The organism is Vibrio sp. STUT-A11 (genome assembly GCF_026000435.1).
Lineage (GTDB): Bacteria > Pseudomonadota > Gammaproteobacteria > Enterobacterales > Vibrionaceae > Vibrio.
Map to the genome: position 1 here is coordinate 2,477,865 of NZ_AP026763.1, position 115,343 is coordinate 2,593,207.

At 45.4% G+C, this 115,343-nt stretch carries 104 protein-coding genes, 23 tRNA genes and 1 pseudogene (1 of these 128 only partly in view); 78 read left to right on the forward strand and 50 right to left on the reverse strand.

The features are described from left to right. Positions 1-2: 2 nt before the first annotated feature. A complete protein-coding gene (nagE, locus tag OO774_RS11555; protein WP_264902715.1) occupies positions 3-1,574 on the reverse strand; it encodes an N-acetylglucosamine-specific PTS transporter subunit IIBC in 1,572 nt (523 codons plus the stop codon). 494 nt (positions 1,575-2,068) lie between these two features. Here nagE and nagA point away from each other — a divergent pair, with 494 nt between their 5' ends. From nagA to asnB, 4 genes are all read left to right on the forward strand, one after another. Next, entirely contained in the window at positions 2,069-3,205 is a 1,137-nt protein-coding gene (nagA, locus tag OO774_RS11560; RefSeq protein ID WP_264902716.1) for an N-acetylglucosamine-6-phosphate deacetylase, read from the forward strand. Between the two features lie 2 nt (positions 3,206-3,207). Then, positions 3,208-4,422 carry an ROK family transcriptional regulator gene (locus OO774_RS11565; protein ID WP_264902717.1) on the forward strand — a complete coding sequence of 405 codons (1,215 nt, stop codon included), beginning with the start codon at positions 3,208-3,210 and terminating at the stop codon, positions 4,420-4,422. Between the two features lie 162 nt (positions 4,423-4,584). Then, complete coding sequence (locus tag OO774_RS11570) at positions 4,585-6,174, forward strand: cation:proton antiporter family protein (protein ID WP_264902718.1); 1,590 nt, start codon at positions 4,585-4,587, stop codon at positions 6,172-6,174. A 229-nt stretch (positions 6,175-6,403) separates the two neighbouring features. Beyond that, complete coding sequence (gene asnB, locus OO774_RS11575) at positions 6,404-8,068, forward strand: asparagine synthase B (protein ID WP_264902719.1); 1,665 nt, start codon at positions 6,404-6,406, stop codon at positions 8,066-8,068. Positions 8,069-8,144: 76 nt separating this feature from the next. On the opposite strand, the gene rfaH is transcribed toward asnB, so the two are convergent. After that, on the reverse strand, positions 8,145-8,645 hold the full coding sequence (gene rfaH / locus OO774_RS11580; protein WP_264902720.1) for a transcription/translation regulatory transformer protein RfaH: 501 nt from the start codon (positions 8,643-8,645) through the stop codon (positions 8,145-8,147). A 329-nt stretch (positions 8,646-8,974) separates the two neighbouring features. Between rfaH and OO774_RS11585 the strand changes: the two genes are divergently transcribed. Continuing rightward, positions 8,975-10,363 (forward strand): peptide MFS transporter, encoded by a 1,389-nt coding sequence (locus OO774_RS11585; protein ID WP_264902721.1) that lies wholly within the window; start codon positions 8,975-8,977, stop codon positions 10,361-10,363. 65 nt (positions 10,364-10,428) lie between these two features. On the opposite strand, the gene hemH is transcribed toward OO774_RS11585, so the two are convergent. The 3 genes from hemH to htpG form a co-directional block, all read right to left on the reverse strand. After that, complete coding sequence (gene hemH, locus OO774_RS11590) at positions 10,429-11,391, reverse strand: ferrochelatase (RefSeq protein ID WP_264902722.1); 963 nt, start codon at positions 11,389-11,391, stop codon at positions 10,429-10,431. Between the two features lie 164 nt (positions 11,392-11,555). Next, positions 11,556-12,200 (reverse strand): adenylate kinase, encoded by a 645-nt coding sequence (gene adk / locus OO774_RS11595; protein WP_264902723.1) that lies wholly within the window; start codon positions 12,198-12,200, stop codon positions 11,556-11,558. Between the two features lie 317 nt (positions 12,201-12,517). Next, on the reverse strand, positions 12,518-14,422 hold the full coding sequence (htpG, locus tag OO774_RS11600) for a molecular chaperone HtpG (protein WP_264902725.1): 1,905 nt from the start codon (positions 14,420-14,422) through the stop codon (positions 12,518-12,520). 273 nt (positions 14,423-14,695) lie between these two features. Here htpG and OO774_RS11605 point away from each other — a divergent pair, with 273 nt between their 5' ends. The 4 genes and pseudogenes from OO774_RS11605 (at position 14,696) to OO774_RS11620 (ending at position 17,234) form a co-directional block, all read left to right on the forward strand. Further along, the gene (locus OO774_RS11605; RefSeq protein WP_264902727.1) at positions 14,696-15,583 is read left to right on the forward strand and encodes a transcriptional regulator; all 888 of its coding nucleotides are present in this window, start codon (positions 14,696-14,698) and stop codon (positions 15,581-15,583) included. Between the two features lie 11 nt (positions 15,584-15,594). Further along, positions 15,595-16,110 carry a regulatory protein ToxS gene (locus OO774_RS11610; RefSeq protein ID WP_264902729.1) on the forward strand — a complete coding sequence of 172 codons (516 nt, stop codon included), beginning with the start codon at positions 15,595-15,597 and terminating at the stop codon, positions 16,108-16,110. Positions 16,111-16,152: 42 nt separating this feature from the next. Continuing rightward, positions 16,153-16,907: pseudogene (locus OO774_RS11615) on the forward strand (sulfite exporter TauE/SafE family protein). 48 nt (positions 16,908-16,955) lie between these two features. Continuing rightward, positions 16,956-17,234 (forward strand): SelT/SelW/SelH family protein, encoded by a 279-nt coding sequence (locus tag OO774_RS11620; RefSeq protein ID WP_020333362.1) that lies wholly within the window; start codon positions 16,956-16,958, stop codon positions 17,232-17,234. A 57-nt stretch (positions 17,235-17,291) separates the two neighbouring features. Here the strand turns inward: OO774_RS11620 and yfcE are convergent, their stop codons facing one another. The 6 genes from yfcE to OO774_RS11650 form a co-directional block, all read right to left on the reverse strand. Then, positions 17,292-17,837 (reverse strand): phosphodiesterase, encoded by a 546-nt coding sequence (yfcE, locus tag OO774_RS11625; protein ID WP_264902732.1) that lies wholly within the window; start codon positions 17,835-17,837, stop codon positions 17,292-17,294. A 58-nt stretch (positions 17,838-17,895) separates the two neighbouring features. Beyond that, positions 17,896-18,105, reverse strand: coding sequence for a hypothetical protein (locus OO774_RS11630; RefSeq protein ID WP_264902733.1), 210 nt, complete (start codon positions 18,103-18,105; stop codon positions 17,896-17,898). 147 nt (positions 18,106-18,252) lie between these two features. Next, positions 18,253-18,654, reverse strand: a complete 402-nt coding sequence (locus OO774_RS11635) for a CBS domain-containing protein (RefSeq protein WP_264902734.1) — start codon at positions 18,652-18,654, stop codon at positions 18,253-18,255. After that, positions 18,651-19,001, reverse strand: a complete 351-nt coding sequence (locus OO774_RS11640) for a P-II family nitrogen regulator (protein ID WP_264902735.1) — start codon at positions 18,999-19,001, stop codon at positions 18,651-18,653. Before OO774_RS11640 ends, OO774_RS11635 begins: the two co-directional genes overlap by 4 nt. Then, positions 18,991-19,782, reverse strand: a complete 792-nt coding sequence (locus OO774_RS11645; RefSeq protein ID WP_264902736.1) for a DUF1538 domain-containing protein — start codon at positions 19,780-19,782, stop codon at positions 18,991-18,993. Before OO774_RS11645 ends, OO774_RS11640 begins: the two co-directional genes overlap by 11 nt. After that, positions 19,779-20,513: a DUF1538 domain-containing protein gene (locus OO774_RS11650; RefSeq protein WP_264902737.1), complete on the reverse strand. Its 735-nt coding sequence runs from the start codon at positions 20,511-20,513 to the stop codon at positions 19,779-19,781. Before OO774_RS11650 ends, OO774_RS11645 begins: the two co-directional genes overlap by 4 nt. A gap of 278 nt (positions 20,514-20,791) precedes the next feature. Between OO774_RS11650 and OO774_RS11655 the strand changes: the two genes are divergently transcribed. The 6 genes from OO774_RS11655 (at position 20,792) to OO774_RS11680 (ending at position 26,219) form a co-directional block, all read left to right on the forward strand. Further along, the gene (locus OO774_RS11655) at positions 20,792-21,709 is read left to right on the forward strand and encodes a TIGR01777 family oxidoreductase (protein ID WP_264902739.1); all 918 of its coding nucleotides are present in this window, start codon (positions 20,792-20,794) and stop codon (positions 21,707-21,709) included. 39 nt (positions 21,710-21,748) lie between these two features. Further along, positions 21,749-22,576: an SDR family oxidoreductase gene (locus OO774_RS11660; protein ID WP_264902740.1), complete on the forward strand. Its 828-nt coding sequence runs from the start codon at positions 21,749-21,751 to the stop codon at positions 22,574-22,576. A 492-nt stretch (positions 22,577-23,068) separates the two neighbouring features. Further along, positions 23,069-23,923 carry a co-chaperone YbbN gene (locus OO774_RS11665; protein ID WP_264902741.1) on the forward strand — a complete coding sequence of 285 codons (855 nt, stop codon included), beginning with the start codon at positions 23,069-23,071 and terminating at the stop codon, positions 23,921-23,923. Positions 23,924-24,079: 156 nt separating this feature from the next. Next, the gene (locus OO774_RS11670; RefSeq protein WP_264902743.1) at positions 24,080-24,997 is read left to right on the forward strand and encodes an SPFH domain-containing protein; all 918 of its coding nucleotides are present in this window, start codon (positions 24,080-24,082) and stop codon (positions 24,995-24,997) included. A 9-nt stretch (positions 24,998-25,006) separates the two neighbouring features. Next, positions 25,007-25,468, forward strand: coding sequence for an NfeD family protein (locus tag OO774_RS11675; protein ID WP_264902745.1), 462 nt, complete (start codon positions 25,007-25,009; stop codon positions 25,466-25,468). A gap of 577 nt (positions 25,469-26,045) precedes the next feature. Continuing rightward, on the forward strand, positions 26,046-26,219 hold the full coding sequence (locus tag OO774_RS11680; protein WP_264902747.1) for a hypothetical protein: 174 nt from the start codon (positions 26,046-26,048) through the stop codon (positions 26,217-26,219). Between the two features lie 109 nt (positions 26,220-26,328). Here the strand turns inward: OO774_RS11680 and OO774_RS11685 are convergent, their stop codons facing one another. The 4 genes from OO774_RS11685 to zipA form a co-directional block, all read right to left on the reverse strand. Next, complete coding sequence (locus tag OO774_RS11685; protein ID WP_264902749.1) at positions 26,329-26,691, reverse strand: DUF2799 domain-containing protein; 363 nt, start codon at positions 26,689-26,691, stop codon at positions 26,329-26,331. A 98-nt stretch (positions 26,692-26,789) separates the two neighbouring features. Beyond that, the gene (locus OO774_RS11690) at positions 26,790-28,187 is read right to left on the reverse strand and encodes an OprD family porin (protein ID WP_264902751.1); all 1,398 of its coding nucleotides are present in this window, start codon (positions 28,185-28,187) and stop codon (positions 26,790-26,792) included. Between the two features lie 509 nt (positions 28,188-28,696). Further along, complete coding sequence (ligA, locus tag OO774_RS11695; protein ID WP_264902753.1) at positions 28,697-30,709, reverse strand: NAD-dependent DNA ligase LigA; 2,013 nt, start codon at positions 30,707-30,709, stop codon at positions 28,697-28,699. A gap of 89 nt (positions 30,710-30,798) precedes the next feature. After that, positions 30,799-31,737, reverse strand: coding sequence for a cell division protein ZipA (gene zipA / locus OO774_RS11700; protein WP_264902754.1), 939 nt, complete (start codon positions 31,735-31,737; stop codon positions 30,799-30,801). Positions 31,738-31,987: 250 nt separating this feature from the next. Here zipA and cysZ point away from each other — a divergent pair, with 250 nt between their 5' ends. The 5 genes from cysZ to crr all read left to right on the forward strand — a co-directional run bounded on the left by cysZ (position 31,988) and on the right by crr (position 36,916). Further along, a complete protein-coding gene (gene cysZ / locus OO774_RS11705; protein ID WP_264902755.1) occupies positions 31,988-32,731 on the forward strand; it encodes a sulfate transporter CysZ in 744 nt (247 codons plus the stop codon). Between the two features lie 164 nt (positions 32,732-32,895). After that, a complete protein-coding gene (cysK, locus tag OO774_RS11710) occupies positions 32,896-33,864 on the forward strand; it encodes a cysteine synthase A (RefSeq protein WP_263838188.1) in 969 nt (322 codons plus the stop codon). 297 nt (positions 33,865-34,161) lie between these two features. Further along, a complete protein-coding gene (locus OO774_RS11715) occupies positions 34,162-34,419 on the forward strand; it encodes an HPr family phosphocarrier protein (protein ID WP_005382043.1) in 258 nt (85 codons plus the stop codon). A 141-nt stretch (positions 34,420-34,560) separates the two neighbouring features. After that, positions 34,561-36,285, forward strand: coding sequence for a phosphoenolpyruvate-protein phosphotransferase PtsI (gene ptsI, locus OO774_RS11720; RefSeq protein ID WP_264902773.1), 1,725 nt, complete (start codon positions 34,561-34,563; stop codon positions 36,283-36,285). Positions 36,286-36,406: 121 nt separating this feature from the next. Beyond that, entirely contained in the window at positions 36,407-36,916 is a 510-nt protein-coding gene (crr, locus tag OO774_RS11725) for a PTS glucose transporter subunit IIA (RefSeq protein ID WP_014231102.1), read from the forward strand. A 589-nt stretch (positions 36,917-37,505) separates the two neighbouring features. On the opposite strand, the gene OO774_RS11730 is transcribed toward crr, so the two are convergent. From OO774_RS11730 to OO774_RS11795, 14 genes are all read right to left on the reverse strand, one after another. Further along, positions 37,506-38,660 carry a flagellin gene (locus OO774_RS11730; RefSeq protein WP_264902776.1) on the reverse strand — a complete coding sequence of 385 codons (1,155 nt, stop codon included), beginning with the start codon at positions 38,658-38,660 and terminating at the stop codon, positions 37,506-37,508. A gap of 395 nt (positions 38,661-39,055) precedes the next feature. Beyond that, a complete protein-coding gene (gene flgL, locus OO774_RS11735; RefSeq protein ID WP_264902778.1) occupies positions 39,056-40,249 on the reverse strand; it encodes a flagellar hook-associated protein FlgL in 1,194 nt (397 codons plus the stop codon). 13 nt (positions 40,250-40,262) lie between these two features. Then, positions 40,263-42,203: a flagellar hook-associated protein FlgK gene (flgK, locus tag OO774_RS11740; RefSeq protein ID WP_264902780.1), complete on the reverse strand. Its 1,941-nt coding sequence runs from the start codon at positions 42,201-42,203 to the stop codon at positions 40,263-40,265. A gap of 155 nt (positions 42,204-42,358) precedes the next feature. Next, positions 42,359-43,303: a flagellar assembly peptidoglycan hydrolase FlgJ gene (gene flgJ, locus OO774_RS11745; protein ID WP_264902782.1), complete on the reverse strand. Its 945-nt coding sequence runs from the start codon at positions 43,301-43,303 to the stop codon at positions 42,359-42,361. A 17-nt stretch (positions 43,304-43,320) separates the two neighbouring features. After that, entirely contained in the window at positions 43,321-44,412 is a 1,092-nt protein-coding gene (locus tag OO774_RS11750; protein WP_020333342.1) for a flagellar basal body P-ring protein FlgI, read from the reverse strand. 42 nt (positions 44,413-44,454) lie between these two features. Further along, a complete protein-coding gene (gene flgH, locus OO774_RS11755) occupies positions 44,455-45,234 on the reverse strand; it encodes a flagellar basal body L-ring protein FlgH (protein WP_264906109.1) in 780 nt (259 codons plus the stop codon). 31 nt (positions 45,235-45,265) lie between these two features. Then, on the reverse strand, positions 45,266-46,054 hold the full coding sequence (flgG, locus tag OO774_RS11760) for a flagellar basal-body rod protein FlgG (RefSeq protein WP_005382032.1): 789 nt from the start codon (positions 46,052-46,054) through the stop codon (positions 45,266-45,268). A gap of 18 nt (positions 46,055-46,072) precedes the next feature. After that, a complete protein-coding gene (locus OO774_RS11765; protein WP_264902873.1) occupies positions 46,073-46,822 on the reverse strand; it encodes a flagellar basal body rod protein FlgF in 750 nt (249 codons plus the stop codon). A 526-nt stretch (positions 46,823-47,348) separates the two neighbouring features. Continuing rightward, the gene (gene flgE / locus OO774_RS11770) at positions 47,349-48,683 is read right to left on the reverse strand and encodes a flagellar hook protein FlgE (RefSeq protein ID WP_264902874.1); all 1,335 of its coding nucleotides are present in this window, start codon (positions 48,681-48,683) and stop codon (positions 47,349-47,351) included. 31 nt (positions 48,684-48,714) lie between these two features. Then, on the reverse strand, positions 48,715-49,422 hold the full coding sequence (gene flgD, locus OO774_RS11775) for a flagellar hook assembly protein FlgD (protein WP_264902875.1): 708 nt from the start codon (positions 49,420-49,422) through the stop codon (positions 48,715-48,717). A 17-nt stretch (positions 49,423-49,439) separates the two neighbouring features. Next, entirely contained in the window at positions 49,440-49,853 is a 414-nt protein-coding gene (gene flgC / locus OO774_RS11780) for a flagellar basal body rod protein FlgC (RefSeq protein ID WP_264902876.1), read from the reverse strand. 5 nt (positions 49,854-49,858) lie between these two features. Continuing rightward, the gene (gene flgB / locus OO774_RS11785; RefSeq protein WP_014231091.1) at positions 49,859-50,254 is read right to left on the reverse strand and encodes a flagellar basal body rod protein FlgB; all 396 of its coding nucleotides are present in this window, start codon (positions 50,252-50,254) and stop codon (positions 49,859-49,861) included. A gap of 288 nt (positions 50,255-50,542) precedes the next feature. Then, positions 50,543-51,382 (reverse strand): protein-glutamate O-methyltransferase, encoded by an 840-nt coding sequence (locus tag OO774_RS11790; protein ID WP_264902877.1) that lies wholly within the window; start codon positions 51,380-51,382, stop codon positions 50,543-50,545. A gap of 10 nt (positions 51,383-51,392) precedes the next feature. After that, entirely contained in the window at positions 51,393-52,319 is a 927-nt protein-coding gene (locus OO774_RS11795) for a chemotaxis protein (RefSeq protein ID WP_264902878.1), read from the reverse strand. Positions 52,320-52,395: 76 nt separating this feature from the next. On the opposite strand from OO774_RS11795, the gene flgA reads away from it, so the two are divergent. The 3 genes from flgA (at position 52,396) to flgN (ending at position 54,036) form a co-directional block, all read left to right on the forward strand. Then, the gene (gene flgA, locus OO774_RS11800; RefSeq protein WP_264902879.1) at positions 52,396-53,142 is read left to right on the forward strand and encodes a flagellar basal body P-ring formation chaperone FlgA; all 747 of its coding nucleotides are present in this window, start codon (positions 52,396-52,398) and stop codon (positions 53,140-53,142) included. A 124-nt stretch (positions 53,143-53,266) separates the two neighbouring features. Continuing rightward, positions 53,267-53,584, forward strand: coding sequence for a flagellar biosynthesis anti-sigma factor FlgM (gene flgM, locus OO774_RS11805; protein WP_264902880.1), 318 nt, complete (start codon positions 53,267-53,269; stop codon positions 53,582-53,584). Positions 53,585-53,610: 26 nt separating this feature from the next. Beyond that, a complete protein-coding gene (flgN, locus tag OO774_RS11810) occupies positions 53,611-54,036 on the forward strand; it encodes a flagellar export chaperone FlgN (RefSeq protein ID WP_264902881.1) in 426 nt (141 codons plus the stop codon). 110 nt (positions 54,037-54,146) lie between these two features. On the opposite strand, the gene flgP is transcribed toward flgN, so the two are convergent. After that, positions 54,147-54,578 carry a flagellar assembly lipoprotein FlgP gene (flgP, locus tag OO774_RS11815; RefSeq protein WP_264902882.1) on the reverse strand — a complete coding sequence of 144 codons (432 nt, stop codon included), beginning with the start codon at positions 54,576-54,578 and terminating at the stop codon, positions 54,147-54,149. Positions 54,579-54,587: 9 nt separating this feature from the next. Beyond that, positions 54,588-55,226: a FlgO family outer membrane protein gene (locus tag OO774_RS11820; RefSeq protein WP_264902883.1), complete on the reverse strand. Its 639-nt coding sequence runs from the start codon at positions 55,224-55,226 to the stop codon at positions 54,588-54,590. Positions 55,227-55,393: 167 nt separating this feature from the next. Here OO774_RS11820 and OO774_RS11825 point away from each other — a divergent pair, with 167 nt between their 5' ends. The 3 genes from OO774_RS11825 (at position 55,394) to OO774_RS11835 (ending at position 57,427) form a co-directional block, all read left to right on the forward strand. Next, positions 55,394-56,527, forward strand: coding sequence for a flagellar assembly protein FlgT (locus OO774_RS11825; protein ID WP_264902884.1), 1,134 nt, complete (start codon positions 55,394-55,396; stop codon positions 56,525-56,527). Between the two features lie 92 nt (positions 56,528-56,619). Beyond that, positions 56,620-56,696 (forward strand) — tRNA-Arg (locus OO774_RS11830). Positions 56,697-56,920: 224 nt separating this feature from the next. After that, the gene (locus OO774_RS11835) at positions 56,921-57,427 is read left to right on the forward strand and encodes a Fe3+-citrate ABC transporter substrate-binding protein (protein WP_264902885.1); all 507 of its coding nucleotides are present in this window, start codon (positions 56,921-56,923) and stop codon (positions 57,425-57,427) included. Positions 57,428-57,554: 127 nt separating this feature from the next. Here OO774_RS11835 and OO774_RS11840 read toward each other — a convergent pair whose 3' ends face one another. Continuing rightward, positions 57,555-58,505 (reverse strand): OmpA family protein, encoded by a 951-nt coding sequence (locus tag OO774_RS11840; RefSeq protein WP_264902886.1) that lies wholly within the window; start codon positions 58,503-58,505, stop codon positions 57,555-57,557. A 620-nt stretch (positions 58,506-59,125) separates the two neighbouring features. Further along, positions 59,126-60,553 (reverse strand): glutamate--tRNA ligase, encoded by a 1,428-nt coding sequence (gene gltX, locus OO774_RS11845; protein WP_264902887.1) that lies wholly within the window; start codon positions 60,551-60,553, stop codon positions 59,126-59,128. A gap of 230 nt (positions 60,554-60,783) precedes the next feature. Between gltX and OO774_RS11850 the strand changes: the two genes are divergently transcribed. Together OO774_RS11850 and OO774_RS11855 are read left to right on the forward strand one after the other, a co-directional pair. Continuing rightward, the gene (locus OO774_RS11850; RefSeq protein WP_264902888.1) at positions 60,784-63,507 is read left to right on the forward strand and encodes a copper-translocating P-type ATPase; all 2,724 of its coding nucleotides are present in this window, start codon (positions 60,784-60,786) and stop codon (positions 63,505-63,507) included. Between the two features lie 21 nt (positions 63,508-63,528). Further along, a complete protein-coding gene (locus tag OO774_RS11855) occupies positions 63,529-63,978 on the forward strand; it encodes a DUF411 domain-containing protein (protein ID WP_264902889.1) in 450 nt (149 codons plus the stop codon). A 72-nt stretch (positions 63,979-64,050) separates the two neighbouring features. Here OO774_RS11855 and OO774_RS11860 read toward each other — a convergent pair whose 3' ends face one another. Then, positions 64,051-64,743 carry an oligogalacturonate-specific porin KdgM family protein gene (locus OO774_RS11860; RefSeq protein ID WP_264902890.1) on the reverse strand — a complete coding sequence of 231 codons (693 nt, stop codon included), beginning with the start codon at positions 64,741-64,743 and terminating at the stop codon, positions 64,051-64,053. Positions 64,744-65,336: 593 nt separating this feature from the next. On the opposite strand from OO774_RS11860, the gene OO774_RS11865 reads away from it, so the two are divergent. Next, positions 65,337-66,209 carry a TraB/GumN family protein gene (locus tag OO774_RS11865; protein WP_264902891.1) on the forward strand — a complete coding sequence of 291 codons (873 nt, stop codon included), beginning with the start codon at positions 65,337-65,339 and terminating at the stop codon, positions 66,207-66,209. 525 nt (positions 66,210-66,734) lie between these two features. On the opposite strand, the gene OO774_RS11870 is transcribed toward OO774_RS11865, so the two are convergent. Then, positions 66,735-66,811, reverse strand: a tRNA-Pro gene (locus OO774_RS11870). Between the two features lie 353 nt (positions 66,812-67,164). On the opposite strand from OO774_RS11870, the gene OO774_RS11875 reads away from it, so the two are divergent. The 3 genes from OO774_RS11875 to rluF all read left to right on the forward strand — a co-directional run bounded on the left by OO774_RS11875 (position 67,165) and on the right by rluF (position 69,186). After that, positions 67,165-67,305 (forward strand): DUF3149 domain-containing protein, encoded by a 141-nt coding sequence (locus OO774_RS11875; RefSeq protein ID WP_014231074.1) that lies wholly within the window; start codon positions 67,165-67,167, stop codon positions 67,303-67,305. Between the two features lie 131 nt (positions 67,306-67,436). Next, on the forward strand, positions 67,437-68,018 hold the full coding sequence (smrA, locus tag OO774_RS11880; RefSeq protein WP_264902892.1) for a DNA endonuclease SmrA: 582 nt from the start codon (positions 67,437-67,439) through the stop codon (positions 68,016-68,018). A gap of 100 nt (positions 68,019-68,118) precedes the next feature. Then, on the forward strand, positions 68,119-69,186 hold the full coding sequence (gene rluF / locus OO774_RS11885; protein WP_264902893.1) for a 23S rRNA pseudouridine(2604) synthase RluF: 1,068 nt from the start codon (positions 68,119-68,121) through the stop codon (positions 69,184-69,186). A 265-nt stretch (positions 69,187-69,451) separates the two neighbouring features. Here the strand turns inward: rluF and ybaK are convergent, their stop codons facing one another. The 8 genes from ybaK to hemA form a co-directional block, all read right to left on the reverse strand. Beyond that, entirely contained in the window at positions 69,452-69,925 is a 474-nt protein-coding gene (gene ybaK / locus OO774_RS11890) for a Cys-tRNA(Pro) deacylase (RefSeq protein ID WP_264902894.1), read from the reverse strand. A 108-nt stretch (positions 69,926-70,033) separates the two neighbouring features. Beyond that, positions 70,034-71,716 (reverse strand): bifunctional UDP-sugar hydrolase/5'-nucleotidase UshA, encoded by a 1,683-nt coding sequence (gene ushA / locus OO774_RS11895; protein WP_264902895.1) that lies wholly within the window; start codon positions 71,714-71,716, stop codon positions 70,034-70,036. A 231-nt stretch (positions 71,717-71,947) separates the two neighbouring features. Next, complete coding sequence (kdsA, locus tag OO774_RS11900) at positions 71,948-72,799, reverse strand: 3-deoxy-8-phosphooctulonate synthase (RefSeq protein ID WP_264902896.1); 852 nt, start codon at positions 72,797-72,799, stop codon at positions 71,948-71,950. Between the two features lie 51 nt (positions 72,800-72,850). Then, positions 72,851-73,660 carry a SirB1 family protein gene (locus OO774_RS11905; RefSeq protein WP_264902897.1) on the reverse strand — a complete coding sequence of 270 codons (810 nt, stop codon included), beginning with the start codon at positions 73,658-73,660 and terminating at the stop codon, positions 72,851-72,853. Positions 73,661-73,665: 5 nt separating this feature from the next. Then, on the reverse strand, positions 73,666-74,049 hold the full coding sequence (locus tag OO774_RS11910; protein WP_264902898.1) for a SirB2 family protein: 384 nt from the start codon (positions 74,047-74,049) through the stop codon (positions 73,666-73,668). Between the two features lie 36 nt (positions 74,050-74,085). After that, positions 74,086-74,946, reverse strand: a complete 861-nt coding sequence (gene prmC / locus OO774_RS11915; RefSeq protein WP_264902899.1) for a peptide chain release factor N(5)-glutamine methyltransferase — start codon at positions 74,944-74,946, stop codon at positions 74,086-74,088. Between the two features lie 3 nt (positions 74,947-74,949). Further along, positions 74,950-76,038, reverse strand: coding sequence for a peptide chain release factor 1 (gene prfA, locus OO774_RS11920; RefSeq protein ID WP_264902900.1), 1,089 nt, complete (start codon positions 76,036-76,038; stop codon positions 74,950-74,952). 29 nt (positions 76,039-76,067) lie between these two features. Beyond that, a complete protein-coding gene (gene hemA, locus OO774_RS11925; RefSeq protein WP_264902901.1) occupies positions 76,068-77,324 on the reverse strand; it encodes a glutamyl-tRNA reductase in 1,257 nt (418 codons plus the stop codon). 134 nt (positions 77,325-77,458) lie between these two features. Between hemA and lolB the strand changes: the two genes are divergently transcribed. The 26 genes from lolB to OO774_RS12055 all read left to right on the forward strand — a co-directional run bounded on the left by lolB (position 77,459) and on the right by OO774_RS12055 (position 84,719). Next, complete coding sequence (lolB, locus tag OO774_RS11930; RefSeq protein WP_264902902.1) at positions 77,459-78,097, forward strand: lipoprotein insertase outer membrane protein LolB; 639 nt, start codon at positions 77,459-77,461, stop codon at positions 78,095-78,097. After that, positions 78,094-78,966, forward strand: a complete 873-nt coding sequence (ispE, locus tag OO774_RS11935) for a 4-(cytidine 5'-diphospho)-2-C-methyl-D-erythritol kinase (RefSeq protein WP_264902903.1) — start codon at positions 78,094-78,096, stop codon at positions 78,964-78,966. Before lolB ends, ispE begins: the two co-directional genes overlap by 4 nt. 28 nt (positions 78,967-78,994) lie before the next feature. Then, a complete protein-coding gene (locus OO774_RS11940; RefSeq protein ID WP_014231062.1) occupies positions 78,995-79,939 on the forward strand; it encodes a ribose-phosphate pyrophosphokinase in 945 nt (314 codons plus the stop codon). Between the two features lie 192 nt (positions 79,940-80,131). Further along, the gene (gene pth / locus OO774_RS11945; RefSeq protein ID WP_264902904.1) at positions 80,132-80,722 is read left to right on the forward strand and encodes an aminoacyl-tRNA hydrolase; all 591 of its coding nucleotides are present in this window, start codon (positions 80,132-80,134) and stop codon (positions 80,720-80,722) included. Between the two features lie 10 nt (positions 80,723-80,732). Next, positions 80,733-81,824 carry a redox-regulated ATPase YchF gene (gene ychF / locus OO774_RS11950; RefSeq protein WP_014231060.1) on the forward strand — a complete coding sequence of 364 codons (1,092 nt, stop codon included), beginning with the start codon at positions 80,733-80,735 and terminating at the stop codon, positions 81,822-81,824. A gap of 284 nt (positions 81,825-82,108) precedes the next feature. Next, positions 82,109-82,185, forward strand: a tRNA-Met gene (locus tag OO774_RS11955). Between the two features lie 38 nt (positions 82,186-82,223). Beyond that, positions 82,224-82,308 (forward strand) — tRNA-Leu (locus OO774_RS11960). Positions 82,309-82,339: 31 nt separating this feature from the next. Next, a tRNA-Gln gene (locus tag OO774_RS11965) sits at positions 82,340-82,414 on the forward strand. A 78-nt stretch (positions 82,415-82,492) separates the two neighbouring features. Further along, positions 82,493-82,569, forward strand: a tRNA-Met gene (locus tag OO774_RS11970). 89 nt (positions 82,570-82,658) lie between these two features. Next, positions 82,659-82,743, forward strand: a tRNA-Leu gene (locus OO774_RS11975). A gap of 29 nt (positions 82,744-82,772) precedes the next feature. Next, positions 82,773-82,857: transfer RNA gene (locus OO774_RS11980), tRNA-Leu, on the forward strand. 49 nt (positions 82,858-82,906) lie between these two features. Next, a tRNA-Gln gene (locus OO774_RS11985) sits at positions 82,907-82,981 on the forward strand. A 34-nt stretch (positions 82,982-83,015) separates the two neighbouring features. Then, positions 83,016-83,100 (forward strand) — tRNA-Leu (locus OO774_RS11990). 30 nt (positions 83,101-83,130) lie between these two features. After that, positions 83,131-83,205 (forward strand) — tRNA-Gln (locus OO774_RS11995). Positions 83,206-83,278: 73 nt separating this feature from the next. Beyond that, positions 83,279-83,363 (forward strand) — tRNA-Leu (locus OO774_RS12000). Between the two features lie 31 nt (positions 83,364-83,394). Then, a tRNA-Gln gene (locus tag OO774_RS12005) sits at positions 83,395-83,469 on the forward strand. Positions 83,470-83,523: 54 nt separating this feature from the next. Continuing rightward, positions 83,524-83,608, forward strand: a tRNA-Leu gene (locus OO774_RS12010). Between the two features lie 24 nt (positions 83,609-83,632). Beyond that, positions 83,633-83,709: transfer RNA gene (locus tag OO774_RS12015), tRNA-Met, on the forward strand. Between the two features lie 53 nt (positions 83,710-83,762). Next, positions 83,763-83,847, forward strand: a tRNA-Leu gene (locus tag OO774_RS12020). A gap of 37 nt (positions 83,848-83,884) precedes the next feature. After that, a tRNA-Gln gene (locus OO774_RS12025) sits at positions 83,885-83,959 on the forward strand. Positions 83,960-84,032: 73 nt separating this feature from the next. Continuing rightward, positions 84,033-84,117 (forward strand) — tRNA-Leu (locus OO774_RS12030). A 24-nt stretch (positions 84,118-84,141) separates the two neighbouring features. Further along, positions 84,142-84,218: transfer RNA gene (locus OO774_RS12035), tRNA-Met, on the forward strand. Positions 84,219-84,264: 46 nt separating this feature from the next. Beyond that, positions 84,265-84,349, forward strand: a tRNA-Leu gene (locus tag OO774_RS12040). A 29-nt stretch (positions 84,350-84,378) separates the two neighbouring features. After that, positions 84,379-84,463, forward strand: a tRNA-Leu gene (locus tag OO774_RS12045). Positions 84,464-84,507: 44 nt separating this feature from the next. Then, positions 84,508-84,582, forward strand: a tRNA-Gln gene (locus OO774_RS12050). Between the two features lie 52 nt (positions 84,583-84,634). After that, positions 84,635-84,719: transfer RNA gene (locus OO774_RS12055), tRNA-Leu, on the forward strand. A 301-nt stretch (positions 84,720-85,020) separates the two neighbouring features. Here the strand turns inward: OO774_RS12055 and OO774_RS12060 are convergent. Next, positions 85,021-86,196 (reverse strand): 2-octaprenyl-3-methyl-6-methoxy-1,4-benzoquinol hydroxylase, encoded by a 1,176-nt coding sequence (locus tag OO774_RS12060; RefSeq protein WP_264902905.1) that lies wholly within the window; start codon positions 86,194-86,196, stop codon positions 85,021-85,023. 335 nt (positions 86,197-86,531) lie between these two features. Here OO774_RS12060 and miaB point away from each other — a divergent pair, with 335 nt between their 5' ends. The 5 genes from miaB (at position 86,532) to lnt (ending at position 92,150) form a co-directional block, all read left to right on the forward strand. Then, positions 86,532-87,956, forward strand: a complete 1,425-nt coding sequence (gene miaB, locus OO774_RS12065; RefSeq protein ID WP_264902906.1) for a tRNA (N6-isopentenyl adenosine(37)-C2)-methylthiotransferase MiaB — start codon at positions 86,532-86,534, stop codon at positions 87,954-87,956. A gap of 73 nt (positions 87,957-88,029) precedes the next feature. After that, the gene (locus tag OO774_RS12070; RefSeq protein ID WP_264902907.1) at positions 88,030-89,127 is read left to right on the forward strand and encodes a PhoH family protein; all 1,098 of its coding nucleotides are present in this window, start codon (positions 88,030-88,032) and stop codon (positions 89,125-89,127) included. A 2-nt stretch (positions 89,128-89,129) separates the two neighbouring features. Further along, positions 89,130-89,594 (forward strand): rRNA maturation RNase YbeY, encoded by a 465-nt coding sequence (ybeY, locus tag OO774_RS12075; protein WP_264902908.1) that lies wholly within the window; start codon positions 89,130-89,132, stop codon positions 89,592-89,594. Positions 89,595-89,698: 104 nt separating this feature from the next. Beyond that, on the forward strand, positions 89,699-90,598 hold the full coding sequence (gene corC / locus OO774_RS12080) for a CNNM family magnesium/cobalt transport protein CorC (protein WP_264902909.1): 900 nt from the start codon (positions 89,699-89,701) through the stop codon (positions 90,596-90,598). Between the two features lie 34 nt (positions 90,599-90,632). Further along, complete coding sequence (gene lnt / locus OO774_RS12085; RefSeq protein ID WP_264902910.1) at positions 90,633-92,150, forward strand: apolipoprotein N-acyltransferase; 1,518 nt, start codon at positions 90,633-90,635, stop codon at positions 92,148-92,150. Between the two features lie 227 nt (positions 92,151-92,377). Here lnt and OO774_RS12090 read toward each other — a convergent pair whose 3' ends face one another. Beyond that, a complete protein-coding gene (locus tag OO774_RS12090; protein WP_264902911.1) occupies positions 92,378-92,848 on the reverse strand; it encodes a zinc ribbon-containing protein in 471 nt (156 codons plus the stop codon). 154 nt (positions 92,849-93,002) lie between these two features. Here OO774_RS12090 and leuS point away from each other — a divergent pair, with 154 nt between their 5' ends. From leuS to lipA, 12 genes are all read left to right on the forward strand, one after another. Continuing rightward, complete coding sequence (leuS, locus tag OO774_RS12095) at positions 93,003-95,591, forward strand: leucine--tRNA ligase (protein ID WP_264902912.1); 2,589 nt, start codon at positions 93,003-93,005, stop codon at positions 95,589-95,591. A 157-nt stretch (positions 95,592-95,748) separates the two neighbouring features. Then, positions 95,749-96,291 (forward strand): LPS assembly lipoprotein LptE, encoded by a 543-nt coding sequence (gene lptE / locus OO774_RS12100; RefSeq protein WP_264902913.1) that lies wholly within the window; start codon positions 95,749-95,751, stop codon positions 96,289-96,291. Positions 96,292-96,296: 5 nt separating this feature from the next. Beyond that, positions 96,297-97,316 carry a DNA polymerase III subunit delta gene (holA, locus tag OO774_RS12105; RefSeq protein ID WP_264902914.1) on the forward strand — a complete coding sequence of 340 codons (1,020 nt, stop codon included), beginning with the start codon at positions 96,297-96,299 and terminating at the stop codon, positions 97,314-97,316. A gap of 88 nt (positions 97,317-97,404) precedes the next feature. Then, positions 97,405-97,722 carry a ribosome silencing factor gene (gene rsfS, locus OO774_RS12110; protein WP_264902915.1) on the forward strand — a complete coding sequence of 106 codons (318 nt, stop codon included), beginning with the start codon at positions 97,405-97,407 and terminating at the stop codon, positions 97,720-97,722. Positions 97,723-97,726: 4 nt separating this feature from the next. After that, the gene (rlmH, locus tag OO774_RS12115; protein ID WP_010446437.1) at positions 97,727-98,197 is read left to right on the forward strand and encodes a 23S rRNA (pseudouridine(1915)-N(3))-methyltransferase RlmH; all 471 of its coding nucleotides are present in this window, start codon (positions 97,727-97,729) and stop codon (positions 98,195-98,197) included. 29 nt (positions 98,198-98,226) lie between these two features. Then, on the forward strand, positions 98,227-100,152 hold the full coding sequence (gene mrdA / locus OO774_RS12120) for a penicillin-binding protein 2 (protein WP_264902916.1): 1,926 nt from the start codon (positions 98,227-98,229) through the stop codon (positions 100,150-100,152). Further along, a complete protein-coding gene (gene rodA / locus OO774_RS12125) occupies positions 100,152-101,273 on the forward strand; it encodes a rod shape-determining protein RodA (protein ID WP_264902917.1) in 1,122 nt (373 codons plus the stop codon). The genes mrdA and rodA overlap by 1 nt, the downstream gene beginning before the upstream one ends. Positions 101,274-101,275: 2 nt before the next feature. Continuing rightward, positions 101,276-102,082, forward strand: coding sequence for a septal ring lytic transglycosylase RlpA family protein (locus tag OO774_RS12130; protein WP_264902918.1), 807 nt, complete (start codon positions 101,276-101,278; stop codon positions 102,080-102,082). A gap of 93 nt (positions 102,083-102,175) precedes the next feature. Further along, entirely contained in the window at positions 102,176-103,354 is a 1,179-nt protein-coding gene (locus OO774_RS12135) for a serine hydrolase (protein ID WP_264902919.1), read from the forward strand. 139 nt (positions 103,355-103,493) lie between these two features. Further along, positions 103,494-103,772, forward strand: a complete 279-nt coding sequence (gene ybeD, locus OO774_RS12140) for a DUF493 family protein YbeD (RefSeq protein WP_014231044.1) — start codon at positions 103,494-103,496, stop codon at positions 103,770-103,772. Positions 103,773-103,948: 176 nt separating this feature from the next. Continuing rightward, positions 103,949-104,611, forward strand: a complete 663-nt coding sequence (gene lipB, locus OO774_RS12145; RefSeq protein ID WP_263838153.1) for a lipoyl(octanoyl) transferase LipB — start codon at positions 103,949-103,951, stop codon at positions 104,609-104,611. Further along, the gene (gene lipA, locus OO774_RS12150; protein ID WP_014231042.1) at positions 104,608-105,573 is read left to right on the forward strand and encodes a lipoyl synthase; all 966 of its coding nucleotides are present in this window, start codon (positions 104,608-104,610) and stop codon (positions 105,571-105,573) included. Before lipB ends, lipA begins: the two co-directional genes overlap by 4 nt. Positions 105,574-106,031: 458 nt before the next feature. Here lipA and glyA read toward each other — a convergent pair whose 3' ends face one another. Beyond that, complete coding sequence (gene glyA, locus OO774_RS12155) at positions 106,032-107,282, reverse strand: serine hydroxymethyltransferase (RefSeq protein ID WP_264902920.1); 1,251 nt, start codon at positions 107,280-107,282, stop codon at positions 106,032-106,034. 346 nt (positions 107,283-107,628) lie between these two features. On the opposite strand from glyA, the gene OO774_RS12160 reads away from it, so the two are divergent. Continuing rightward, on the forward strand, positions 107,629-108,234 hold the full coding sequence (locus OO774_RS12160; protein ID WP_264902921.1) for a YitT family protein: 606 nt from the start codon (positions 107,629-107,631) through the stop codon (positions 108,232-108,234). Positions 108,235-108,313: 79 nt separating this feature from the next. Here the strand turns inward: OO774_RS12160 and treC are convergent, their stop codons facing one another. The 4 genes from treC to gmhB all read right to left on the reverse strand — a co-directional run bounded on the left by treC (position 108,314) and on the right by gmhB (position 113,388). Beyond that, on the reverse strand, positions 108,314-109,999 hold the full coding sequence (gene treC / locus OO774_RS12165) for an alpha,alpha-phosphotrehalase (RefSeq protein WP_264902922.1): 1,686 nt from the start codon (positions 109,997-109,999) through the stop codon (positions 108,314-108,316). Positions 110,000-110,162: 163 nt separating this feature from the next. Next, positions 110,163-111,587, reverse strand: a complete 1,425-nt coding sequence (treB, locus tag OO774_RS12170; RefSeq protein ID WP_264902923.1) for a PTS trehalose transporter subunit IIBC — start codon at positions 111,585-111,587, stop codon at positions 110,163-110,165. Between the two features lie 194 nt (positions 111,588-111,781). Beyond that, positions 111,782-112,735, reverse strand: coding sequence for a trehalose operon repressor TreR (gene treR, locus OO774_RS12175; protein ID WP_264902924.1), 954 nt, complete (start codon positions 112,733-112,735; stop codon positions 111,782-111,784). A 101-nt stretch (positions 112,736-112,836) separates the two neighbouring features. Then, positions 112,837-113,388 (reverse strand): D-glycero-beta-D-manno-heptose 1,7-bisphosphate 7-phosphatase, encoded by a 552-nt coding sequence (gene gmhB / locus OO774_RS12180; protein WP_264902925.1) that lies wholly within the window; start codon positions 113,386-113,388, stop codon positions 112,837-112,839. Between the two features lie 342 nt (positions 113,389-113,730). Between gmhB and metN the strand changes: the two genes are divergently transcribed. Then, positions 113,731-114,765 carry a methionine ABC transporter ATP-binding protein MetN gene (gene metN, locus OO774_RS12185; protein WP_264902926.1) on the forward strand — a complete coding sequence of 345 codons (1,035 nt, stop codon included), beginning with the start codon at positions 113,731-113,733 and terminating at the stop codon, positions 114,763-114,765. Further along, positions 114,755-115,343, forward strand: the 5' portion of a protein-coding gene (locus OO774_RS12190; RefSeq protein WP_264902927.1) for a methionine ABC transporter permease. The gene runs 89 nt beyond the window's last position; only the first 589 of its 678 coding nucleotides appear in the window; its start codon is at positions 114,755-114,757; its stop codon lies beyond the right edge, outside the window. The genes metN and OO774_RS12190 overlap by 11 nt, the downstream gene beginning before the upstream one ends.

Here is a 115,343-nt window from a genome sequence, read left to right on the forward strand (position 1 = left end):
GATTATGGTAGTTTCACATTCGAAAGGTCTTCATTAGCACCGATTGCTTTCATTTCACCGGCAACGATTTCCGCTAGAGGACCAAGGATAACTTGAAGGTTGTTCTCGCCTAGTTTCACAACACCTTTCGCACCCAGTTTCTTCAGCACATTTTCATCAGCTACTGAACGATCTTTCAGAGTCAGACGTAGTCGAGTGATACATGCATCGATTGCAGTTAGGTTCTCATGACCGCCAAGTGCTTTTAGGTATTGGCGAGCTAAGTCACCACTTTTCTTCTCACCAGCTGGAGTTTCTGCTTCGCTGTCGTCATCTTCACGACCAGGCGATTTCAGGTTGAACGCGCGGATAGCGAATGTGAATGTGAAGAAGTATAGAGCACCAAAGCCAAGACCAACAGCACCAAGCAGTAATGGTTTAGTCGCCAGGCCGAAGTTCAGTCCGTAGTCAATCAAACCAGCAGAGAACGTAAAGCCGTGAAGCGTACCAAGCATGTTAGTCACAACTAGCGACAGACCAGTAAACACTGCGTGCATCGCGTAAAGCGCAGGCGCTAGGAACATGAACATGAATTCTAGTGGCTCAGTGATACCAGTTAGGAATGAACAGAATGCCACTGAGAATAAGGCACCACCCACTTGGTGACGTTTTTCAGCAGGAGCAGCAAAGTACATCGCCAGAGCTGCACCAGGCAGACCAAACATCATGATTGGGAAGAAGCCGTTCATGAATGTACCAGCACCCTTATCGCCACCGAAGAAACGGTGTAGGTCACCAGATTTAACAGTTTCAGTCACTTCTTTCACAGTTGCTGTGATTTCAGGAGTTACTGAGTTAGCGAATTCAAACGTGTGAGTTTGGCCAGCAACAAGCGTCTTAGCTAGGGCCGGGTCAACACACAACTGCTGTACTGCTGGTAGAGCTTGACCCGCAGCAGAAGCACCTGCAATTACGATTTCCTGGCAAGAACCCATGCCAAACCAGAAGAAAGAGTTCAGTACGTGGTGTAGACCTACAGGAATAAGTGCACGGTTAAGCGTACCGTAGATGAACTGACCAATTGCGCCAGAAGTTGAGATACCGTGAGCAAGCGCATCCAGACCACCTTGGATCGATGGCCAGACGATACCGCCAACAGCGCCAGCAACTAAAGCGAATAGACCTGCCATAATCGGAACTAGACGTTTACCAGAGAAGAAAGCAAGCCACTCTGGAAGACGTGTAGCATGGAAAGCGTTGTAAGAGTGGCCAGCAATAATACCGGCGATGATACCACCAAAGAACGACATGTTAACTGATGGATCAATTGTTTCCGCTGTAGCTTTGAGCACAAAGTACGCAACCGCACCAGCAAGACCAGCCGCACCTTGACCGTCTTTAGATAAGCCGATCGCAATACCTAAGCCAAACAACAATGGAAGGTTAGAAAAGATTGAGTTACCTGCTTGTGCCATAAACGCGATGTCAAATACATCTGGCTGGCCCAAGCGCAGTAACAAGCCTGCGATTGGCAAGGTCGCGATAGGAAGCATAAGAGCTTTACCCAACTTCTGCGCGTATCCGAGAATATTCACCTTTAGTTCCCCCTATAGGATTAGATGTTATGTTGAATAACTTATTTTAGTCATTCAATTTAGTCCTCTTAAGTTTATGACATTAATTTTGCTCCGCAAATTAAAAGCTCACTGTTTGTGATCCCAATCACCAGAATTCACCCTGTAAGAAGGTTTTTGCTAGCGGGATCATAAAACTTATTTTATTATACAAAAAATGGCAGTTGAAAGATAACTTCCTCGCACTTTAAGCTTGAAGGAATCAGTGTTATGTTGGTCTACAGCGAGTAACCTACGGTAAGTTCGCTCTGAAAAAGAACCTGTAAAAATTAGTTCATTTATCATTTTTCAGTCCGTTATAGTTCGCTACTCCGCCAAGACCGAGATAAACACAACTTGCCTCATGTAACTCGTTATCTAATTTGATGGTATAGACTAAGTAACCACATGACTCAAGCAGTCACATTTAGATAACGATACAGACATTGAATTCTCACTATAAGGACTAGCTGACTATGTACGCGCTAAGTAACTGTAAAATCTATACCGGTAGTGATGTTCTACACGAACATGCGGTCATCATCGACAACGACCTAATTCAATCCGTTGTACCAGTTGCCGAACTGCCGAAAGGCATCGAGGTTAAAGATCTAAATGGTGCGAACCTAAGTCCAGGATTCATTGATCTTCAACTAAACGGCTGTGGCGGAGTAATGTTGAATGACGATATCACAGCAAACACGATGCAAATCATGCATGAGGCAAACCTCAAGTCCGGTTGTACCAGTTACTTACCGACACTGATTACCTCTTCAGACGAAGACATGCGCGCTGCGATCAATGCTGCTCGTGAGTACCACAATCAATACCAAAATCAGTCATTGGGTCTCCACCTGGAAGGGCCATATCTTAACGTCGCGAAAAAAGGCATCCACAATGTTGACTTTATTCGCACGTCAGATGAAGACATGATTGATCTGATTTGTGCAAATAGTGACATCATTGCAAAGGTGACTCTAGCACCAGAACAGAACGACCCTGAGCATATTCGTCGCTTAAAAGCAGCGGGTGTCGTCGTATCTATCGGCCATACCAACGCTACATATAAAGAAGCACGCAAAGGGTTTGAAGCTGGCATTTCCTTCGCAACGCACCTGTTTAACGCCATGACACCAATGGTTGGTCGTGAACCAGGCGTAGTCGGTGCGATTTACGATACACCTGAAGTTTATGCAGGAATTATCGCGGATGGTTTCCACGTGGACTACGCAAACATTAGAATTGCTCATAAAATCAAGGGTGAAAAGCTTGTTTTGGTGACGGATGCCACAGCTCCAGCAGGTGCTAACATTGATCACTTTATTTTTGTCGGTAAGAAAGTATATTACCGAGATGGTAAGTGTGTTGATGAAAATGGCACACTAGGCGGCTCAGCCCTGACTATGATTGAAGCAGTTCAGAATACGGTTGAGCACGCAGGTATCGCTTTAGACGAAGCTCTACGCATGGCTACATTGTATCCAGCAACCGCTATTGGGGTTGAGGATAGACTTGGCCGAGTTCGAACAGGCATGGTAGCAAACCTGACTGTTTTCGATCGTGACTTCAATGTCAAAGCGACGGTTGTTAACGGACAATACGAGCACAATTAAGCATGAATGGCGGACAAATTGGTAATGTAGATTTAGTAAAACAGCTTAACAGCGCTGCGGTATACAGGCTGATAGATCAGCAAGGTCCTATCTCCCGTATCCAAGTCGCGGATGTTAGCCAGCTGGCTCCCGCGAGTGTTACCAAAATAACCCGCCAACTATTAGAGCGTGGCCTAATTAAAGAAGTCGCGCAGCAAGCTTCTACTGGTGGTCGTCGAGCTATCTCGCTGACCACAGAAGTAGAACCTTTTCATTCGGTCGCCGTTCGTCTAGGACGTGACTACATTCAGTTCTGCTTGTACGACTTAGGTGGTACAGCACTTGCTGAAGACCAACATGAACTCCACTACACCAACCAGGAAGACTTGATTGCTGGTTTAATTGATTTATTGAAAAGTTTCTTTAATCGCAACCAAGACAAAATTGATCAATTAATCGCCATTGGTATTACCCTACCTGGCTTGGTCAACCCTTCCACCGGCGTGGTTGAGTACATGCCAAATACAGATGTTGATAACCTCGCTCTTGGTGAAATCGTCAGTGAGAAGTTTAATACCGCTTGTTTCGTTGGTAACGATGTTCGCGGAATGGCTTTAGCTGAACACTACTTTGGTGCAAGCCAAGATTGCCAAGACTCCATTCTGGTCAGTGTCCACCGCGGTACGGGTGCCGGTATCATTGTTAATGGCCAGGTATTTCTTGGCTTTAACCGTAACGTGGGTGAGATTGGCCATATCCAAATTGATCCACTCGGTGAACAGTGCCAATGTGGTAACTTCGGTTGTTTAGAAACGGTGGCGGCGAACCCAGCCATCATACACCGTGTAAAGCAGCTAATCGCGCAAGGTTACGAATCCAGCCTGACTGAGCTTGAAAACATCACCATTCAGGATGTATGTGCTCACGCAGTGAATGGTGATGAACTTGCAAAACAAAGTTTAGTTCGTGTTGGTAATCAGCTAGGTAAAGCGATTGCTATCACTATCAACTTATTTAACCCACAGAAAATTGTTATCGCTGGTGACATTACTGCCGCTCAAGAAATTGTATTCCCGGCAATTCAGCGTAACGTTGAAAACCAGTCGCTAAAAACTTTCCATAACGATCTTCCTATTGTCGCCTCGCAAATTGACAAACAACCGACCATGGGGGCATTCGCCATGATCAAGCGCGCAATGTTAAACGGCGTTTTGTTACAAAAGTTATTGGAAGACTAAGCATATTTCATCAATTGAGTTACAATCTCGGGCTGTGCTTGCACAGCCCGTTTTTGCATATCAGGAAACTCAACCCAATTACTGCATTTAGCCTTGCTCTAAGCGATTTTTCCTGCGCAATTACCTGACATTAACTTACTGGCATGGGTACTATTTATCAGCATGGAAATCATTCTAATAACAACGGCATTTTTGGCTGGCTTCGTTGCCCTAAAGTGCACCCTTCCTCCTCTCGTTGGCTTCTTACTCGCAGGGTTTGGACTGCACGCATTTGGCTATCAAAGCAACGAAGTGATCGTTGATCTCGCCGATCTCGGCGTGACGCTGTTGTTATTTACGATCGGCCTAAAGCTCGATGTCAAAACGCTGTTATCAAAAGAAATATGGGGAGGTGCAACAGCACATAATATCCTCTCGACAGCGGTATTCACCATCGCACTCATAGGTTTAAAGCTACTCGGCCTAACCTCTCTGTCAGGCATGGACGTGGGCCAGATTGTTCTGTTGGCCTTTGCTTTATCATTTTCAAGTACTGTTTTTGCCGTCAAAACGCTACAAGAAAAAGGGGAAATGAGCGCGACATATGGGACTATCGCGATCGGCATCCTAGTCATGCAGGACATATTTGCCGTTGTATTTCTGACCGCTTCTACTGGTAAAATCCCTGAATGGTACGCCATAGCACTGTTTGGCCTTCCTCTACTTCGACCAGTTTTTTATAAATTGCTGGACAAAGTTGGCCATGGTGAGATGTTAGTATTATTCGGCATATTCTTCGCGCTTGTCGTCGGTGCAGGTTTATTTGAGCTCGTAGGTATGAAGCCAGATCTTGGTGCGCTTATTCTGGGCATGTTATTGGCAGGTCACCGCAAAGCCTCTGAGCTTTCGAAATCCCTGTTTAATATGAAAGAGCTTTTCTTAGTCTGTTTCTTTTTAAATATTGGCTTATCAGCATCGCTGAGTTTCAGCGGAATCGCATTGGCTATTTTATTCATCCTCTTACTGCCGATTAAAGGCTTGCTGTACTTTTTAACCATTAACTATTTTAACTTTCGGGTCCGCACATCGTTACTCGCATCATTATCTCTGTTTAACTACAGCGAGTTTGGCCTAATAGTTGGTGGTCTTGCGTATAAAATGGGCTGGATGCCAAGTGACATGCTTGTTGCAATCGCTGTTGCAGTATCACTATCATTTATTATCTCTGCGCCACTCAACCGCCTAAGTAATAAAATTTATCAACATTCAGGTAAGTGGCTACAAGAGACAGCTGCGGAGAAACTTAACCAACGCGACCAACTGATCAACCCGGGGCATGCCCAAGTTCTCATCCTTGGTATGGGCCGAATAGGGACGGGCGCTTATGATGAATTATGCTCTCGCTACGGGAAGATTTCGCTTGGAGTGGAAGTTCGCGAGGACGCCGCCGTTAAGCATCGAGCCGAAGGACGTAATGTCATTTCCGGTGACGCTACTGACCCAGACTTTTGGGAACGCATCCTCGATACAGGACATGTCCAACTGGTGCTATTGGCCATGCCCCATCACCAAGGAAATCAAACCGCATTGGAACAACTGCAGCGCCGACACTATAAAGGTCAGATAGCCGCGATTGCAGAGTACCCAGACCAACTTGACGGCCTACTTGAAAATGGCGTGCATGCGGCGTTCAATATCTATAATGAAGCTGGTAGTGGTTTTGCACGACATGTTTGTCAGCAACTGGAACCCAAATTTACCCCAATAAAGTAAGCACTCATGTGAATAACCAACAAAGCCTTCATTGAAAAAGAAGGCTTTTTTTGTCTTCTTTTTATACCAAACCTTGATCTTATCCACCAAATCACAAGAATATTTAGAAATTATTCACCCACAAGGGTCTTTTATCATTTTTTTAATCACAAAGCGTTGCTTTTTTTACTCAAACTGGCAAATTGAAGCCATACCGATTAGATATTGTTTAGTTTAAAAAGGAAGTTGTATGTGTTCAGTATTTGGCATTTTAGACATTAAAAGTGACGCAGCAGCGTTACGCCCTATCGCATTAGAAATGTCGAAAAAGCTTCGTCACCGAGGCCCAGACTGGTCTGGTATCTACTCTTCAGATAGAGCAATTCTGACTCATGAGCGCTTGGCCATTGTCGGCCTGAATAGCGGAGCGCAACCATTATACAGCCCTGATAAAAAGCTAATCCTTGCGGTAAACGGCGAAATCTATAACCACAAAGAGATCCGTGCACGCTACGAAGGCAAGTACGAATTTCAAACTGATTCTGATTGTGAAGTTATTCTTGCTCTATACCAAGATATGGGTGCAGACCTTCTTGAAGAACTAAACGGTATTTTCGCTTTCGTTCTTTACGATGAAGAGAAAGATGAATACTTAGTTGGTCGCGACCACATTGGTATTATCCCTCTTTACCAAGGTCATGATGAGCACGGTAACTACTACGTTGCTTCTGAGATGAAAGCGCTGGTACCTGTATGTAAAACAGTGAGCGAATTCCCTCCAGGTAGCTACTTAAGTTCTAAAGACGCAGAGCCACAACGCTACTACGTACGTGATTGGAACGAATATGCAGCAGTTCAAGGCAACACGACGAGCAAAGAAGAGCTAACCGAAGCACTTGAAGCCGCGGTAAAACGCCAACTAATGACTGACGTACCATACGGTGTGCTTTTATCAGGTGGTTTGGATTCTTCTATCACCTCTGCAGTCGCTAAACGTTTTGCAGCAATGCGTATCGAAGATGATGAAAAGTCAGCCGCTTGGTGGCCACAATTGCACTCATTTGCGGTTGGCCTTGAAGGCGCACCAGACTTAAAAGCAGCACGCGAAGTTGCTGAGCAAATCGGTACTGTGCACCATGAAATGACTTACACCATTCAAGAAGGTCTTGATGCGATTCGTGATGTGATTTACCACATTGAAACGTATGACGTAACGACAATCCGAGCTTCAACACCGATGTTCCTAATGGGACGTAAAATCAAAGCGATGGGCATCAAAATGGTACTGTCAGGTGAAGGAGCAGATGAAATCTTTGGTGGCTACCTGTACTTCCACAAAGCACCAAACGCGCAAGAGTTCCATGAAGAAACCGTGCGTAAACTGCTTGCTCTGAACATGTTTGACTGTGCTCGTGCAAACAAATCACTTGCAGCATGGGGTGTTGAAGGCCGTGTACCTTTCTTAGACAAAGAGTTTATTGACGTTGCAATGCGTCTGAACCCAGCCGACAAAATGTGTGGCAACGGTAAAATGGAAAAACACATCCTACGTGAGTGTTTTGAACATTACTTACCAGAATCAATCGCTTGGCGCCAGAAAGAGCAGTTCTCTGACGGTGTAGGTTACAGCTGGATTGATACGTTGAAAGAAGTAGCAGAACAGAAAGTAACCGAACAACAAATGGAAACGGCTAAATTCCGCTTCCCTTACAACACGCCAACCACTAAAGAAGGTTATGTGTACCGTGAAATCTTTGAAGAACTGTTCCCACTGCCATCAGCAGCGGAATGTGTTCCGGGTGGCCCATCTGTCGCTTGTTCTTCAGCAAAAGCAATTGAATGGGATGAGTCATTCCAAAACTGTGTAGACCCATCGGGCCGAGCAGTACAAGCCGTTCATAACGACGCTTACTAGCTTACTAATTGACACTAGTAAAAAGCAAAAGGGCTGGATTAATAATCCAGCCCTTTTTTATTTTAATTTCAGTAGGTTATTTCAAGTCTAAATCGTTATTGTCAATACTGACTGGTACACGCTTGGTAATCATCTGCACCAACATGATTGAACGTTTCTCTCCATCTTGCTCCTGGAAAATCGCATCAATACCAGCAAACTGACCACTTTTGACCCGAACCTGATCACCGCGTTTAGGCATGCCTTCACAGGCCACTTTTTCATGGACACATTTTTCTATTTGCTTCAGCTCAAAAACCAAATCCGCCTGAATTTCTTTTGGTTGTGCGCCAAAACGGACAAAATCAATAACGCCGCGGGTGGAGCGAACGGATGTAAAGTTCGGCCCTTCCTCGTAATCAAAATGAGCGAACACATAAGATGGAAATAGTGGCTCTTCGACTTTTTGTCTTTTACCACGTAATATTTTCTCGACTTCGATGGTAGGATAAAAGCACTCCACCCCTTGATTTTCTAGGTGCTGCTTCGCCCTAACCTGCTCGCCTCGTTTACAATAAAGTAGATACCAACGTTTCATTTTTTACTAGCCAATTATCTTTTTCCAGCATCCTAGCATTAAGCCAAAGATGAGTCATGAGCAATTCATTCATCTACATAATTATAAATAAACACTACTCGCATAAATCAATTTTCTCTTTAACATTTGTATAAATATCGTGCTCGTCCAAAAATGGAAAATTAGTTTTACCCACAATCGTAACCGTTAATTGTTCCATAAATAAAATCAAAAACAGCAACTTATGAAGGCTAAGGTGTAATTGTACAAAATTTTTTGTTTGTTAATTGTTAAATTTAAAGGTATATATTTGCCTCGGAAAAATGTAACAACTATTACTAAAAGATCCTATGACAAACCAACATCAATATTTTGGCCACCCACGTGGCTTGTTTTTACTTTTCGGCACAGAACTGTGGGAACGTTTTTCTTACTATGCTATGCGTGCCATTCTCGTTCTTTACCTCACAGATACCACAATGAATGGAGGGCTGGGCTGGTCAACGAAAGATGCACTAGATCTTTACGGCATCTATACCGGCCTTGTTTACATCACCCCATTGATTGGTGGTTACCTGGCTGATAACTACTTAGGCCAACGCCGATCTATTTTACTTGGTGGTGCTTTGATGGCTATTGGTCAATTTACTTTGGCGCTGCCGGCAGATGCGCTGGGTCTTGGTTCTCTTCACACATTTTACTTAGGTCTTGCACTTTTAATCGCAGGTAACGGCCTGTTTAAGCCTAACATATCTACTATGGTTGGTGACCTATACAACGAAGGTGACAATCGTCGTGATGGCGCATTCACCATCTTCTACATGGGTATCAACCTTGGCGCTCTGCTCGCTGGTGTTGTTTCAGGTTCTGTGACCAACTCATTCGGCTGGAAGGCTGGCTTTGTTGCAGCGGGTATCGGTATGCTTATGAGCCTTGTGATGCAAATGACTTTAGCGCAATCATGGCTAGGTGACATCGGCCGAGAGCCAGCTGCAAAACGTGCGTTAGCGAATCAGAAGTCGACTAAGAAGCAGCCTCTGACTAAAGAAGAAGTGGATCGCATTAAAGTGATTCTGGTAATGAGTCTTTTCACCATCGTATTCTGGGCAGGTTTTGAGCAAGCAGGTGGCCTGATGAATATCTATACCCAGCAATACACTGACCGTATGATCGGTAGTTTCGAAGTTCCTGCTGCCTGGTTCCAGTCACTTAACCCTTTCTTTATCATTACACTAGCACCTGTACTTGCGGTACTGTGGGTCAAACTTGGTAAACGCGAGCCAAACTCACCAGTGAAATTTGCAATGGCGATGTTTTTCCTCGCACTAGGCTTCCTATGTATGGTTGGTGCTGTACTTGAACAAGGCGGTGATACCACGGTTAAGACTTCAATGCTGTGGCTGGTTGGTGCTTTCTTCTTCCACACACTGGGTGAACTTTGTCTATCTCCGATCGGCTTGTCTCTGGTAACCAAGCTCGCACCGCTACGTTTAGCATCATTAATGATGGGTGCATGGTTTGGTTGTAATGCGATTGCGAATTACGTAGCCGGCTATGTGGGTTCTCACGTTGGTGAGCTAGGTGCGATGGCAATCTTTAGTGGTATTGCGGCAAGTGCAACGGTCAGTGGCCTGATTTTACTGCTGTTCTCTAACACGCTAGTGCGCTGGATGCACGGTGCTGAAAGTACAGCGAGTAATGCTGAACAAGTAGAAGAGCAACAAGTACAAGTTGCCTAGCACGTAATTAAACTGAAAAGGGTCGCACTTGCGACCCTTTTTGTTATGGCATGTTATAACACCGATTAAAGCTTACTACGCACCAACTCTGCCATCATCTCAATATGTCGATCATCATCATTGAGACACGGAATGTAATTAAACTGCTCCCCGCCTGCTTCTAAGAAAATGTGTTTGTTCTCTCCCGCGATTTCTTCTAACGTTTCCAAACAATCCGAAGAAAATGCTGGTGTCATGATATCAATCTTTTTAATACCCTTGGCAGGCAACGTTTCCAGAGTTTTATCTGTATAAGGTTTGAGCCATTCTTCACGTCCAAAACGGGACTGATAAGCCATCCCTATTTGCGTTTCCTTCAAACCAAGTGCCTTACCCAGTAAACGAGTGGTCGTTTCACAATGCTGAGGATAAATGTCACCGTTATCCGCAAATCGTTTCGGTATGCCGTGATAGGAACATAGCAGATACTCCCCTTGCCCATGCTCAGCCCAATACGCTCGTACGGATTGAGCCAAGGCATCAATGAACATTGGATGGTCGTGATAATCACGAATTAAGCTATATGCAGGGATGACTGGTAATTGCTTAAATGCTTTGGTTATCCCATCAGAAACCGCCGCCGTTGTCGTGCCCGAATACTGAGGATATAAAGGCAATACGATAACCTCATCAACACCTTGTGCCAGCAAGGCTTCAAAACCAGCATGTAAACTTGGATTTCCATAAGTCATGCCGAGTTCTACAGGCATATTTAATTGCTGAGCAAGTTTCTTAGCTTGGCGCTTTGAGTACACCATCAGAGGGGAGCCTTCTTCCATCCAGACGGACTCATATAGCTTTGCTACTTTTGGCGCACGTATAGGCAAAATAACCCCGTGCAAAATTGGACACCACAGCCATCGTGACATGTCGACCACGCGGTGATCATGAAGAAACTGGCTCAAGAAGCGCTTTACAGCAGGCGCAGTTGGTTCGTCAGGTGTACCCAAGTTAACCAGAAGCACACCTTGTTTTTTTATTGTTTGCATAGCGTCCCTTTGTTTCCAGCGTGTATCAATGCCAGCAATTTTAACCAGCAAGAGTAATAAGGTAATGACTGGAATTGGTATTACAAAAATGTATAAAAAAAGCGACCTTACGGTCGCTTAACTATAACAAAATTCTTAAAAATTTTGATAATAGGTATTACCTATTATGCTAATGCCTTCTCGATATCAGCACTTACTTCAGCAACTTGTTTAGTACCGTCAAATTTTAGATACTTCGTTTTACCCGCTTCAGCTTCTTTACCGTAGTAGTTGATAAGTGGTGCAGTTTGCTCATGGTAAACACCTAGACGTGCACGTACTGTTTCTTCTTTGTCGTCATCACGAACAACAAGATCTTCACCCGTTACGTCATCTTTACCTTCCACTTTAGGCGGGTTGTAAACAACGTGGTAAGTACGACCTGAAGGTAGGTGAGCACGACGACCCGCCATACGCTCAACGATCACATCGTCAGCAACGTCAAATTCGATAACGTAATCAACGTCAACGCCCATTTCTTTTAGACCATCAGCCTGAGGGATAGTGCGAGGGAAACCGTCTAGTAGGAAGCCTTTTGCGCAATCGTCTTGAGCGATACGTTCTTTGATAAGGCCAAGGATGATTTCATCAGAAACTAGCTGACCAGCGTCGATAACAGCTTTCGCTTGTTTACCAAGCTCTGTACCTGCTTTGATCGCCGCACGAAGCATATCACCAGTAGAGATTTGTGGAATACCGTATTTATCCATGATGAAGTTTGCTTGTGTGCCTTTACCTGCACCTGGAGCACCTAGAAGAATGATGCGCATGATTTATCCTCTTTAATATTTAAGATTTATACCGAAGCTCACAATAGCCTGCCTACTCCAGTTTCAAACTTAAGAGGCAATCGCAACGATAAGTTTCGGTATAACGTTAGGCGGCAAAAATACACGCCTTGAGACTGACATTCAAGTCACAGATTCTAACACAGGTTATGTGAGCAAAGAGTGAATTAAGACTAAAGAATGTTAACAACCGCATCTTTCTGTCGCTATTGACTATTAACTCAGCACCTGTAATGCAAATTTATGCGATAACAAACAAAAAGCTCGCTATATGCGAGCTTTTTAATGTCTATCGACTATTACACCTTAGTCAAAAGCTGGTTAATTGCGCCTAAGAACTGCGCAGGGTCTTCCATGGAGCCGCGTTCTGCCAGCATCGCTTGACCAAGCAGAACTTCAACCCAGCGACCAAATGCTTGTTCGTCCGCCTCGTCAGCCATACGCTTAACTAGCTCATGCTCCGGGTTGATTTCGAATATGTACTTCACTTCAGGTACCGCTTGACCAGCCGCCTCAAGAAGCTTAGCCATTTGTGTGCCCATTTCGTAATCATCCGTCACGACAACTGCAGGCGTTGAAGCCAGCTTAAAGGTTGTGCGAACTTCTTTTACGCGATCGCCCAGGTAAGTCTTAGTGCGTTCAACAACTGACTTAAACTCTTCCTCAGTCTCTTTCTGCTTTTCTTTCTCTGCTTCGTCTTCGAAGTTGCTCAGATCCAGACCGGCTTTCGTGATTGACTGGAACTGCTTACCGTCAAACTCAGTCAGGTAGTTCATCAACCACTCATCAATACGGTCGTACATCAGGATAACTTCGATGCCTTTGGCTTTGAACTGCTCTAGGTGAGGGCTGTTTTTCGCTGCCGCATAGCTGTCTGCTGTCAGGTAGTAGATCTTATCCTGACCTTCTTTCATGCGCTCAACGTAATCCGCCAGCGCAACGGTTTGCTCAGCAGAATCAACCTCAGTAGAGACAAAACGTAACAGACCAGCGATCTTCTCTTTGTTTGTGAGGTCTTCAGCCGGGCCTTCTTTTAGTACAAGACCGAACTCTTTCCAGAATGACAGATATTTCTCTGAATCATTCTTCGCCATGCGCTCTAGCATAGTCAGCACACGTTTGGTACAGGCGTTACGCAGAGATTGAGTCACTTTGTTGTCTTGCAGGATCTCACGCGATACGTTCAACGGTAGATCGTTTGAATCTATCAAACCACGTACAAAACGCAGGTAAGACGGCATAAACTGCTCAGCGTCATCCATGATGAATACACGTTGAACGTACAGTTTCAGGCCAGACTTATGGTCACGGTTCATCATGTCCCATGGTGCTTTAGATGGGATGTACAGTAGGCTGGTGTAGTCGTTTTTACCTTCTACACGGTTATGACTCCAGGTGAGTGGATCCGCGAAGTCATGCGAAACATGCTTGTAGAGCTCTTGATATTCTTCTTCTGAGATATCGGATTTATTGCGAGTCCACAGTGCTTGAGCTTTGTTGATTTGTTCCCACTTTCTCTCGCCTGTTTCGTTACCTTCTTCATCACGTACCGCAGTTTGGATAGAAACCGGGATACCGATATGATCAGAGTACTTACTGATCACTTCACGTAGGCGCCATTCGCTTAAGAACTCTTTACCTTCTTCACGCATGTGCAGAATGATGTCAGTGCCGCGTGAGTCTTTTACGATGTTTTCAATCGTGTACTCACCTTCGCCCGCAGAGTGCCATTGCACGGCCTCTTCTGCTGCAACACCTGCAGCGCGAGTACGTACAGTAACGGCATCCGCCACGATAAATGCGGAGTAGAAGCCGACACCAAACTGTCCAATCAATTGAGAGTCTTTGCTTTGATCTTCAGACAGTTTTGAGAAGAAGTCTGCCGTGCCAGATTTTGCGATAGTACCCAGATGCTCGATCACATCATCACGGCTCATACCGATACCATTATCAGAAATCGTTAAGGTATTTGCGCCCTCATCAAATGACAGTTTTACGCCAAGGTCCGCGTTACCCTGATACAAGTCTGGGTTGGATAACGCCTGAAAACGCAATTTGTCTGATGCATCTGATGCGTTAGAAATCAGCTCACGCAAAAAGATCTCTTTGTTGGAATAAAGAGAATGGATCATTAAATGCAGTAGTTGTTTTACTTCTGATTGAAAACCACGAGTTTCTTTATTTTGAGATACTGTTTCGCTCATGTTTGCTCCATAACATCTAAACTAACAAACCACCTCAGGGAGAAAAGTAGACACCTCAACTCCATGAAATAGTGTTTCTAATATGTCATGTAACATGTGGCTGACAAATGTAAATTCAAGGTCAATCCAACTAAAAACAGTGTTTTTTTACAAAAATTTAATTATCCTACCCTGCTAAAAGCATCTAAAACGTCGTGCATATCCGACACGCATAGCATAAATTTGTGATATAAATCACCTTAATTTCAACATCATCCATCTAAGAAGAACTAAATGACTAGCATTGGCACCAAATTTCTACTTGCTCAAAGGTTTACTTTTGACCCAAATAGTAATTCGCTCGCTGACCAACAAAACGGCAACGACGTTGTACGTTTAGGAAGCAATGAAAGCCGCATTCTCCTGATGTTGGCAGAAAGACCCAACGAAGTGTTAACTCGTCACGAACTCCATGAGTTTGTCTGGCGTGAACAAGGTTTTGAGGTGGATGACTCAAGCCTTACTCAAGCGATCTCAACCCTGCGTAAGATGTTGAAGGACTCAACAAAATCACCAGAGTTTGTAAAAACCGTACCGAAACGTGGCTACCAATTGATTTGTTCTGTAGAACGCCTAAATCCGCTTTCCTCTGTTGTTAACTCAGACACTGAAGAGCTAGCTTCAGACGATGAGTCAGACAAAGAAATAAGTACGATTATCTCTGATGATCAGCCACCAGCGGAACCTATCTCCGAAACAAAAGTAGATAACGAACTCCTCAGCGTACAACCTCAGGTTAAGCCTGAAAAGAGACCGAATACACCGAATGCGTGGTTACCTCGCCTAATTTTATTGGTAGCCATACTGTTTCCGATTGGCGTACTGTTATTCACTAACCCCGCGGAGTCTCAGTTCCGCCAGGTAGACGTGTATCAAAATGTCCCCGTACTAACACCGGTGAATCACCCGCAAATCAATGACTGGCTGCCTTCGATCAAGCAATGTGTAGAACGCTATGTAGAACATCATAAAATGGGCTCTTTGCCTGTTGAAGTCATTGCAACTGGTGGCCAGAACAATCAGCTGGTATTGAACTATATCCATGATATTGAACACTCGTATGAGAATGTGACGCTACGTATTGTTTCCGGTCAAAGCGACCCAACCGATATCTGTAAATAAGGGAGGCCATTATGAAGATAAAATTTGCATCTGCGGTTTTGGCCGTATCCATCCTTTTCAGTAGTTGGTTATACTGGGGGAGTGACCTCAAAGTTGAACAAGTTCTGACTGCGAACGAATGGCAATCCGCTATGGTGACGCTCATCGCAGATAAGATGCCGAATGATACGGTAGGGCCTTTGCGTAGGGTCAATGTGGAATCCAACGTGAAATACCTGCCAAATGGCGAGTACATTCGTGTGGCGAACATTAAGCTGTTTGCCCAAGGCTCTACGGCGGAGTCGACCATCAATATATCAGAGAAAGGCCGCTGGGAAGTCAGCGATAATTACCTGCTCGTTACGCCTTCTGAGTTCAAAGACATTTCGTCTTCTCAGTCGAGAGACTTCTCTGAAGAACAGCTTCGCTTAATCACCCAAATTTTCAGGCTTGATGCCGAGCAAAGCCGCCGTATTGACGTAGTTAACGAGAAAACACTGTTATTAACTAGCCTGAATCACGGTTCTACGGTACTGTTTAGAAACTGATTTTCTGATTAAAGGGGGCGAAATGTCCCCTTTGTTGTGCACATGGATTGGCTAGATACCCTCACGCTCTTTTTGGGCTCTCTTATCGCAAACACGTTAGCGTCACTTTCCGGTGGTGGTGCGGGATTATTGCAATTCCCCTTACTCATTTTTTAGGTTTACCCTTTTCTGTCGCACTTGGTACTCATAAAGTCGCTTCCGTTGCCTTAGGTTTAGGTGCTGCCAGCACGCATTTAAAAACCGGTACGATAAAACTCCCTGTAGCGCTATATCTGATTCTGGTCGGCAGTATTGGAGTCATTATTGGCGCCAATATCATCGTGCATATCCCTGATGGTATTGCTGAGAAAATGTTAGGTGCCATGATCCTTGCCCTAGGTATTTATTCACGGCTTAAGAAGCAATTGGGGCAATCCGAGGTGATGATGCATCGCGATCGAACCGGCTGGATCCTTGGTGGTATTGGCATCATGTTGATTGGGATCATTAATGGCTCACTCACTGCTGGTTCTGGCCTGCTCGTGACGCTGTTTTTAGTTCGCTGGTTTGGCTTTGATTATAAACAGGCTGTCGCTTACACCATGATCTGTGTTGGGTTGTTCTGGAATGGAATAGGAGGCGTAGCGGTCGTTCAGGCTGGCGCACCAATTCACTGGGCATGGTTACCTGTATTACTATTGAGTTCCTTTCTGGGAGGAAGCTTAGGAGCGTGGGCAGCCACCCGATATAGCAACCGCGTGATTAAAATCGCGTTTGAAATTCTCACCTTTGCCGTTGGGTTTAAGCTGCTGGTTTAATATCAAGCGTAGCCATTAACGGGCTATTCTAGTTAAAAGGAAAACAAAATGGAAAAAGCGGTTATTAATATCTACTACTGTCGTCAGTGTAATTGGATGTTACGTTCAACCTGGCTTTCGCAAGAGCTGCTGCATACGTTCAGCGAAGAAATTGAATCCGTTACCTTGCATCCTGATACCGGTGGTCGATTCGAAATATTCTGTAATGGTCAGCAAATCTGGGAGCGTAAGAAAGATGGCGGTTTTCCGGAGGCAAAGGTCTTGAAACAGAAGGTCAGAGACATTATTGCACCAGACAGAGATTTAGGACATTCGGATACAAAGTAAGGGAGTGTTGCACTCCCTATCATAGTTAACTAAAGAATCTCCAACTGACTACAAACACTATATCTCTGTCTGAGCCAACACTTCGCCTTCTGGCGTTTGTACTGTTAGTGTCTTTCCATCCAACAAGCCGTAACTTCGTGGTAAGTCATTGCGCGGAAACGTCATAGAACCGGGATTGAAGATAGTAACGCCATCTTGTAACTCAGCGACAGGTATGTGAGTGTGACCATGGGCGAACACATCCCCTTGTTTTAATTCAGGCCGATTACCACTGTTGTATAAATGGCCATGGGTTAAAAACAAGCGCTGGCCAGATTCAAGTAGCACCCAGGCATAGTCCATCATCATCGGAAAGGTTAATAGCATCTGATCCACTTCACTATCACAGTTACCTCGTACTGCAATAATCTGTTTGCTGTATTGATTTAAAAGATCAGCCACTTGTGCTGGGTTATACCCTTCCGGTATTGGATTTCTCGGCCCATGGTAGAGAATATCGCCTAGCAGAACCAAATGTTCCGCGCCAGACGCAAAAAACAGGTCGATGGTTTCTCTCGTCGCAGGTAAAGAACCATGCAAATCTGAGGCAAAAAATAGTTTCACAGCATTATCTCCTCATAAAAACAGAGGCTATTCTACGCCATTCTCACCGCAGCTCAACTTACTGGTTACGCACAAAGTCAATCAACATTGGCAGCAAATAAACCCATGCAACATAACCTGCCCCCACAAGTATCAACAACCAAAAAACCATTGAGATAAACTTTGACTTGGCTAAGTGATTCAGCGGATCCGGCTCCCCACACCCCGGACAGGTATGAGCTCGTTTAGAAATCTGTTTTTCACAAACCGGACAAGCAACTAAAGGCATGATAAAAATCCTCGACTAAAAACTTTAGGCACAAAGGATAAGTGCCAGCGAACACATATGCAACTTCACAAGTAACCAATGCATTATAGATGGATAACTGTCGCCGATCTGAGAGAAGTAAAGCTGAGCCTCGATTTAGCTTTCGACTTAATCTCTTACCATGCCATTGATTACGATATTGTTGTAACTGACCATGCCGATAACCTCACCATCTTCTATAACCGGCGCGCGGCTAATGCCGAATCGTTCAAACATTCTGGCACAATATTTCACATTCATGTCCGGCCCGACACACAAAGCTGGCTTAGTCATAATCTCGTATATATTGGTTCGTTGAGGTGAACGATTATTCGACAACACTTTTTTGGCAATATCATTCATTAATACTATGCCGAATTCATCATTGTCATCGCGCTTTTTCACCACCAACGCTTTCACTTGATATTTTTTGGCTAGTGTAATCCCTTCATAAACGGTCATCAGCCCATCGACCATGACGTAAGTAGCAGCCATGACATCTCGAACCCGTACAATCGCCTGATTACTCATAACTCGTCCTCAACAACTTTAGTCAATGTTTCAACCTGGTGGGCAACACCAACAGCATCTTCAATATCGATTTGAATCGCAATGCCCTGCCCGGACTCCTTGTCAAACTCACCAACATCACTGATGGTTTCCAGAATGTGCCGCGAGAGATGCTCCTCCACCACAAATAGCAACACATCTTTTTGTACTTCCAGGGTCAAACCAAAAAACGTTCGCTTCTGATTTAACCCTTGACCTCGTGCATTATTAATCACCGTAGCGCCTGTCGCCCCGGCTTCGCGAGCAGCATCAAGCACCTTATCGGTTCTGGCATCCTCAACAAACGCAAGTATCAATTTAAAGCGCATTTTCTTCGTCCTCCGAGGTGTCTTTATTAAGCCATTGAGTTATTTGCGCATATCCCATAACAGATATCATTGGAAACAAACTGGCAAAGGCAATTAAACCAAAGCCATCAATCATTGGATTCCTCCCCGGTACGGTAGACGCGAGGCCTAACCCCAGTGCAGCCACAAGTGGTACAGTGACTGTCGATGTCGTCACACCGCCAGAATCATAAGCCAAAGGAACAATCATTTGGGGAGCATAAAAGGTCTGAACGACCACCACGATATAACCGGCAATAATGTAATAATGAATGGGATCCCCGACTACAATCCGGTAGCTCCCCAGCGCAATACCAATCGCTACCCCCAGTGCAACAGCAATACGCAAGCCACTCACACTGATACTGCCACCGGACACTTGATTCGCCTTGATCGCCACCGCAATTAATGATGGCTCCGCAATCGTGGTACTAAAGCCAATACAAAAAGCAAAGGCGTACACCCAATAATAGTCGACCCACTCCAATTGCTGCCCAACCGATACTTTGAACTCTCTTACAAAATCTGGAGTGGTAAGTTGTACAGCCATGGTTTCGCCCAGCGGAAACAACGCCATTTCCAACCCGAGTAGGAACAGCGACAGCCCCAAAATGACGTAGGCGAAACCAAAAAGCACTTTTCTCAGGTTATTTACCGGGCGACGCAGTACCGCAAGCTGAAAGCCAAAAATGATGGCTGTGATAGGAATAACATCGCGAATGGTGGACAACAGCGTGTCGAAAAAGTGCTCAAATGAAATCATGCCACGACCATCCCATAAATCATGACAAACATCATCGGCAGCAACGAAGCAAAGGCAATTAGACCAAAGCCATCGACCATTGGATTACGTCCTTTAATTGCAGAGGCGAGTCCGACTCCGAGCGCCGTTACAAGCGGAACCGTGATAGTCGACGTGGTAACGCCACCGGAATCGTATGCCACGCCAATGATCGATTCAGGAGCAAACCAGGTTAGCACCACCACGCCTACATATCCGCCGATGATCATGTAATGGATGGGCCAACCTTTGAGAATACGCAGTACGCCCACCACAATTGCAATACCCACCGACAGTGCCACGGTCACACGCAGCCCGGAGCCATATTCTTGGATAGATACCTCGGAGTTTTCAATCATTCCTCCCTCTGCGGCAACCTGAGCTGCTTTCTCCGCAACGGCAGTCAGTGCGGGTTCAGCGATTGTGGTGCCAAACCCTAAACAAAATGCAAACACCAAAAGCCAAAAAACGCTGCCCTTTTGCGCAAACGCCTGAGCCATGCTCTCACCAATAGGAAACAGACCTAGTTCCAATCCAAAGATAAAAAACGTCAACCCGAGTACGACGAGTAACAAGCCGAAAAGAATGGAGACCAAATTGGGTAAAGGCTCTTGTAACACCACCAGCTGGAAAAACGTGATGACAAGGACGATGGGCAGCAGATCGCGCGCACTATTAAGGAGAGCCCGAAAAAGAGCAATAAATGCTTCCATATCTCCCCCTTGGTGATTGCTTGTGAATAGCCTAGAGATAACTAATTGAAATGATTTAACCAACTTGTATCAGTCTGGCATAAATTTCTTGATGCAAATGTGAAGAAACCAATGTCATCAATAACAATTAGTTACAATTTTTCAATATGTGAAGTCGGTTCGGAGCAAAAGTTTTACCAATGAGTGGTGTTTCACCATTAATACCCCGGAGAATATGATCAAGCCACAAACAAAAATGACTATAATGTTGTCATGTTTTTATCATTCAATGAGACGCCATGAAGATACTGCTCACCGGCGGAACAGGGTTTATTGGCTCAGAGTTACTTAAGCTACTCACCACTCATCATGTGGTGCTGTTAACTCGTTCACCAGAAAAAGCGAGACAGCACCTACAACATGCTGATGTAGGTAATATTGAGTATATTGACTCTATTGACCAACTTGCGGATCTCAACCACATTGATGCGGTCATCAACCTCGCGGGAGAGCCAATCGCCGATAAGCGCTGGACAAACAAGCAGAAAGATAAAATTTGTAAAAGCCGCTGGAAAATAACCGAACAAATTGTCGAACTTATCCACGCAAGTACAAAACCACCATCAGTGTTCATCAGTGGCTCGGCTGTCGGCTACTATGGTGATCAACAAGATCATCCGTTCGACGAATGCCTGCATGTTAACAGTGAAGCGTTTCCGCACCTTGTTTGCGATAAATGGGAACAGATTGCCAAGCGAGCAGAATCCGAGGATACACGAGTGTGTTTATTGCGGACTGGCGTTGTTCTCGGTGCCAACGGTGGCGCTTTGGCAAAAATGTTACTCCCCTACAAACTAGGTTTGGGTGGACCACTTGGAAACGGTAACCAATACCTGCCCTGGATTCATATCCTAGACATGGTGCGTGCCATCATGTACTTACTTAACACCCCTCATGCCCATGGTGCGTTTAACATGTGTGCCCCGCATCCAGTAAGCAATCGCATTTTCAGCGCGACGTTAGCGAAAACGCTTAAACGACCCCATATTCTATTCACGCCCCAATGGGTCATGGAGTTGCTGATGGGAGAATCAGCTTGTCTGTTGTTCGACAGTATCAGAGCCAAACCGAAAAAACTCACAGAATTGGATTTCCAGTTCAGCTACTCAAGAATCGAACCAGCACTTAAGCACTTGCTTCATGAGCGAAGCTGTTGAATGATAAACGTTAATATACGTTTATTCTGAGCTTAATTTATGTACAAGTCGATTCTTATCACTGGTTGCTCAACCGGTATTGGTTATGTGTGCGCTCATGCCCTGAAAGCACAAGGCTTTAATGTTATTGCCTCGTGCAGAAACCCTGACGATGTCCAGCGACTGCAGGCCGAGGGCTTAACCAGCATACAACTCGACCTCAATGACCCCATCAGCATCACGCAAGGTGCAGAGCAGGCGATAAGTTTAGCTCAGGGGAAACTGTACGCTTTGTTTAACAACGGCGCATACGGCCAGCCTGGCGCCTTGGAAGACCTGCCAACCGAAGCGCTCAAAGCGCAGTTCCAGACCAACTTTTTTGGCTGGCATCAACTGGTACAAGAGATTCTTCCTAACATGCGCTCCCATGGCGAAGGCCGCATCATTCAAAACAGCTCGGTACTTGGCTTTGCTGCAATGAAATATCGTGGTGCCTATAATGCTTCGAAGTTTGCTCTGGAAGGATGGACCGATACGTTAAGACTTGAACTGGCCGACACCAATATCAAAGTAGCAATTATCGAGCCCGGCCCTATCGAAACTCAGTTTAGGCACAATGCGCTTAAAGCATTTGAAAAATGGATTGACGTGGAGTCCAGCCCACACCGCATCGCTTATGAAGGCCAGAAACAACGCTTAGACAACGACAAATCAAACAACAAATTTGCCCTGCCAGCAGAGGCGTGTGTCGCCCCTGTTCTGCACGCGCTCACTAGCGATTCACCGAAAATCCGTTACCGTATTACCACACCAACCAAGATATTCGCCGTGTTAAAAAGGATATTACCAACACGGCTGCTCGATAAAATTTTGCGACAAGCAGCATAAATTTCTTTTGTCGTCGTGTAATTTCATCGTAACAATGTGATGTCATTATGAGCATGTAGGTTAAAAAAACCTCACCTGTTCGAATCAACATCTAGGCAAACCTTACTCAAAATGATTGTAATTTTTAGTTATAGGTTTGATTAGATTTGGTATCGCCACCCGTTCTGTTTTGTAGCAATTTTTTGTTCCGATGCGAGACAATAATGACATTAAATCAGCTTAACTGGCTTAGTGTGGGTGTAGTAGTGACTTTGTTCATCCTATTCTGATACCACACCTTGCACGATAAAAATCATAATCAGCGTGCAAGACTCGCCAATTTCAGTTCGCTTGCTATTAGGACAACGCTGCTTCGGCAGCGTTTCTCCTTTCTATTAATTCAAATCTGAGCAATCCAAACATCTCGAGGTTATTTGGTGATACCGCTTGATTTTCCGCTAAATCAACTCCATATCTACAAGCAACGACAAGAAACAAAGCAAGGATACTCTGATGCAATCCCCATTTATCGTTGAGATCACAGAACAGAACTTTCGCGAAACGCTTGAAGGATCAATGAACACGCCCGTACTGATCCATTTTTGGGCTAATGCTCAGCCAGAAAGCGCACAAATATTGCCTGAATTACAAACGTTGGCTCAACAGTACAATGGTGCTTTTACCCTTGCTTTGCTTAACTGTGAAGACCAACCAGCCTTAGCGTCTCAGTTTGGCGTTCAGGTCCTTCCGACGATTGCATTGTTTATTAATGGTCAAGCTGTAGATGGATTAGGTGGCCCTCAACCGATAGACGCCATCGCAGCCATGCTACAAAAACACCTGCCAAGCCCTGATGAGCAACTACTGAAACAAGTTACTGAACTATTACAACAAGGTCAGCACGCAGAGGCTCTAAGCATCATTCACACGCTTCCTACAGAGCTACAATCACGTGGCGATGTCAAATTGGCAACAGCAGACTGCTTGCTGGAAACCAAACAGTTTGATGTTGCTCAAGAGCTATTAACCTCCATCCCCCTTGAGTATCAGGATAACTACTACAAAGGCTTAATAGCCAAACTTGAACTACACCTTCAGGCAGCTGACAGTCCTGAACTTCAGCGTATGGAGCAAGAGTATGCGGCAAATACCGACAATCTTGAGCTGGCCTGTGAGTTAGCGGTTCAGTACAACCAAGTTGGCCGTGATGAAGAAGCGTTAGAACTGCTTTGGAACATTCTAAAAGTGAACTTAGGTGCTCAGGATGGTGAAGTGAAGAAAACCTTTATGGATATTCTAAGCGCATTAGGTCAGGGTAATGCTTTAGCGGGTAAGTACCGCCGCCAACTTTACTCTATCTTGTACTAAGTCAGTCAAAATAGAGATTTCAAATAAGGTCGGTGTTTTCCGGCCTTTATTTTTGCCTGACATCAAACTAAGTCTTCCTTTCTCATATATTCAATTGTTTAATCGGGATAAATGCGTAAAAATGAACCAGATTTTATGCACTTAAGGGAATATTCCATGCCAATTGATTCATTGATTACTATCGGTATTTTTGTTGTCCTTGCCATCATTCTTCTTTCATCCGCCATAAAAACCGTTCCTCAAGGGAACAACTGGACTGTAGAGAGGTTTGGTCGCTATACCCACACACTCAAACCCGGGCTAAATTTAATTATCCCTTTCATTGACCGTGTAGGTCATAAAATTAATATGATGGAGCGAGTATTAGATATCCCCGCGCAAGAGGTCATCAGTAAAGATAACGCCAATGTGACAATTGATGCCGTCTGTTTCGTACAAGTCGTTGAGGCAGCAAAAGCCGCCTATGAAGTTAACGACCTGGAACATGCGATTAGAAACCTAACACTCACCAACATTCGTACCGTATTGGGTTCAATGGAACTCGATGAAATGCTCAGCCAGCGCGATATGATCAACTCAAAACTCCTATCCATTGTTGACCAAGCCACTAACCCTTGGGGAGTAAAAGTGACGCGTATTGAGATTAAGGATGTACAACCACCAGCCGACCTGACTGCCGCGATGAATGCACAAATGAAAGCCGAACGGAACAAACGTGCGGAAATCCTTGAAGCAGAGGGCGTGCGTCAAGCCGAGATCTTAAAAGCAGAAGGTCACAAGCAGTCACAAATATTGAAAGCAGAAGGTGAAAAACAGTCTGCTATTCTTCATGCAGAAGCTCGTGAGCGCGCAGCACAGGCGGAAGCCAAAGCGACTTACATGGTTTCTGAAGCAATAGCAAAAGGTGACATGCAAGCTGTTAATTACTTTATCGCTCAGGGCTATACCGATGCAATTAAGAGCATTGGCCAAGCTGAAAACGGTAAGATCATCATGCTACCTCTGGAAGCAACGGGGCTAATGGGATCCGTTGCGGGCATTGCTGAAATGTTTAAACAACAAAACAAAGAATAAGACCTGCCTATGGATTTTATAAGCTTACTTGATGGGATCACCTTCTGGCACTGGCTCGCGCTGGGGTTTGGTCTACTTGCTATAGAATTACTCGGAACAGCGGGTTATTTTCTGTGGCTTGGTCTGTCTGCACTGTTGGTTGGTATTTTATTGTCTCTGATGCCGATTAGCTGGCAGCTACAGTGGTTGTCTTTTGCCACGTTCAGTCTTGTCACCACTTGGTTGTGGTGGCGACGTCAGTGGAAAAAAGACAAACAAGATGATCAGTCCAGAGATCTTAACCAGAAGTACAAGCAACTGATTGGACAAACTCTTACCATAGACGAAGACTTCTCCGTTGGATTGAATAGAATCCATGTTGCCGATACCACTTGGTCTGCCCAAAGTGACCACCCCCTTCCTGCAGGCACTAGAGTCAAAATCGTTGCGGTAAAGGGTATTATTTTAGTAATAGAACCTGTTGATGATTAATTTATGTCAAAGTAATGGAGCTTACATGGCTCCATTATTATCTTTTCTCACTACTTCTTTTATTTCATTACCTTAATTTAATTCCCAATAAAAATTAAGTCAAAGGTTACTATTATTATCCTATCTATAAATTAGTAAATAACATTACCCTATGTTATAGAATCAAATAGATATTAAATTATTTCGTAACTATATTTACTCTAATTTAAAATTAAAAAATTAACTTATCATAAATAAATTTTTGATCTTTATTAGTCTGGATACATACTTAATGAATAAGCATTGTAGTTTGATGCTTATATTTTAGGTAAGTAGAAGATGTACTATGAAAGACGATATTGTTTTAGCTTAGCGATGATTACCACTCGCCGGTATAATTTTGTGTTAACTGTGGTGGCAACATCACCACTTAATTGCCTGTATACACCATTATAGCAACTGTATGCTTATAGTGGAGTGCGAATACTTAATATCCTAGCGAAAGCATATTAGATTAGTCACCTTTTAAAAATTAATCTGGTTATAAATTAATAATATAGAGACGACTCTATACTCATTAATAAGTATGAGGTTTACCATGAAACGTATTATTACTTTAGTTTTTACTTGCTTGGTATTTTCTTCTCCTATTTCGTTAGCTCAAAATGCCGGACATGTATTTGGTGCGGGTGTAGACTGCACTTTTAGCGACGGTACAGTTAAGCAACTACCTCGAGAATTGTGCAAAATGTATGGTGGAGTATATAAATAACGCTGAATATTAATTGGTTGTACGAAGTTTATCTGAGGTAACGAATCCACTTAGGTAAACTTCGTAATCAATACCAAAAATACGCTTACTGCTTGTTGCTAGCGGTGACTTAGAACTTGTAAAAGTCAGAACCAATAAAAGCATCCCAGCCCCTCTGCCACTCAGCTTTAATCATGACTTCTTCAGGCTGACCGCTGCACTGTCCATTATAACGAATACCTTTTATCCCCTTGTCGAAAGCTCGAAACGGGTCGCAATACTCCGCTTTACCAGCTTCATAGCCGTTCTTATACGACTGTTGGTCAAAAGTGACCGACTCTTTGAGCGTAGTTAAAATTTCGTTCTCATACGAGTATCCATTAGCACCAAATCGCTCACCTTGACCATACCAGTATTCTTCGACAGTTTTAGGATTGCTGCTGCATGCTTGTAGATTAAGAAATACGACTGAAACTAAAAGAACTTTCTTCATAAAACCACCTAATTACATAGTGAAGATGTATGGTAAAAAACCAATAGCTAAGATCAAAAAAAGCTGGGCGATTGCCCAGCTTTCCCTTTATTCACTAATTATTTTACGCCGAATGGCATAGTTAGAATTAGTTTAAAGTCTGTCTCATCGTTAAATGCATTTGAGTATGGGCCCCAGTCTGGCGCATCTGAATCATTGTAGAAGTTAGTGTAGTAGAAGCTGATGTTAGCATCTTTAAGCGCGCCGCCTTGAATTGCGTAGTTTGCGAAGAAGCTGTATGCGTACTCTACTAACTCATCGTAACCTGATGCTTTAGCACCTGCACCATATGCACCGCTTAGACCAGCGCTAAACCCGTTACCACCGATGTCTGCAAAGTCACGAGAAGCAGATAGGAAGAATGCGTATTCCCCATCGTGGTTAAAGTCAGAACGGTTGTTCCACCAAACGTCGTATGAACCGTTTGAACCACCGTATTGCTCAGTCAGACGGTAAGCCATGTTACCTACTTGACCACGCTTGTCATCAGAGTCTGCTGATGTGTATGTTGCGTCAGCACGGAAGCTGTATTGACCCATTGATTTAGACGTTATAAGCGCTACCTGGAATGCAGTGCTGTCGTATTGGTTGTCATCATCAACTACGTACAATTGCGGAGACCAGTATAGACCACCGTCTGTTGTACCTTTCACTTTGAAATGGAAGTTCTTACGGTCACCATCAGTCAGGGCACCGTAACCTGCGTCAAAAGAGATGCCGTTGTCTAGCGCGTAACGAGCACCGAATGAGTAAGCATCGCCTACGTCTTTACCTGCACCACCCCAGAACGTACCTTCGTTGAACTCGTAAGTTTCTTTGAACCATGGAGCCTTGTATTCATCTGCGTAAACAAAGCCTAAAGCAAGTTTGCCAAAGTTCGCGCCAATTTGACCACCACGGTATGTACCTGGAGCAAATGACCAGTTCACACCGAGCGTGCTAGGAACAGATGGTTGGAAATAACCTAATTTAGCGTTAAAGTTTTCACCGAACTTGAATTTCAGTGCCGCTGACGCGAAAGATACACCGTTGTCAGTTTTGTATGAATCACATGAGTCGCCAGCACCGTAAGGAGAATCACAGTCAAAGAAGTTCATTTCGTGTTCAAATGAACCACCTGTATCTTCACCAGCCCACATGTCGAATGTAGAGTAAATTACTGTATCGAAACCGATGGTGTCAGCCACGTAGCCAGAGTGGAAGCCGAGGTTGGCAAAAATTGAGCCGTGGTCTAGGTTAGTAACTTTAGAAGTATCATTTCCGTTTGCATCCATACCCGCACGGTCACGTGCACGCATGAAGAAGTTAACGTTACCGCTGATAGTAGACTCAGAGAAAAACTCTGAAACTGCACCCGCGTACTCTGGGCCGACTGGATCTTCAGCCATTGCAGGAGCAGCAACTACCGCCCCCATCATTGCTGCAGTAAGAGCAGATACTTTAAAAAATTTGTCCATGGATAAACTCCTGAAAAATAGATATAGCTGTTTTCTCTATCTCACCTTTAGTTGGCCGCCGAAGGAGAGAAGTAATTTCGTGCTAAAGCTTCATTATTGCTAACTGGGCTTTTTTAGTTCCTGCATACACACCGTGTATAACACGTTATTAAGACTAACTTCGCGACTAAAAACATCCAAATGGAACTTATTTTTTTTCTAAAAAAATATGAGCGACAACAAAGTTCCATATAAGTTGTTGATCCAGATCTTACTTTTACAACCCTTACATCAATAAATAAAAATAACCCTATAAATCAATGACATAAATACAATTACAAAATTCAACATGAAGTGCCTCGCAGAGTATGAAACAAAACAATTTCAATCCGCTAAGGGGAGATCTTGATCACTGAAAAGATTAAATCACTAATAAAGCAGAAATATGAGAACTTAATACAAGGAATGAAAAAGCCCCAGAAGCTTAGCTACTGGGGCTTATTAGAAAGGTCTTTATATTTTGGCTTAACTTAATTCATTAAGTCGAGTAAGTCTTGTTCGGTTTTAATTTCAATTCCCAAGTCTTGAGCTTTTGCCAATTTAGAACCCGCATTTTCACCGGCAAATAAAATATCGGTTTTCTTCGAAACACTACCGGTAACTTTCGCCCCCATCGCTTGCAGTGCTTCTTTCGCTTCAGTACGACCTAGCTGAGAAAGTGTCCCGGTTAATACCACCGTCTTGCCTTCTAATGGCAGTTCAACACCTTGCTCAGGAGCACTAATTTCTGGCCAGTGAATGCCTTGTTCTAGTAAGTCTTTCACTACCGCTTGGTTTTGCTCTTCACCAAAGAAGGTAGTGATATGCTTAGCAACAATGACGCCGATATCCTGCACTTCAATCAACTGCTCTTCTGTTGCAACCTGAATAGCTTCTAGCGTTTTGAAATGCTGTGCTAAGTTAGCGGCTGTCGCTTCACCGACTTCTCGAATGCCTAATGAATATAAAAAGCGAGGTAATGTGGTTAACTTCGACTTGTCTAACGCGTTCACAATGTTCTGCGCTGACTTTGGTCCCATACGTTCCAATACTGTCAAAATGCCCGCAGATAACTTAAACAAATCGGCTGGGGTTTCGACCATCTCTCGATCCACCAATTGTTCAATTACTTTATCGCCCAGACCGTCGACATCTAACGCTTTACGTGACACAAAGTGCTTTAGAGCTTGTTTGCGCTGTGCTTGGCAAACCAAACCACCAGTACAGCGCGTTACCGCTTCTCCTTCGATGCGCTCCACATGTGAGCCACACACTGGACATGAAGAAGGAAAAACAATATCTCGCGCGTCTTCTGGACGACGTTCGCGAATCACTGAGACAACTTGGGGAATAACGTCACCAGCACGGCGAATCACGACTTGGTCACCGATTTTCACTTGCAGACGTTCAATTTCATCTGCGTTATGCAGGGTCGCATTACTGACCGTCACGCCACCGACAAAAATAGGTTCTAATTTTGCTACTGGCGTAATCGCACCAGTACGCCCTACCTGAAACTCCACATCATTCAGCGTGGTTATCTCTTCTTGCGCCGGGAACTTATAGGCAATAGCCCAGCGCGGAGCACGAGCAACGAATCCCAACCTTTCCTGAATCGCGATATCGTCGATTTTTATTACGACACCATCAATCTCATAGGGCAATGCATCACGTCGTTGTAAAATATCTTGGTAGTACGCTTTGACATCCGTCAGGCTATCTACACGCTTAGTCTCAGGACACATTGGCAGTCCCCATGACTTAATTTGCAGAAAACGCTCATAATGACTCGACGCTAATTCCGCGCCCTGAACAACGCCCACACTGTAGGCATAGAAACTCAGCGGACGCGAAGCAGTAACACGTGAATCTAACTGACGTAAACTACCAGCTGCGGCATTGCGAGGGTTAACAAAAACTTTGTCTCCCTTTTGGCGTGCTAGTTCGTTGAGTTTTTCAAAACCCGCTTTAGGCATGAAAACTTCACCACGCACTTCAAGACGCTCAGGCCAATCATCACCTCTTAATTTCAGAGGGATAGCTTTGATGGTACGCACATTTTCAGTAATGTTTTCACCCGTTGTACCGTCACCGCGCGTCGCGGCCTGAACAAGTACACCGTTTTCGTACAACAGGCTTACTGCTAAGCCATCCAGTTTTGGCTCACAACAGTATTGCTTAACACTTTGATTACCAACCCTGTCTTGTGCTCGTTTGTGGAAACTGTCGAGCTCACTGTCGTCAAAGGCATTGTCTAATGACAGCATCGGAACTTCGTGGGTAACTTGACTAAATTCAGATAAAGGGGCTCCACCAACACGTTGGCTAGGAGAATCAACAGTAACTAAATCCGGGTGTTGGGCTTCAATATCCAGCAATTCACGCATAAGTCGATCATATTCAGCATCAGGAATCTCTGGGTTATCTTCCACATAGTAACGAACGGCGTGGTAATGCAACGACTCTTTTAATTCTTCTAGTCGTTGAAGTACGGATTCAGACATATTAAAGCCCCGTGTATTGTCAATCGGTGAGGTTGGGAATCGAAGAAAAAGGGCTCCAACCGGAGCCCTTTTATAATTTGGTGACAAGGTTATGCGTTCGCCGTCTTAAACTCAACTATTTGACGTCGATAACCCGCTAATCGGTCAGGTGTCATCAAGTTTCTTTGCTCATCCAGAACATTCCCTCCCATGTCGTCAGCAATCTGTTGCGCGGTACGCAGCATCAGGTTGAAGTTTTGTTCGGCTTCACCATAGCAAGGTAGTGTCATAAAGAATGAAATACCTTTGGTCGAAAACTCGGCTGGGTCTCCGTGCTCTAGTGTTCCTGGATGCATCATATTCGCCACGCTAAATAACACTTTTCCGTTACCCGACAGATCAACATGGCGATGGAAGATATTCATCTCACCGTAAATAAGCCCATTTTGTTGCATGCTATCAAACAGTTCTGTACCAACGAAAGGCTCTTCCCCGGCACAATGCACATTGAGAACAAGCACCTGCATTTCTGGTTCAGGCTTAGATTCTTCTGGCGTTTGAGCCACGACTGCTGGTTGCTCAGCTTCTGGCACTGCTGTATCAAACGCGGAAGGTGCGACTTCCTCAACCACAGGCTGAGCAGGCGCAGCCTCTTGCATCACAGGTTCTTCTATGACAACGTCGTCATCATGACTCTTCTGTGCAATAAATGGAGGAACCTCTTCTGGATCTTCCTTAAATGGCTTGTCTTCCGGAATACCACCCAGCAGAGGATCCGCCTCAAACTTCGAATCAAACGCGTTGTCCATACCAAAGTCTGGCTCTTTGCGTTCTTTACGAATAATTTCAAAATCGTCCTCAGGAGCAGCGCCGAAGTTTCGCTCTTGCTCTGCTGAGTCTGCATCCCCTTGGTCAACCTCTAATTTACCCAGAGGCTTGTTACCAAATTTCGCTTTGCCTTCTTTCTTACTGCTCCATAGACCATGAAACAGTAATGCCGCAATGGCTAAAACGCCAACAACAATGAGTACGAATCGCAATTCCTGCATTATTTACTCTCAATATACTTGTTTGTACTACTCGCAGTTCCTTGAGCAGCAACCCAAGTGTAATTATTCTGAATGATATGTTTACTTTACCAAAAGTATATGGAGGTTTAGAACAACTTAATGCAAGAAGTTCACTTTTTTGTTGTGATTCTTGCCACGATTCCACTTTACGAGAAGCCTTTTACTGAGGCATTGAAAGAAAAGGAGCGACAGGTACAATGAGTTTTCTTTCACTCAAAACGAAATGGATATGACGCTAAACAACCAGCCAAAAACCGGATTCGGTTATTTCCTGTATGGAATAAAGCTAGCACTTTCTCCGAAGATCAGACGCTTTGTCGTATTACCACTATTAGCGAACGTTCTTCTCGTCGGTGGTGCCATTTTTTATCTGTTCTCTCACCTTAATGTATGGATTGAGGGTTGGATTGGGCAACTGCCAGAGTTTCTATCCTGGCTCACCTATATACTATGGCCCATACTCGCGTTGACCATACTTGCCACGTTCTCCTATTTCTTTAGCACCTTAGCAAACTTTATTGCCGCACCATTCAACGGACTTCTGTCTGAGAAAGTAGAAGAATACTTAACCGGACAAAAAGTCAATGATGACGGTTTCGCCGCTGTGATAAAAGATGTCCCTCGAGTCTTGGGTCGAGAATGGCGTAAGTTGCTTTATACGCTACCTAAAGCGATTGGCTTATTTCTGCTGCTACTTATTCCGGCGCTAGGACAAACGCTAGGTCCCTTCCTTTGGTTTATATTTACCGCCTGGATGTTGGCTATCCAATACTGTGATTACCCATTTGATAACCACAAAATCCCTTTTAACGACATGCGTTACAAATTGAAACAAAAACAAGGTAAAGCCTATGGATTTGGCGTTCTGGTATCCGTATTTACCACGATTCCAATTTTGAATCTTATCGTAATGCCCGTTGCAATATGTGGTGCAACGGCAATGTGGGTCAGTGAATTCAAACACCAGAGATAATACCTTCGTTTCCTGAAGCACGGGAATTGCATTTGCTTTTCCCGATTACCTAGCTGAAATCTGGACAACCTAATAAGATATAACTTTTTAATCCTTTTCCCTTTTTTTTAGACCGAATATTCTTCTAACTATATTCACAAAACGTGTAATGAAGGAACATGACTATGAGCAAGATCTACGAAGATAACTCTCTTACTATCGGTAACACTCCCCTAGTTCGCTTAAACAAAGTGAGCAAAGGTAACGTTCTAGCAAAAATCGAAGCGCGTAACCCAAGCTTCAGCGTTAAGTGCCGTATCGGTGCGAACATGATTTGGGATGCGGAGAAGTCAGGCAAACTTAAGCCAGGCGTTGAACTAGTAGAACCGACCAGTGGTAACACAGGTATCGCTTTAGCATTCGTAGCAGCCGCTCGCGGTTACAAACTGACTTTGACTATGCCAGAGTCTATGAGCCTTGAACGTCGTAAGCTTCTTAAAGCTCTAGGTGCAAACCTGGAACTGACTGAGGCCGCTAAAGGCATGAAAGGTGCGATTGCTAAAGCAGAAGAAATCGTTGCTAGCAACCCAGACAAGTACCTACTTCTTCAACAGTTCAACAACCCAGCGAACCCAGAGATTCACGAGAAGACGACTGGCCCAGAAATCTGGGAAGCAACTGACGGTGAAATCGATGTGCTTGTAGCTGGTGTTGGTACTGGCGGTACGATTACAGGTACAAGCCGTTACATCAAAGGCGAAAAAGGCAAAGCGATTACTTCTGTTGCGGTAGAACCTGCAGAATCACCAGTGATTGCACAAGCGCTAGCAGGCGAAGAAATCCAACCAGCACCACATAAAATTCAAGGTATCGGTGCAGGTTTCATCCCAGGTAACCTAGATTTAGAACTTTTAGACCGCGTTGAGCCAGTGACTTCTGAAGAAGCGATTGAGATGGCTCGCCGTCTAATGGAAGAGGAAGGTATCCTTGCTGGTATCTCTTCTGGTGCGGCAGTAGTAGCAGCGAACCGCATTGCAGAACTTCCTGAATTTGAAGGAAAAACCATCGTAACAATTCTACCAAGCTCTGGTGAACGTTACCTAAGTACAGCACTATTTGCTGGCATCTTTACGGAAAAAGAGAACCAACAGTAATATGTGTTCAAATCAATTTTTCGTCTAAAAAAGCCCCGTTCAGGGGCTTTTTTGTTGATCCCTGCCCCACCTTTGGTAATATCAGGGCGTTTTATTTCTAGCTTCAAAATAAAGAAGCAGAACACAAAAAGGTTTCAAAGTGATTACGCACGCAAACAGTTGCGCAATCGCAAATCTTTTGACTAGTATCAGAACTAACGCGCTTTGAACTCTCCCGTGCTAGCGCACAAGGTATAAAGCAGTTAAGCTCAATCTAGTCACTACTAACAAAAAAATACATTTATTGGGGTATATCACATGTACGAGAAGCAAGTAGAAATCACAGCAGAAAACGGTCTTCACACTCGTCCAGCTGCACAGTTTGTTAAAGAAGCGAAAGCATTCGATGCAGACATCACTGTGACTTCTAACGGTAAAAGCGCTAGCGCTAAGAGCCTATTCAAACTACAAACACTAGGCCTAGTAAAAGGTACTCAAGTAACTATCTCTGCTGAAGGCCCACAAGCTCAACAAGCAGTTGATCACCTAGTTGCTCTGATGGACCAACTACACTAATCGGTGTCTCCTACTCCAAAAGCCATTTTGTGAAAACAAAATGGCTTTGTTGGAAATAGGCTCTAAACTAAGCTAAAACTATTCGTTAGCGCACCCATTATTCTCCCGTTTTATAAAGTTGACCAAACTTAAGGTAAGGCTATGATTTCAGGCATCCTAGCATCTCCTGGTATTGCAATCGGTAAAGCACTACTACTTCAAGAAGATGAAATTGTCCTAAACACAAACACTATTTCTGATGATCAAGTAGAAGCTGAAGTTCAGCGTTTCTTTGACGCTCGTGATAAATCTTCCGCTCAACTAGAAACAATCAAGCAAAAAGCGCTTGAAACGTTTGGTGAAGAAAAAGAAGCGATCTTTGAAGGTCACATTATGCTTCTTGAAGACGAAGAGCTAGAAGAAGAAATCCTAGCACTGATCAAAAACGACAAGCTGACTGCAGATAACGCTATCCACACGGTTATCGAAGAGCAAGCATGTGCTCTTGAGTCTCTAGACGATGAATACCTGAAAGAACGTGCAACTGACATCCGTGATATCGGTTCTCGTTTTGTTAAGAACGCACTAGGCATCAACATCGTTTCGCTAAGCGACATCAACGAAGAAGTTATCCTGGTTGCTTACGACCTAACTCCATCTGAAACAGCGCAAATTAACCTAGACTACGTACTTGGTTTTGCTTGTGATATCGGCGGTCGTACTTCGCACACTTCTATCATGGCTCGCTCACTTGAGCTTCCAGCTATCGTTGGTACTAACGACATCACTAAACAAGTGAAGAACGGCGATATGCTGATTCTTGACGCGATGAACAACAAGATCGTTGTGAACCCTTCTGAAGCTGAGCTAGAAGAAGCGAAAGCAGTGAAAGCGGCATTCCTAGCCGAAAAAGAAGAGCTAGCGAAACTTAAAGACCTACACGCAGAGACGACTGACGGTCACCGTGTAGAAGTTTGCGGTAACATCGGTACAGTGAAAGACTGTGACGGCATCCTGCGTAACGGCGGTGAAGGCGTTGGTCTGTACCGTACAGAATTCCTATTTATGGACCGTACTGCGCTACCAACTGAAGACGAACAGTACCAAGCGTACAAAGAAGTTGCGGAAGCAATGAACGGTCAAGCTGTGATCATCCGTACTATGGATATCGGCGGCGACAAAGATCTACCATACATGGATCTACCTCAAGAGATGAACCCGTTCCTAGGCTGGCGTGCAGTACGTATCAGTTTGGATCGTCGTGAAATCCTTCGTGACCAGCTACGTGGTATCCTACGTGCATCAGCACACGGCAAACTACGTATCATGTTCCCAATGATTATCTCTGTTGAAGAAATCCGTGAGCTTAAGAAAGCAATCGAAGAGTACAAAGCAGAGCTACGTGCTGAAGGCCATGCATTCGACGAAAGCATCGAAATCGGTGTAATGGTCGAGACGCCTGCAGCGGCTGCAATCGCGCACCATCTAGCGAAAGAAGTGTCATTCTTCTCTATCGGTACTAACGACCTGACTCAGTACACACTAGCGGTTGACCGTGGTAACGAGATGATTTCTCACCTATACAACCCACTATCTCCAGCGGTACTCACTGTGATCAAGCAAGTTATTGATGCATCTCACGCTGAAGGTAAATGGACTGGTATGTGTGGTGAGCTTGCAGGTGATGAGCGTGCAACACTGCTACTTCTAGGTATGGGTCTGGATGAGTTCTCTATGAGCGGTATCTCAATCCCTAAAGTGAAGAAAGTTATCCGTAACTCTAACTTCGCAGAAGTGAAAGCAATGGCAGAAGAAGCACTTTCTCTACCAACAGCTGCTGAGATTGAAGCAGTCGTTGAAAAGTTCATTGCTGAGAAAGCTCAGTAATACGTAGTACCAAGTAATTCAATACTTAATGGCCATTAGACGGCGAAAAAAGTCGTCTAATGAGCTATATTGGTATACTATAATTCGACAGAATAAAACTAAACCTTAGGAGCATGACACAATGGGTCTGTTTGACAAACTTAAGAAGCTTGTATCTGATGACAGCGCTGACGCTGGTGCAATCGAAATCATCGCACCACTATCTGGTGAAATCGTAAACATTGAAGATGTGCCAGATGTTGTTTTCGCTGAGAAAATCGTTGGTGACGGTATTGCTATCAAGCCAGCAGGCGACAAAATGGTAGCTCCTGTAAACGGTACTATCGGTAAGATCTTCGAAACTAACCACGCATTCTCTATCGAGTCTGACGACGGTGTTGAGCTTTTCGTTCACTTCGGTATCGATACAGTTGAACTAAAAGGCGAAGGCTTCACACGTATCGCTGAAGAAGGTCAATCAGTTAAAGCTGGCGACACTATCATTGAATTCGATCTAGCTCTTCTTGAAGAGAAAGCGAAATCAACGCTAACTCCAGTTGTTATCTCTAACATGGACGAAATCAAAGAGCTGAACAAGCTTTCTGGTTCTGTAACTGTTGGTGAAACTCCAGTTCTACGTGTAACTAAGTAATTATTACTTAAGTTCAAACACGGATAAACGCTGCCAAATGGCAGCGTTTTTTATTGCCCGGAGTTTAAGTCAAACCTATCACGCAACACATTTATATCGCGCCTGACTAGGGGTTATACCAACCTAAGTAAGAAAGTGGTCATACTTAATTATAGAGAACCAGAAAACAGGCATCGAACACAAACACGCATCAACCCATCAATGGCAAATCGAGTTTGTTTATCGAACCCCGTTCCCTGACCAGTTAATTTTCCGGATTGGTATTAACCACAGAGTAGTTCGGACTTATTTCGATTGGGCTTAGAATAGCGGGAGAGAAAAAGCCCCTTTTCCTTTGAGAGAACTGGGGCTAGGTTGGTTGCCAGAGCCTATGTGGAGATCAAGAGAAATGAACACATTTCCGGCATACCGGGTGCAACTTTACATTGAAAATGATTGGCAGGTGAGAGATGAGAGAGCCGCTCATTCTGTTATAAAGTTGCTTGCCAAAAGCCCATACTCGGATCCACGTCTGGATACATTGAATACAGGCTATATACCCAAATGACCTCGAGATGCTAGGTTCAGCGAGGTCGATTGGGTATAAAAACTACTGCAATAGTGACATTGCAGAGTTTGGCAACTGTTTCGCTTGAGCAAGAATCGATGTTCCTGCCTGCTGCAAAATTTGTGCTTTGGTCATTTGCGTGGTTTCTTTCGCAAAATCTGTATCTTTAATTCGGCTGTTTGAAGCTTCGACATTTTCCTGGATATTCGCCAGGTTGTTAATGCTGTGGCTCAGGCGGTTCTGTTTCGCACCTAAATCAGCACGTTGCGCATCGACATACTTCAGTGCACTGTCCAGTACAGAGATGGCATTCTGAGAGCCCTCAACCGTCGTCATATCAATGTCTTGCACTGATGTCCTGACAGGCGTATTACTCAAGCCCAGCTCAGACGCTAATCCACCCGAGATAGAAATGTCACCTTGAACATTCGGATGAGCAACAAAAATCTGTAGCTTGCCATCTTCGCTCACTGACGCATTGATCATATCTGACTGGCCGTTAATGTACGTTGCAAGTTCTTCAATGTCGTCACCTGCTTTAGCGGTGATATTAATGTCTAGATCAGCAACCTCTCCATTCTCATCTTTGCCCATACCAGGCAGGGTAATATTGAGATCCGCTTTAGTCGGATCGATACTCCAGTCTTTACCTTTCCCGACTTCAGAGAAGAACGTCACACCGCCCATACGTGTATCGTCAGCACGGATACTGGTGAGGCCCATGATCATGGCTTCACCAGAGCTAGCACCGATCTGGAATGCCGCTTCACCGAATGAGCCGTTAAGTAGACGACGACCACCGAATGAGGTTGTTTCTGCAATACGGTTTAGTTCATCAATCAGAGCAGAAGACTCTTGATTAATCGCTTCGCGCTCTGCCGGAGAGTTAGTACCGTTCGATGATTGAATCGCCAGGTCACGCATACGCTGCATCACCGAATTAGCTTCATTCATCGCACCTTCCGCCGTTTGTGCGATCGAAATACCATCGTTTGCGTTGCGCATCGCTACATCAAGACCACGAGACTGTGCGGTCAGACGGTTCGAGATCTGTAACCCTGCCGCATCGTCTTTTGCGCTGTTAATCTTATGACCTGATGACAAGCGTTCCATCGACGTATTTAACTCGTCAGTCGCTTTATTCAAATAACGCTGCGCGGTCATCGCGGAGACGTTAGTACTAACTGTGACAGCCATTTTGCTCTCCTTTTGAGTTCGCAAGCTTATGCGAAGCGGTCAGCTTTACTCTCATTTGGATAAGCACTGACCGTAAATATTACCCGCTAAATCTGCTTTAATGCCGTTTTCTTAATTTAAAAATCCGCTCTGACAATCTCAATACAATTTGTATGCCAACTTATAAACCCGAGAAAAACGGCATTACAATTCAAAGATAAACAAACAGTTACATTTGTATAGTTGTAACTCAGTTCATCAAAGGCCAAATCCGAGGTACCGACTTTTGCCGCCTTCGGTAACAATATGCCGCTCAAACACCTAAATCTTACTTGGTAATATTTCGCTCTTAAGGCGTAGCACATAAGGCATTAAAACCCTACCAAACGGTTCAGTTGAAGCGGCGTATATAGACTCTAAATATAATTAAATAACGTCAGATCTTTGGTTTTACCAAAAGCTTGCTGCGAGGCTTGTAGAGCTCGTGAATTCTCGCTGAATTCAATAACCGCTTTCGAGTAATCCAAATCTTCGAAGTTGCTCTTTGCCTTTGCCAGCGACAGATTAAAGTCTTCGTGATTTTGCTCTTGAATATCCAGAGTACTTAGCCTTGCCCCAACATCCGTGCGCGCCTTGTTGAGGTGAATAAACGCCGCCTGAAATTCTTCAGTCATTTGGTGTAATTTTGCTGTAGCAGATGTATCCGAGACCGATTCGTCAGACCATGACATCGCTTGCTTAAAGGTGTCGAAAATACTGAAAGTCCCGCGCTTCTCAATACCAATGCTGTCGCCGGGTGTAATCTGCCCTTTTACCTGCATTTTTAACCCTTTGTACTCAATGCCTTTCTCTGGAGAGAATTCGTCCGCCTTTACTAAGCTGCCATTGCGCTCCAACTGAAAGCCAAACTTACCGTTATTCATATCGACAAACGTCACCCGGTAGGAAGCCGTATCTTCAGGGTCAACGTTGGTCGCTTTGCCTAACAACAGCTCTGAGCCGTTCTGTAACTCATAATTTGGCTGGTAATCACCAAACGGGTTGGGGATGTCCATAAACAATTTGCTGCCCGGATCGTTCATCGGCATCTCCAGCATGCTGGAGACTTTCATCTTGCGCTGATAGTCGTCACCGGCGTACTGCACACTGCCATCTTTGTCTCGATAAAAAGGCTGGCTTTTCGACTTGGTTCCTGCAAACACATAATTTCCCGACTCATCTTGTGTGTTCACTAAGCTAAGGAAGTTATTGGCTATTTCTTCCAGTTCACGCTTTTTGGCCTGTCGGTCTTCGACAGAAAGTGCACCGTTAATCATTTCCATAGAGAGACGTTTTGATTCGTCAGCGAAACTTTCTGCGTTAGCAATATTCACTTCATGGTTTTCTAAACGGTTACGTACCAAAATAATCGAACTTAAATACTGCTGTAATTGTTGTTGTTGCTGACCAATATTCTGAACGTAATGCGCAGCCAAAGGGTCGTCACTTGGCTTCAGTAACTTCTTACCCGATGCAAGTTGTTCCTGATTGTGATAAACCTTGTTCTCCTGGCGGCGCAAGTCATTTTGTACTGACTGATAGTTATGGAAACTAGAAATTCGGGTTAACACTTATTTCTCCTCCTTACCTCAGTTGTAAAATGGTGTTGAAGGTATCATTCGCCGCTTGCATGACACGTGACGAAGCCATATAAGCCTGTTGAAATTTCATCATATTGGCGGCTTCTTCATCCAGATTGACGCCGGAAATCGATGCCACACGTTCTTGTGCGGATTCATATTCCAGCTGAGCAACAGACGCTAAACGGTTAGCCGTGGCCGATTTCAACCCCACTTCAGTATTTAGGTTGTGGTAAACATCGATCAAAGTGCTCGAATTGCCATCCATCATTTTGTTGGTCTGTAACTGCTGAAGTTTTCTCAAGTTACCGTTGCCTCCTGGCGACGGTACCAGGTTGGCGGTAAATTTGTCGTTCAGCAGCGCGCCTTCTGTGAGTTCAAAAATCGTCGCATCACCATTCTTATACAGGGGATGTTTCTTCGGCACTGAAATTTCAATGACTGGATTATCTTTATCCAGCGGGTAGTCGTACTTGTCGGACAACAAATTGCCTTTGTTATCCGTAATCTTTAGCCACGATTTGTCGTGATTTTCATCCGCAGGCTGCACCGTCACCTCAAACTCTTTGACATCACCGGCTTCACGAATTTTGAACTTTGCACTGCCTTGAGCAAACGTGGTAGACGCTTCATAGCTTTGCGCCGCAATAGATTTTGCGTCGTTGGTTTCCATTTTTATGATGGCAGCACCACTACGAGTTGGACGTAACAGTACTCGTTCGCCAGCGGCAAGGCCTTCACCAATTTGGACTTTCATGCCATCCAAAACGAAAGAAGAATCCGTCTGGTCGATATCCAACTGGACCTGTTCGTCTTTCGGGGTCGTGATGCTGTACTGATCGCCATCATAGCGCAGCACGTACTCTCCACCTTTGAGGGCTGAGATATCATCCACATAAACGGCCACTTCTGCCTGAGAATCAGGCGCGGCAGACACGCGAGACTGAGCAATGAGTTCCGAATTGATATCAGTAAATACCTCTTTACCGATTTTACCGTTTAGGTCCAAACCTTGGGATTGCAACTGATTCACTTTGTATGAGAACCCTGTGGCCAATCTGCCCATCTCATCAAGTAACTGTGGTATGTGCTGGTCACGCATATTGAGCAGAGCACCAATTTTACCGTCGATATCATCCGATTGAATCGCCTTGATACCATCCCCTTCTACCATGGCTAAACGTCGCTGGAGAACATCTGGATAGCCGTCAATCATTTTCAACTGACTGGCTTCGGTACCAGACACTAAGGTGTGGCCATTGCCAATGTGAACGTTAAACCCTTCCGCATTTTTGCGCGGGGTAACCGTTACCTTGGTGTATTCTGACAGTTCCTTAATCAGCTTCTCATGTTGGTCCATCAGATCATTGTGCGGCCCAGGAGTACGCCCCATTAAACGGTGAGTATCACGGATTTCTTGCGCGATCTGGTTGATGCGATCAATCCCCATATCCAGTTTTTTATTGGTCACATCAGATTGTAATCGCACCGTTTCATGGAAATCGTTCAATGTGTCAGAAAAGATTTTTGACTTCTCAAGCACCACTTTGCGCGCGCCCAAATCATTTGGGGTATCGGACATGGTTTTGACTGCATCAAACCATTCATTGAGGTTTTCAGGAATTTTCGTCGAGGCAACCGAACTCAGCATGCCTGACAGCATGTCGAGATTATCTTGGGTATCGGTTTTATTGGCATGGTTGGTCGATGCCAAGTTGAGTTCATTAACGGCAAACTGATCCCAAGAGCGGCGAACATTTTCCACATGCACACCCATACCGTAAGTTGAACCACCAAACTGGCGCGGATCATTCGTGCCTTGAATCACTGACTGGCGGCTGTAACCTTCTGTATTAGCATTAGAAATGTTATGACCAGTGGTATTTAATTGTCTCTGAGCAGTAAGCACACTTTGAGTACCTACATTCAGAAGATCTGACGCCATACATGCCCCCAAAAACGAAAAAACCGGTAAAAATCCGATCACCTACACAAATAAAAGCAAAAGGTATGCCAAGCATGAAATAAATAGGAACTGGCGCTAAAATAAAGGCTTGCACAGTGGCAAGCCTCAAAAATGGGTTGAAAAACATATAGGGGTTACATGTTTTCTATTTTCTGTTGCACTTGTAGAACTTTATTCGCGTAGTTAGGGTCGGTCGCATAACCTGCGTGTTGAATGCCACGAATGAACGACTCGGAGTCTCCACGCTGTTGCAGCGCGACCTCATAACGCGGGTTATCGTTTAAGAAACGAACATAATCGTTGAAGCTGTCTTGGTAACTTGAGTATGAACGGAACGCTGCCGTCTCTTTAACAGGCAGTTTGTCATGAAATTCTAAGGTTTGAGTAGTCACTTTATTGCCCTGCCAACTGCGATCCGCTTTGATATTAAATAGATTGTTGCTGCTGCCACGTGCGTTCTTCACCACTTTTTGCCCCCAGCCCGTTTCTAACGCCGCTTGAGCAAGAAGCAGTGATGGCTCAACCCCTAATGCCTTGGCAGCTTTTTCGGCATAAGGCTTCATTGAATTTACAAAAGATTCCGGAGAGTCAAATCGAGTCGGCGCTTGGGTGTTAGCGACAGTATGGTTTGGACGAGCTAACTCGCCAGATTCAATCAAACGTTGCTCGATTTCACGTGCTTTTTGTGGGTCTACACGGCGATATTCAACAGCACTGTTTGCCGCATCACGCACAGCGGTGTCACTCTTATCATCTCCCTGACCTGCTGTCAGCTGCGCCACAATCATATCTGCCAACCCCATTGAACCCGAAGCACTCAACTCACTCGCCATTTGCTCGTCCAACATCTGACGGTAAAACTTTTCGTTCTGACTGTTCATGAAATTCGACTCGAAACCTTCGTTTGCTTCACGCATCGACTTGAGCATCATTGAGGTGAAAATGGATTCGAACTGTCGCGCTGCCGCACGTAAGGCTTCGTGCTCACCATCTTTGCCCTCCTTAACTGCTTTTTGTCTTAGAGTATCGAGTGAGCTGATGTCGTGGATAAAGCCGATATCGTTAGGATTCTTAATCATTGCCGCCTCCTAACGACTTAGATGATGATCAACTGGCCTTCAATCGCACCAGCTTGCTTTAATGCCTGCAAAATCGCCATCAAGTCTGAAGGCGCAGCGCCGACTTCATTGACTGCGCGAACCAAATCGTCCAACGTCAACCCCGGCTCAAACTTAAACATTTTGCCCTGCTCTTCGTTCACTTCAATGTCAGAATCCGGAACAACAACCGTCTGGCCGCCCGAGAAGGCATTCGGCTGACTCACACTGAGATTTTCTTTGATGGAAACTGTCATACCTCCATGCGTTACAGCGGCTGGTTTAAGGCGCACATGCTTGCCAACAACGATGGTACCCGTACGGGAATTCACAATGATCTTTGCAGCACTATCGGCTGGGTCAAATTCCAGGTTTTCAATCGCAGACAGAAACGCGACTCGCTGGCTTACATCACGCGGTGCGCGTACACGAACGGATGTCGCATCGACCGGACTCGCCATTTGAGGGCCAAGAAAATTGTTAACAGCGTCAGCCATACGCTGCGCCGTGGTGAAATCAGACTCTAGCAGATTAAAAGTAATGTAGTCACCACGACCAAATGGATTGGGAATTTCGCGCTCTACCGTCGCACCACTGGAGATAAGCCCGACAGTTGGGTTATTACCGACAATCTTTGAGCCATCGGCACCTTCCGCACTGAAGCCACTGACAACCAGATTACCTTGTGCAACGGCATATACCTGGCCATCTAAACCTTTTAGGAAGGTTTGCAGTAAGGTGCCACCACGCAGGCTTTTCGCGCTACCGATAGATGACACCGTGACGTCGACTTGCTGACCGGGCTTAGAAAAAGGCGGCAATGTTGCCGTTACCATCACAGCGGCAACGTTTTTAATTTTTGGTTTGGTTCCCGGCGGCAGCTGAATGCCGAAGTTTTGCAGCATGGCCGCGAAGCTTTGTTCAGTAAACGGGTTGGACTCCCCAGTACCCGGCAAACCTGAAACTAAACCATAACCCACAAGTTGGTTGCTACGAACCCCTGCCACTTGTGCGACGTCTTTAATACGTGCAGCTTGAGCAGCAGTTGAAAACAGCGCAGCGCTCAGTAGGAGTAAAAAGATTTTTTTCATGCTTACCTATCTCTCGCAATTAAATTGCCGCAGTACGGCACCTTAAAGCGCTACATTAAAGAATCGTGCCAAAAAGCCCGGCTGTTGCATATCTTGTTGCAACCCCGTTCCTGAATACTGAATTCGAGCGTTTGATACACGGTTGGAAGCAATCGTATTGTCAAAATTGATGTCATCAGGGCGAATAGTGCCACTTAGACGAATGTACTCATCACCCGTATTCAGCGTCATCCACTTCTCGCCACGGATAACCAGATTGCCGTTTGCCAGCACCTCTATCACTTCGACAGTAATGTAACCACTGATGCTGTTACTCTGTTTCGCTGAAGAGTCACCCACAAAGCTGTTACTGCTATTCAAGTCGTAGGAAAAATTATAATTTCCGCCGACTTGCAGTTCTTGCCCACCGACAGACAACGGATCCATGGTTGAGTCATTGCTTTTTGACAAATCAGCGTTCGCACTTTTGGTTGCGCTCGTGGTTTCATCTAACGTGACAGTGATGATGTCACCGATACCACGAGGCTTAGAGTCATCATAAAGGTCGGTAATGTGTTCAGGACTGAATAATGATCCTGTTGCCGCAGCGTAATGCTCCGGTTTCTGTTTCGGATGAATGGGAGCCCATGCCGGATCGTCGGCCACCGGATCAGCTCTGCCACGCAAGGTATCCACTATACCGCTGCTCTCTTCTTTTGATTTATCGCCTTCAACGGCATCAACAACCGTCGTAGCTTGAGAAACGTCATCGGTTTCAATCGGCTCTAACATGGCACAGCCAGACATGGTGCTAATAAGCGCAAGCAGGCAAATACGTTTCATCATAAGCTCCTTAATCACGATGCCTACACCGTTAAAGCTGCTGGTTAACGAAGCTCATCATCTTATCGACAGACGAGATTACTTTAGAGTTCATTTCGTAAACGCGCTGCGCTTCGATCATATTGACCAACTCTTCAGTCACATTCACGTTGGATGCTTCCAGCATGGACTGACGGATTTCACCCAAGCCATCCAGCCCCGGAACCCCTTCTTGCGGGTCACCACTCGCACCAGTCGGCAAATAGAGGTTCTGACCAATTGGCTCTAGACCACCAGGGTTAACGAAATCGGTAATGGTCAACTGACCGACGACTTGGTTGTCTTGCTGACCACGAACACGGACCGACACTTCACCGTCCGTGCCGACAGTAATTGAAATTGCATCTTCAGGAATGACGATTTCAGGTTCTACCGGGTAACCAGAGCCTGACGTCACTAGAGTACCTTCACCGTTCAGCGTGAATTGGCCATTACGCGTATAACCGATGTTGCCGTCCGGTAAGGTCACTTGGAAGAAACCATCACCTTCCACCATCATATCCAGCGCGTTGGTGGTAGTTTGTGCGTTACCGTGAGTATGCACTTTTTGCGTGGCAACCACTTTAGAACCGGCACCCAACATCAAACCACTTGGCAATTCTGTATTCTGCGAGGACTGGCCACCCGGCTGATTAATGTTCTGATAAAACAAGTCTTCGAATACGGCGCGGCTCTTTTTGTAACCAACCGTTGAAGCGTTCGCCAGGTTGTTTGAAATCGTTGCAATGTTGGTTTGTTGGGCGTCTAAACCGGTTTTACTAACCCATAGTGCTGGATGCATTGTGAACCTCTAACTCTGTTAACTCATACGAAGCAGTGAATCTGAAGACTTGTCCATCTCTTCAGCGGTGCTCATCATCTTGACTTGCATTTCAAACTGACGCTGAAGGTCAATTAATGCCGTCATTTCACCTACGGCATTGACGTTACTACCTTCAATGGCACCCGTTTGGATACTGACGGTTGCGTCTGCTTCGTAAGGCTGGTTTGGAGTTTTATGGCGAAATAAGCCATTGGTGTCTTTAAATAAATTGCGATCGTCAGTTTTCACAAGTTTGATACGATCAACCACTTGTAATTCTTCTGCTGGAGCACCTTGCGGAAGTACAGAGATGGTGCCATCACGACCTATTTCAATTTTAGAGAGAGGGATGGGTAAAGTAATCGGTGCGTCATTATCACCCAACACAGCATGGCCACTCGCATTCGTCAGTAAACCATTTTGATCGACTTTTAAGTTGCCGTTACGGGTCAACCCTTCTTTACCAGTGTGGTCTAAGACAGACAGCCAACCGCTGCCTTCGATAGTAATATCCAAATCGCGGCCAGTGGTGATCACACTGCCTTGAGCAAAGTTATGTCCCGGACGCTCTGTCATGCTAAACACACGTGAAGGGAGCCCTTCTCCATACGCTTGCATCGAACGAGCCTGTGCTAAATCGGCACGAAACCCCGTGGTGCTCACGTTGGCCAGGTTGTTGGCACGCAATTGCAGAGCCTGCATGTTTTGCTTGGCGCCGCTCATTGCGAGAAACAGTGCGCGATCCATAAATTACTCCCTAAAGTCCTCTGTACTTGAGAGTAAAAGCAATACTTATGCCAAAACAAAATGCACTTAATACTCAATAGCTTGACTTTAAAACAAACTAGATAAAGGAAAGTTTTGCAGGATAAATCCGGAAAGAGGCAAGTTTTTGATCCTTTGAGCGGCAATGGCGGCAACGAAGAGATCAAATAATGCTTAGCCCAAAGTGCAATGCCGCTCGTTTAACAGCGAACGGTACATCGCAACCCCCGTCATTCTGGACAGCGACGAAGGAGCGTGATTCAGAATCTTCTATCCGAGCACTTTGTTGCCAACATTGTTCCTAACTCTGTTCAGCGCACTGATAATAGATTCCTAGTCTCGCTATGGCTCGCTGGAATGACTCAATAAGGGGCGTTAGCGACTGGCATTACAGCCCGAAGTGAGGTAATTTCGGGCTAAGCATCTGATGAATGTCATGAAGTAATCAAGTGAGCCGCCAAGCAGCGTCACTTGATAAAGCAGATTATCGGGCTATCGGACTAGCGCTCTAGCGAATCTGCAGAATATTTTGTTGTAGCTGGTTATGCACTTCTAGCGAACGCGAGTTAGCCTGGAAGTTACGCTGAGCCGAAATCAGATCCACCAGCTCCTGAGTCATATCAATATTAGACTGCTCCAGTACGCCGTTATTAAGGGTACCAAAAGAACCTTTATTGGATTCACCCCAGATTTTGTCACCAGAAAACTGAGTTGAGTCCCACTGAGTGCCGCCTTTTTTATCCAGACCTTGTTCGTTAGGAACACGGACGAGCGCAACGCGGCCTAAGGTGACGTTTTCACCGTTTGAGTATGTGCCTAACACGCTGCCGTTTTCATCAAAGTCAACTTTGGTCAGGAAGCCCGTCGTTGCACCATCTTCATCAAACTTGGTCAGTTCAAACGGAGCCGCAAACTGAGTTGATGCATCCAAACCAAAGTTCAGAGTTTGCATTGGATCGGCACCATTGAGGTTGATTCCCGCATTTGCTCCCGCAGCTTCACCACCTTCACCTGTTGTACCACCTAACGCGACAGACGTTATCGGGTTGCCGCCGTTTAAGCTCGCCAGCGTGCCATCATTGTTGAACTTCATCGTGTGACCAACATGACCAGATGCGGTTGTTGCATCACCTTGAGCAATGTTAACCGGCTTCTCACCATCTTTGTCTGTGACCGTGTAGTAGGCATTCCAGGTATTCGGCTGAGTCTGGTCTTTCAGGTAGTAAGTGGTCAACTTGTAAGACTGACCCATTGAGTCATAAATGGTTGAAGACGTTGAACGGTTGTAAGTATCTGGATCAGAAAAATCAAACTGAGTCGGATCTTTCAAATCACCATTCGCAGGTAAGTTTACGCCCACTTCAATGTTCGCCGTTTGTTTTGGCTTACCAAACTCGGCTGGAATATTGATTGGCTGTGGCTCGTAAGATGACACCTCACCAGAGTCTGGGTTGACCTGATAACCAAGCAGAAACTCATCGTTCGCCGTTACCATGTAGTTGTCTCTGTTCAGGTGGAACGCACCGTTACGTGTCATTTCATTTTGCTGCGGCACCAAACGATCTTTTGCCACGGCGAAGAAACCCGTTCCTGATACACGCAAATCCATCGGGTTATTGGTGTATACACTTGACCCTTCATGGAACTGCTGTGCCACCTGGCCAGCCTGAGCACCACCACCCGGTGTTGTTTTGGCGTTGGTGAACAAAGAGTTTGAGTAAACATCCGCAAACTCGGCACGAGACTCTTTAAAGCCATACGTATTGGCGTTTGCAATGTTGTTACTGGTGGTGTTTAAATCCAATTGAGCGGCGGACAAACCGCTTAAAGATACATATGACATTCCAAAGTCTCCTGATCTCGCGTGTTATGCGTTACGCTTTGCCAACTTCCAATACTTCTGCAAGTCGAACTGGCGATTCAAAACCCGCCAGATTGAGTAATACGTTTCCGTCACCCTTGCCTAGTAATACGCTGTTTACATTGGCATAAGTGGAGACTGGGAACTCTTGCGACGCTCCATCCACTAAGCCAGATGCTTTCACTTTGTATTTACCGGCAGGCAATGGATTCCCGCTTTCATCATTACCGTCCCAGAGTACACGGGTGTCACCGGCTGGTTTCGCCCCTACCTCAAAAGTACGAACCAATTGGCCAGCTTCGTTTTCTACCCGAACAAATAAATTATCGATAGATTGCGAAAGCTTAACCATGGCTGCCATTGGTGCTTCATCTTGCTTCACACCAGCGGCCCCTGGAACCAACACATCTCGCCCAACCAGAGAGGAAGCTTGTAACGCTTGGTTCGATGTCATGGACGAGTTCAAACTCTCAAACTGAGTGTTCATTTTGCCAATGCCATCAACGGTCGCAAATGACGCCATTTGCGCAATCATCTGGTCGTTACCGACAGGCTTAAACGGGTCCTGCTGAGACAATTGCTTGGTGAGCAAAGATAGGAAGTCTTCCTGTTTCAGGTCCTGCTTACCTGTACTCTCTTGCGCTTTTTTGTTCTCTTGTAGGCTTTTTAGCTGGTCGATGTAGGACAAGCCGCTTTGACCAACGTTGTTAAATCCGGCCATACGCTACCTCCTTATCCTTATTGACCCATCTGCAGCGTACGCAGCAGCATTTGTTTGCTTGAATCAGCGACTTGTACATTAGTTTGGTATGCACGAGACGCCGAAATCATATTTGCCATTTCTTCCATTACATTAACGTTTGGCTTATAGATGTAGCCTTCTTCGTTTGCAAGAGGATGATCAGGGTTGTACTCCGCATTCAGCGGTTTATCACTTTCTACAATCCCCAACACTTTCACTGGTACCGTATTACCGCTACGCATGGCATTACCTAACTCAGCACCAAATACAGCATGACGCGCTTTGTAAGTGTCTTTCGCAGAGCTGCTGACACTATCCGCATTCGCCAGGTTGCTTGAGGTAGTATTCAGACGAACAGACTCAGCGCTCATTGCGGAACCTGTCACATTGAAAACGTTAAATAAGCTCATCTAAATTAATCCCCTTTGATTGCCTTGGTTAAGTTCTTGAATTTGCCACCTAGAAAGTCGAGTGATGCCTGGTGTCTGATTTGGTTCTGCATGAACAGATTACGTTCTAAATCCAAATCTACTGTGTTGCCATCACCCGTATCAGGTTGGGTAGGAAGACGATATAGCTTGTCCCCTGTCAACGTTGTAGTGGCAGGAATATGCCGACCATCGGTTCGATTAAGACTAATGCTTGCCCCCGATGTTGCCGCTTGTAATTCCTTGGCAAAGTCTAAACCTCTTGCTTTGTAACCAGGTGTATTGGCTTGTGCGATGTTGGTGGAAATCACCTCAGCATTGCGCTCACGTACGCCCACCGTGTGTTGGTGGATGCCTAGTGCATTGTCAAAAGATATAGCCATGCTTGCCTCTACAATTAGAACTGACCGGTATAAATAACTAAAAAGCAATTACTATGCCAATTAGAGGAGGAGGGGAGGTTCTAGGATCCTAGGTCCTAGTAGAGTCCGCTGGGAATAAAGCGATAAACGTAAATACTTTATTTGCTTCTTAGGAATACAGATTACCGAATACCGGTTTTATTTCCCTTTCCGTAACCTGTAAGCGAAGCGCTCCGTATTCCAAAGCAACAAGCACCTTCGTTAATGCTTTTCACTGAACTTACCGCATACACACCTAGGATCTAGGATCTAGCCCCTAGGATCTTTCAGTTTATAAATGATACCCGGATTACAACGCACCATTTCAAAACGGTCCGTTAGCCCGGTTAAAGACTCAGATGCACCCAGCAGTAGATAACCACCCGGATTGAGCTGGTTTGCCATTTGATTGAGCACTTTGGATTTCATCTCTGGTGAGAAGTAAATCAGTACATTACGGCAAAAGATAATGTCAAACTTGCCCACCAGCGCGTAGCTGTCGAGCAAGTTTTGCGGGCGAAAGTTGACCAGGCGCTTTACATTGTCTTTCACTTTCATGCGGCCATCTCCGTTGTCTTCAAAAAAGACACGGCGACGCTCCGGAGAGAGACCACGACCCAAGGCTAAATTGTCATACACGCCAGCGCGACACATCTCCAGCATACTGGTCGAAATGTCGGTCGCGGTGATAGAAATACTTGGCAATAATCCTGGTTTACGCTGCTGCGTTTCCAAAATCGTCATTGCGATGGAGTACGGCTCCTGACCCGATGAACTGGCGGCTGACCAGATTTTAATTGGCCGTTTGTTTGCCGCGAGTTCCGGCAATAATTTCTCAGCTAAAACCGTGAATGGATACGTATCTCGAAACCACAATGTTTCGTTGGTTGTCATCGCGTCCACAGCCGCAATACGTAGCTCCCGGTTGCGACCCACGACCACATCACGCAGTAAATCAGACAACGAAGTGAGCTTAAACTTGGTCACTAACGGACTTAATCGGCTGCGCACTAAGTACTGCTTACTATCGCCGAGAACAATACCACACTGCGCTTCGAGAAAACGGCTGAAATCACGATACTCTTGATCACCAATTGTAATAGCAGTCATTCATGTCTCTTTATTCTATTAATGCAGATTTAACCGCGTTACCCAGTTCGTCTGGGTTAAATTTCGCAATAAAGGTGTTCGCCCCTACGCGATCAACCATGGCTTGGTTAAATACACCACTTAAGGAAGAGTGGAGAATAACATAAAGATCTTTCAAATCCGCATTTCTTCGAATTTCAGCAGTGAGAGTGTAACCATCCATCTCTGGCATTTCGATGTCAGAAATGACCAAAGAAATTTGCTCGTAAATATCGCCTTCTCGAGCCATCTCAAGCAAGGTATTGTATGCCTCTTTGCCATCTTTAACCGACAAAACTTCAAAGCCTATCGAACGGATAGCCCGCTCCAACTGTTTGCGCGCCACAGTTGAGTCATCGGCAATCATGATACGACGAACAATAGGTTTGACCTGCTCCGCCTGAGCGATTTCCTCACCAATCGCAGCATCCATCGTCTCATCAACCGGGGCGATTTCCGCTAAGACTTTTTCTACATCGAGAATTTCAACCAGCTCATTATCAATATTGGTTACTGCCGTCAGGTAATGCGCTTTACCCGCGCCTTCTGGAGGCGGCAAAATAGCTTCCCAGTGCATGTTTATGATGCGCTCAACCGAAGACACCAAAAACGCCTGGATGGTACGGTTAAACTCAGCAATCACCACAAAACACTTGTCTATATCCGTGGTTGGGCGGCCACCAATTGCCAGACTCAAATCAATCACTGATACAGTATGGCCACGAATATGAGCAACACCTTTTACTAATGGGTGTAGGTTTGGCATGACTGTCAGCTTTGGACATTGCAGCACTTCTCGAACTTTAAATACGTTAATGCCGTAACGCTGACGTCCCATCAATCTAAAGGTCAACAATTCCAATCGGTTCTGACCGACGAGTTGCGTACGCTGATTCACTGAGTCAAGAATCCCCGTCATATGCTCATCTCCATCTCAAACTTTTTGTTTTTAAATGATACTCTACCACTGGCAAGCGTTGTTCCAGGGAGATCTTATGGCGTATTTCACTATCACTTCGACCACATTGACTAAGACAATATGTAGAGCGGTATTCACAAAGTACGCTAAGGCTATCGGCATTTTGCTCAGTATATTTAGCTTTTTTGTTCACTCAGCTAGTGATAATCAGCTCGAACAGATAAAAACGGCGGCAGAACAGCACGTTCTAGCCACTGTCGAGCAGCCTGCAGGCGGTGAGTTAACCGTCAATGCAGCAAATATCGACTCCCGGATTAAAGCTACAGACTGCCCCGATGTTCTCAACACATCAGCGTCTACCACCAGCAGCGCACGCAGCAATATTAATGTATTGGTTGAATGCCCGGCTGATAACTGGAAAGTTTATGTCCCAGTACGTCTATCGGTCTCAGTTCCGATGATTGTCAGTACTCGCCAGCTTGTCCGTGGAGAAATCATCAGTACTTCAGACGTCACCACGTCAATGATTGAATTACAGCGCTTTCGCAAAGATGGCTTTACCGACCATTCTCAAGTCGTGGGCGCGAAATTAAAACGGAGTGTTCGTCTGGGAGACGTGATTGAGCGCAATGATGTTTGTGTTGTATGTCGCAATGAGAAAGTGACGATTCAAGCGGTAAAATCGGGTATGGTGATCACGACTCAAGGCACCGCGTTACAAGATGGTGCCGCTGGCGATCAAGTGAGAGTGAAAAATGATAAGTCTCAACGTATAATAGAGGGCATAGTCACTGGCATTGCGGAAATCACCGTCAACTTTTGACCTTTCGGCGAACAATAGCGCGTGATTAAAATCGATCAATAAAAGTGCACAAAATGACTAAAGTTATTTTGGTATTGGTCGATAGTCTGAGTACCAGTATTACGATACAAGGCAAAGGTTAAACATGGCAGGTATAGACAATATACGTTCAGGTCAGATGATGACGACTAATAATAGTCGCGCGCCTGCACGTAATGACTCGAAAGCGACCAGCGCAACAGAGTCACAGAAAATATCAGCACAGCAAGATGCAGTATCATTGAGCCAACAGAGTAAAGACGTCAACAAACTCCAGAAGGATATGGCAGCTTCACCGGCTTATGACAGTGCAAAAGTGGCGGCAATCAAAGAAGCAATCGCAAACGGCTCATACAAAGTTGATCCAGAAAAACTGGCCGACAATATGATTAAGCTTGAAAGCGAATTGCAAGGCAAAATCTAACTGACTTGGGCTCAAGGTAAGTATTCATGGCAGCATTAGTCGATCTCGTAAATTTCCAATTAGAAAATGCAAAAGCACTTTCTGTGATTTTACGTCAGGAAACACAAGCCATCACTGCACGTGTTTCTGCTGATATCGAAAGTATTGCCAAACAAAAGATGACACTCATTGATCAATTAAAGACCACTGATCAGCGAATCGCCTCTCACCCGCATGTCAATCAGCTTACCGAAGATGAACACCTAAGTCAGGTGGTAAACCAGATCCAATCTATCGTTATTGATTGCCAACAAGTCAATCAAATGAATGGTGAATCGCTCAATCGAGCGCAACTGAGCTTCACTAAACTCAATAATATGCTTCAACGCACCCACGGCAAAGTTGGTATGACTTACAATGCCGGAGGCCAAACCCACACTATTTCGACGCTAGGTACCAATATCAAAGCCTGATCTCTGCTTTTGATTACCCTAATCGTTCCACCACTCCGAGTGACAAGCATAAAAAACAACCCATTGTTATTAATCAGCCGCCAGAAAGATTATCTGTATTGGTAGAGCCGTTAGAACAAGGTCTGCTGACGCTTTTCAGGTACCTGCTGTACTTCACCATAATTACGTAGCTTATCCATTTTTCGGATGTCCAGGCGAAGCTCTGTGACATAACTGTCTTCTACCAAGTAGCTTCTCACCACTTCCGCGCCGCGAATAACGCCGTCAACCGCACCAGTAGTACTCTCGGTACCCAACCGTTGATCTTGTAACTCCGCTCGGCCACTGACACGCATACCATATACTTGCTCTGCCAGTTCACGGTAGGCATCAATTTTCGATGCGCGCATTGCTCGAACTCGTTTTTCTTCTACAGTGCGACCGGTTTGCTCACTCACGCTGGCATAACCTACCGCGACGAGCAGTTCATCCTGACGCATCTGCTGCAATGGCTGACAACCCACAAGCACCAAGGTAGCAATAATAAATAGTAGTTTCTTCATGGCTTTATCCTATGGGCGGAGAATGACAGTGTATGGCTGACGAATGGTTGGGTCTGAGCGAATCAGCACGCCATCTTGAGTACGAATACTGTTCAGCGTATCTAAGTCACGGCCAATACGATCCGCTGGCAAGAAGCCCTGTGCCGTTGCGACGACAATTCGGCTTTGCATACCCACCACACGGGCGTTGACTAACACACCGCCCTCTTGGCGTAGCATAGTACCAGTGAGTACATATTGGATTTCTTGCTCTTTGGCGAGTTCTTTCCAGTCTCGGCTCAATGCAAAATCGCCCTGTTGGGTCACTTGAATCGAACCCGTCGTTTTGAAATCCACCACTTTAAAACCACGACGCTGGAATTGATGGATGAACCCTTCAGATACCGAGTTCCCCAACCAATTCGTCGCATCCATATTTTGTAAATCAACGAATGACGTGATCGCAATAGGTGTGCGTGCAGAAACCGCAACGTTAGACACCATCAACTCTTCCGTCATGCTTTCGATAAAGAAATCCATAGTATGACGCGGGCTGTCCATTAGCATGAACTGGCTGCCTGAATAGGTTTCTTTACCATTGTAAATTGGTGAATACGCGCACGATGTCAACAGCGTCATCATCGATGCGGCAACAAGCCATTTTTTCATGGTTTGATTCTCCAGATAATCTCGGGTCACTGTTCCTTACTATTACAGGCAAGAAAGGTAATGTTGGAACAGTCCTTGCTTTTCTTTTGTTTGTCCAAACGAAGAAATCGCCACCAAACTTCACTGAATTTGTTAAAGCAATATTTATACCTGAACGGTTACAAGCCATGAAAAAAATATTAATCAGCGTATTTTCAATCACTTTCGTTCTGCTGCTGCCTTTTCGTGCAGTCGCTGCGTGGTATGAAGTGACAGGCGTTGCCACGATCGTTTCTTCTGATGATGCGGCAAGGCTACACGCCTTAGAGGATGCGCTTTTTAAAGCCGTCAACTTTTCGGGTGCCGATATCGGCAGCATCAGCAATTTAATGCCGCTATTAGAAGAGAACCGCAAAGAGTATCAATTCACAAACCATGAAGTACGCTACATTCTGGTCGAATCAGAGCGTAAACGAAGTGGAAAAATGATGATGAAGCTCCGTGTCGATATCTATCCATCGGCAATGGGTTGCCACACAGCTCAATACAAGAAGACCATCCTCGTCGGTAATATTGATGTTGCCTCTCCTCAGCAAGCGGTGATGGGACAAATTTATCAAGTCGGTGATGACTTTAGTCATGTGGTGAATCGTCAGCTCGATCAAACTTCTCGCAGCTTCGTCTCTGTGGGCACTACCGACTACTCAATAAGCCGAAACTACCCTGCTCGTACTCAGATGATTGCTGAGGATAATGGGGCACAATACATTATTGGCGGTGTGATTACTGACTTAACCGCGACGATTGAATCTCAAGTACTGAAAAATGACATCATCAACCGGCAGTTTGCCTTAGAGATGAAAGTTTATGATGGTAAAACTGGCCATGAAGTCTTTTATAAAACCTACCGTGAAGTCGCTCGCTGGCCGTTTGCAAAAACCAGTCAGGTCGACACACGAAGCGCACGATTCTGGGCATCTACTTATGGTGAAATGATGCTGCGCGTAAGCCGTAACATCATGTTAGATCTGGAATCAGAACTGTCTTGTAAGATAACCTTGCCGGAAGTGGTGGCTGTTTACGGTAACACGGTTACCATGGATTTAGGCCGGATGCACGGTGTTAAAGAAGGCGATAAATTGCAATTGTGGCACACCGCTTCTTTTATCGACCAAAGCGGTTTACCGCGCAATAAAGTATCGCAAAGCGAAGTGACCTTAACCGTGTCGCGTGTTTATGAACACGAAGCAGAACTGAGCATCGATCAGCCTAACTTATCATCAAGCGTTCAAATTGGCGATGTAATGAACAAGATACTCTAAAAGACAACATTAGGTCTTGAGATATGCGTACTTTTGAATATTATAGGTGACGCATCTTATTTGATTATACCAACTGTAGTACTTGGTATTACGCCCTCATGGCACAGCTGGATAGCGCAGTCCCCTCCTAAGGGACAGGTCGTAGGTTCGAATCCTACTGGGGGCGCCACATCAGAGCCTTAGTTAGTTATTGGACTAAGGCTTTTCTTTTCTCCTAATTTGATACCACTCGAGACAAATCACTGCTGTTCTCTGTCTCTGTTTCCTGAACATTTACTAACGGCGCAAAACCAATTTGAAAGACAGCTATTTACAGTTTTGTATTTTATGACTTTAATTATTGATGAGTTTTGCTTACCCTTTCGGCTATTAATAAGAATGTTATTTAATGCTATGTCTAAGAGCAATTTGATTACCAATACCGGACACCGTTTTATATCAAAAGGTAAAACAGCCTTTAAGATCCACATCCACACCCCTGAGGATACGGTACTTCACCGCTCTGTAGGGTTCGTGCGTATTGGAGAGGAGAAAGGATTAAAGAAAGCCATTAAATTGAGAAATGAATTGGGGCAGCAGATGTGGGGCAAATTTTGGCGACGCCTTTTGAAAGATCCTTATCTGATGACAAGATTACCACACAGCGTTGAACCGAAAATCGTTCATAAGCCCAATCCGACTCTAGAGAACCCAGACAATCGAGACACTTGTTACATTGCCAAGTGGCGAGAGTTTAACGAACACGGAGAATATAAGTACAAGACCGTCGTGCGCTCAATCAGCAAATACGGCAAGCTTGCCGCATACATGCAAACCAAAAAAGCATTGCTGGAAGCACACAAGGACAATCTGGAGATACTCACCTTTATGGGACGCCTAAACAGTATCGATCTTAAATAACCCACTGTACTAAGCCACTTCTGGCTGCAACTGTTTTTTGCATCGACAATAGATATAAAAATGCCCCCAGAAAGCGAGCACTTTTGGGGGCATTTAAGATCAGAATTCTATTCGTTTAATGAGTATCTTATTGCTGAACTTGGTATTCAAACTCAGGAACAATCACTTCTACACGACGGTTTTGTTGACGACCTTCACGCGTTTCGTTTGATGCGATAGGGTTGTTTTCACCTTCACCACGAGCGTGGATGCGTGATGCATCAATGCCTTTTTCTACTAGCGCGTTAGCAACAGATTCTGCGCGTTGCTCAGAAACTTTCTGGTTGTAAGATGCAGCGCCAGAAGTATCTGTGTAGCCTACTACTTCAACATTCGCTTGTGGGTGCTCGTTTAGGAAAGCAACCAAGTTGTCTAGTTTAGCTGCGCTTTCAGGTTTTAGTGTTGTGCTGTTTAGATCGAAGCCACCAGTACCGATAGTTTGCGTTTCGAATGTTTTCGTTACAACGACTGGCTCTTCTACAACAACCACTTCTTCAACGATTGGCGCTTCTTCAACAACTGGTTCTTCGCTGCCACCAAACTTGAATGAAACACCTAGCGTCGCAGTATTGCCTGTTGCGCGCACAACATCGTTGTTGATATCAGTGATGGTTTGGTACTCCGCACGAGCTGTTACGTTTTGGCTTAGGTTAAACTCAAGGCCAGCAGCACCCAGGTAAGAGTAATCGTCTTTACCATCAAACATCACGTAAGCGCCACCCACTTTACCGTAAAGTGCAATGTCTTCAGTGATTGGTAGGCTGAATTTAGGAGCAAGAGTGATAGCTTCTACGTGACCACCGAATGAAGTCTCGTCAAAATCACCAACGTTGTCAAAACCTGCTTCAACAGCAATGTAGTCGTTGAATTCGTAACCAACAAAAGCACCAAGAGTTGAGTCATCTTTATCGCAAGACTGACCGGCTACACAAGCATCTTCCAACCAAGATTTACCCATTTTACCGCCAACATAGACTTCTGCTTGAGCCGCTGATGCCATAAGTAAAGATGCTGAAATTACCGCTGCTAGTTTTTTCATTATTGATTCCTATTAAGAATTACTTTTATTAGTTCTCGAAATGCGTCGCCAACTGACGTTGTATTCCGGTTTGATTCATTCCTTGAGCGTATTACCGAAGCCGACTTTGTGCATGTATATGCAAATCACTTATCAAAGGTTGTTCGGTTAGCATTCCTATACAGTGATCAGGAGCGCTATCTAAGCCTCACTGACGGTGTGAACTATAACGCTAAGAAAACTCGAGAAAAATCCCAAAACTGTCAATTTAATGTCATCAAAACAACAAACAATATGTGACACAGAGCACCTAAAGCCTAATGCAACAAAGGCGCAAACGTTTGCTTGGGCGGGAACAATAAAAAATCTAATGTAGATAACTATCTCATTATTGAGACAAAACTTAAGGAACTTTATGGATATTGGCGTTTAATCAGAAAGATAGATTAAAACTTGGTCATTAGTAATATATTGAAAAACATAACTTTTGATTACATTTTGTTATCAAAAATCAAACAGTCCGACGTAAAGAAAGTACGTTTAGAGGGAAAGCGTGACTACCCCTTTCACTTCATTGCAATCTATGGATACAAAAAAAGCCGCGGAAATCACCGCGGCTTTTGAATTTTTATGCAAATTAGTTACGCATTGGCTTCACGTTGAGCGATAAACGCAAGTGCCATTTTAATGCGAGCAATACTGCGCTCTTGGCCAATTAGAGCCATAACTGCGTCAACAGATGGAGATTGACCACCGCCTGTAACAGCGACACGTAGCGGCATACCAATTTTGCCCATGCCGATTTCCAGCTCTTCGCAAACGGCTGCGATTACACCATCTTTGATGCTTTCAGTTGTCCACTCAGTTAACGCTTCTGCTTTTGCAAGCGCAAGCTCTAGAGGCGCTTTTGCTACACCACGTAGGTGTTTCTTCGCAGCGCCCGCTTCAAACTCAGAGAAATCTTCGTAGAAGTAGCGAATCTGCTCAGCCAACTCAACAAGTGTATTACAACGCTCACCAACCAACTTGATCACTTCAGTGATTGCAGGACCGTTTGTCACGTCCAGCTTCTGTTGGTCTAGGTGCCATTGCAAGTGCTGTGCAACGTATGCTGGATCAGAGTTCTTGATGTAGTGGTTGTTTAGCCACTGCAGCTTATCGGTGTTAAATGCAGACGCTGACTTAGATACAGCGTCCAGACTAAACAGATTAATCATTTCTTCTTGAGTGAAGATTTCTTGGTCACCGTGCGACCAACCTAAACGAACCAGGTAGTTGTTTAGTGCAGCTGGTAGGTAACCCATATCGCGGTACTGCATTACCGACACAGCGCCATGACGTTTAGACAGTTTCGCACCGTCGTCACCTAGAATCATTGCACAGTGAGCGAATGTAGGTACTGGTGCACCTAGTGCTTCGTAGATGTTGATCTGACGAGGCGTGTTATTGATGTGGTCTTCGCCACGAACAACGTGCGTGATGCCCATATCCCAGTCGTCAACCACAACACAGAAGTTGTACGTTGGTGAACCATCGGTACGACGAATGATCAGGTCATCCATTTGCTCGTTACGGATTTCGATACGGCCACGAATTTGGTCGTCGAATACTACGCTACCCTCTTTCGGGTTGCGGAAACGAATTACGCAAGGATCACCATCTTTCGCAGCATCGTTTGCCGCTTTGATTTTAGGATGGTTGGCATCGTAGCGAGGCATTTCTTTGTTCAATTCTTGCTCTGCACGAATCTCATCCAGTAGCTCTTTAGATGCGTAACATTTGTATGCTTTGTCTTCCGCAACCAGCTTATCAACCATTTCGTTGTAACGGTCAAAACGTTGAGTTTGGTAGTAAGGACCTTCATCCCACTCCAGACCTAGCCATTCCATACCTTCCAGAATCGCATCAACCGCTTCTTTAGAGTTACGCTCAAGGTCTGTATCTTCGATACGCAGAACGAATTCACCACCTTGGTTTTTAGCATATAGCCAAGAGTACAGTGCTGTACGAGCACCACCAACGTGTAGATAGCCAGTTGGGCTAGGAGCAAAACGAGTTTTAACCGTCATTTGAGTTCCTTAGGGTTAATGTTCAACGAGAGGGTTCTCGTTGTATTGTCAAGGATAAAAGTGGCGACATTTTACCATCGTAAGTCAATACTACAATCCTTCCGTGTTCATATACCCAAATAACCTCTCGATGCAGGGTTCAACGAAATTAACTTCATTGATAACAAACCTTGACCTTACCCTTGCAGCAAGGTTTAAGCTGATTATATTACGATTAGTGAGGACAAGTTATGAATCAGTTTGTAGTACCGTTATCAGGGCTTAACTGCATGGGCTGTGCAAGGAAAGTAGAGAAAACTTTACATGCAAATCATAGTGTTGAGATCCTCAATTTGTCTCCGACCTCAGCTGAAATTAAAACCGACGCCTCATTAGAAGAAATCGTCAAATCGATTGAGTCGTTGGGTTACCACGCGGGTAACGCTTATGACTTTAATTTGTCAGGATTGAGCTGTGGCGGCTGCGTCAAAAAGCTCTCTGCTTTATTAGAGTCAAATGCAGACGTTATCTCATTTGAAGCTTCGACGACGCAATTAAATATCCGTACTCTCCTTTCTGAGCAGCAAGTCATCGAGCTTGTGGCGAGCTTAGGCTACACCGCGAGTAAAGAAGTCATCACTGGCACCGAAAGTACAGAAGCTAAAAGTGCCGAGCCTGAAGATGACACCCAAGCTGCACAAAGCGAAGCACCAGATAACCCACTGGAAGACATTCCACCAGCCAGCAGCACTCAACTGCAAATGCTAATCCAGGGAATGACCTGCGCAAGTTGCGTTTCTTCAGTCGAAAAAGCACTAACTAAGGTTGAAGGTGTAGAAAAAGCTCAGGTAAATCTTGCTGAACAAAGTGCCTTAGTGTTCGCGACTCAGGATTCAGAAGACTTACACCAAGCGATTGTCGAGTCGGTAAAACAAGCAGGATACCAGGCAGAAATATTACAAGACGCTGCAACGCAACAAGAGAAGCAAGCACAGCAGCAACTGGCACAACAAAAACGCTTTAAATTTGATGCCATTGCAGGCTTGGTGGTTGGTGCGCCTTTAATGTTGTGGGGTGTGGCTGGCGGTAACATGATGATTCGCCACAGCAGTGACCAGTTCATTTGGGGTGCGGTCGGCCTTTTATGTTTGCTGCTTCTGGCAACGGCTGGTCGTCACTTCTTCAGCAACGCTTGGTTAGCGGCGACTCACAAGCGCGCAACCATGGATACATTGGTCGCGTTAGGCACTGGCGCTGCGTGGCTTTACTCCATGCTGGTGGTGACTTTCCCAGACTGGTTTCCGCCAGCGTCGCGCCATGTATACTTCGAAGCCAGCGCGATGATCATCGGTTTGATTTCTCTCGGCCACTACATAGAAGCCAAAGCGAAAGCCAACACGACTCGCTCGTTGCAGGCTTTGATTAACTTGCAGCCACAGCAAGCGACGGCTATTACAGAGAAAGGCGATCAGACCATCAGCGTTGAGCAAATCACGCTGGGCATGAAGCTGAGAATCAAACCGGGCGAAAAAGTACCAGTAGATGGCACCGTACTCGAAGGTGAATCCTACATTGACGAGTCAATGCTAACGGGTGAGCCTGTACCAGTATTAAAAGGACTGGATGCTGAAGTCTCTGCTGGTACGCTCAACACCGACGGTAGCTTGGTCATCAAAGCGACTGGCATTGGTGCCAATACGATGCTTGCGCGCATCATTCGTATGGTTAGAACCGCTCAAAGCAGTAAACCTGCTATCGCCAAATTAGCCGACCAAATTTCAGCGGTATTTGTACCTGTCGTGGTAGGTATTGCCTTACTTGCTGCGCTGGTTTGGTTTGCAGTAGGTCCAGAGCCTAAAGCTAGCTACATGCTCGTGGTGACAACGACCGTACTCATTATCGCCTGCCCTTGTGCATTGGGGTTGGCTACACCACTTTCCGTTACCGTTGGCGTAGGTAAAGCCGCCGAGTTGGGCATCTTAATTAAAGATGCGGATGCACTGCAGTTAGCCAGTAAAGTCGATACGGTCGTCTTCGATAAAACCGGCACGTTGACACAAGGAAAACCATCGGTGCAGCGAGTTTTTACTCACGCGACCAGCCAAGATGAACTGCTTGCTATGGCTTATGCGGCTGAGCGTCAGTCTGAGCATCCACTTGCCAAAGCCGTGTGTGATTTTGCTAAACAACAAGACGCGCAAGAAGTCACGTTAGACAAATTCGAAAACGTCCGTGGACGCGGCATCTTAGCGACTTACCAAGGTAAACCATTGCTGATTGGTTCTTTGCAATTTATGCAAGCCGAGAACATTGACACAAGTAACCTAAAACAAGCGATAGAAGAGAGCGCAGAAAACGCGTGGACGCCTGTCGCTGTGGCTCTGGATAACAAGTTAGTCGGACTGATTGCGATTGCCGATCCAATCAAGTCAGACGCTAAAGAAGCGCTTTCAGCCTTAAAAGCTCAGGGAGTCAAAACCGTGATGTTAACGGGTGATAACCAGCACGTTGCTGATGCGATCGGTAAAGAGCTCGGCATTGATGAAGTGATTGCACAAGTGTTACCAGATGAAAAAGCACGGCATATTGAGCAGCTTCAGTCTAAAGGCCATATTGTGGCGATGGTAGGAGACGGCATTAACGATGCGCCTGCTCTTGCTCTTGCCAACCTTGGTATTGCAATGGGCAGCGGCAGCGATGTGGCGATAGAAAGTGCGCAAATGACGATTCTCAACACATCACCAATGGCCGTGGTACACGCAATTGAGTTGTCGCGCGCCACACTTAAAAACATGAAACAAAACTTGTTTGGTGCCTTTGTTTATAACTCGTTGGGCATACCTGTTGCGGCAGGCGTACTTTACCCAGCATTTGGCTTTTTACTCAGTCCCGTAGTTGCAGGAGCAGCGATGGCACTGTCTTCAATTACTGTCGTTAGTAATGCAAACCGACTACGACTGTTTTCAGTAAAATGACGACTTCTTTCTGAGGGTATTATGAAATTGAAACTTGTAACTTTTGCAATGCTTGCGACCGTATCCGCCAATGTATTGGCAGCCGATGTCATTAACCACAAGTCGCCATATTGTGGCTGTTGTGGTGACTGGACAAAACACATGGAAGAGAACGGCTTTACGGTCGAAGAAAAACTGCATGATGATATTAATGCCATCAAACGCGAATTAGGCATGAACAACCAACAGCTCTACTCTTGCCATACAGCAGAAATAAACGGTTATCTGTTTGAAGGACACGTGCCAGCAGCCGATATTAAAGCCTTCTTGGAAAACCCACCGAAGAATGCGAAAGGTCTGACGGTTCCTGGAATGCCTGTAGGCTCTCCAGGCATGGAGTATGGCGATAAAAAGGACAGTTACACCGTTTACGCTTTCAATGAAAAAGGACAAGTTTCGGCCTTTAGTCACCACAAAGGTAACGACGAATAGAATAAAGCCCAGCTCTTAACACAGATGCTGGGCTTTTTCTTAGCAACTTAATGGACAATTAAGACGAAATCGTTAGAAACCGTAAGAAGCACCAAATACAAAGGCGTTATTCACTAGGCTGTCTCCATTAGCATTTTCTGCGCCATGAGCCTGAGAGCGAAGTTCAAAGTATGGTTGAACGCCTTTACGAGTCCATGTCGCACGGAACTCGTGGTCCATTGTATCGGCATCAATCATGTATACGTTATTGTAGCTTAGTGTCACATCTTCATTCATCACGTAACCAATGCGGTTATCCATGCGGTAGTCCGTATCTGCATCTGCGTCTGTTGCATCAATATGTGCACGCGTGCGGTTGCTCAGAGAAATACCGTTATCGAAGTTGTAACCAATTTTCACCAGTGGACGGTATTGAATATTTTCGCCCGCTGAGAACAAGTGTTGGTAACCTGCTGCAACCCACAGACGATCAGTGATATTAAATGACTGCTCTCCCCCGAGCGTAATGTAAGGTGTTATGTTCCCTGCGCCACCATTTTTGCTTTCTAGTTTGCCAAGTTGAATACCATCAAACTCGGTGTAAACCGTAAAGCCACCAAATGAATTATCGAAAGTATGACCAGCTTCTATTGTAGAAGTCACGTCTGAGCCGTGAATTCGACCATCATCGTGAAATTGAACGTTACCTGTTACGTAAGAAGAACCAGCAAATGCGCTAGAAGCGAAAGCGAGAGAAAGAGCACTCAGTGCAAAAATGTATTTCATAATAACTGCCTTTGTTTATTCACGTTATGTGATGGTTCCACGTTCGTCGGTTCCCTTACATAACAAAATTTGGAATCTGCCTTGGTGGGCAGAGGCAATATTGAAACAATTAATTTTCGATGAAAAATAAATCCTTTAAAAAGGTGATCCTGTTCAAAACTGACGATACAGACCAGACAAAAACCTTCTAAATACAGTTAATTACATTAAATAGAAAAAATCAGTTAAAAATACAACATCCGACCCACATCACAACAAACCGAACAATTAAGAGCAATTTAAGAATCCAGATCACACTCTCAAATTAAATCTGCGCCAAAATCTTTTTTGTTGATGCGAAATAATTAGATTTCGATCACACTTAATTCACGTATAAAAATAAATACCACCTCGCAAAAGCGACGAGTTTACCGTGACAACTTTATCGTGCGCTCTTAGCTTAGACAGCTATTCACATTCAAATGAGTTACCTAAAACCTGTTCTATTCTCAATAAGACATCAAACTTTGGTTTCGGTATAAAGTGATGTACTAATGTGCTTGCAAAATGCTGGATAAAAGGTGCTATCCGGGTTTCATTTCAAGGAAAATAATATGTTTCGCCTCATGACCTTCGTGTCCTCGTTCATCGTCCTCTTTACTTCCTTTTCGTCCAGTGCGGAGCCACAACACTGGTTAGCCAAAAAAGGGGAAACAGAATATATGATCATTGGCTCAGTACATGTGGGGGATAAATCCATGTATCCCTTGCCTAAGAATCTACTCGATCACCTAAGCGAAAGTTCTGGGTTGATCATTGAAGCGGACGTGAGAAGTAGTGAGGGTGCCATTTATCCACCGTTATCTACTCGAACCAAGGCTGTACTGAACAAAGCGGAGCGTCTGCAGCTGATTAAAATAGCCAATGATTTGCAGATTCCGGAAACTCAGTTGTTAAATGCCCCACCTTGGAATGCAGCCCTCGCCATTCAACTCGCGTTGGTGAATAAACTGGGTTATGTATCCACAGAAGGTGTCGATATGCACTTGATTGAACTGGCAGAAAAAAGCGATATTCCTATCATTTCGTTCGAATCAGTGCAGTTCCAAATCGATTTGATTGCTGGCCAACCAGATGAAGGCAAAGAGATGCTACTTTCATCCATCAATGAATATGAAGCAGGAGAGGAACTGGTCGAGTGTCTGATTGAAAGCTGGAAAAGTGGCGATGGTAGCATGTTGGAAGAAGCATCGTTAACTGACAAAGCAACAGAAGAGTTCAATGAAGCCTTTTTGTATTCACGTAATAAAGACTGGGCAGAAAAGCTCGACAACGGCAGCATACTGCCACAAAAGCAAGGCCGCTATACGGTTGTAGTTGGCAGCCTGCATCTCGTTGGTAGAGGCAACTTAATTGATTTGCTGGCCGAGCGAGGTTTTGAAATTACCCCGCTTGGTAATACACGTAAAGCGAAGTGTGATATTTGAAGATAGGAATTAAGGTTCTAGGATCCCAGGTCCTAGAGGGTGCTTGTTGGAATCACTCTGCAAAAATTAAGCTTAGGTCGATGTTGCTCGTGAATACGGAGCGCTTCGCTTACGGAATACTGAATCTGTATTCTGTATTCTGTATTCTGTATTCTGTATTCTGTAGTCCAAAACAACCAACACAAATGCTATAGAGATAACCGAACTTTAAGCGAACTCACCCAGGACCTAGGATCCTAATCCCTAGGACCTTTAGAACGCAAAAAAGGCTCTGTATTTCTACAGAGCATTTTTTAGAAAGTGGTCGGTGAAGAGGGATTCGACGCGGCTGGGCTTCCAGACCCCGACCCTATGCTCCAACACGCACTAAAATGCAAAAAGCCGCAACATTTCTGTTGCGGCTTCTTTTAATGTGGTCGGTGAAGAGCCATATTCTAACGTCAGGCGAACCCCGCTTTGGTTCGAATCCGTTAGTATGAACTCTAAAACGACGAAAGCCTGCTACAAGAGCAGGCTTTCTTAAAGTGGTCGGTGAAGAGGGATTCGAACCCCCGACCCTCTGGTCCCAAACCAGATGCGCTACCAAGCTGCGCTATTCACCGAGATGTTGACTTGGAATCTTGCTAAACCTAGAGGGTGACCCTCTGGTCCGCTATTCCTAACCCCCGAGATGCGTTACCAGCACGCTAATCTTCGAGATGTTTAACTGAGGACTTCTCCCCGCCAACGAGGTGGTATATTACGGATTCTGATCTCAGACGCAAGTGCTTTTTCCAAAAAAATGTAATGTCTTAATCCGTTTGGTGAATAACTGAACACAAGCACGCAAAATGTGACTGACAACCCACAATAAAATACAGTTTATTAACCTCAGCAACATAATTGATCCAGATCAGTGTGCGAAAAAACACCAACAATTAATTTGTGTCTATCGGGAATATCTTGGAGGAAACATATGGACTTTTGGCTTGATCTCCTATTTGGTAATGCAGTAGGTCTATCATCGATGATAGTAATCTTCGGAGCAATCGGTCTGATGTTGTTTTACGGCGGTTTCTTCATGTACAAGATCATGAACGATAAATCTCCTCACTAGATCTCGCTTAGCCCTATAAACGCTTTGCACCGGAGTCGGTTACTTGCCTACTCCGGTTTTTTATTGATCTTTTCCCGCATCTCATTGATATAATCACCTGTACCTATCCTGTTCTTTATGAGATCGCCACTATGTCCCACGATGACGATTTTGAGTTGTTCCAACAAATGATGGGTGATGTAAAGCCAATCACTCAAGACACCGCTGAGCACAAGAAAATTCACCAAGTAACCGATGCACACCTCGCCAAGCGAGAAGCGGCAATATGGTTAACAGAGGACGACCCAGAATACCTCTCTCTCGATCATGCAGAAATGCTCAAGCCCGACGACTTTGTCGAGTTCAAACGTGATGGTGTTCAAGATGGCGTATACCGCAAACTTCGTCTAGGTAAGTACCCGATTCAGGCACGTTTAGACTTACACAGAAAAACTCTCAAAGAAGCGCGCGATGAAGTCGTGAAATTTCTTAAGCAATGTATTTCTATGGATATTCGTACGGTTGTCATTGTTCACGGGCGCGGAGAACGGTCTAATCCACCAGCATTAATGAAGAGCTTCGTCAGCAGTTGGCTACAGCAAATTAAAGAAGTGCAGTGTGTTCATAGTGCGCAACGCTTTCACGGTGGTAGCGGTGCCGTCTACGTATTGTTAAGAAAGAGCGCAGATAAGAAGCTGGAAAACCGAGAGCGCCATCAAAAACGGTTAGGCTAAGTTTCTTGTCGGTGCTAGAATGCCCGACCTTATTTTCCCCTTCGCTAGCATTAGCTGGGACACTTTATTCACCGCCGTTGTGAAACGTTAGGAGTACAACATGTCACAAGATAGTTCTAAACGCTTAAATAAGTTTATTAGTGAAACAGGCTTTTGTTCACGCAGAGAGGCCGACAGACTGATCGAGCAAGGTCGTGTCACAATTAATGGTAAACAGCCAGAAATGGGCACCAAAGTCTTACCAGGTGATGATGTTTGTGTCGATGGCAAACCTGTCGCTGCAAAAGAGAAGCCTGTTTATATCGCGTTAAACAAACCGACCGGTATTACCTGTACGACAGAACGTGATGTACCGGGCAACATTGTCGACTTTATTGGACATAAAAAACGCATTTTCCCTATTGGTCGCCTAGATAAACCGTCTGACGGTCTGATCTTTTTGACTAACGACGGTGACATCGTTAATAAAATTCTTCGTGCAGGCAACAACCACGAAAAAGAGTACGTGGTGCGCGTCGATAAGCCAATCACTGGCGAGTTTCTTAAACAGATGTCGAGCGGTGTGAAAATCCTCGATACGGTAACGCTTCCTTGTAAAGTGAGCAAAGAAACCAAGTTCTCGTTTCGAATTGTGCTGACTCAGGGTTTGAACCGTCAGATTCGCCGTATGTGTGAAGCGTTGGGCTACGAAGTATATAAGTTACGTCGTGTGCGTATTATGAATATCTCTCTCGATGGCATTCCGAACGGTAAATGGCGTTACCTGACGGATGCGGAAGTCGCCGAAATCATGGCGATGTGCGATGGTTCTGTCGGTACTGAAGAAGCCTCTAAAGTGGATTCCAAAGGGCGTAATATACGCAAAGCGACAGACGCTAAACTGTTTGACAGCCGTGAAGAGAATCAAGATTCAACAGCGCGTCGTAACCAAAAGCCACGCACTTTCCGAGGGAACAACGCTGATGAATTCCGTCATGCACCTAACTCGAAGAAAGGTCAGCAGAAGCGTCGTCAGGATAGCGATAAACCGCGCTCAAACAAGGACCACGCTAATCAGGGTTCAGATCGTAAGCCTGCGAAAACTAAAGTGCGCTACGACAATCCAAACGCGGCTAAGCCACCTCAGCCAGTAAAACGTAGTGGCAATACATTAAGCTTGAAAAAATAATTTGTAAGGACGCCAATGGGTCAATGTTAATCGCCTGACGATTCTATAAATAAAAAGCGATTATTCTACTCACTACCGTCATTCCAGCGAGCCCTAGCGAGACTAGGAATCTACCATCAACGTGCTGAGAAGTAACAGAAATCCTCTCAGCAACAATACGTTCTAAAGTAGATTCTGAATCACGCTCGTTCCTCGCTGTCCAGAATGACGGTGTGGCAGATATGCGTCTTTGAATCTGCTGATTATTAATGCTCGGCGAACCCATTCATAGACACAAGGGTGCAAATTGACCACGAGTTAAGGTCAGCAAATCTTGTGGAGCCAGCTCTATTTCCAGCCCACGCTTACCAGCACTCACACAAACGGTTTCTTGCTCTTTGGCACTTTCGTGTAAAAAAGTAGGTAACGCTTTCTTTTGTCCGAGCGGGCTAATGCCACCCACCACATAGCCTGTTGTTTTCTGAGCGATCTCAGGGTCTGCCATATCAGCCTTCTTTCCCTTTGCCGCTTTTGCTGCCAGTTTTAGATTCAATTTCTGGTCTACAGGAATAATGGCCACAGCAAGGTTTTTCGGCTCACCGTTTAAACAAAACAACAGGGTCTTAAATACTTTTTTTGGATCTTGTCCCAACACTTCAGCAGCCTCTAACCCGTAACTATCCGCTCTCGGGTCATGATCGTACTGATGTATGGTGTGCGGCACTTTCTTCTTTTTCACTAAGTTAATGGCCGGAGTCATCAAGATTCTCCTTATAAAAATAAAAAACGCAGCTTGCGATTAATGAAGCTGCGTTTTTAGTTAATGATATCAGCGAGTTTGAGTCAATCGCTTTTTCTCTATCCGATGTTATTGCTCAATAACATTGTTAGTGGCGTATTTGATTTGCCCCGAAGGCGCATAACGATTGACATCAATCGGACTGTGAGACTCGAGAAATTCTTTTAATACTTCAGCATCGGTAAAACCAGTATTGACATAGCCCGGATGGGTATCAAGTTTCGGATAACCATCACCACCTGCCGCGTTATAACTTGGTACGGTAAAACGATAGTTGCCATCCAAACGAAGCTGTTGTTCGCCAATGAAGACATTGGTCACCTCACCATTTTCAATACTCATGGCGATACCCGCAAACTGAGCGTAGGCGCCTGAATCCACGGGTTTGGTCGCAACAACATTCAGATAGTCGAGAACTTCTTGTCCCGACATATCCACGTAAGTCACCATATTGCCAAATGGTTGAACCGTCAGAACGTCTTTGTAGGTAATGTCCCCTTTTTCAATTGAGTCGCGCACACCACCGGAGTTCATCACTGCAAAGTCTGCTTTAGCGCGTTCCATATGCGCGGTTGCAATCAAACGACCAAGATTGGTTTGCTTAAATCGCACCACATCACGATCACCTTCCAGCTTACCATTTGACTCGGCAATTTTAACGTTCAGCTGTCCCTGTCCTTTTTCTTGGTAAGGGCGCAGAAATTCAAGCATCGCTTCATCCTGAGTAATTTCATCTTCAACCAGAACACGTTGCGACTGCCCATTGATTTCCACTTTCTTTTTCAAGTTGACCGGAATGAGGTCGTAACTCAACATCGAAAGTTCACCGTTGCGAAACTCGTAATCTGCGCGACCGACATACTTACCCCACTCATACGCTTGAACAATGTAAGTCCCATTTTGTTGGTCTGGCTGACACTCATCGCCCGGCTTGAAGTTTTTCTTCATGACGTTAGGGCCTTCCATACAAACAGGCTCTTGTGAGTGACCGCCGACAATCATGTCCAAATCACCTTCATTTAGGTAGCGAGCCAATGCCACATCGCCCGGAGCGTTAATACCACGATTGCCATTTTCATAGTGCCCCATATGAGTGACAGCAAAGATCAAATCGGGATATTCGGTCTTTTTCAATTCAGCTATGAGTTTTTTCGCTTCTTCCTTTGGATCACGGAAGTCCACTTGACTGATGTATTCAGGATTGCCCAATTTCGCAGTATCTTCCGTTGTCAGGCCAATAACCGCAATCTTAATGCCTTGCTTATTGAACATCGCATAAGGCTGGAACATACGTTTACCGGTTTCTTTCGAATAGATATTGGCGGACAGCATCGGGAAGCTTGCCCACTCCTGCTGCTTAAACAAAACATCTAACGGATTATCAAATTCATGATTGCCGAGAGCCATCGCGTCATAGCCAATTTTGCTCATGCCTTTAAAGTCTGGCTCAGCATCTTGTAGATCTGACTCCGGAACCCCTGTGTTGATATCACCACCAGAGAGAAGTAAGAGACTTCCGCCCTCCGCTTCTACCTCTTCACGCAAATCATCAATCAGCGTTTTACGTGCCGCCATACCGTACTCTGCGTATTTGTTCTGCCAAAAACGACCATGGTGATCATTGGTATGCAGTACGGTGAGTCGATAAGTCGTATCGGTATTCCATTCATGGGCGGGTTGGGTTGCACATCCGGCAAGCGTAGCCAGAATGACCGCACTCAACGCGGTTTTTACCATCAGACGTTGTTTCATTGTTTTACCTTTTCTTATACGGGCCCACTGCCATTGCACTTTTTAAACACACTTACCTGTCGCTTCGCGAATGCACGAAACAAGAGGTGGTTGTTCTAACGTATTGATTTTCTAATTATGGTCAATTGTCATCTGATCTCAAATTCAATAGTGACAGTTTGAGACTTCAGTTATTTCAGACAAAAAAATAGCCAACACAGAGTTGGCTATTTTCTCGTTTGGCAACATTAATTATTTAATGTCGATGTCCGCAAAGCTCTTAATCAGATCGTCCAGAGACTTCATTTGCGCCAGGAATGGTTCTAGCTTGTCCAGTGGTAACGCAGAAGGGCCATCACAACGAGCTTGATCTGGGGTCGGGTGCGCTTCAATGAACAAACCAGCAATACCCGTTGCAAGGCCTGCTTTTGCCAATTCAACCGTCTGTTCACGGCGACCGCCCGATGCCGCACCTGACGGGTCACGCATTTGTAGTGAGTGCGTTACGTCAAAAATGATTGGACTGCCTTTTGATGCGTTCTTCATTACGCCAAAGCCAAGCATATCAACTACTAAGTTATCGTAGCCATGGCAAGATCCGCGCTCACAAAGGATGATTTTATCGTTACCACACTCTGCAAACTTCTCAACGATGTTACCTACCTGACCAGGACTCATGAACTGAGGTTTTTTCACGTTGATCACTGCGCCTGTTTTCGCCATCGCTTCAACAAGGTCAGTTTGACGTGCTAGGAACGCAGGAAGCTGAATAACATCCACAACGTCTGCGACTGGCTGTGCCTGAGCTTCAGTGTGAACATCCGTGATGATTTTCACGCCAAAGGTGTCTTTAAGCTCTTGAAAGATCTTCATACCTTCTTCAAGGCCAGGGCCACGGTATGAGTGAACAGAACTGCGGTTTGCTTTGTCGAACGACGCCTTAAATACGTAAGGAATACCTAATTTTTCAGTAACTTTTACGTAGTGCTCACAGATCTGCATGGCAAGATCACGAGACTCAAGAACGTTCATACCTGCAAATAGGGTGAATGGCTTGTCGTTAGCAACCTGAATGTCGCCGATATTAACGATTTTCTGTTCCATTTTGATTCTCTTTTTATAGTCACGATAAGCTCGATACGCTTATCAGTAGAATTAGTGTAATGTAGTGCGCTTTTCTGACATCACGTTTACTTGTGATTTTAGTAGCTCAGCAGCCGGATCATCAGGGCACTGGTCAATAAAGTACTGGAAATCAGACACGGCGACTTGATGACAATCTAACTGCTGAAAGATAAATCCGCGATCACGTATCTCATATGGATCATCCGGTACAAATGTGAGGGCCAGATTAGTACAGCGCAGCGCCAACGTGTAACGCTCTTCGCGCAGCATGGCACTTTTGATCACAGCAAGCCATCGGCCAATAATCGTCGGATTGTCCGCTTCTTCGAAATGCTCCGGTTTGAGCTGCGCTAGTGGTCCTTCTTGTCCAATTAACCAGGCCTGTAGAATTCGCTCACCTACGTATTCACCGTTAAATGGATTGATATAATCTGACGTCTTGTGCATCCAATCTACTTTCAGCAAAAACTGGGTTGGAAAAGTAATGCCTTTTAACGGGAAGCCGAGCTTGTTACCCAGATACAATAAAATAGAGCCCAAACTGACTGGAATGCCTTTTTTACGCTCTAAGACTTTATCGATAAAGCTGTTATCAGAGTTAAAATACTCTTGGTCATCGCCCTTAAAGCCCCACTCCTGGAAGAATAGGCGTAAGAATGAATCGAAGCGCTGCTCTTCATTCGTTTCATGAACCAAAGCCATTTCCGCTTCCTGGTATAGACGCTCCAGTTCTTGCGCTGCCCAGTGTACATTAGTTTCAGGATCGACAGATTTGTTTAGCTCTAACGCACCTTCAACCAGCGCCATATTGTCAAAATCTTCGTCAAAAAACTCAACCATGATCATTACCCAAATAAAGTTGGACTCTTAGACACTGCAATATTGGCGGCCATCACCAGCCAGCCTAATGCGCCGAAGAAACCGAAGATTTGCAGTAGTTTGTTTTTGGCTAACTTTAAAGCGAAGAAGCCCAGAGCAATGTACGCTAACACACAAGTGATCTTGTTGGTTAACCAAGGCGCTGCGTCAGTAAATGGGATAAAGCCAGTGACGAAGATCAGAGCGATACCAGATACGAGTAGCGCAGTGTCAACAATATGCGGGAACACTTTCAAAAAACGATGGTTGCGTTTTGGCGAGTTCATCATCATCAACACAAAGCGAATCGACAACAATGTCGCACTAAGTGCAATGGTCACGAGGTGAATATGTTTTAGAGCTACGTACATTTTTCTTCTCTTAGTTTAAATTTGCTGACTTTCTCGTTATTGTTCAGCGGCAAAACAACCAAGGGTAACCCGGTCATTGCCAGCGTAATCTTGTTCAGTAACGACGTGTTGATAGCCAAAGCTACACATGATGTCTCTCACCGCTTGTCCCTGATCGTAGCCGTGCTCGAAAACAAGCCAACCACCCTCTTCAAGGTACTGACGAGCAGCATCAGAGATATGGCGAATATCCGCCAATCCACCTTCATCAGCCACAAGTGCAGATTTGGGTTCAAAACGCACATCACCTTGAGCCAAGTGCGGATCTTTCGCATCGATGTACGGCGGGTTAGAAACAATAAGAGCAAACTTTGTTCCCGGAACAATAGGTTCGAACCAACTTCCCTGAGCGAACGTCACATTTTTGATATTGAGTTGCTCAGCATTGTACTCAGCCAGCTCTTTCGCTTCTTGCTTAAGATCGACACCCATTACTTGTCGCTGCGGCATCTCAGATGCCAAAGCTAAAGCGATGGCACCCGTCCCGGTACCTAAATCGAGGATAGAACCAGACTGCTCGTAGGTTTTATCTAAGGCAACTTCAACCAAGCGCTCGGTATCCGGTCTTGGAATCAAAGTAGAAGGGGAAACTTTCAATGGCAAAGACCAGAACTCTCGCTCACCAATAATGTAGGCAACCGGTTCACCCGCTAAACGTCGCTCAAGCAAAGCATCAAACTGCACTTGTTGTTCAGCTTCTAGTACTCGTTCAGGCCAGGTAAGTAGATAACTTCTTGGTTTGCCAAGGACATGACAAAGCAGGACGGCCGCATCGAGAGAAGGCGACGCTTTGCCGCCCTCTGTCAGTTTTGCTGTGGCACTTTTCAGTGCTTGCTCAATAGATTGAACTTGAGTCATCGATTAAGCGTTCTCAGCTAGCGCCGCTAGTTGGTCTGCTTGGTGCTCTTGAACAACAGGGTCGATCAAGCTTTGCAGGTCACCTTCCATCACTTCATTCAAACGGTAAACCGTCAGGTTGATGCGATGGTCTGAAACACGACCTTGTGGGTAGTTGTAAGTACGAATACGGTCACTACGGTCACCAGAACCTAGCAGGTTGCGACGAGTATCCGACACTTCAGCCGCGCGCTTCGCTTCTTCAGCCTGAATAATACGTGCAGCAAGAACGGCCATCGCTTTCGCTTTGTTTTTGTGCTGTGAACGCTCGTCCTGACACTCTACCACGGTACCCGTTGGTAAGTGCGTAATACGGATTGCAGAATCTGTGGTGTTAACGTGCTGACCACCCGCGCCTGAAGCTCGGAAAGTATCAATTTTAAGGTCTGCCGCTTTAATCTCTGGGATTTCAGCTTCAGGAATTTCAGCCATAACGGCAACAGTACAAGCAGAAGTATGTACGCGGCCTTGAGATTCAGTTGCTGGTACACGCTGTACACGGTGGCCGCCTGATTCAAATTTCAATACACCGTAAGCACCATCGCCACTTACTTTGGCAATCATCTCTTTGTAACCGCCGTGCTCAGCTTCATTTGAAGACATCACTTCAATGCGCCAGCCTTTTTTCTCCGCGTACTTGCTGTACATACGGAAAAGGTCACCCGCAAAAATACCTGCTTCATCACCACCGGCACCGGCACGGATTTCTAGGAAACAGTTGCGATCGTCGTTTGGATCTTTTGGCAGAAGAAGAATTTGCAATTCATCAGCAAGACGCTCAATGGTTGCTTTCGCTTCTTTAATTTCTTCTTGCGCCATTTCACGCATTTCTTCGTCGTCTTCGTTCGCCATTTCTTCAGCAGCGACAAGATCATCTTGCGCTTGTTGATAAGCCTGGAAGCACTTAGTTACTTCTTCTAGCTGAGAGTACTCTTTAGATAGAGCACGGAATTTATCCTGATCTCCAATTACATCAGGATCACCAAGAAGATGTTGAACTTCTTCGTAACGTTCTACTAGCGTTTCTAGCTTAGTCAGAATAGAGGCTTTCATAGTGTCGTTTTCTTAATAAAAAGCGTGAGTTATAGATTATCCAAACCTAGAGTTTGTCGGATAACCGTTAATTTTGCTGGTTCGCCTTGCTCCGCTGCACTTTGCAATGCACGAGTTGGGGCGTGAATCAGTTTGTTGGTGAGTTTATTACTGAGCTCGCGCAGAACTTTTTCCGGATCGGTGCCAGCCGCTAATGATTGCAGGCTTTTGCTCAATAACTCTTCACGTATATTGTTTGCTGACTCGCGATAATCGCGAATACTATCGACCGCTTGCAGTGAACGTAACCACGTCATAAACGCGGCACTTTCCTCACTAACAATCGCTTCAGCCTGAATGGCTTCTACTTTTCGCTGTTCAATATTGCTGTCAATAATCGACTGCAGGTCATCGACAGTGTACAAGTAAGCATCATTAAGCTCACCAACTTGAGGCTCTACATCTCGTGGTACGGCAATATCAACCAGTAATATCGGTTGATGACGACGTTTTTTCAGCGCGGTTTCAACCATGCCTTTTCCAATAATAGGTAGCGGGCTTGCCGTCGAGCTAATGACAATATCCGCTCTGGCAAGATGATCAGGAATTTCGTTTAAGCTAATCACCTCGGCTCCGAACTCATCCGCAAGGCCTTGCGCGCGCTCTTTGGTGCGGTTAGCCACAATCATTTTAGAGCAGCCATTAGACGCCAGGTGCTTGGCAACCAGCTCAATGGTCTCGCCCGCGCCAACCAAGAGAACCGTGGAGTCAGACAGAGATTCAAAAATATGTTTGGCCAGTGTACATGCAGCATAAGCCACCGACACGGCATTACCACCGATATCCGTTTCTGTGCGCACACGTTTCGCCACAGAAAAGGTTTTTTGGAACAGCTTATCAATCGACGCATCGACCGCCAGGTGTTCACGCGAGTCAGAAAAAGACTGCTTTACCTGCCCTAAAATCTGAGGCTCGCCCAACACGAGAGAATCGAGACCACATGACACGCGCATCAAATGCTTAATAGCAGATTGCTCTTCATGCACGTACAAACTCGGCATCAATTCTTCTCGGCTCACGTCATGAAACTGAACCAGCCAATCGATTAACTTGGTTCGTGCCCCTTGCTTTACATCGCAGTACAACTCGGTTCGGTTACAGGTTGAAATAATAACACTGCCGTTTACCGCTTCGTGCTTTCTAAGTTGCTCGAGGGCCGGGCCGAGTTTATCCGGTCCAAACGCCACCTTCTCGCGCAAGTCGACAGACGCTGTATTGTGATTAATTCCAATAGCAAGCAAGGACATCTAACGTGGTATCTCTGAGATCGATTATGAAATAGGTTCAGAATTTTACTGTAAGCACGCATTTATTGAAAGGGCAAGCCGGATTTGTTTTCCTAACTGCGACTTTTCAATGCTATAGTTGTGAGCGAATACCGATGAAACTGATTAAGAAGCCATCAAACATGACCTTACGCTCCTTTGTAATATTTCTCTTGTCGAGTCTGATACTCGCTGGCTGTAGCTCTGTTCCGGAAAGTATCACCAGCGTGGAATGGCAAACGCATGAAAAAAAACTTGAAGCGATTCATGATTTTCAAGTAACAGGTAAACTTGGCTATATTGGGCCAGACCAAAGACAAAATCTGAATTTCTTCTGGAAACACTCAACGGCACTCAGCCAACTGCGTTTGACGACGATTCTTGGTCAAACCGCACTCAACCTAACCATCACTCCAAACGGGGCTACTGTAGAGACTTACGATGACCAAGTTCTCTCTGCGCGTCATGCTAACCAACTTATCTTCCAGTTAACCGGATTAATGATGCCAGTAGAGCATATGCCTGACTGGCTACTCGGTTTACCAACCGATGCAGACACGTTTAAACTTTCCTCAACCAATACATTGCAAGCCTTGAACAAGCAAATTGGCCTTAACGACTGGAACATCGATTATCAACGTTACAGCGATGTGAAATGGCATGAGCAAGCATTGCCGCTGCCTAACCGATTAAAGTTGACCACGTCGGACGTTAAAATAAATCTCCTGATCACCAAATGGAACATCACCCAATGATCGACATTTCAACCCGCTGGCCTTCACCGGCGAAATTGAATCTCTTTCTTTACATCAATGGCCGCACTGAAAACGGTTATCACGAGCTACAAACGCTTTTCCAATTCGTGGACCATGGTGACGAACTCACCATTCAAGCTAATAAAACTGGTAGCATTACTCTCTCTCCGGAAATTGAAGGTGTTCCTCTCCAAGATAATTTGATTTGGAAGGCCGCCACCGCGCTACAAGAATATGCTAACTGCGATTTAGGCGCGCACATTGAACTGCATAAAGTTTTGCCGATGGGCGGTGGGATTGGTGGCGGATCATCGAACGCCGCGACAACTTTGGTGGCACTTAACTACCTTTGGCAACTGAATCTCAGTGATGACGAACTTGCGCAAATTGGCTTGAAACTTGGCGCAGACGTGCCAGTATTTGTACGTGGGTTTGCTGCATTTGCTGAAGGTGTCGGAGAAAAACTTTCTCCCGCTTATCCGGAAGAAAAGTGGTACCTCGTCGTCAGACCTAATGTCTCGATCGCGACGGTTGACGTATTTCGTCACCCGGATTTAACACGAAATACCGCAAAACGAGACCTAGCCACACTTTTGGACACACCAAACGTAAACGATTGCGAAAAAATTGTCCGAATGCTCTATCCGGAGGTTGATAAGCAACTTTCTTGGCTGCTACAATACGCGCCGTCAAGATTGACTGGGACAGGATCTTGCGTTTTTGCTGAATTTTCGAGCAAATCAGAAGCAGAAACTCTCCTTGCGCAACTCTCTGATGATGTCTCGGCATTTGTCGCTCAAGGGCGCAATATTTCGCCACTAAAAGAGACTCTGGCTGAATACCAATCAGCCACACACCGACCTAATTAAAACTGGACGCAAACCCGAGGTTTCCACCGTGCCTGATATGAAGCTATTTGCTGGTAATGCAACACCTGAACTAGCCCAACGTATTGCTGATCGTCTTTACATCTCTCTTGGTGATGCATCTGTTTCTCGCTTTTCTGATGGCGAAGTTGCAGTTCAAATCAATGAGAACGTTCGTGGTAGTGATGTTTTCATCATTCAATCCACTTGTGCACCGACTAACGACAACCTAATGGAATTGGTTGTTATGATTGATGCAATGCGCCGTGCTTCAGCAGGCCGTATCACTGCAGTTATCCCTTACTTTGGTTACGCTCGTCAAGACCGTCGTGTACGTTCTTCTCGTGTGCCAATTACTGCAAAAGTTGTTGCTGATTTCCTATCTAACGTTGGTGTCGACCGCGTTCTGACTATCGACCTACACGCAGAGCAGATTCAAGGCTTCTTCGATGTACCGGTAGACAACATCTTCGGTACACCTGTACTACTAGAAGACATGCAAGCTCGTGGCTTAGAAAACCCTGTAGTGGTTTCTCCTGACCTTGGTGGCGTTGTCCGTGCTCGTGCAACGGCAAAAGCGCTAGGTGATATCGATATCGCTATCGTTGATAAGCGTCGTCCACGTGCAAACGTTTCTGAAGTGATGAACCTAATCGGTGATGTTGAAGGTCGCGACTGCGTGATCGTTGATGACATGATCGACACTGGTGGCACACTATGTAAAGCCGCTGAAGCGCTGAAAGAGCGCGGTGCTAAGCGTGTATTCGCTTACGCAACTCACGCTGTATTCTCAGGTAACGCGGCACAAAACATCGGCAACTCTGTACTAGACCAAGTGATCGTAACCGACTCAATCACTATGTCTAAAGAGATGGAAGCGACAGGTAAAGTAACTACACTAAGCCTATCTCGCATGCTGGCTGAAGCGATTCGTCGTATCAGCAACGAAGAATCAATTTCTGCAATGTTCAACTAACTCGGACATTTCAGTTACACTGATTTTTAAAACACCCCTTTTGGGGTGTTTTTTATTTATGCACGGAATACAGAAGGATATAACGAGTTGAGGATGATTTAACTCAAACGATCAATCTCACCCGAGTTCCCCCACTGTCAGTTTTCTGTGCTATCATACTGCGCTTTTTGAGATTCCAGAGAGATCCTAACCTTGAGTCAACAAATCAAACTTCTCGTTGGTCTTGCTAATCCGGGACCAGAGTACGCCAAAACTCGTCATAATGCGGGCGCTTGGGTTGTAGAAGAATTAGCACGCGTTCACAACATTACGCTGAAGAACGAACCAAAGTTCTTCGGATTGACCGGACGTATCATGCTCAACGGGCAGGATCTCCGTTTGCTTATCCCAACCACTTTCATGAACCTATCTGGAAAATCCATCGCCGCTTTGGCGAAGTTTTACCAAATTAAGCCAGAAGAGATCATGGTCGCTCATGACGAGCTAGACTTACCGCCAGGTGTCGCTAAGTTTAAAAAAGGTGGCGGTCACGGTGGTCATAATGGCCTGCGTGACACAATAAGCAAATTAAGCAACAACAAAGATTTTTATCGTCTTCGTATCGGCATCGGCCATCCGGGACACAAAGATAAAGTGGCAGGTTTTGTACTAGGTAAAGCTCCTGCAAAAGAACAAGAGCTTTTGGACGCCGCAACCGATGAATCGGTGCGTTGTCTAGACATTCTGATCAAGGATGGCCTGTCAAAAGCACAAAATCGCCTCCACACGTTCAAAGCTGAATAAGGTTACTATCATGGGTTTTAAATGTGGCATCGTTGGTCTACCTAACGTGGGTAAATCAACTCTGTTTAACGCACTAACTAAAGCAGGCATCGAAGCAGCAAACTTCCCGTTCTGTACGATCGAACCAAACACTGGTGTAGTTCCTGTGCCAGATCTACGTCTAGATGCGCTAGCAAAGATCGTTAACCCACAGAAAGTGCTGCCTACTACAATGGAATTCGTCGACATCGCTGGTCTGGTAGCGGGTGCATCACGTGGTGAAGGCCTAGGTAACAAATTCCTGGCAAACATCCGTGAAACTGACGCGATCGGTCACGTTGTTCGTTGTTTCGAAAACGACAACATCGTTCACGTAGCGGGTAAAGTATCTCCAATCGAAGATATTGAAGTGATCAACCTTGAGCTTGCAATGGCTGACCTTGATTCTTGTGAGCGCGCTATCCAGCGTAACGCAAAGAAAGCAAAAGGTGGTGATAAAGACGCGAAATTCGAGCTAACGGTACTTGAAAAGCTTCTTCCAGTGCTTACAGAAGGCGGTTCAGCGCGTACCGTTGAGCTTGCTAAAGAAGAGCTGGCAGCCATTGGTTACCTGAACTTCCTGACACTAAAACCAACCATGTACATCGCTAACGTGAATGAAGATGGTTTTGAAGACAACGCATACCTAGATGCTGTACGTGAATTTGCAGCAAAAGAAAACAACGTTGTTGTTCCTGTCTGTGCGGCTATCGAGTCAGAAATGGCCGAACTAGAAGATGACGAGCGCGAAGAGTTCCTGGCAGACCTAGGCATCGAAGAACCAGGTCTGAACCGCGTGATTCGTGCAGGTTATGAACTACTAAACCTACAAACTTACTTTACCGCTGGCGTAAAAGAAGTGCGTGCATGGACAATCCCTGTAGGTGCAACAGCGCCAAAAGCAGCTGCGAAGATCCACACTGACTTTGAAAAAGGTTTCATCCGTGCGGAAGTTGTTGGTTACGACGACTTCATCGAATTCAACGGTGAAAGTGGTGCGAAAGACGCAGGTAAATGGCGTCTAGAAGGTAAAGAATACATCGTAAAAGACGGTGATGTTATTCACTTCCGCTTCAACGTTTAATTAAATGAATGAATTTTAAACACTTCATTTACATAAAAAGCCAGCATGATTGCTGGCTTTTTTTATCCCTCCTCCAAAAGACCTGAAGTTAACTACCTAGCTGCAAGCGATTTTTTTTCCAGTTTTAGATCATAAACACGCCTCTTTGTTTAAAAAGGAAGCGAACGAGGTTTTTTCCGAGATTTATTTAAAAAAACTGTTGACGGATCTGACTCAACTTCGCATAATGCGCGCCGTTCCCGACAACAAGGCAACGAAGTGTTGAGAACGGAAAATATGGTTTTGGCTACGTAGCTCAGCTGGTTAGAGCACATCACTCATAATGATGGGGTCACAGGTTCGAATCCCGTCGTAGCCACCATTCCTAAATACTCTTTGGAAGAGTGATTAGGAATAGATGCGGAAGTGGCGGAATTGGTAGACGCACCAGATTTAGGTTCTGGCGCCGCAAGGTGTGAGAGTTCAAGTCTCTCCTTCCGCACCATATTTTAAGTAGTTGTAAGACTACTGCCTGCAGGTCTATCGCCAAGCGGTAAGGCAGCGGCTTTTGATGCCGCCATTCCCTGGTTCGAATCCAGGTAGACCTGCCACTATTCAAAGTGGAGATTCCTTGATAAAGGGGTTGTCACTTAGAGCGCGAAGGTTTATATTGTCTCGCTCAAAAAGATGGCTACGTAGCTCAGCTGGTTAGAGCACATCACTCATAATGATGGGGTCACAGGTTCGAATCCCGTCGTAGCCACCATTCTTTCTTTTTGAAAGAACTATCTTTGTGATAAAGAAAAACAACTGTTAGTTTTTACCAATTAACTGATGGTTTATAGAGTTCAAGACGCGGAAGTGGCGGAATTGGTAGACGCACCAGATTTAGGTTCTGGCGCCGCAAGGTGTGAGAGTTCAAGTCTCTCCTTCCGCACCATCTTGATTTAACTCTATTAAAGAATACATGCGGAAATGGCGGAATTGGTAGACGCACCAGATTTAGGTTCTGGCGCCGCAAGGTGTGAGAGTTCAAGTCTCTCTTTCCGCACCATTCTTTCTCTAGAAATAGAGAGTGATATAGTCTTTTGACTATCGCCTGCAGGTCTATCGCCAAGCGGTAAGGCAGCGGCTTTTGATGCCGCCATTCCCTGGTTCGAATCCAGGTAGACCTGCCATTATTTAAAATTATTGAGTTTACTCAGTAGTTATGCGGAAGTGGCGGAATTGGTAGACGCACCAGATTTAGGTTCTGGCGCCGTAAGGTGTGAGAGTTCAAGTCTCTCCTTCCGCACCATATTTAAGTAGTTGTAAGACTACTACCTGTAGGGCTATCGCCAAGCGGTAAGGCAGCGGCTTTTGATGCCGCCATTCCCTGGTTCGAATCCAGGTAGCCCTGCCATTATTTGTTCCTTGAAATACAGGAAAACGATATTGAGATTTTACCAATTATCTTGATATCTATAGATTAAGTTGCGGAAGTGGCGGAATTGGTAGACGCACCAGATTTAGGTTCTGGCGCCGCAAGGTGTGAGAGTTCAAGTCTCTCCTTCCGCACCATATTTTAAGTAGTTGTAAGACTACTATTTGTAGGGCTATCGCCAAGCGGTAAGGCAGCGGCTTTTGATGCCGCCATTCCCTGGTTCGAATCCAGGTAGCCCTGCCATTACAAAATGACATTAAGATTTTACCAATCATCTTAACGTCTATAGATCAAGATGCGGAAGTGGCGGAATTGGTAGACGCACCAGATTTAGGTTCTGGCGCCGCAAGGTGTGAGAGTTCAAGTCTCTCCTTCCGCACCATTCTTGATTTAAACAATTTGAGTTGGCTACGTAGCTCAGCTGGTTAGAGCACATCACTCATAATGATGGGGTCACAGGTTCGAATCCCGTCGTAGCCACCATTTATAACGTTATTTAGGTTTTACCAATTACCTTAATAACTACAGAATAAGTTGCGGAAGTGGCGGAATTGGTAGACGCACCAGATTTAGGTTCTGGCGCCGAAAGGTGTGAGAGTTCAAGTCTCTCCTTCCGCACCATTTATTCATAATAAGTAGTTTTTGACTATTTATTTGTAGGGCTATCGCCAAGCGGTAAGGCAGCGGCTTTTGATGCCGCCATTCCCTGGTTCGAATCCAGGTAGCCCTGCCATTATTTATTCCTTGAAATATAGGAAAATGATATTGAGATTTTACCAATTATCTCAATATCTAAAAATCAAGATGCGGAAGTGGCGGAATTGGTAGACGCACCAGATTTAGGTTCTGGCGCCGCAAGGTGTGAGAGTTCAAGTCTCTCCTTCCGCACCATTCTTGATTTAAACAATTTGAGATGGCTACGTAGCTCAGCTGGTTAGAGCACATCACTCATAATGATGGGGTCACAGGTTCGAATCCCGTCGTAGCCACCATTGATTAGATTGAAAGCTTAGGCTTACAGTCATGTAGATTTAAGATGCGGAAGTGGCGGAATTGGTAGACGCACCAGATTTAGGTTCTGGCGCCGCAAGGTGTGAGAGTTCAAGTCTCTCCTTCCGCACCATCTTAAATTCATCTACAATATCAAAATATGCGGAAGTGGCGGAATTGGTAGACGCACCAGATTTAGGTTCTGGCGCCGTAAGGTGTGAGAGTTCAAGTCTCTCCTTCCGCACCATTCTTTCTTTTGGAGAAAGACCATAGTCTTAAGACTATACTTGTAGGGCTATCGCCAAGCGGTAAGGCAGCGGCTTTTGATGCCGCCATTCCCTGGTTCGAATCCAGGTAGCCCTGCCATATACAACGTTGTTGAGGTTCACCAATGACCTTGATAACTACAAGATAAGTTGCGGAAGTGGCGGAATTGGTAGACGCACCAGATTTAGGTTCTGGCGCCGCAAGGTGTGAGAGTTCAAGTCTCTCCTTCCGCACCATTATTGAAAAACCCAGCATTAGTTTGCTGGGTTTTTTCTTTTTCTGATTCTGGACTCGGTTGATCATTAGGTCGACCGAATTAAAAAAGCGAGCACTTGGCTCGCTTTTTTTCTATCTGCTTATTGCTTCAGCTTATACCACTCTGGAAAATTAACTGGTCAGGAAACAGGGGTCGATAAACAAACTCTATTTGCCATGGATGGCAAATCGAAGCCCCATGGATGGGTTGATGCGTGTTTGTGTTCGATGCCTGTTTTCTGCTTCTCTATCAGTAAGTATGACCACTTTCTTACTTAGGTATTACATCCCCAGTGCGTATTTCAACACTTGCGCTTTAATTGGCCCTGAATGTTCAGCCAACTTTAATGCCGCGTTACGTGCAAACTTCAAGGGCCCTAAATCATTGCTAAAGCCTTTATAGAACAGATCCATACCCGTTTGCATTAATAGATTATCCGGGCGTCGTGCTCGTTCATATTTGGCTAACAGTGATTCTGTTAATTGATCTTGCCCTTGTGTGACTGACAGCAACACATCAACATCTTTAAAGCCTAGGTTCACACCCTGCCCAGCTAACGGGTTAATGGTATGAGCGGAATCTCCGACGAGTACGCAGCCTCGATTCGAATATGACTGAGCATGACGGCGAGTTAAAGGGAACGAACCAAACTGAAGCACTTCAATATTGCCTAACTCTTTCGGGAAGTGACTTAAAATCTCGGTTCTTAATTGAGGCTTGGTCATCGCACAAAGTTGCTTGATCCGTCTCGGTGAGTCATACCAAACCAGAGATCCTTGCCCTACTTCCTGACCATCTTCCGTTAGTGAACATAAAGGTAAGAAAGAGCGAGGACCACTTGGCGTAAATTGTTGCCAGGTAATATCTTGTTGAGGCAACTCAGTCTTAACATTGATCAGCATACAGTGTTGGCGGTAATCCCACGCGGTAATCCCGATTCCAGCAAGCTGACGTACTTTTGAATTCGCACCATCGGCACCAATCACCCATTGCGCCTCAAATTGCTTACCACTCTCTAATGTCACGCGGTTAACCCCACCAAATTCGATGGTTTTTAGCCGCTCAGGGCACTCTACAGTAAGATTGTCATGGTTATCGAAGGCTTGCCATAAACCTAATTGAATCAGACGGTTTTCAACAATATAACCAAGTTGCTCCAGAGACAGTTCATCGGAATGGAATCGCGTGCGGCACTCTGGATGCTCCCATGTTTCCAAACGACGGTAAGGACAGACACGCATCGCTTGGATCGATGCCCATGCACCCAGTGACTCAAGCAACTTAACGGATTGGTGTGAGATAGCGGATACACGAATGTCCATCGCTTGTGACGGTTCAAATGCCTTTGGCTCTGTACCTTCGACGACAACCACACTTCTGCCCTGTTGTGCGAACCCTATCGCGATTGCCGCTCCAACCATGCCTCCACCGATTACGGCGATGTCATATCTGTTCATTTTTTGTTCTTCATTATCTTGATTAAATAGCCTTTTTAATTGTACGTTCCCCTCATGCATTTACAAAACGGTTTATTTTCCCTCGTCGTAAAGATGCGTGATCTGGGTAAATTTACATGTTTGTAAACCGAGTGTTTCTGCCTGATTAGCGAGCTGAAAAACCTTGTTCGATATAAGGCAAAAGCCTAGATTTCATCAGGCTTTGCAGAGAATTAGCCAGATCACTAGTCAGGTGCTTTTTAAAGCAGTACAATACGCCGCTTACCGCCGAGATGGCGGCTATAATTTGAGCAATAGCTCTCCGATTTAAGTACAACTGAACGAGCGAAAGTGAGATGAGTAAGAAACTGCTAATTAAAACCTGGGGCTGCCAGATGAACGAATACGATTCATCAAAAATGGCCGACCTGCTTAATGCTGCAAACGGCTACGAGCTGACGGAAGAGCCAGAGGAAGCAGACGTACTTCTACTTAACACCTGTTCGATCCGTGAAAAAGCGCAAGAAAAAGTTTTCCACCAGCTAGGCCGTTGGAAAACACTAAAAGAGAAAAAAGCTGGCGTAGTTATCGGCGTAGGTGGTTGTGTAGCAACGCAAGAAGGCGACCATATTCGTGAGCGTGCTCCGTACGTTGACGTGATTTTTGGCCCACAGACTCTGCACCGCTTGCCAGAGATGATCAAACAGTCTCAATCTGACGAAGCGCCAGTCATGGACATTTCTTTCCCAGAAATTGAAAAGTTTGACCGTCTACCTGAGCCACGCGCAGAAGGTGCAACTGCCTTCGTTTCAATTATGGAAGGCTGTTCTAAATACTGTACTTACTGCGTAGTGCCATACACACGTGGTGAAGAAGTTAGCCGTCCGATGGATGACGTATTGTTCGAGATCGCTCAGCTGGCAGAACAAGGCGTGCGTGAAGTAAACCTACTAGGTCAGAACGTAAACGCGTACCGTGGCCCAATGCACGATGGTGAGATTTGTTCTTTTGCAGAACTGTTGCGTCTGGTTGCATCTATCGATGGTATTGACCGTATTCGTTTCACTACTAGCCACCCGCTAGAATTCACCGACGACATCATTGCTGTTTATGAAGATACACCAGAGCTAGTAAGCTTCCTGCACTTACCAGTGCAAAGTGGTAGTGACCGTATCCTCACCATGATGAAGCGTCCACATACAGGCATCGAGTACAAGTCGATCATCCGTAAACTGCGTAAAGCTCGTCCTGATATTCAAATCAGTTCTGACTTTATCGTTGGTTTCCCTGGTGAAACAGATAAAGACTTCCAAGACACCATGAAGCTGATCAAAGACGTAGACTTTGACATGAGCTTCAGCTTTATCTTCTCTCCTCGCCCTGGTACGCCAGCTGCGGATTACCCATGTGATGTATCTGAACAAGAGAAGAAAGAGCGTTTGTACGAACTACAGCAAACGATTAACGCACAAGCTATGCGTTACTCTCGCTTGATGCTTGGTACAGAGCAACGTGTACTGGTTGAAGGCCCTTCGAAGAAAAACCTAATGGAACTGCGCGCTCGTACAGAAAACAACCGTGTAGTAAACTTTGAAGGTAGCGCCGACCTAATTGGTCAGTTCGTAGACGTGAAGATCGTAGACGTATTTGCAAACTCATTGCGTGGTGAGCTAGTACGTACTGAAAAAGACATGGACCTTCGTAGTGTGATTTCACCAACGCAAATGATGGCGAAAACACGTCGCGAAGATGAGCTGGGTGTAGCGACTTTTACGCCTTAAGCTCGTACAAATAGCCATGGAGAGCCTGGTCGTTATCAGGCTCTCATTAAGTGGCAAAAAATGAGAGGCAACATTGAGCAATAAAATCGTAACTCTAGAAATTAACCTAGAACCTTCAGACAACCGCCGACTAGCTAGCCTGTGCGGTCCATTCGATGACAACATCAAGCATTTAGAACGCCGTCTGGGCGTTGAAATCAACCACCGTAGTGACCATTTTACCATTGTTGGTAAACCTCACACTTCTGCAGCCGCGCTTGATATCCTTAAAACACTTTATGTCGATACTGCCCCTGTTCGTGGCGAGATCCCAGACATCGAACCTGAGCAGATCCATTTATCGATTAAAGAATCTGGCGTTTTAGAACAAAACACAGAGTCTAATATTGAGCACGGCAAAGAAGTGTTCGTCAAAACCAAAAAAGGCGTGATCAAACCACGTACCCCTAACCAGGCTCAATACTTGGTTAACATGGTGACTCACGATATCTCTTTTGGTATTGGCCCTGCAGGTACGGGTAAGACTTACTTAGCGGTAGCGGCGGCAGTAGATGCGTTGGAACGTCAGGAAATCCGCCGTATTCTTTTGACTCGTCCAGCGGTTGAAGCGGGTGAAAAATTGGGCTTCTTGCCTGGCGACCTAAGCCAAAAGGTTGACCCATACCTTCGTCCACTGTACGACGCACTGTTCGAAATGCTTGGTTTTGAGCGCGTGGAAAAACTGATCGAACGTAATGTGATCGAAGTTGCGCCTTTGGCATATATGCGTGGCCGCACACTAAACGACGCATTCATCATTCTGGATGAAAGCCAAAACACGACTGTTGAGCAGATGAAAATGTTCCTGACGCGTATCGGCTTTAACTCACGTGCGGTAATCACCGGCGACGTGACTCAGATTGACTTGCCACGTGGTGCAAAATCAGGCCTTCGTCACGCGATTGAAGTACTGAGCGAAGTCGACGACATCAGCTTTAACTTCTTCCTGGCAGACGACGTTGTGCGCCACCCTGTTGTCGCTCGTATTGTTAACGCGTACGAGAAATGGGAAGCACAAGACCAGAAAGAGCGTAAAGAGTTTGAAAAGCGCCGTCGTGAAGAGCGTGATGCCAAGTTGCTTGAAGCGGCAAAAGCAGAGTTAAGTGCTCAAGTCACAGAGAGTAAGGAATAAAGATGGCGATTGAACTTGATCTTCAACTGGCAGTCGAAAGCGAAGAAGGCTTACCTTCACAGCAAGACTTTCAACTGTGGTTGGATAAGACTATTCCACTGTTTCAGCCGCAGGCAGAAGTCACCATTAGAATTGTTGATGAACAAGAGAGCCACACTCTGAATCACGACTATCGTGGTAAAGATAAACCAACCAACGTGCTATCTTTCCCGTTTGAAGTGCCTCCGGGTATGGAAATGGATCTGCTGGGTGATTTGATTATCTGTCGCCAAGTGGTTGAAAAAGAGGCGTTAGAGCAAAATAAACCTCTGTTAGCACATTGGGCGCATATGGTTGTACATGGCAGCTTGCATCTGCTAGGTTATGATCATATCGAGGATGACGAAGCCGAAGAGATGGAGTCCCTCGAAACAGAAATCATGCAGGGTATGGGTTATGAAGACCCTTACATTGCTGAAAAAGAGTAACCTCGGTTGCTCAACAGGGAAAGGCGAATCACCTACATTGCCCTCGTGTTTGCCTTTCTACGTGAGCTATCACACTTCTGATAGCGTTACTTAATTGAGAAACAATGAACGAAGATAATTCTCCCTCTTCTAGCGAAGGTAAGAAAGAAAAGGCAGAAGGTCCGAGTAGAAAGTCCTTCTTTGAACGTCTAGGTCAACTTTTCCAGGGCGATCCTAAAGACCGCCAAGAGCTTGTGGATGTTATCCGCGACTCAGAAGAAAATGACCTGATTGACCACGACACCCGCGATATGCTCGAAGGTGTGATGGAAATCTCCGAAATGCGCGTGCGTGACATTATGATCCCACGTTCGCAAATGGTTACTGTTGAGCGCACTGACGATTTAGACACGCTAATCGCGCTAATTACGGATGCTCAACACTCGCGTTACCCTGTTATCAGCGAGGACAAGGACCATGTGGAAGGCATTCTACTAGCGAAGGACTTACTCAAATACTTAGGCTCAGGCAGCAACCCATTTGATATTGAAGAAGTGATTCGACCTGCAGTTGTGGTTCCGGAAAGCAAACGTGTTGACCGCCTGCTAAAAGAGTTCCGTGAAGAGCGCTATCATATGGCGATTGTTGTCGATGAATTCGGCGGCGTTTCTGGCCTCGTCACCATTGAAGATATCCTAGAAGAAATCGTTGGCGATATTGAAGATGAGTTCGACGAGTCCGAAGAGACTGACATTCGTAAGCTAAGCAAACATACGTTTGCTGTCAGGGCTCTGACAACGATTGAAGAGTTTAATGAGACATTCGGCACCAACTTCAGCGATGAAGAAGTGGATACGGTAGGTGGCATGGTGATGACTGCCTTCGGTCACTTACCTTCTCGTGGTGAGCTGGTTGAAATTGAAAGTTATAACTTCAAAGTCACCGCTGCCGATAACCGTCGTGTCATTCAACTCCAAGTGACCATTCCAGACGAAGAAGCACTGGTTGAAGCCACTCAAGAGTAACGCGATACCCTACTGGGAATATCAGAAAAATATAATGATGAATGTACTCTTTCATCGCCTCAAGCGGCCTTTAGTGGCCGCTTTTGTTGGCGCTTGCACCACTCTGGCTTTTGCTCCTTACCAACTATGGCTGATCGCGATCCTTAGCCCAGCCATACTGCTTATCCTCCTCGCCAATCAGACGCCTAAACGTGCACTTTGGATTGGTTATTCATGGGGCTTTGGCCAATTTGCCACTGGTATTAGCTGGGTATACGTCAGTATTGCTGGCTTTGGCGGTATGCCGCTGATTGCCAATCTATTCTTAATGGGTCTATTAGTTGCCTATCTGGCGGTTTACTCTGGCCTGTTTGCCTGGCTAAAGAACAAATTCTTCCCTCAAATAACCCTAAGCACTACCCTGCTTGCTGCTCCTGCGCTATGGCTGATTACCGATTGGCTGCGTGGCTGGGTAATGACCGGCTTCCCATGGTTATGGCTCGGATACAGCCAGATTGACGCCCCGTTAGCGAGTTTTGCACCTATTGGTGGAGTTGAGCTTCTCACTCTGTTTATTATCATCTCAGCAGGTGCTTTGGCTTACGCTTGGTTGCATAAACAGTGGCTAGTGGTTGTCATACCGGCTGTACTTTTGAGCACAGGCTTTGGTATTCGCCAGTATGATTGGGTGACACCTCGCTCTCAGGACATCACCAAAGTCGCGCTCATCCAAGGCAATGTCGACCAAAAACTGAAATGGCTACCAGCTCAGCGCTGGCCAACCATTATGAAGTACACCGATCTGACTCGTGAAAACTGGGATGCAGATATCATTGTCTGGCCAGAAGCTGCGATTCCCGCTTTTGAGATTGAAGTGTCTTCATTTCTGCAGAATTTAGACAGTGCAGCGAAAATGAACCGTAGCGCCATTATCACTGGTGTGGTGAATCAGAACGAAGACCGACAGTTCTATAACAGCATCCTTTCTCTGGGTGAAACGCCTTACGGTGATTACAGTTTTGACCTGAATGAGCGCTACAATAAGCATCATTTGCTGCCATTTGGTGAGTTCGTGCCGTTTGAGGACATCTTACGCCCACTTGCGCCGTTCTTTAATTTGCCGATGTCATCATTCAGTCGTGGTGACTTCGTTCAGCCGAACATCGTTGCGAATGGCAAGCACATGGCACCCGCTCTGTGTTATGAAATCATCTTTAATGAGCAGGTTCGTCAAAACGTCAACGACGAAACAGACTTTATCCTAACGCTGTCTAACGATGCGTGGTTTGGGCATTCGATTGGTCCACTTCAGCATATGGAAATCGCCCGTATGCGCGCCTTGGAACTGGGTAAGCCACTGATTCGCTCAACGAATAATGGATTAACCGCCGTCACAGACCACAAAGGTAAGATTATCGAGCAGGTACCACAGTTTGAAACCGCAGTACTGCGCGCAGAACTGACTCCAACCGATGGGAAAACGCCCTATCGCATCGTTGGTACCTGGCCATTGTATATTTGGGTAGCGATAAGCTTGATGCTCGCCTGGTGGCGAAAATCACGTTTAATTTAATCAGTCATCCTGAACCGCGACGAAAGAGCGTGATTCAGGATCTACTATCCGAGTTTGTTATATTTAATGGTGTTCGCTTTAATTTACGTGACTGCTTTGAAATCGATTCGTGATGTCGCTATGGCTCCTCGGAATGACGCTAGTGAGTGACAGTTATTTTAAAAATAGTTAAGCGAACAGCACTACCAACTAAAAAAGAGGCGTTGTCGCCTCTTTTTGCATACTTGTTAAGGTTTTAAAGACTGGCGACTAAAGCCGGTGTGCCCACACTTGATACATGGAATGATAATGGTTGGATGGTTATACGTGGTTTTATGGCCACATTCATCGCAAACTAAGGTACCCAAACCAATCACATCACCAGCTTCATACAGGCCTTGATGCTCGAGGTCGTCGAATAGTTCAACCCACTCAACCTTGGTCCGATCGGTAATTTCTAACAATCCTTGCCAGATTGAATCTGCAATCGTTAGGTAAAAAGGACCACTCTTACTGTCTTCGTAATTTTCAGAAAACTCTTTTAAGTCAGATTTGACGTACGCTTTAATCAGAGCCAACTCATCTTGGGTCAGGTCGTTCGCGGCTTCCACCACTTTGCCTGACGTCTCTATCGCTTTGTTAACTTCTTCGGGACTGTGCTTCAAGGTTTCAATCACATCCTCGAGCATTTCCTCATAACCTGTTTTACGTTTAGGCATAACTGACCTCCATCTTTCTCCTGCCTGCGTGACTTGAGTACGCAAGGGTATAGATTGGCTATTGTTGTGATCCCTAGCTTTAGGTATTCTATGACGATCTATTTAAGTCTGTTCTAACCGAACTCACAAATTCCAAGATAACCGGATATCATCGATGCAAGAGCAATACAACCCACAAGACATTGAACAGAAAGTTCAGAAGCACTGGGATGACAACAAGACCTTTGTTGTAAGTGAAGACCCAAATAAAGAAAAATTCTACTGTCTATCTATGTTCCCATACCCAAGTGGTCGACTGCACATGGGTCACGTACGTAACTACACCATCGGTGACGTAGTATCTCGTTTCCAACGCCTGCAAGGCAAAAACGTGATGCAACCAATCGGTTGGGATGCGTTCGGTCTACCAGCAGAAAACGCAGCGGTTAAGAACAACACCGCTCCTGCGCCATGGACTTACGAAAACATCGAGTACATGAAGAACCAACTTAAGATGCTTGGTTTGGGTTACGACTGGGACCGTGAATTCGCAACGTGTACGCCAGAGTACTACCGTTGGGAGCAAGAGTTTTTCACTAAGCTGTACGAAAAAGGCCTGGTTTACAAGAAGATGTCAACAGTTAACTGGGACCCAGTTGACCAGACAGTTCTTGCAAACGAGCAAGTTGTTGACGGCCGCGGCTGGCGTTCTGGAGCAATCGTTGAGCAGAAAGAGATCCCTCAATGGTTCATCAAGATTACTGAATACGCTCAAGAGCTAATCGACGATCTAGACACACTAGATGGCTGGCCTGAAATGGTGAAAACCATGCAGCGCAACTGGATTGGTCGCTCTGAAGGTGTTGAACTGCGATTTGCCTTGAAGGAAGGCCAAGTGAAAGGTCAACAAGACCTGGAAGTTTACACAACGCGTCCAGACACACTAATGGGTGTGACTTACGTGGGTATCGCAGCAGGTCACTCTCTTGCTGCATTGGCAGCAGAGAACAACCCAGAGCTTGCTGCGTTTATCGACGAATGTAAGAACAACAAAGTAGCGGAAGCTGAAATGGCGACAATGGAGAAGAAAGGTATGGCGACTGGCCTTACTGCAATTCACCCATTGAACGGCCGTGAAGTACCAGTATACGTAGCAAACTTCGTATTGATGGACTACGGTACAGGCGCTGTAATGGCAGTACCTGCACATGACCAACGTGACTACGAATTTGCAACTAAGTACGGCCTGGATATCGTTCCTGTCATCAAGCCTGCTGATGGCAGCGAACTAAACATCTCTGAAGAAGCTTACACTGAGAAAGGTGTACTGTTCGATTCTGGTGAGTTCGACGGTCTTGAATTCCAGGCGGCATTCGATGCAATCGCTGCCAAGCTAGAAGCTGAAGGCAAAGGTACTAAGACAGTTAACTTCCGTCTACGTGACTGGGGCGTTTCTCGTCAACGTTACTGGGGCGCTCCAATCCCAATGGTAACCACTGAAGATGGTGAAGTTCACCCGGTACCAGCTGATCAACTACCCGTGATTCTTCCAGAAGACGTGGTTATGGACGGCGTAACGAGCCCAATCAAAGCAGACAAAGAATGGGCGAAGACTACATTCAACGGCGAACCAGCTCTACGTGAGACTGACACGTTCGATACGTTCATGGAATCTTCTTGGTACTACGCGCGTTACTGTTCACCACAAGCAGACGACATCCTGGATCCAGAAAAAGCAAACTACTGGCTACCAGTAGACCAGTACATCGGTGGTATCGAGCACGCTTGTATGCACTTATTGTACTCTCGCTTCTTCCACAAATTACTACGTGATGCAGGTTACGTAACATCTGACGAGCCGTTCAAGCGCCTACTATGTCAAGGCATGGTACTAGCTGATGCATTCTCTTACGAGAACGAGAAAGGCGGTACAGAGTGGGTTGCGCCTACTGATGTTACTGTAGAGCGTGACGGCAAAGGCCGTATCACTTCTGCTAAAGACAACGAAGGCCGTGACGTTGAGCACTCAGGCATGATCAAAATGTCTAAGTCGAAGAACAACGGTATCGACCCGCAAGAGATGGTAGACAAATACGGCGCAGATACAGTGCGTCTATTCATGATGTTCGCTTCTCCAGCAGACATGACACTTGAGTGGCAAGAGTCTGGCGTAGAAGGTGCAAACCGCTTCCTGAAACGTGTTTGGAAACTAGTGAAAGAGCACACAGCAAAAGGTGCGGCAGAAGCGGTTAACGCAGATGCACTTTCTGGTGAGCAAAAAGCACTACGTCGTGACGTTCACAAGACCATTGCGAAAGTAACCGATGATGTGGCTCGTCGCCAGACATTCAACACGGCTATCGCAGCAATCATGGAACTGATGAACAAGCTAGCGAAAGCACCTCAAGAGTCTGCACAAGACCGTGCTATCCTTGATGAAGCACTGAGAGCGGTTGTAGCAATGCTTTACCCTATCACTCCGCACATTTCATACGAGCTATGGACCGCACTGGGTGAGACTGACATCGACAACGCGACTTGGCCAACATTCGATGAGAAAGCACTGGTTGAAGATGAAAAAACCATCGTTGTTCAAGTTAACGGTAAGCTACGTGCGAAATTGACTGTTGCTGCAGATGCAACCAAAGAACAAGTTGAAGAGCTTGGTCTGAACGATGAGAACGTCACTAAGTTCACTGAAGATAAAACCATCCGTAAAGTGATTTACGTTCCGGGTAAACTTCTGAACATCGTTGCAAACTAATCATAGTCTGCAATATATCTCAGCTTAGCGAACTTATTCGCTAACCAAGAGTCATTAAACAGGGTAGTCCTCTACCCTGTTTATTTACCTCAAACCATTCCCACTGAGTGGTTTAAGGTAAATATCCCCCTTATGCAATTTAGGATGAATACAATCAATGCGCTTTTTCTCTTTGATTAAACTACCTGTGGTATTGGTATTAGCCGGACTTCTCTCTGCCTGTGGTTTTCACCTTCGCGGCGAATACTCTGTGCCGGAAGAGCTGCACACCATGTCATTCACTAGCTATGATGAATACAATCAGCTAACCCGCTACGTGAAATCTCAGCTCACACTGAATAAAGTGGAATTAGTTCAACCATCATCAAGCGTACCAAACCTACATCTGATTGAGACAAGCCTTGAAGAACGTACGCTATCGTTATACCAAAACAGCCGTGCGGCAGAGAAAGAACTGACTTACGTTGTACAGTACCGTGTCACTATTCCAGGTTATGGCGCCAAGAACTACACCACCACGGTCAATCGTAATTACCTGGATAACCCACTGACAGCTTTGGCTAAGTCGGTTGAACGCGACGTGATTAAAGATGAAATGCACTTACAAGCTGCCAAGCAAATGATGCGTCAGTTAGGCCAGGTCCGTGCAGAATACGAGTCAGACGAAGTTAACCAGCCAACCACGAACTCAAATTCATAATTAACATGCGAGTATATGCTGACAAGCTGGCGGATCATTTAGCCAAGCACATCAAGCCGATTTACCTGATTTTTGGTAATGAACCCCTGTTAATTCAAGAAAGCCGTCAAGCCATCCGGAAAACCGCATTGCAACACGGTTTTGAGGAAAAGCATCGCTTTGCTGTTGATGCGAGCTTAGATTGGAACCAGGTTTATGACTGCTTTCAAGCGCTCAGCCTGTTTTCCAGCCGCCAACTCATTGAGCTCGAAATACCAGAATCTGGCGTTAATACCGCGATAAGCAAAGAACTGCAGACATTGTCAGAGATGATGCACGATGACATCATGTTGGTCATCATTGGCAGCAAGCTGACCAAAGCGCAGGAAAACAGTAAATGGTTTAAGTCACTGAGTACAAAAGGTGATTGGGTAAGTTGCCTGACACCAGACCTTCAGCGTCTGCCAATGTTCATTCAAGCACGCTGTCGCATACTTGGTTTGAAACCGGACCAGCAATCGCTGCAAATGCTCGCTCAGTGGCATGAGGGTAACTTGTTCGCACTGTCACAAAGCCTAGAAAAACTGGCTCTGCTTTATCCTGATGGCGAACTCACCATTGTGCGCTTAGAAGAAGCGTTGAGCCGCCATAACCATTTTACAACGTTCCACTGGATTGATGCCTTGCTTGCCGGAAAAGCTAACCGAGCTCAACGAATTTTACGTCAGCTAGAAGCTGAGGGCGTTGAGGCGGTGATTCTTATTCGTAGTGTGCAAAAAGAGTTCAACCAACTGCTGAGCATGCATCGTGATTTGACCAAGACGAACATCAGTCAAGTGTTTGAAAAATATCGAGTGTGGCAAAATAAACGCCCTTTATACAACGCAGCTTTGACTCGCCTTTCAGCCAGCCGAATCCTTAGTCTTATGTCTCTTTTGGCTCAGGCAGAGATAAAAGCCAAAACCCAGTATGACGAATCTGTATGGCCAACTATTCATCAATTGAGCCTGGAAACCTGCTCTCCTGATATTAAGCTGGCAATTTAAAAACCAAAGCGTGATATAGTGCGCGACCCGTTTTGCCCAGATTAGCGCAAAACGATTTAGAGATAAGAGATAAACCGAGGAAAACCGAGTGCTTCGCGAAGAACTGAAAGACTTTTTAGCTGATAAAGCCGACGATATGAAAGCGGAAGATATCATCATCCTGAATGTGGAAGACAAATCGAGCGTGACCGATTACATGATCATCTGCACGGGTACGTCTAAACGCCACGTTTCATCCATCGCTGATCACGTAGCGTCTGAAGTAAAAAAAGCTGGCCTTGAACCTTTGGGCATGGAAGGTGAGAACGAAGGTGAATGGGTGGTTCTGGATATGGGCGATGCCATGCTGCACGTGATGCAAGAAGAACACCGCGAACTGTACCAACTAGAAAAACTCTGGGGTTAATCTTTTGAAAATTCAACTCATTGCTGTTGGTACCAAAATGCCAAAGTGGGTCGAGGAAGGCTTTCAAGAGTATCGCCGTCGTTTCCCGCACGATATGCCACTTGAATTGGTGGAGATCCCTGCAGGAAAACGCGGCAAGAACGCCGACATAGCGCGCATTCTGCAAAAAGAAGGCGAAGCGATGCTGGCTGCTGTACCAAAAGGGAGCCGAATCGTCACTCTGGATATCCCTGGCAAAAAGTGGGACACCCCACAACTGGCTGAGCAACTAGAAGCCTGGAAACTCGATGGGCGTGACGTATCGATCTTGATCGGTGGCCCGGAAGGTTTGGCACCAGCATGCAAAGCAGCCGCAGACCAAAGCTGGTCATTATCAGCCTTAACGTTACCTCACCCTCTGGTACGTATTGTCATGGCTGAAAGCTTATACCGAGCGTGGAGCATTACTGCTAACCACCCTTATCATCGCGAATAATCGCTGTTTAACCTTAGAGCCACGCGTTAATGATTCATAGACGCCGCAGTCAAATTCGAGATTATCAAGCCGAAGCGCGCCTGTTTGCCAGTCGCGCTATCGTAGCATTTATCGGTATCGTCATTTTGATGGGAACACTGGTCGCCAATATGTACAACATTCAGGTGAACCAGTTCCAGGACTACCAAACTCGCTCTAATGACAACCGTATTAAGATCGTACCCATTGCGCCCAACCGTGGGCTTATTTATGATCGAAACGGCGTGTTGCTGGCGGAAAACCGCCCTGTTTTTAACTTGGAGCTGACTCCAGAAAAAGTGAAAGACATCGATGATACTATCAAAGCGCTGCAAACCATTCTGGAAATCACGCCAGAACAAATTGAACGCTTTCATCGCGAACGCAAGCGCACCCGTCGCTTTAAATCGGTTCCTCTTCTCACGCAGCTGGATGAAAAGCAAGTTGCTGTATTTTCAGTCAACCAATATCGCTTCCCCGGCGTAGAGATCAGTGCGACCCTAAAACGGTACTATCCATTTAGCGAAGTACTTACGCACGTAATTGGCTACGTTTCTCGCATCAATGATCGAGATATGCAGCGCCTGATTCGCGAAGAAAAAGCCTCAAACTATCAAGCGACCCGAGACATCGGTAAGCTCGGTATTGAGAAATTCTACGAAGACCTGCTCCACGGAACGGCCGGCTATCAAGAAGTCGAAGTCAACAGTCGTGGACGCGTGATCCGCACGCTGAAATATGTGCCACCTATCGCAGGTAAAGATATTGTCTTAAATCTCGATATCAATATACAGCTGTACGTGCACCAGCTACTAGATGGTCGTCGCGGCAGTGCCGTGGTTATCGATCCAAGGGATAATGGTGTGTTAGCAATGGTCTCTAGCCCGAGCTACGATCCCAATGCCTTCGTTCATGGTATTTCTGGTAAGGCTTATCGTGCGCTACTCAACAATAAAAACCGACCACTGGTGAACCGAACGACGTTAGGGATTTATCCACCAGCATCGACCATCAAACCATTCATGGCCGTCGCAGCGTTGCAAGAAGGTGTTGTGACACCCCAAACAACCCGCAACGACCCCGGCTACTGGCGTATTCCAAACTCTAACACACGTCCATACCGTGACTGGCTGCGTTGGGGACATGGTCGAGTGGATATCATCAAATCGATTGAAGAATCGGTGGATACCTTCTTCTACCAAGTGGCTTACGATATGGGTATCGATCGCATTTCCAGCTGGATGATGATGTTCGGCTTTGGTGATTACACTGGAATTGATATTTACGAAGAAAGTAAAGCAAACATGCCGACCCGTGAGTGGAAAATGTCTCGCCACAGAACACCTTGGTATAAAGGCGATACGATCCCGGTAGGTATTGGGCAGGGTTACTGGACTGCAACGCCAATGCAAATAGCTAAAGCGACTTCAGTTCTGGTCAACGACGGAGCCGTTACTGCCCCACACTTGCTTAAAGCTTCCATCAACAATGGTGGCAATTTCGACGAGCAGCACTCAGAGGAATACCTGACTTATCCGCCGATTAAAGACGTACCGAAGAAGTACTGGGATATGGCGAAAGAAGGCATGCGCCGGGTAAACCATGGGGTTCGTGGCACAGCTCGTCGTTCGTTTTATGACATGAGCTACGAAACCGCCGGTAAATCCGGTACTGCTCAGGTATTCGGACTTGCTGAAGACGAAGAGTATAAGGCAGATGAAGTCGCCGAGCATTTGCGTGACCACGCCTTGTTCACTGGCTTTGCACCGTTTGATGAGCCAAAAGTGGTCGTGACCGTGGTACTTGAAAACGCGGGTGGCGGCTCAAGTAATGGCGCGCCTGTAGCAAGAAAAATCTTTGACCGTGTCGTACTCGGCCCAGAAAAAATCGAGCCTGAAGAAGATGAAAACAACGTTAAGCAAGAGGCAACGCAATAATGAAAATGGATCCCTCTACAGGTAAAAACCGGGCCCTGTTTGAACGCTTCCATATTGACTTGCCACTGCTACTCGGCATTTTAGCCTTGATGGCATTTGGCTTGGTTATCATGTACAGCGCCAGCGGCCAAAGTTTAGCTATGATGGATCGTCAGGCCATGCGGATGGCTCTCTCTCTTGTGGTGATGGTTGCACTAGCACAACTTTCACCACGTACTTATGAGAGTCTGGCCCCTTTAATGTTTGCGTCAGGAGTCATCTTGCTTTTTGGCGTGCTGTTTTTTGGTGAAGCTTCCAAAGGCGCCCAGCGCTGGCTGAACCTTGGTTTCGTCCGATTCCAGCCCTCTGAGCTACTCAAGCTGGCCGTGCCTTTGATGGTGGCACGCTATATTGGTCGTCAGCCACTCCCACCCACCTTTAAGACCCTGCTAGTTGCTCTGGTCATGGTGTGCGTTCCTACTATACTGATTGCCAAGCAACCTGATTTAGGGACTTCTATCCTGATCGCAGCATCCGGTATTTTTGTTATTTTCCTTGCGGGCATCAGTTGGAAAATTATTGCAGCGGCCGCGGTTGCCCTGGGTGGATTTATTCCGATTCTGTGGTTCTTCCTAATGCGAGAGTATCAAAAGACTCGTGTACGAACGTTATTTAACCCAGAGTCCGATCCCTTAGGTGCCGGCTACCATATCATCCAGAGTAAGATTGCGATTGGATCGGGTGGTATTTCAGGTAAAGGTTGGTTGCAAGGAACACAATCCCAATTGGAATTTCTTCCAGAGCGACACACTGACTTTATCTTTGCAGTAATTGCTGAAGAATGGGGTATGATTGGCTTTCTTTGCTTATTAGCCATCTATCTTTTCATTATTGGCCGAGGTCTTTACCTTGCCAGTCAAGCGCAGACCGCATTTGGACGAATGATGGCAGGCAGTATTGTACTTAGCTTTTTTGTGTATATTTTCGTAAATATTGGCATGGTAAGTGGCATCCTTCCCGTTGTAGGCGTACCGCTACCCCTAATCAGTTATGGTGGTACTTCAATGGTGACCTTGATGGCTGGCTTTGGTATTTTAATGTCTATTCATACGCACCGAAAAGCATTCTCTAAGGCAACCTAGACATGCAAAAACGCGCTTTATATTCCTTAGCTTTTTCTGCAATTATTCTGGCTGGCTGCTCATCAACCAGCCAAAAAAGCCAGCAGGATGGTCGTTACGAACTTGAGTCTGATGTCGCACCAGACACGCCACTCTCAGTGGATCATATTGAAGACGCCTACCCTAAGTACGAACCATACAGCTTAGGCGGCAACAGAGACTACCACCTGCGCGGCAAGAACTACCAAATAGTACGTGACGCGAAAGGCTTTACGGAAAAGGGACGCGCCTCCTGGTACGGTAAAAAGTTTCAGGGTCATTTGACGTCAAACGGTGAAATCTACGACATGTACTCAATGACAGCGGCGCACAAAACATTGCCTCTGCCTAGCTACGTTAAAGTGACCAACACCGATAACGGCAAAACAACCGTAGTACGCGTCAATGACCGGGGTCCATTCCACGATGGTCGAATTATTGATTTAAGCTATGCCGCAGCACATAAGTTAGGCGTGATTAAAACCGGCACTGCCAATGTCAAAATTGAAGTTATCAACGTTGATAAACCAACCGACAAAAAGTCTCTGGATGGTCATCCTAAATACGTTATTCAGGTCGCATCTTCAAAAAATGAAAATCGCGCCCGAACTTTAGGTTCAGAACTCGGTCAAAAGCTGGATACGGATACTTTCCTAGAAAATGCGAAAGAATCGTATCGCTTGTTATTAGGCCCGTTTAGTGACTATTCCCTGACGCAAGCCACGTTGGATAAAGTAAAATTGCTCGGCTATCCGTCTGCATTTATTAAAAAACACAACACTGTAAAATGACGTAGGTTCATGGATTTCTAGTTGAATCCCCTCTGAATATCACCGGGGATTCTGATAAGATGTCCGCAGTTAAACCCAAAAATTTGAATTACCATGAATAAAAATAAGTTTGTGAAATCTATTCTCGTCTCATCCGTTGCGCTTTCAGCAACCTTCGCTCAATCTGCTTTTGCTGCACCGATCGTGGTACCAGACTCTCCTCAAATCGCAGCGAAAGGCTACGTGCTGATGGATTACCATTCAGGAAAAGTACTGGCAGAGAAAGAGATGAACACAAAATTGTCTCCTGCTAGTCTGACTAAAATGATGACCAGCTATGTTATTGGCCAAGAGCTAGCGCGTGGTAATATTTCAGAAGATGATGATGTCACCATCAGTAAAAACGCCTGGGCGAAAAACTTCCCGGATTCTTCAAAAATGTTCATTGAAGTGGGCACCACCGTAAAAGTAAAAGACCTGAACCGTGGCATTATCATTCAGTCAGGTAACGATGCGTGTGTAGCAATGGCAGAGCACATCGCCGGTTCGGAAGATGCTTTCGTTGATCTAATGAACGCATGGGCAAACACTCTAGGTATGAGTAACTCGCACTTTGCCAACGTGCACGGTTTAGATAACCCAGAACTTTACTCAACGCCATACGACATGGCACTGCTAGGTAAAGCGCTTATCCGTGATGTACCAAACGAGTACCGCGTTTACGCTGAGAAGAAATTCACCTACAACGGCATTACCCAATACAACCGTAACGGCTTGCTTTGGGATAAGAGCATGAACGTTGACGGTATCAAGACAGGCCACACAAGTAACGCGGGTTACAGCTTGGTAAGTTCAGCGACTGAAGGCCAAATGCGTCTGGTTGCGGTAGTGATGGGGACTAAAGATGCTAACGCTCGTAAATCAGAAAGTAAAAAACTGCTAAGTTACGGCTTCCGCTTCTTCGAAACTGTTGCTCCACATAAAGCTGGCGAAACGTTCGTAGAAGAAAAAGTATGGATGGGTAACAAAGACACGGTTGCACTGGGTCTGGATAAAGATACTTTCGTAACCCTTCCACGCGGTGAAGCAAAGAACCTAAAAGCAAGCTTTGTACTTGAAAAAGAGCTAGAAGCCCCAATTAATAAAGGTGATGTAGTTGGTAAGCTATACTATCAAATCGATGGTGAAGATATTGCCGAATACCCGCTAATGGCGCTGGAAACCGTAGAACAAGGCAGCCTGTTTAGCCGTATGTGGGATTACATCGTATTGTTAGTTAAGAGCTTCTTCTAAAGACAGCTAAAGATTAACAAACCGATTCATTAAGCCGCCGACTATGGCGGCTTTTTAAGTCAATTATCCTCACCTTGAGTTCAGCTTAATTTGACTGTACTATTTCGCACCGCAACGAATACCAACTGGAGTTACCGATATGCTAACCATCAACTCTGATGCTAAATTAAAAGACCTGCTTGAGTTCCCTTGTTCTTTTACTTACAAGGTAATGGGTCATGCAAAGCCTGAGCTTCCAGAACTTGTTCTCGAAGTCATTCAGCGCCATGCACCTGGTGACTACAGCCCAACAGTAAAACCTAGTGCGAAGGGCAACTACCACTCGGTGTCTATCAATATCACAGCGACCTCAATCGAGCAGGTTGAAGTCCTTTATAAAGAACTGGGCGAAATCGACATCGTTCGTATGGTTCTATAAATATTTGATAAATTAAATTTTTTTTGAAAGCAGCTACGGCTGCTTTCTTTTTACATATCAATAAGATAATAAAACTTTACTCTGCTTTGAGTTAAAAAACTGTTACTCAATGGTAGAGTAGAAGGATTATCCAGTTTATAATCCAAACACTTTATATAATCGCGACAGGAAATACCATGCAACACCAACTTGTTGTAAAACGACTTGGCCGCCAGGACTATGAGCCCGTATGGAAGGCAATGCATGAGTTCACAGACCAACGTACAGAAGAGACACCTGATGAAGTTTGGTTGGTAGAACATAACCCAGTATTTACCCAGGGTCAGGCTGGTAAAGCCGAGCACCTGATCAACACTGGCGATATTCCTGTCGTGCAAAGTGACCGCGGCGGTCAAGTGACTTACCATGGTCCGGGCCAGTTAGTCGCTTATTTCTTGATCAACCTGCGCCGTAAAAAATTAGGCGTACGAGATCTCGTTACCAACATCGAGAACCTCGTGATCAACACGCTAAAAGCATACAATATCGACTCTGCAGCAAGACCAGACGCGCCTGGTGTCTACGTCGATAGCAAGAAAATATGCTCTCTCGGCTTACGTATTCGTAAAGGCTGTTCCTTTCATGGCCTCGCCTTAAACGTCAATATGGATTTAACACCATTCCTGCGTATTAACCCTTGCGGGTACGAAGGTATGGAAATGGTTCAGGTCAGCCAAGTGGGTGGACCGGACGATGTGGAAGCTGTAGAAAAGCAACTAATACAAGAACTCGTTACTTTGCTCGACTACGAGCAAGTGGAATTCAGCACAGAAGCACCTTCTCAAGGTAATAAAGCATGAGCAAACCAATCCAGATGGAAAAAGGCGTTAAATATCGTGACGCCGACAAAATGGCATTGATTCCAGTAAAGAACATGCCTACAGAGCAGAAACAAGTGCTGCGTAAGCCTGATTGGATGAAGATCAAGCTACCAGCCGATAGCCAGCGAATCCAAGACATCAAAGCAGCAATGCGTAAGAACAAGCTTCACTCTGTATGTGAAGAAGCATCTTGCCCTAACCTGGCTGAATGTTTTAACCACGGTACTGCGACCTTTATGATCCTGGGCGCAATCTGTACTCGTCGCTGTCCGTTCTGTGATGTTGCTCATGGCCGCCCTCTTCCTCCTGAAGCAGAAGAGCCACAAAAGCTGGCGAAAACCATCGCTGATATGAAGCTGAAGTATGTAGTAATCACTTCTGTAGACCGTGATGATCTGCGTGACGGTGGTGCACAGCACTTCGCTGACTGTAACCGCGAGATCCGTGCATTGAACCCTAACATCAAGATTGAGACTCTGGTTCCTGACTTCCGTGGTCGTATGGACGTAGCTCTTGATCTGATGAAAGATAACCCGCCAGATGTTTTCAACCACAACTTGGAAACTGCGCCACGTCTTTACCGTAAAGCTCGTCCGGGTGCAAACTACAAGTGGTCTCTGCAACTATTGAAGAAATTCAAAGAACAGCACCCAGATGTACCGACTAAGTCAGGTCTGATGATGGGTCTTGGCGAGACTAAAGAAGAGATCGTCGAAGTACTGAAAGATCTGCGCGAACACGGTGTAACTATGCTGACGCTTGGTCAGTACCTGGCGCCAAGCCGTCACCACTTGCCAGTAGAACGTTACGTTCCGCCATCAGAGTTTGATGAGCTTAAAGAGATCGCCCTAGAACTTGGTTTTACACACGCCGCGTGTGGTCCATTTGTTCGCTCTTCATACCATGCCGATATGCAGGCTCAAGGTATCGAAATCAAGTAATCTATTGATTCTAAATCTAAAAAGGTTGGCGCTTCGCCAACCTTTTTTGTATCTGGTAAGTGATGCTCAAAAGCTATTCCACCACCGTCATTCTGAACAGCGACGAAGGAGCGTGATTCAGAATCTGTTTTCAGAGTACAGATGACTTTGGGGAAGACTTTGAGTAAAAGAGTGTGCCGCAACAAGATTCCTGATCTCGCCTAGGCTCGTCGGAATGACGTGGTTTGGATATTTTGAAGGGGACAGTGTCGGTAGCCATCCCCTAACCACACTCACCCTTCGCTATAACGAATGACAAACTCTTTCCATATGCCAGAAAAACAAAAAGGCCCTCAATTGAGGACCTTTCATATATCAATGTTCAAAGTAGATGAGTCGAGTTCAAGGAGAACACACGGAGTTTGCGCGAGCAAATGAGTATGTTCGACACCGAAATCGGCTTACTCTATGAAGAACAATTATGCGTAAACTGGTAGACGCTTACAAATATCTAGCACTTTCTGTTTTGTTGCTTCGATAACTTCTTGGTTGTCGATGCTATCAAGAACGTCACACATCCAGTTCGCAAGCTCTTTTGCGTCTTCTACTGTGAAGCCACGGCGAGTGATTGCTGGCGTACCAACACGGATACCAGACGTTACGAATGGGCTACGTGGGTCATTTGGTACTGAGTTTTTGTTTACTGTGATGTTCGCTGCGCCTAGTGCTGCATCCGCTTCTTTACCAGTAATGTTCTTGTCGATTAGATCAACCAGGAACAGATGATTTTCTGTACCGTTAGAAACGATTTTGTAACCACGCTCTTGGAACTGAGCAACCATTGCTTTCGCGTTTTCTACAACGCGAGCTTGGTATGCTTTAAATTCAGGCTCCATTGCTTCTTTGAACGCTACCGCTTTACCAGCGATCACGTGCATTAGAGGACCACCTTGACCACCAGGGAAGACAGCTGAGTTCAGCTTTTTGTACATGTCTTCGCCAGCGTTAGACAGGATAAGGCCACCACGTGGACCTGCTAGTGTTTTGTGCGTCGTTGTCGTTACAACGTGTGCGTATGGTACTGGTGTTGGGTAAACACCTGCCGCGATAAGACCAGCAACGTGAGCCATATCTACGAATAGGTAAGCATCCACTTTGTCTGCGATTTCACGCATGCGTTTCCAGTCAACGATTTGAGAGTAAGCAGAGAAACCACCGATGATCATCTTAGGCTTGTGCTCAATCGCAAGCGCTTCCATCTCGTCGTAGTTGATTTGACCAGCTTCGTCGATACCGTAAGGGATAACGTTATAGTGCTTACCAGAGAAGTTTACTGGAGAACCGTGAGTCAGGTGACCACCGTGTGCCAGGCTCATGCCTAGTACTGTGTCGCCCGGGTTAAGCAGCGCCATGTATACTGCGCTGTTTGCTTGAGAACCTGAGTGAGGCTGTACGTTTGCGTATTCACAACCGAATAATTCGCACGCGCGATCGATTGCTAGTTGTTCTGCTTTATCTACGTACTCACAACCGCCGTAGTAACGCTTGCCTGGGTAGCCTTCAGCGTATTTGTTCGTTAGCTGAGAACCTTGAGCTTCCATTACACGTGGGCTTGTGTAGTTTTCAGAAGCGATAAGTTCAATGTGTTCTTCCTGGCGAAGAGTTTCTTCCTGGATAGCTGCGAACAGTTCCGCATCGTAATCTGCGATGTTCATATCACGCTTAAGCATCTGTATCTCCTGACTCAGATTAGTACTGAAATTGGCAAAAAAACTGTTTAATGACCGAGCGCAAACGTTTCCGTCACCCTAATGGCGCGCATTCTACATAATTTGATCTAGGTCATAAAGAGAAAATTTAAATTTTTCTCATGCAGTTTTTTCATGATGACGAGTAATAAATATCATGTCGATGTTGCAATTATTTAAACAACAGTCATTACTGTCAATTTTGCGCTTTACACCCTGTAAAACAGCAATTACATAGGTTTACCGTAAATTTCGGCCTCTAGCTACCGAAAAGATCATCTTTTTACTATTATGCTCGCCTTATTTCTCACCGATGACTGCAACTTTGATGGAAAAACACTCGCTAAAAGAAGACTGGATAGCAATTCTCACGGGCACCTTTTTGGTAGCTCAAGGCGTTTTCTTTCTCCAATCCGCGCAACTCCTGACTGGAGGAACCACCGGATTGGCTTTGCTTATTAGCCAATTTACACCTTTTACCTTTGGTGTGCTGTACTTTTTAGCTAACTGCCCTTTTTATCTGTTAGCCTGGAAACGCTTTGGCCGTCATTTTGCCATCAACAGTGTCATTTCTGGTGCTTTAGTTTCAATTTTTGCCGATCATCTTTATTTACTGATTTCATTAGAGTCCATCAATGAAGTCTATTGCGCTGTCGCGGGCGGGTTATTAATGGGATTAGGTATGCTGATCTTATTCCGTCATCGTTCTAGTCTGGGCGGTTTTAACGTGTTGTGCTTGTTTATCCAGGATAAATTTGGCATTTCAGTCGGCAAGAGTCAGATGGCGATTGATGTGTGTATCGTATTGGCATCGATGTTCTTCGTGTCACCTTGGATAATCGCTCTGTCAGCTTTAGGGGCGTTTGCGCTCAACCTGGTACTCGCCATGAACCACAAGCCACATCGATACTCTGTCACTTACGGCTCTCAATAAACCTCGACGAAAAAGAAAAAGGCTTTGGGGAGCATTCCAAAGCCTTTTGTGAGGACAAAAGTCCTAGAGGGGCGTTCTCTTAATCTTCAATCAACAAGATTCGAGTTTCATACGGGCGCAATGCCTGATGATGTGAAGCAACCACACTTGCTGAATTATGGTAGTTGGACAACAAACACTTCGCTTTCGCCATCTCAAAACGCTCTGGCAAGACACATTCCACCTCTTCCCCATAGTAATTATTGATACACAAAAGCGTCTGGGTTTTATTCTGGCGAGCATACGCAAAAATACGCGAATGCTCTGGCAGCAAATCTTCATAGCTGCCGTCCGTGATGACCGGGACCTGTTTGCGCAGCTCAATCAAACGCTTGTAGAAATAAAAGACCGAGTTTAAATCCGCTACTGCTGACTCCGCATTAATTTGCGGATAATTCTGCGCGACCTCGAGCCAAGGCGTTCCTTTGGTAAAACCTGCATGCTGTTGGCTATTCCACTGCATGGGTGTGCGAGAGTTATCACGAGACTTCTGCGCCAGAATCGCCATCATCTCTTGGTGGGAAACGCCATCACGATGAACCATGATGTCGTACATGTTGGTACTTTCAACATCGCGATATTGACTGATCTCGGTATAACCCGGATTGGTCATGCCAATCTCTTCCCCCTGATAAACGTAAGGCGTGCCCTGCATCATATGAACAGACGCTGCCAGCATCTTCGCTGATTCAATGCGGTACTGCTGATCATCACCGAGTCGACTCACGACACGTGGTTGGTCGTGGTTACACCAGAACAGCGCTCCCCAGCCTTTACCGTTTAACCCGGTTTGCCAGTGATTAAAGATTTGTTTGAGCTGAAGAAAGTCAAACAGTGCTTTGGTCCACTTTTCACCGTTAGGGTAATCCACTTTCAAATGATGAAAATTGAACACCATAGAAAGCTCTTTGCCATCTAAAGACGAGTATTGCTGACAGTGCTCAAGTGTTGTCGAAGACATTTCTCCAACCGTTACACTGCCGTACTTTTGAAATACCGCTTGGCTGATTTCCTGCAAATACTCATGTACTCGTGGACCATCGGTATAAAAACGACGTCCATCGCCAATATCATCACTTGGGAAATCTTGCTGTTTGGAAATCAGATTAATCACATCCAGGCGGAAACCATCCACGCCCTTCTCTGCCCAAAAGCTGATCACGTCTTTGACTTCTTCACGCACGACTGGGTTTTCCCAGTTTAAATCCGCTTGCTCTTTGGCAAACAGGTGCAAGTAGTACTGACCGGTTGCTTCATCCAGTTCCCATGCGTTTCCACCAAACTTGGATTGCCAGTTATTGGGCTCTGCCCCCTCTACCGGATCTTTCCAGATGTAGTAATCCCGATATGGACTGTTTTTGTCACCCAATGCGGACTGAAACCACGAGTGCTCCGTTGAGGTATGGTTGACGACAATGTCCATGATAATTCGGATACCCAGCTGGTGCGCCTCCGCCAGTAACTCATCGAAGTCAGCCATGGTGCCGAAGTCAGGATTGATCGAGTAGTAATCGGATATATCGTAGCCGTTGTCGATCATTGGCGATGCATACACAGGCGTTAGCCAAATCGCATCCACACCAAGGTGCTTTAAATAATCCAGTTTAGAAATGATCCCTTTGATATCACCCGTACCTTTGCTGTCACTATCGCAAAAACTCTTCGGGTAAATTTGGTAGATTGTTGCGGTTTTCCACCAGCTGTTATCTTGCTTGGTCATTGCCATTTCTAACACCTACTTACCATTAAATTAAAAAGTCACCATGACAGTCATGGTTAAAGATCAAGCACTCCTGAGTTCAAAATGACGTAGTCAGGAATGGCTGTTTTAAATTAGGAAACAAAGCGATGGCATGACATTATGCGCTGCCATCGCTTGTTTAAGTTGATTACGCGCTTGCCGTTTCAAGTTCACCTTTCGCTTTTGCGCGCTTATAAAGAATCAGCGTCAAACCAGCTGGGACTACTATCGCTACCAACATTGCTAATGCGAATACACCCCAGAACTGAGGCTGAATAGATAAGATGCCCGGCAAACCACCCACACCGATACCGTTCGCCATTACGCCAGCGCTACCACAAACTGCCGCCGCACAAGCACTACCAATCATTGCGCTCAGCATTGGGAATTTGTATTTCAGGTTAATACCGTACATCGCAGGCTCAGTAACGCCCAGATAAGCGGAGATTGCTGCTGGAACAGAGATTTCACGCTCGTCTTGTTTTTTACTGATGATAATAATGCCGACCACTGCTGATGCCTGCGCAATGTTTGACAGTGCAATCAGAGGCCAGATTGGGGTACCACCAAGCTCTTGCATTAACTGCAAATCCACAGCGTTAGTAGTATGGTGAATACCTGTGATCACCAATGGCGCGTAAAGGAAGCCAAATATCGTTGAGCCAATGATGGCAAAGTCTCCGGTCATGGCAGCCTTAGCAGCGAATGCCACACCGTTACCTAACATGCGGCCAAATGGACCGATGATAGAGTGCGCAAGAATCACCGAAATAATGATGGAAACAAATGGCACCACGACGAGATACAAGTAAGACGGAGTGATACGTTTAAGGTATTTTTCGATATACGCCAACGCGATACCAGCGAGCATTGCTGGAATAACCTGAGCCTGATAACCCACTTTTTCAATCACAAACCAACCGAAATCCCACACTTCAGGCGCTTGTTTACCGATCAAATAGGCGTTCATTAATTGTGGAGAGACCAGAGTCACACCCAGCGTGATGCCCAGAATCGGCGTACCACCGAGCTTTCTCACCGTTGACCAACAGACGCCAACCGGTAAGAAGAAAAAGATAGCTTCACCAATCAACCATAGGAATGAATGCACCGTCGCCCAGAACTGACTGATTTCTGTCAGTGTCTGGCCATCAAACATTTTGATGTCGCCAATCACATTGCGGAAACCAAGAATCAGACCACCTGTGATAATGGCCGGTAACAGAGGCACGAAGATTTCTGCCAGGTGAGAAATACCACGCTCAACGATATTCATATTCTGACGCGCAGCATTTTTTGATTCATCTTTGCTGGCTTCGCTTTTCCCCGTCATCTCGATCAATACCTTGTACACTTCATCGACTTCAGTACCGATGACGACCTGGAATTGACCTGCGTTGGTAAAGCAACCTTTTACTATTGGCAGTGCCTCTAACTGTTGGATATCGGCTATATCCGTATCGTTCAGCACAAAACGCAAGCGAGTTAAGCAGTGACTCACACTAGCAATATTGTCGGAGCCTCCGACCAACTCAATAAGACGCTGTACATCTTGACGCGCAATCTTACTCATAACTTTGCCCACCCTGTATTGGATATGTTTAACTTTTGATTGTATTTTTATTATTAGTGGGAACATTCCCACGAATGTGGTTTTATATTGCCACCTGAAGATAAAAAACAAAATGGGAACAGTCCCATTAATTGAAAAGGATCACAAACTAAGTCTAGAGCAGAACACTCATTATGCGACTATGGCATATTCATCTAACCGTGCTGGCTGACTGGTTTCTGGGTGAAGTGCAGTAAAGAGTCATTGCCGCTCAACTGATTAATCAGCATGTTAGCGGCTTTTTTGCCCGCATGCGTGTAACCAGGGTCGACACTGAAGATATTCGGGAAAAGAAAAGATAGCAGTTCATTGCCGCCCACGCCAGTGACGACAACATCTTCACGCCCTAACTCTTGTAGACGTTTAATAACCCCAAGTGCAAGCGTATCACTGGCACAAACAATGGCTTGGGTGTCTTGTTGTAATACGTGATCGACCAACTGATAAGCACTCTCATGGCTAAGCGCTCCGGTCTTAAAGCAAGGCGGGATATTTCTGCTCTGGCACCACAACTGGTAAGCATTCAAACGGGCAAAACCCGTGGTTCTGTCATCAGAATCCACACCTATATAGGCAATACGAGAAAGCGATTGCTGCTCTAAGTGAGAAAGCGCCAGTTCGATAATGCCCTGGTTATCATAATTGATAGAGGAAACCTCATTCGTATCCATGGCAATCACCACAATGCGACTGCCCCACTCAGCGAGGGCCTTCTCATCGCAACCTGTAAAACCAAATACGATCACGCCATCTACATTGCGACGTCGGAGAACCTCAAGATGCTCAATGGTTTTTTGGCGATCAAACTGGCTTTCCATGATCACAACATCATAACCAGCAGAATATAACTCTCGCAGCATGGTGCCTACGGCTTGGTTTTCTGATGAAGAATCTAAACGAGAAATGATCACGCCCACCACCTTTTGACTTCCTCCTCGCATCGACTGAGCGGATTTGGAAGGAACATAACCTGAATCACGAATGATTTTTTCAACCTTCTCACGCGTTTCTGGCTTTACCTTGGGATCGTTGGTGAGCACACGACTTACCGTCGACTTACCAACGCCAGCCAGTTTTGCGATATCAAGAATGGTGAGTTTTTTGTTCATAAATGATCAGATTAAAGTAGGTAGAGACTTAGGTGGATGAACTTTAACAATAAATAGAGAAAAGGGAAGCCAGTGCTTCCCTTTATAATATAACGATGATGTTATTTGTTTAAATATGCCGGAACGTCAGCAATGCTATCTAATACTACACTCGCTAGCGCTTCACCCTGTTCAGTAATTGGTTTGCCGGTACGTACAAGAATCTTGGTTCCTACACCAGCCGCTTCTGCCGCCATCATATCTTCGGCTTTATCGCCAATCATGACCGATTTTTCCATGTCGATCTTCAGGAAGTCACGGGCAGAAATGAACATACCCGGCTTTGGCTTACGGCAGTCACAATCTTGCTTGTATTCGCCAATCCCCTCTTCAGGGTGATGCGGGCAGTAATAGAAGCCGTCAAACTCAACGCCGTGATCAACGAAGTTCCAATCCATCCATTGAGTCAGAGATAAAAATCGCTCTTCACTGAATTTACCGCGTGCGATACCAGATTGATTCGTCACAAGAACCAACATGTAACCTTGGTCTTTCAGCGCTTTCGTCGCTTCAAACACACCGTCAATGTACTCAAAATCATGTTCGTCATGAACGTAACCATGATCGACGTTAATCACGCCATCACGGTCGATAAAAACAGCAGGTTTTGCCAAAACGTATTTCTCTATTAGCTCGGTTTAAGCAGATTATTACATACCTTATAAGCTTCAACACTATCTATTTAGATTGACATCGCAACAAACCAGTATGCGACATCGCAAGAATCGTTGAATATCGGGGGCCTCCATCTTATGCTCAAAAAAACAGCGCTGATATCACCAAGTTTCGATATCAGAACGCTTGCACATTTAGACGTCTAGACGTAAAAATATCTATTGACTTCAATCTGCTTAACCCATAGCATCAACTGAAAATTGAGATAGAGCTCAAAATTAAGTTCTGTCAAAAGCCGTTTTTGACAACGAAGTTCCCCATATCTCTATGCAGGTTGAAACATGATAGAAATAGCAAACGTCAATAAAGTGTTCTACCAGGGCAGCAAAGAAATTCTGGCTCTGAAAGACATTAACCTACATATCGCCAAGGGCACCATCTTTGGGGTGATCGGCTCGTCAGGTGCTGGTAAAAGTACTCTGATTCGCTGTGTGAACATGTTAGAGGCTCCAACCTCTGGTTCCATCATCGTAGATGGCGTTGACCTGACTAAACTAAGCAAAACACAACTGGTAGAAACACGTCGTAACATCGGCATGATTTTCCAGCACTTTAACCTGCTGTCGTCTCGTACCGTTTTCGATAACGTCGCACTACCTCTTGAACTCGCGGGTAAAGAGAAATCGCATATCAATGCCAAAGTCACTGAACTACTGAAACTAGTAGGATTAGAAGACAAACATGAAAGCTACCCAGCGAACTTAAGTGGCGGTCAAAAGCAGCGTGTAGCCATTGCTCGTGCATTAGCCTCTGATCCAAGCGTTCTACTTTGTGACGAAGCCACCAGCGCATTAGATCCGGCAACAACTCAATCAATCCTTGAGTTATTAAAGAAGATCAACCGTAAACTCAACATCACTATTTTGCTGATCACTCATGAAATGGAAGTGGTTAAAAGTATCTGTCACGAAGTGGCGATCATCGGTGGTGGTGAACTGGTTGAGAAAGGCACTGTGGGTGAAATTTTTGCTCACCCGAAAACAGAACTGGCGCACGAATTTATTCGCTCTACTCTGGACTTGTCGATTCCTGAAGATTATCAGGCACGCCTTCAATCCGAACGTATTGAAGGCAGTTACCCTCTAATCCGTATGGAATTTACCGGCGCAACGGTTGATGCTCCTCTGATGTCTCAGATTTCACGCAAATACAATATCGATGTGGGTATCCTAAGTTCAGATCTGGATTACGCTGGTGGGGTAAAATTCGGCATGATGGTCGCTGAACTGTTTGGTAATGAACAAGATGACAACGCAGCAATCGAATACCTGCGTGAGCACAACGTGAAAGTAGAGGTACTTGGTTATGTCCTTTAATACAGTTTCTGAATGGCTGAGCCTAAATAGCAATCTACTTCTTGGGGCGACCTGGGAAACGGTATACATGGTGGCCGTTGCGGGTATTGTCGGCTTTGCCATTGGTATTCCTTTAGGCGTTATTTTGCATATCACTAAAAAAGGTGGTCTGCTTGAGAATACTAAGCTCAATGGCATTCTGGGTGCCATTGTTAACGTGGGCCGTTCAGTGCCGTTCCTTGTATTGATGGTAGCCATTATTCCGGTCACAAAAATACTGGTTGGTACTTTTATTGGTACAACCGCAGCAATCGTACCGCTTACCATTGGTGCCATTCCGTTTGTCGCGCGTCTTATCGAAGGTGCGCTACTTGAAGTACCAACGGGCTTAGTGGAAGCCGCACAATCCATGGGTGCAACACCAGTACAAATCATTACAAAAGTTCTGCTACCTGAAGCAATGCCGACTATTGTTAACTCAGTGACAATTACACTCGTAACCTTGGTCAGCTACTCTGCAATGGCAGGTACCGTTGGCGGCGGTGGTCTGGGAGACGTTGCAATTCGTTACGGTTTCCACCGTTATGATGTGACAATCA

Excerpts from the sequence above, each read along its gene's own strand:
- nagA (WP_264902716.1), top strand. The coding sequence starts at position 2,069 with ATGTACGCGCTAAGTAACTGTAAAATCTATACCGGTAGTGATGTTCTA.
- OO774_RS11565 (WP_264902717.1), top strand. The coding sequence starts at position 3,208 with ATGAATGGCGGACAAATTGGTAATGTAGATTTAGTAAAACAGCTTAAC.
- OO774_RS11570 (WP_264902718.1), top strand. The coding sequence starts at position 4,585 with ATGGAAATCATTCTAATAACAACGGCATTTTTGGCTGGCTTCGTTGCC.
- asnB (WP_264902719.1), top strand. The coding sequence starts at position 6,404 with ATGTGTTCAGTATTTGGCATTTTAGACATTAAAAGTGACGCAGCAGCG.
- rfaH (WP_264902720.1), bottom strand. The coding sequence starts at position 8,645 with ATGAAACGTTGGTATCTACTTTATTGTAAACGAGGCGAGCAGGTTAGG.
- OO774_RS11585 (WP_264902721.1), top strand. The coding sequence starts at position 8,975 with ATGACAAACCAACATCAATATTTTGGCCACCCACGTGGCTTGTTTTTA.
- hemH (WP_264902722.1), bottom strand. The coding sequence starts at position 11,391 with ATGCAAACAATAAAAAAACAAGGTGTGCTTCTGGTTAACTTGGGTACA.
- adk (WP_264902723.1), bottom strand. The coding sequence starts at position 12,200 with ATGCGCATCATTCTTCTAGGTGCTCCAGGTGCAGGTAAAGGCACACAA.
- htpG (WP_264902725.1), bottom strand. The coding sequence starts at position 14,422 with ATGAGCGAAACAGTATCTCAAAATAAAGAAACTCGTGGTTTTCAATCA.
- OO774_RS11605 (WP_264902727.1), top strand. The coding sequence starts at position 14,696 with ATGACTAGCATTGGCACCAAATTTCTACTTGCTCAAAGGTTTACTTTT.
- OO774_RS11610 (WP_264902729.1), top strand. The coding sequence starts at position 15,595 with ATGAAGATAAAATTTGCATCTGCGGTTTTGGCCGTATCCATCCTTTTC.
- OO774_RS11620 (WP_020333362.1), top strand. The coding sequence starts at position 16,956 with ATGGAAAAAGCGGTTATTAATATCTACTACTGTCGTCAGTGTAATTGG.
- OO774_RS11630 (WP_264902733.1), bottom strand. The coding sequence starts at position 18,105 with ATGCCTTTAGTTGCTTGTCCGGTTTGTGAAAAACAGATTTCTAAACGA.
- OO774_RS11635 (WP_264902734.1), bottom strand. The coding sequence starts at position 18,654 with ATGAGTAATCAGGCGATTGTACGGGTTCGAGATGTCATGGCTGCTACT.
- OO774_RS11640 (WP_264902735.1), bottom strand. The coding sequence starts at position 19,001 with ATGCGCTTTAAATTGATACTTGCGTTTGTTGAGGATGCCAGAACCGAT.
- OO774_RS11645 (WP_264902736.1), bottom strand. The coding sequence starts at position 19,782 with ATGATTTCATTTGAGCACTTTTTCGACACGCTGTTGTCCACCATTCGC.
- OO774_RS11650 (WP_264902737.1), bottom strand. The coding sequence starts at position 20,513 with ATGGAAGCATTTATTGCTCTTTTTCGGGCTCTCCTTAATAGTGCGCGC.
- OO774_RS11655 (WP_264902739.1), top strand. The coding sequence starts at position 20,792 with ATGAAGATACTGCTCACCGGCGGAACAGGGTTTATTGGCTCAGAGTTA.
- OO774_RS11660 (WP_264902740.1), top strand. The coding sequence starts at position 21,749 with ATGTACAAGTCGATTCTTATCACTGGTTGCTCAACCGGTATTGGTTAT.
- OO774_RS11665 (WP_264902741.1), top strand. The coding sequence starts at position 23,069 with ATGCAATCCCCATTTATCGTTGAGATCACAGAACAGAACTTTCGCGAA.
- OO774_RS11670 (WP_264902743.1), top strand. The coding sequence starts at position 24,080 with ATGCCAATTGATTCATTGATTACTATCGGTATTTTTGTTGTCCTTGCC.
- OO774_RS11675 (WP_264902745.1), top strand. The coding sequence starts at position 25,007 with ATGGATTTTATAAGCTTACTTGATGGGATCACCTTCTGGCACTGGCTC.
- OO774_RS11680 (WP_264902747.1), top strand. The coding sequence starts at position 26,046 with ATGAAACGTATTATTACTTTAGTTTTTACTTGCTTGGTATTTTCTTCT.
- OO774_RS11685 (WP_264902749.1), bottom strand. The coding sequence starts at position 26,691 with ATGAAGAAAGTTCTTTTAGTTTCAGTCGTATTTCTTAATCTACAAGCA.
- OO774_RS11690 (WP_264902751.1), bottom strand. The coding sequence starts at position 28,187 with ATGGACAAATTTTTTAAAGTATCTGCTCTTACTGCAGCAATGATGGGG.
- ligA (WP_264902753.1), bottom strand. The coding sequence starts at position 30,709 with ATGTCTGAATCCGTACTTCAACGACTAGAAGAATTAAAAGAGTCGTTG.
- zipA (WP_264902754.1), bottom strand. The coding sequence starts at position 31,737 with ATGCAGGAATTGCGATTCGTACTCATTGTTGTTGGCGTTTTAGCCATT.
- cysZ (WP_264902755.1), top strand. The coding sequence starts at position 31,988 with ATGACGCTAAACAACCAGCCAAAAACCGGATTCGGTTATTTCCTGTAT.
- cysK (WP_263838188.1), top strand. The coding sequence starts at position 32,896 with ATGAGCAAGATCTACGAAGATAACTCTCTTACTATCGGTAACACTCCC.
- OO774_RS11715 (WP_005382043.1), top strand. The coding sequence starts at position 34,162 with ATGTACGAGAAGCAAGTAGAAATCACAGCAGAAAACGGTCTTCACACT.
- ptsI (WP_264902773.1), top strand. The coding sequence starts at position 34,561 with ATGATTTCAGGCATCCTAGCATCTCCTGGTATTGCAATCGGTAAAGCA.
- crr (WP_014231102.1), top strand. The coding sequence starts at position 36,407 with ATGGGTCTGTTTGACAAACTTAAGAAGCTTGTATCTGATGACAGCGCT.
- OO774_RS11730 (WP_264902776.1), bottom strand. The coding sequence starts at position 38,660 with ATGGCTGTCACAGTTAGTACTAACGTCTCCGCGATGACCGCGCAGCGT.
- flgK (WP_264902780.1), bottom strand. The coding sequence starts at position 42,203 with ATGGCGTCAGATCTTCTGAATGTAGGTACTCAAAGTGTGCTTACTGCT.
- flgJ (WP_264902782.1), bottom strand. The coding sequence starts at position 43,303 with ATGATTAAGAATCCTAACGATATCGGCTTTATCCACGACATCAGCTCA.
- OO774_RS11750 (WP_020333342.1), bottom strand. The coding sequence starts at position 44,412 with ATGAAAAAAATCTTTTTACTCCTACTGAGCGCTGCGCTGTTTTCAACT.
- flgH (WP_264906109.1), bottom strand. The coding sequence starts at position 45,234 with ATGAAACGTATTTGCCTGCTTGCGCTTATTAGCACCATGTCTGGCTGT.
- flgG (WP_005382032.1), bottom strand. The coding sequence starts at position 46,054 with ATGCATCCAGCACTATGGGTTAGTAAAACCGGTTTAGACGCCCAACAA.
- OO774_RS11765 (WP_264902873.1), bottom strand. The coding sequence starts at position 46,822 with ATGGATCGCGCACTGTTTCTCGCAATGAGCGGCGCCAAGCAAAACATG.
- flgE (WP_264902874.1), bottom strand. The coding sequence starts at position 48,683 with ATGTCATATGTATCTTTAAGCGGTTTGTCCGCCGCTCAATTGGATTTA.
- flgD (WP_264902875.1), bottom strand. The coding sequence starts at position 49,422 with ATGGCCGGATTTAACAACGTTGGTCAAAGCGGCTTGTCCTACATCGAC.
- flgC (WP_264902876.1), bottom strand. The coding sequence starts at position 49,853 with ATGAGCTTATTTAACGTTTTCAATGTGACAGGTTCCGCAATGAGCGCT.
- flgB (WP_014231091.1), bottom strand. The coding sequence starts at position 50,254 with ATGGCTATATCTTTTGACAATGCACTAGGCATCCACCAACACACGGTG.
- OO774_RS11790 (WP_264902877.1), bottom strand. The coding sequence starts at position 51,382 with ATGACTGCTATTACAATTGGTGATCAAGAGTATCGTGATTTCAGCCGT.
- OO774_RS11795 (WP_264902878.1), bottom strand. The coding sequence starts at position 52,319 with ATGACGGGGATTCTTGACTCAGTGAATCAGCGTACGCAACTCGTCGGT.
- flgA (WP_264902879.1), top strand. The coding sequence starts at position 52,396 with ATGGCGTATTTCACTATCACTTCGACCACATTGACTAAGACAATATGT.
- flgM (WP_264902880.1), top strand. The coding sequence starts at position 53,267 with ATGGCAGGTATAGACAATATACGTTCAGGTCAGATGATGACGACTAAT.
- flgN (WP_264902881.1), top strand. The coding sequence starts at position 53,611 with ATGGCAGCATTAGTCGATCTCGTAAATTTCCAATTAGAAAATGCAAAA.
- flgP (WP_264902882.1), bottom strand. The coding sequence starts at position 54,578 with ATGAAGAAACTACTATTTATTATTGCTACCTTGGTGCTTGTGGGTTGT.
- OO774_RS11820 (WP_264902883.1), bottom strand. The coding sequence starts at position 55,226 with ATGAAAAAATGGCTTGTTGCCGCATCGATGATGACGCTGTTGACATCG.
- OO774_RS11825 (WP_264902884.1), top strand. The coding sequence starts at position 55,394 with ATGAAAAAAATATTAATCAGCGTATTTTCAATCACTTTCGTTCTGCTG.
- OO774_RS11835 (WP_264902885.1), top strand. The coding sequence starts at position 56,921 with ATGTCTAAGAGCAATTTGATTACCAATACCGGACACCGTTTTATATCA.
- OO774_RS11840 (WP_264902886.1), bottom strand. The coding sequence starts at position 58,505 with ATGAAAAAACTAGCAGCGGTAATTTCAGCATCTTTACTTATGGCATCA.
- gltX (WP_264902887.1), bottom strand. The coding sequence starts at position 60,553 with ATGACGGTTAAAACTCGTTTTGCTCCTAGCCCAACTGGCTATCTACAC.
- OO774_RS11850 (WP_264902888.1), top strand. The coding sequence starts at position 60,784 with ATGAATCAGTTTGTAGTACCGTTATCAGGGCTTAACTGCATGGGCTGT.
- OO774_RS11855 (WP_264902889.1), top strand. The coding sequence starts at position 63,529 with ATGAAATTGAAACTTGTAACTTTTGCAATGCTTGCGACCGTATCCGCC.
- OO774_RS11860 (WP_264902890.1), bottom strand. The coding sequence starts at position 64,743 with ATGAAATACATTTTTGCACTGAGTGCTCTTTCTCTCGCTTTCGCTTCT.
- OO774_RS11865 (WP_264902891.1), top strand. The coding sequence starts at position 65,337 with ATGTTTCGCCTCATGACCTTCGTGTCCTCGTTCATCGTCCTCTTTACT.
- OO774_RS11875 (WP_014231074.1), top strand. The coding sequence starts at position 67,165 with ATGGACTTTTGGCTTGATCTCCTATTTGGTAATGCAGTAGGTCTATCA.
- smrA (WP_264902892.1), top strand. The coding sequence starts at position 67,437 with ATGTCCCACGATGACGATTTTGAGTTGTTCCAACAAATGATGGGTGAT.
- rluF (WP_264902893.1), top strand. The coding sequence starts at position 68,119 with ATGTCACAAGATAGTTCTAAACGCTTAAATAAGTTTATTAGTGAAACA.
- ybaK (WP_264902894.1), bottom strand. The coding sequence starts at position 69,925 with ATGACTCCGGCCATTAACTTAGTGAAAAAGAAGAAAGTGCCGCACACC.
- ushA (WP_264902895.1), bottom strand. The coding sequence starts at position 71,716 with ATGAAACAACGTCTGATGGTAAAAACCGCGTTGAGTGCGGTCATTCTG.
- kdsA (WP_264902896.1), bottom strand. The coding sequence starts at position 72,799 with ATGGAACAGAAAATCGTTAATATCGGCGACATTCAGGTTGCTAACGAC.
- OO774_RS11905 (WP_264902897.1), bottom strand. The coding sequence starts at position 73,660 with ATGGTTGAGTTTTTTGACGAAGATTTTGACAATATGGCGCTGGTTGAA.
- OO774_RS11910 (WP_264902898.1), bottom strand. The coding sequence starts at position 74,049 with ATGTACGTAGCTCTAAAACATATTCACCTCGTGACCATTGCACTTAGT.
- prmC (WP_264902899.1), bottom strand. The coding sequence starts at position 74,946 with ATGACTCAAGTTCAATCTATTGAGCAAGCACTGAAAAGTGCCACAGCA.
- prfA (WP_264902900.1), bottom strand. The coding sequence starts at position 76,038 with ATGAAAGCCTCTATTCTGACTAAGCTAGAAACGCTAGTAGAACGTTAC.
- hemA (WP_264902901.1), bottom strand. The coding sequence starts at position 77,324 with ATGTCCTTGCTTGCTATTGGAATTAATCACAATACAGCGTCTGTCGAC.
- lolB (WP_264902902.1), top strand. The coding sequence starts at position 77,459 with ATGAAACTGATTAAGAAGCCATCAAACATGACCTTACGCTCCTTTGTA.
- ispE (WP_264902903.1), top strand. The coding sequence starts at position 78,094 with ATGATCGACATTTCAACCCGCTGGCCTTCACCGGCGAAATTGAATCTC.
- ychF (WP_014231060.1), top strand. The coding sequence starts at position 80,733 with ATGGGTTTTAAATGTGGCATCGTTGGTCTACCTAACGTGGGTAAATCA.
- OO774_RS12060 (WP_264902905.1), bottom strand. The coding sequence starts at position 86,196 with ATGAACAGATATGACATCGCCGTAATCGGTGGAGGCATGGTTGGAGCG.
- miaB (WP_264902906.1), top strand. The coding sequence starts at position 86,532 with ATGAGTAAGAAACTGCTAATTAAAACCTGGGGCTGCCAGATGAACGAA.
- ybeY (WP_264902908.1), top strand. The coding sequence starts at position 89,130 with ATGGCGATTGAACTTGATCTTCAACTGGCAGTCGAAAGCGAAGAAGGC.
- corC (WP_264902909.1), top strand. The coding sequence starts at position 89,699 with ATGAACGAAGATAATTCTCCCTCTTCTAGCGAAGGTAAGAAAGAAAAG.
- lnt (WP_264902910.1), top strand. The coding sequence starts at position 90,633 with ATGATGAATGTACTCTTTCATCGCCTCAAGCGGCCTTTAGTGGCCGCT.
- OO774_RS12090 (WP_264902911.1), bottom strand. The coding sequence starts at position 92,848 with ATGCCTAAACGTAAAACAGGTTATGAGGAAATGCTCGAGGATGTGATT.
- leuS (WP_264902912.1), top strand. The coding sequence starts at position 93,003 with ATGCAAGAGCAATACAACCCACAAGACATTGAACAGAAAGTTCAGAAG.
- lptE (WP_264902913.1), top strand. The coding sequence starts at position 95,749 with ATGCGCTTTTTCTCTTTGATTAAACTACCTGTGGTATTGGTATTAGCC.
- holA (WP_264902914.1), top strand. The coding sequence starts at position 96,297 with ATGCGAGTATATGCTGACAAGCTGGCGGATCATTTAGCCAAGCACATC.
- mrdA (WP_264902916.1), top strand. The coding sequence starts at position 98,227 with ATGATTCATAGACGCCGCAGTCAAATTCGAGATTATCAAGCCGAAGCG.
- rodA (WP_264902917.1), top strand. The coding sequence starts at position 100,152 with ATGAAAATGGATCCCTCTACAGGTAAAAACCGGGCCCTGTTTGAACGC.
- OO774_RS12130 (WP_264902918.1), top strand. The coding sequence starts at position 101,276 with ATGCAAAAACGCGCTTTATATTCCTTAGCTTTTTCTGCAATTATTCTG.
- OO774_RS12135 (WP_264902919.1), top strand. The coding sequence starts at position 102,176 with ATGAATAAAAATAAGTTTGTGAAATCTATTCTCGTCTCATCCGTTGCG.
- ybeD (WP_014231044.1), top strand. The coding sequence starts at position 103,494 with ATGCTAACCATCAACTCTGATGCTAAATTAAAAGACCTGCTTGAGTTC.
- lipB (WP_263838153.1), top strand. The coding sequence starts at position 103,949 with ATGCAACACCAACTTGTTGTAAAACGACTTGGCCGCCAGGACTATGAG.
- lipA (WP_014231042.1), top strand. The coding sequence starts at position 104,608 with ATGAGCAAACCAATCCAGATGGAAAAAGGCGTTAAATATCGTGACGCC.
- glyA (WP_264902920.1), bottom strand. The coding sequence starts at position 107,282 with ATGCTTAAGCGTGATATGAACATCGCAGATTACGATGCGGAACTGTTC.
- OO774_RS12160 (WP_264902921.1), top strand. The coding sequence starts at position 107,629 with ATGGAAAAACACTCGCTAAAAGAAGACTGGATAGCAATTCTCACGGGC.
- treC (WP_264902922.1), bottom strand. The coding sequence starts at position 109,999 with ATGGCAATGACCAAGCAAGATAACAGCTGGTGGAAAACCGCAACAATC.
- treB (WP_264902923.1), bottom strand. The coding sequence starts at position 111,587 with ATGAGTAAGATTGCGCGTCAAGATGTACAGCGTCTTATTGAGTTGGTC.
- treR (WP_264902924.1), bottom strand. The coding sequence starts at position 112,735 with ATGAACAAAAAACTCACCATTCTTGATATCGCAAAACTGGCTGGCGTT.
- metN (WP_264902926.1), top strand. The coding sequence starts at position 113,731 with ATGATAGAAATAGCAAACGTCAATAAAGTGTTCTACCAGGGCAGCAAA.